The organism is Nonomuraea sp. NPDC003804 (assembly GCF_040610675.1).
In the GTDB taxonomy this organism is placed as follows: Bacteria; Actinomycetota; Actinomycetes; order Streptosporangiales; family Streptosporangiaceae; genus Nonomuraea.
The window spans coordinates 1-112,578 of the sequence record NZ_JBEXMT010000006.1 but is presented as its reverse complement, the minus strand read 5'-3'; the positions used below and the strand labels follow the sequence as shown (position 1 = coordinate 112,578).

The window sequence follows — 112,578 nt, the reverse complement described above, 5'->3', positions numbered from 1 at the left end:
CACCATGACGTTCTGGGTGCCGCCCTGGACCGGCCGGACGTTCTCCAGGCGCCCTCCCGGCAGCCCCTCGGCGTCCATCCACGTGCCGAGCACGTCGAAGTCGATCAGGCTGACGTCGATGTGCGAAGAGCTCGATGCCATCCCGGAACCGAACCATGTTCTGGTTTTCGGGTCAACCCAGCGCCTGCATCGTCGGCGTGAACAGGCGCGTGAAGTCGCCCGGCAGATCGCCCCCGTGGACCATCGCGGTGGTGGTGAAGAAGTGGCCCACGCCGTTGGCCTCCGCCCACGCCACCAGCTCCGGGTGGCGCACGTCGAGATCGAGACGCACCGGCAACTCGGCGCCCGCCACCAGGTCGGCGATGAGCTCGCGTGCGGTGGCGGGGTCGTCGGCCACGACCGGACCGACCACGAGCGTGTCGTCGTTGCGCCACACGCCGCCGAACCCGGTCAGCTCGCCATCGCGCTCGGCCACCCTGACCCGTTCGTGGAAGACCGGCATCGCGCGCAGTACCGCCGAGCGGTCGGCCCCGAAGCGGCCAGCGTCGAAGGCGACGACAGCCTCCAGGTCGGCGGGGTCCTTCACCTCGCGGGTGGTGCCGGGCGCCTGGCCGGTGAAGCGGCCCCGGTGGGTGACGACGGGGGTGACCGTGCGGAAACCGGCCTGCTCGTAGAGGGGGCGGCCGTTCTCGGTCGCGTGCAGCGAGACCGTCCTGCCGCTCGCCCGTCGCATCACGTGGTCCATGAGCCCGCGGGCCAGACCCTGCCTGGCGTACCTGGCGGCGGTGAGGACCATGCTGATCACGGCGTGGTCGTCGCCGTACAGGGTGACGATGTTGGTGGCGGCCAGGCCGTCGCCGTCGGGGGCGTCGATGCCGTAGGCCTCGCCGACCTCCAGCAGGAAGCGCCACTTGTGCCGCTCGGGGCCCCAGTCGCGGCTCACGGCGAGGGCGGCGCAGGCGTCGAGGTCGGATTCGTCGAGGCGGCGGATCTGCATGCGGTTCACCCTGGCGGACGCGGCGATCGGTGACAAATCGGCGGTGCGCCCTTCATCGACCGGCCGAACGCCGCCGGCCGTCGTCGTTGTTCCGCTCGTATCGCCAGACGACGCGCCTCGGCCTGACCCGTGCGGGCAGCCATGAGGGGCGCGCCGTCGGCCTGGCCGCCCCACCGGTCCCCGCGCCGACGGCCGCGCTACCCGCGGCGATGGCGGCTGCGTGGAAGGCGGGGAACCAGCCGACCGCCTGGAACAGCGCGAACGGCACGGCGGCCAGCAGCACGGCGATCGGGTACAGCGCCGCGGGACTGTCGCCCCCCCACTGTTTGACCACCAGCGAAGCCAGCACCAGCAGGGCGGCGGCCGGGGTCAGGAACAGCGCGCCGAACGACGCCGCGGCCTCCACCGCGGGCGGAAGCGAGACCGGATTGCCGCCCTGCCCCCCGTCGCCCCGCGGCCAGTCGTAGGTGGCGAGGAAGGCCGACGCGCGCCCGATGACCAGCACCGAGAGCCAGGTCAGCCACGGCCAGACCGGTCGCCCGTCCGGAAAGAGGGCGGTGACCAGCAGCAGCGGCGCCATCACCTGGGGCAGCCAGATCCAGAAGTGCAGCCAGGTCTCCAGGCCGACGTCCTGGCCGGAGTCGACGCGCACCCCCGGCAGGCCGCTCACCAGCCCGACCAGCCCCAGCAGACCGCCGAACATGAAGATCATGCCGATGGTCCTGGTCTCCCGCCGCGCTCCGGTCCACGCCCCGGCCAGGAGCATGACCGCCGCGCGTGCGGCCTCCGTCCACCGCTCCTCGGTGAGGAGGCCGTGTCCGGCCTGGATGGCGCAGCACGCCACCACCGTCGCGATGCCGAACGCCGTCACGATCCAGAACCGCATATCGTTTTTATAGCAAATGAGTAACGATATGCGAATGAAGTGTGTTGTAGCAGTTGATGTCGGTGGGACGACGATGAAGGGCGGGCTCGTCCGCGACGGCACCGTCCTCCATGCCGAGAGCCGTCCGACACCACGGGCCGACGGGCCCGAAGCGGTGATCGCCGCGATCTCCGCCTTCGTCTCCGACCTGGCCGCGCCGCGCGGCGGGCTGCGGCCCACCGCCGTGGGCCTGGCCGTCCCGGGCCTGGTCACGCCCACGCACGCGGTCTTCTCGGCCGCCATCGGCTGGCGCGACGTGCCCGCCGCCGCCTTCGCGGACGTGCCGCTGCCCGTCACGCTCGGCCATGACGTGCGCGCGGCCGGCGCGGCCGAGCTGGCCTACGGCGCCGCCCGCGACGAGCCGAACGTGCTGTTCCTGCCCATCGGAACCGGCATCGCGGGCGCGATGGCGCTCGACGGAGCCCTGTACGGCGGAGCGAGCGGATGGGCGGGGCAGATCGGTCACATCCCGGTCCATCCGGACGGGCTGCCGTGCGGCTGCGGGCAGCGTGGCTGCCTGGCCGCCTACGCTTCGGCAGCGGCGATCGCCGCCCGCTGCGGGGAGACCTCGGCCGCGGCGGTGCTCGCCCGCACCGACGCGGTGGCGCGCCAGGTGTGGCAGGAGGCCGTGGCGGCCCTCGCCCTGGCCCTGGCCACCTACACGCTGCTGCTGGACCCGGCGATCATCGTCATCGGGGGAGGGCTCGCGCAGGCGGGAGAGGCGCTGGTCGCCCCGCTGCGGGCGGGCCTCGCCGGCCGCCTGGCCTTCCGGCACCCGCCGCGGGTGGAGGTGTCGGCGCTCGGCCCGCGTGCCGGACTGCTCGGCGCCGCCCTCCTCGCCGCCCGGGCCACCACCTGACGCCACCGTCCAACGGGCCAGACGGGCTCCAGGCGGTCAGGGGCCGCTAGCGGTGGGCGCGCAGGAAACTGTCCGGGATCTCCACCACCTGGGCGCGCAGTTCCTCACCGAGCGCCTTGGCCTGCGGGTCGAGCCGGGTGCTCGCCGCGACACCCCGGCCCAGCAGCCCGTGGACGACGAAGTTCAGCGCGTTGAGGTTGGGCAGCTCGTACCGCTCGATCGGATGGTCCCGCAGCGCGGGCAGCAGGGCCCCGAGCCGCTCGACGGTCAGTGTCTCGGCCAGCCACCGGTACTCCTCGGGGGTGCGCACCCACACGCCGAGGTTCGCGTTGCCGCCCTTGTCTCCCGACCTGGCCCCGGCCACCCGCCCCAGCGGCGCGGCGACCGTCGGCCTCCCGCCCCCGTCCCACCGCGACGGCCCCGCCTCGGTGCGGGCCCCGGCGGCGGTTGGCCGGCCGGCCGGGCTGTCCGCGGTGAGCGGTGTGTCGGCCGGGGTGTCCGCGGTGAGTGGCGGGTCGGCTGGGGTGTCCGCGGTGAGCGGTGTGTCGGCCGGGGTGTCGACGGCGGGCGGCGGGCCGTCCCCCGGTGGGAGCTCGACCTCCTCACCGCCGACGAAGACCCTGGGACGCACCTCGGCCGCGGGGACGAGCGTCGGCCAGTACACGCCGTACGGCGTGGCGTCCCCCGGCGGCGTCAGGCCGTAGAAGCCCGGATAGCTGGCCAGGCCCGTCTCCACCACGGCTGAGGAGAAGGCCCGCCCCACCCGGCGGGGGTCACGGTCCATGACGGTGATCCGCAGCAGCGGCGGGTCGAAGGAGACGTCCACCGACTCGAACGACTCGCGCGGCACCCTGGCCCAGATCGCCTCCTGCGCCACCCGCGCCTTGTCCTCCAGGTCGAGCCCCGTCAGCACGAGCGTCATCGTGTTGCGGTACCCGGCCAGATAGTTCACGGCCACCTTCAGCGTGCCGGGCGGCGGCTCGCCCTTCACCCCGGACACGCGCACCCGGTCGGGCCCCTCCTGCGCCAGCTGGACGGTGTCGAAGCGGGCCACCACGTCGGGCCCGAGGTAGCGCGGCGCGCCGATCTCGTACAGCAGCTGCGCGGTGACCGTGCCCACCGAGACCGTGCCGCCGGTGCCGGGATGCTTGGTGATCACCGACGAGCCGTCCTCGTGCAGCTCGACGAGGGGGAAGCCGCAGTGGGCCAGGTCGGGCACCTCGTGCAGGAAGGCGTAGTTGCCGCCCGTCGCCTGGCAGCCGCACTCGATGACGTGCCCGGCCACGACCGAACCGGCCAGGGCGTCGAGGTCGCCGGGCCGCCAGCCGTAGTGCCAGATGCCGGGACCGGTGACCAGCGCGGCGTCGGTGACCCTGCCGGTGACCACGACGTCGGCGCCGGCGGACAGGGCGGCGGCGATGGGCAGGGCGCCGAGGTAGGCGTTGGCGGTCAGCACGGGCTCGGCGAGCTTCTCACCGGTGTCGAGGTTGACCAGGTCGAGGTCGTGCCCCGTGACGTCGTCGCCGGTGACGTAGGCGACCTTGGCGCCCAGTCCCAGGTTCTCGACCGCCGCCGCGCACCCCTCGGGATCGAGCCCTCCGGCGTTGGAGACGACCTTGATGCCGCGTTCGAGGCAGGTGCCGAGGACCTGCTCCATCTGTTTGACGAAGGTCGGCGCGTAGCCGGGGCGGCCCTTCGACCGGTTGCCCGCCAGGATCAGCATGGTCAGCTCCGCCAGCCAGTCACCGGTGAGCACGTCGATCGGCCCGCCCTCGACCATCTCGCGGGCCGCCGACAGCCGGTCGCCGTAGAAGCCGCTGCAGTTGGCGATCCTCAGCACCACCTCGGCGGCCTCTTCTCCATGAAGGCGGCGATGCCCTCCTGGCCCTCCTCGGAGGTGAAGCGCTGGGCCGACAGCGCCGTCATCTGCCTGAGGCCCTCCTCGAAGGAGACCTGGGGCAGGTCGCGGACCAGGCGCTTGGTGATCGCCAGCGCCTCGGGGCCGCCCTTGACCAGCATCTCGGCGTAGTGGGCGACGGTGGCGTCGAGCTCCTCCACCGGCACCGCCCGGTTGATGAGGCCGATCTCCCTGGCCCGCGTCGCGTCGAACACCTCGCCCGTCATGAGGTACTCGGCCGCGGCCCTGGCCTCCAGGCGCCGCAGGACCGGCACCGAGATCATCGCGGGCACCACGCCGAGCCGTACCTCGGAGAAGGCGAACGACGCGGTCAGCGGGGCGACCGCGAAGTCGCAGGAGGCCACCAGGCCCAGGCCACCGGCGCGGGCGGTGCCGTTCATGCGGCAGATGACCGGCTTGGGGCTCTCCCAGATCAGCGTCATGATCTCGGGGAACGACGCGGTCACGGGCGCGTCGCTCACACCGCGCGCGGGCTCGATGCGCTGCTCCTTCAGATCGGCGCCCGAGCAGAACACCGTGCCGGTGCCGGTCAGCACGATCACCCGCACCTCGGGCTCGGCCAGCGCCCAGTTCAGCCGGTCCTCGAGATCGCCCAGCAGCCGCACCGACAGCGCGTTGCGGTTGGGCGGAGAGTCGAGGGTGATGGTGGCGATGCCATCCTTCAGCTCCTTGTGGACCAGGCGCGTCATGCTTCCCCTTCCTCGATGACCGCCAGCACGGCGTCCGCCTCGACCTGCGAGCCCTTCTCCACCATGACGGCGGCGACGACCCCATCGGCGGGTGCGGCGATCTGATGCTCCATCTTCATCGCTTCGAGCGCCAGGACCACCTGCCCCTTGACGACGGCGTCGCCCTGCTCGACCTCGACGCGCAGCACGCTACCCGGCATGGGGGCCAGCAGGGAGCCGGGGGCGTGGTGCTCGGCGGGTTCGGGCAGGCGGGGGAGCGGCGTGAGCCTGATGTCGCCGACGTGGACGCGGCCGCCGTGGTGGGCGACGGCGAACGCGCGGCGCACGCCGTCCACCTCGACGACCACCTGGTGCGGCGTCACGCTGACGACGGTCACCTCCTCCGGCACGGGGTCGTAGCGGACCTCGATCTCCTCGAACCTGGCCACCTGCGGCTGCGACCTCACGTTGCGCCATCCGGACGGCAGGCCGCGCTGCACGGTGGCCGCGCTCCTGTTGCGGGCCGCCATGGCCAGCGCCGCCGCCAGCGCCTCAAGGGCGGTGGGCGCGGCGGGACCCGGGAAGTCGTGCTCGTCGAGGAAGCCCGTGTGCGTCTCTCCCGCCACGAACGCCGGGTGCCGCACGATGTCCAGCAGCAGCGACCGGTTCGTGGCCAGGCCGTGGACGCGGGCCTTGCCCAGGGCGGCGGCCAGCTTCCTGATCGCCTCGGTACGGCTCCCGCCGTACCCGATGATCTTCGCCAGCATCGGGTCGTAGTGCGTGGAGACGACCGTGCCGGACTCGACGCCGGAGTCGACCCGGACCGGCCCCGGGATGTCGAACAGCTCGACCACCCCCGACTGGGGCAGGTGGGCGGCGTCCTCCGCGTACAGCCTGACCTCGACCGCGTGCCCGCGCGGCGCCGGCCTGGCGTCCGGCAGCCGCTCGCCCTCGGCGACGCGCAGTTGCAGCTCCACCAGGTCGACGCCGTAGACCAGCTCGGTCACCGGGTGTTCCACCTGGAGGCGGGTGTTCATCTCCAGGAAGGCGATCGTGTCGTCCTTGACGAGGAACTCCACCGTGCCCGCGCCGACGTAGCCGATCGTCGTGGCGGCCGCGACCGCCGCCGCCTCCAGCCGCTCGCGCAGCGCGGGGGTGACGGCGGGGGAGGGGCACTCCTCCACCACCTTCTGGTGGCGGCGCTGGATCGAGCACTCCCGCTCGCCCAGTGCCCACACCGTGCCGTGGACGTCGGCGAGCACCTGCACCTCGATGTGGCGGGCACGCTCGAGCAGCGGCTCGACGAACACGGTGCCGTCGCCGAAGGCGGACTCCGCCTCCCGTTCCGCGGCCGCCAGGGCCGCCTCCAGCTCGCCGGGTGCCCTGACGACGCGCATGCCGCGCCCGCCACCCCCGGCCGACGCCTTGACCAGCAGCGGGTAGCGCCAGCCCGCGTCCTCCTGCGCCCCGGCCGCGTCCTCCTGCGCCCCGGCTTCGCCGTCCCGTGCCCCGGCCGCGTCCTCCCGTGCCCCTACTTCGCCCTGCTGCGCCCGGGCCGCGTCCTCCCGTGCCCGGACCGTGCCGGGCGTCAGCGACGGCAGGACGGGCACGCCCGCCCCGGCCATCAGCCGCTTGGCCTCGATCTTGGAGCCCATCGCGGCGATCGCCTCCGGCGGCGGGCCCACCCAGGTCAGGCCCGCCGCGATCACGGCGCGGGCGAAGCCGGCGTTCTCCGACAGGAACCCGTAGCCGGGGTGCACCGCGTCGGCGCCCGCCCGCCGCGCCGCCGCGACGAGCGCGTCGGCGTCGAGGTAGGCCGACGGCCTGCCGAGCCGTACGGCCAGGTCGGCCTCCGCCACGTGCGGAGCGCCCTCGTCGGCGTCGGAGAAGACCGCGACCGTCTCGATGCCGAGTTCGCGGCAGGTGCGGAAGATCCTGCGGGCGATCTCGCCCCTGTTGGCCACCAGCAGCCTGGTGATGGCGGGCCGCCCGTTCGCGGGATGGGTCATGGCCGGAACACCCCGAATCCCGCCGCCTCGGGGACGGCCGCGCTGTTGATCGCCGACAGGCACAGCCCGAGGACCGTGCGGGTGTCGCGCGGATCGATGACCCCGTCGTCGTAGAGCCGGCCGGACAGGAAGAACGGCAGCGACTCCTGCTCGATCTGCGCCTCCACCATGGCCCGCATCGCCGCGTCGGCCTCCTCGTCGTAGAGCTGCCCGCGCGCCTGCGCCGCCTGCCTGCCGACGATCGACAGCACGCCGGCCAGCTGCGCGGGACCCATCACGGCCGACTTCGCGCTCGGCCAGGAGAACAGGAAGCGGGGCTCGTAGGCGCGCCCGCACATGCCGTAGTTGCCCGCCCCGTAGGAGGCGCCCATGACGACCGTCAGGTGCGGGACCGTCGAGTTCGACACCGCGTTGATCATCATCGCGCCGTGCTTGATGATGCCGCCCTGCTCGTAGTCCTTGCCGACCATGTAGCCGGTCGTGTTCTGCAGGAACAGCAGCGGCGTGCGCGTCTGGTTGGCCAGCTGGATGAACTGCGCGGCCTTCTGCGCCTCCTCGCTGAACAGCACGCCGCGCGCGTTGGCGAGGATGCCCACCGGGTAGCCGTGCAGCATCGCCCACCCGGTGACCAGGCTGGGCCCGTAGAGCGGCTTGAACTCCTCGAACTCGCTGCCGTCGACCACCCGCGCGATCACCTCGCGCGGGTCGAAGGGCACCTTGAGGTCCTCGGGGACGATCCCCCTCAGCTCCTCCTCCGGGTACGCCGGCTCCCGTACGGCCCGCGGGGCGACGCCGAGCTTGCGCCACCGCAGCGACCTGACGATGCCCCTGCCGATGCGCAGCGCGTCGTGCTCGTCGGCGGCCAGGTGGTCGGCCAGGCCGCTGACGCGCGCGTGCATCTCGGCCCCGCCGAGCGACTCGTCGTCGGACTCCTCGCCGGTGGCCATCTTGACCAGCGGCGGGCCGCCCAGGAACACCTTCGCGCGCTCCTTGACCATCACCACGTAGTCGCTCATGCCGGGCACGTAGGCGCCGCCCGCCGTGGAGTTGCCGAAGACCAGCGCGATCGTCGGGACGCCCGCGGCCGACAGCCGCGTCAGGTCCCTGAAGATCTGCCCGCCGGGGATGAAGATCTCCTTCTGCGTCGGCAGGTCGGCGCCGCCCGACTCCACCAGGTTCACGTACGGCAGGCGGTTGCGCAGCGCGATGTCGGCCGCCCGCAGGGTCTTCCTGAGCGTCCACGGGTTGGACGCGCCGCCCCTGACGGTCGGGTCGTTGGCCGTGATCACGCATTCGACGCCCTCGATGACGCCGATGCCGGTCACCACGCTCGCCCCCACGGGGAAGTCGCTCCCCCACGCGGCCAGCGGGGACAGTTCGAGGAAGGCGGAGTCGGGGTCGATGAGCAGCTCGACGCGTTCCCTCGCCAGGAGCTTGCCCCGTCCGCGGTGGCGCTCCACGTACTTCTCGCCGCCGCCCGCGACGGCCTTGGCGTGCTCGGCGTCCAGGTCGGCGAGCTTGGCGAGCATGGCGCGCCTGCGGGCCTGGTAGTCCGGATCGGTGGGGTCCAGCCTGCTGATGATCACCTGTCCTCCTTTCCGCCGCTGCCGGACATGCATCCTCCGCCGCCGTCCGCCGGCCGGACGAACGGCGGCTCGGGCTCGGAAGCCGACGTCCCCTTCGGCTGGGGGTCGGGCTCGTTCGGTTGGGGGTCCGGCTCGGAAGCCGACGTCCGTGTCAACGGCGGGTCCGGCTCGGAAGTCGATGTGCGTGTCAGCGGCGGGTCCGGCTCGGAAGTTGACGGCCGCGTCAGCCCGATCGCCCTGGCCCAGAGCCTGGTCAGGTGGTCGACGGCGGTGCGCTCGTCGGCGCGCTCGCCGAGGTCCAGCCACACGTGGGCGAAGTGCTCCACCATGCCGCCCAGCATGATGGCCGTCAGCCTGGGGTCGAGGTCGGGATCGGCCAGCCCCTGCTCCTGCAGGCGGCGCAGGCCCTCGGCGCCGCGCCGGACGAACACCTCCCGCAGCTCCAGCAGCAGCCCGCGGAAGCGGTCGTCGCCGGTCGCGATGTGCTCCAGCATCCTGAGCAGGCGCGAGTTGGCCGCCCATGCCCGCAGGTAGAGCTGGTTGGCGGCCTCGACGCGGGCGTAGGGGTCGTCGGGGGCGGCGGGCCCGACGACGCTGGCGGCGAACATCTCGCCGACCGCCGCGCCCGCGACCTCGCCGAACAGCGTCTCCTTCGAGTCGAAGTAGGTGTAGAAGGTGCCGTGGGAGACCCCGGCTCTGGCGCAGACGTCGTCGATGCGCACGGCGTCGTAGCCGTGCTGCTCGAACGCCTCGCGCCCCGCCTGCAGGAGCGCGGCCCTGGTCCGCCGCCCGCGCGCGGTCAGCGTCTCAGACTTGACGATCACGTCAACAATGTAGCAACGGGGTGATGCCCGTGGAAGCCCCCCACAACGCCGAGGGCCCGGCGGACGCGGGTAGGCGTCCGCCGGGCCCTTCAGCGGGTCAGCGGGGGTGGCTCAGCCGCAGTGGCTCCAGCCGCTCTTCCACGACAGCGTGCCCCAGGAGCCGCCCCAGATCACGCACTTCTTGACCGCCGCCAGCCGCACCGGCCCGGCGTAGGCGGTGTACGAACCGGGGTTGGCGCCGCTGGCGCCGCCCTGCACCTGGAGGACGGCGTTCATCGACACCTTGGCGGGCACCACGTACTTGGACATGGTGATCACGCAGTTCTTGCCCGCGCTGGTGTTGTACAGCAGGTAGACCGTGGCCTTCGTGCCCAGCGCGTGCGAGTTGATCACCTTGTAGCCCGCGCCGCAGACGCCGGTCGCCGTGTAGGGGTTCGGCTTCGGCGACGGGCTCGGCTTCACCGTCGGCTTCACCGTGGTCGTGGGCTTCACGGTGGGCTTCACCGTGGGCCTGGCGGTCGGCTTGGTGCTGGGCTGGCCGTAGGCGACGCCGGTCGTCGGCTCCGTCAACCCCGTCGGGTCGGGGTCGGGGTCGACCAGGCCGGTGCTCTTGGTCGGTTTGGCCGTCGGCCTCTTCCTGGTCGGCTCCGCCGTCGGCCGCGGCTGCTGGCGCTGGGTGGGAGGCGCCGTGGCGTGCGGCACCGTGGTGTGCGGCACCGACACCGACGGCACGTCCCGCTCCTTCGGCCCGGACACGGTCGCCTCGGGCCCGGGCGTGGCCTCCACCAGCTCGGGGATGACGTCGGTTTCGGTCGGCTGCGCGTCGGGCGGCAGCACGTCGGTGGGCGCCACGGTGGTGTCCTGCCCCGGCTGGTTCGGGCCCGCCTGGTTCCTGGCCGCCGGGTCCTGGTCGGTCCCGCTGGCGGGGGAGTCCACCGCGACCAGCTCCGCCGGGACCGCCTTGCCGGCGTTCGCCCACACGACGGTGCCGCCCAGCAGGAGCGCGCCGGCGGCGGCGGCCGACAGCGCCACGGTCACGGTGCGGCGGCGGGCGCTCGGGCCGCCGGAGGGCGCCGTGTCGCCGGACGGCGGGCGCTGGCCGGGGACGGCGGTGCCGGGCGGGGGAGCGCCGGGCGCGAAGGGCTGCGGCGGCACGGCGGGGCCACCAGGCGGCACCGGCGGGCCCCCGGGCGCGCCGGGCGGCGGCACGGGCTGGCCGCCGACCGGGGCGGGCTGTCCACCGACGGGGGCGGCCTGGCCGCCGGCCGGTGCCGCGGGGTGCGCGGCGGGCTGTCCGGGTTGTCCGGGCTGTCCAGGCTGGGGGAACGGCGGCGGCAGCGTGCTGCCGGTCTGGTGGACCCCGAGCGCCGTCTCGCCGGTCGTCTGGCCGGTGAGACGCGCGACCAGCTGCTCGGCCGTGGGCCGCAGCGAGGGGTCCTTGGACAGGCAGGCCGCCACGAGGCCGCCGAGCACCCCGTCCAGCCCGCTGATCTCCGGTTCCTCGTTCAGGATCCGGTTCATGACCACGGGGATGGAGTCGGAGCCGAAGGCGGGCTTGCCCGTCGCCGCGAACACCATCGTGACGCCCCAGGCGAACACGTCGGCCGCCTCCGAGACCGGCGCTCCGCTCAGCTGCTCGGGGGCGAGGTAGGCCGGCGTGCCCATGGCCATGCCCGTGGCCGTCGCGCCCGGGGAGTCCAGGGCGCGGGCGATGCCGAAGTCGATCACCACGGGGCCCTCCGGCCCCATGAGCACGTTCGCGGGCTTGAAGTCGCGGTGCAGGATGCCCGCGCGGTGGATGGCCGCCAGGGCGGTGGCCGTGCTGATGCCCAGCCGCTCGAGGGCCGCGCCCCTGCGCGGTCCCTCCTGGTCGACCAGTTGCCGCAGGGACGGCCCCGGCACGTAGTCCGTCACGATGTACGGCCGGCTGCCCTCCAGATCGGCGTGCAGCACGGGCGCGGTGCAGAACCGGGCCACCCGCTGCGCCACCGCAACCTCGCGCAGGAACCTCGTGCGCGCGTCGGCGTCGGCCACCAGCGCGTTGTGCAGGAGCTTGACCGCCACCTGCTCGCCTGCCGGGCCCTTGCCCAGGTAGACCACGCCCTGCCCGCCCTCGCCGAGCCGCGCGGTGATCTCGAACACACCCAGCCGACGCGGGTCGTCAGCCGCCAACGGCTGGAACTGTGTCACGTCGAACCCCCGTATTCCGTCATAGGTGGGGCAAAACGTTATCAGTGTGGTTCGTGGGTCGTCCCCCGGGTTTGACGATGTGTCCGGATTGCGATCGACTGGGCGCAGTCAGAGGCCGGCACGAACTCCGTACCGGCCTCCACCTCGCAGGTCACGCCCCGCCCGGCGTCCGGCGCGACGACGCTCAGATCGCCTTGCCCGGGTTGAGGATGCCGAGCGGGTCGAAGACCTGCTTGATGCCCTTCTGCACCTCGGTCACGACCGGGCCGGCCTCCAGCCCGAGCCAGCGCCGCTTCAGCAGCCCGACGCCGTGCTCGCCGGTCAGCGTGCCGCCGAGCTCCAGCGCCGCCTTGAACACCTCGTCGGCCGCCGCCCACACGTTGGCGGGCGGCTCCAGCGTGCCGTGCTCGAAGATGAAGACGGGGTGCAGGTTGCCGTCGCCCGCGTGGGCCACCGTGCAGATCATCACGTCGTGGCGCGCGGCCGCCGCCTCGACCGCCGTGATCATGTCGGGCAGCTTCGACCGCGGCACGCACACGTCCTCCACCAGGCAGGCGCCGAGGCGCTCCTTGGCCTCGTAGGCCATGCGCCTGATCCCGATGAGGTCCTCGGTCTCCTCGGGCGAGGACGACACCGCCACGAACGAGGCGCCGTTCGCCTCGCACAACTCCTGCATCACCGCCGCCATCGCCTGGCCGTCGGAGGCGTCCGACTGGCCGATCAGCATGGCCTGGGTGGCGTCCTCGAGGCCGATGTTGCGCCAGTCGTCGATCGCCTTCAGCGTGGCCCGGTCCAGCAGCTCCATCAGGGACGGCTGGCAGCCGGCCGCGATGATCGCCGAGACCGCCGCGGCGGCGTCGCGCAGCGAGCCGAACTCCGCGGCGATCGTCGCCGGCGGGGCGATCGGGGCACGGCGCAGCCGTACCGTCGCCGAGGTGATGACGCCGAGGGTGCCCTCCGAGCCGACGAACAGGCCGGTCAGGTCGTAGCCCGTGACGCCCTTGACGGTGCGGCGGCCGGTGTTGAGTATCCGGCCGTCGGCCAGCACCACCTCGAGCCCGAGCGCGGAGTCGCGGGTCACGCCGTACTTCACGCAGCGCAGCCCGCCCGCGTTGGTGGCCAGGTTGCCGCCGATGGTCGAGATCTCGTAGGAGGAGGGGTCGGGCGCGTACATCAGCCCGTGCTGCCTGGCCGCCCTGTCGAGGTCCGCGGTGATCACGCCGGGCTCGACGACGGCGATCTCGTCGGCGGGGTTCAGCTCGCGGATCGCGGTCATCCGGGCCAGCGACAGCACGATCGAGCCCTCGCTGGCGGTGGCCGCGCCCGCCAGGCCGGTGCCGGCGCCGCGCGGCACGACGGGCACCCGGTGCTCGGTGGCCCACCGCATGGTGGTCACGACGTCGTCGCGGCAGGTGGCCAGAACCACCCCGAGAGCCTTGCCAGGCTCGAGGAACGTGCGGTCGCGTGCGTAGGAGTCGACCACGTCGGGGTCGGTCAGCACCCTTCCCTCGGGAAGGCTCTTCACAAGTGCCTCAATCACGTTGAGGACTTTACGGCCCGATTTGCGCCAGCCGTACGTCAGGGCCAGACTGCCCGGATGGATCTGTCCTGTCCGGAGTGCGGCTCTGCCGACAGGGTGACGTCGGTGCCGGGGGCCGTGGCCGAGGGCACGAGCTTCCACCTCGGGCGCGCCAGCATGCCCAAGGAACGCGCCGTCGTCGACCTTCCCGCCGCCTCGCTCATCGGCACCAGGAAGCACCCCATGACCAGGACACAGCTGGCGGTGTGGCTGTCCTTCCCTGCCAGGCACGAGGTGCCCCGCGCCCGCCACCAGGGTTACGTCATGCTCGGCTTCGCCGCGCTGGCGCACGTGGTGCTCGCGCTGACCCTGGCCATGACCGAGAAGACGAACCCGCTGGTGGACCTGCTGGGGCCGTTCTGTGTGACGGGCGTCTTCTGGTGGTTCGGGCTGATGTTCGTCCTCGGCGCGCACGGCGCGCGCAAACGCGACCAGGCCGAGGCGCCGGCCCGCGAGCAGGCGCTTCTGGTGTGGCAGGAGCTCTACTACTGCTCGCGGGACAACGTCGCCTTCGAGCCGGGGGTCGGCGTCGCCTTCCACCCGAGCGAGACCCGTGAGTACATCTTCGGCTTCAGGTACGGCAGGCGTCCCCGCACCTGAAGCCCGAAGCGGCCGTCAGCCGCGCGCCAGCAGCTTCTCGGTCGCGACCAGCCGGACGCACACGGTCAGGCCGGTGATCGCCTCCTCCAGCTCCGCCAGGTCGGGGTAGGTGGGGGCGATGCGGATCGTGCGGTCGGCCGGGTCGTCGCCGTAGGGGTGCGTCGCCCCGGCAGGGGTGAGCGCGATGCCCGCCGCCTTCGCCTTGGCGACGACCTCGCGGGCGCAGCCCTCGGGCACGTCCAGGCTGATGAAGTAGCCGCCCGTGGGCGCCGACCAGGTGGCCAGGTCCGTGCCGCCCAGCTCCTTGGTGAGGATCCTGTCGACGGTCTCGAACTTCGGCCAGACCAGCTCGGCGTGCCTGCGCATGTGCGCGGCCAGGCCCTCGGCGTCGCGCAGGAACTCCACGTGGCGCAGCTGGTTCATCTTGTCCGGGCCGATGCTCTGCTTCGACAGGTTGCCGAGGTACCAGGCGACGTTGGCCGGCGAGGAGCCGAAGAAGGCCACGCCGCTGCCGGCCAGGCTCACCTTGGAGGTCGAGCCGTAGACGAAGGCGCGGTCGGGGTTGCCGTGCTCCTCGCACAGCGCCAGCAGGTCGGCCAGTTCGGCGGGCGTGTCGGTGAGGTGGTGCACCGCGTAGGCGTTGTCCCAGAAGATGCGGAAGTCGGGCGCGGCGGCCGGCATCGCGGCCAGGCGGCGCACGGTCTCGTCGCTGTAGGTGACGCCCGAGGGGTTGCTGTACTTGGGCACGCACCAGATGCCCTTGACCCGCGGGTCGTCGGCGACCAGCCGCTCGACGGCGTCCATGTCGGGGCCCTCAGCGGTCAGCGGCACCTGGACCATCCTGATGCCGAAGCGCTCGCACAGCGCGAAGTGCCGGTCGTAGCCCGGCACCGGGCACAGGAAGACGATCTCCTCCTCGTCCGCCCACCGGCGCGTCGCCCCCGGCAGCACGCTGAGCATCGAGAAGACGATCGTGTCGTGCATCATCGCCAGGCTGGAGTTGCCGCCCGCGAGCAGTTGCGCGGCGGGCACCTGCAGCGCCCCGGCGAACAGCTCGCGCACCTCGGCCAGGCCCTGCAGGTTGCCGTAGTTGCGGCAGTCGCTGCCGTCGGCCGCCAGGTGCGTCGAGGGCAGACCGGTCATCCCGTCGGCCAGGTCGAGCTGGTGCGGTGAGGGCTTGCCCCTGGTCAGGTCGAGCTTCAGGCCCCGCCGCACGAGGGTGTCGTAGTCGCTGGCGGCCTGCTCGCGCTGCGCGGTCAGCTCGTCGAGGGTCACGGGATGTTCCTTCCTAGGCTGGGACAACGAACAATAGTGGGTGTCGAAACGATAACGGCGCACCAGCCCGGTCACCGGGTCAGCCGCCACAGCGAGGTCACCTCGGCGGCGCGCGCCGCGTGCAGCGGGTCGGCGGCGTCGGCGGCGCGCCGGTGGCGCGGCCGGGCCTCCAGTCGTCCCGCCACCCGCAGGCCCGCGCCGTCGAACGCGGCCAGCAGCTCCCGCCTGGTGCGCAGGCCCAGGTGCTCGGCCAGGTCGGACAGGATCAGCCAGCCCTCCCCGCCCGGTGACAGGTGCCCGGCCAGGCCGCTGAGGAAGCCGTCGAGCATCCGCCCGTCCCCGTCGTAGACGGCGTGGTCGAGCGCGGTGCGCGGCGTGGCGGGCAGCCACGGCGGGTTGCAGACCACCAGCGGGACCCTGCCCTCGGGGAACAGCGAGCGCCTGCCGACCTCGACCCTGTCACCGAGGCCGAGGCGGTCCAGGTTGTCGCGGGCGCAGGCCACCGCCCGCTCGTCCATGTCGGTGGCCACCACCCGCCGGACGCCGCGCACGGCCAGCACGGCGGCCAGCACGCCGGTGCCGGTGCCGACGTCGAACGCGGCCGTCCGCGAGGGCAGCGGCGCGCGGGCCACCAGGTCCACGTACTCGCCGCGGACAGGGGAGAAGACGCCGTAGTGCGGGTGGATCCGGGCGCCGAGCGCGGGCACCGGCACGCCCTTCACGCGCCACTCGTGCGCGCCGATCACGCCGAGCAACTCGGTGAGGGGTACCAGCGCGGGGCCCGCGGGGCGGCCGTAGGCCTCCGCGCACGCCTGCCGTACGTCGGGGGCCCGGCGCAGGGGGACCGACAGGTCGGCGGCCAACGGCACCAGCAGCCTGGCCAGCAGGCGGGCCCTGGCGGCGCGCGCCGGCCGGTACTCGTGGAAACCGGCGGGCGCCGTGCGGCCCATGTCGGCGCGGCGGGCCAGGGCCCGCAGCAACTGCCTGGCGTTGTGGTAGTCGCCCCGCCACACCAGCCCGGTGCCCTCACGGGCCAGGCGGTAGGCGGTGCGGGCGTTCATCGTGTCGTCGGCGGGCACCAGGACGGCGGGCGGCGGCTCGGGCGAGCGCCATCCCGCCGCCCGGAGGCGGCCGTCCTCGGTCCAGTGGACGTCGAGCATCGCGTGCTCCTCTTGATCGATGGGAGATGTCGATGAAGAGCACTTCGACGCGGAGGGGACGGGTCAGCGGGTCACGGACCTCCGCGAGGAAGCGCGAGCCGCGGCGTCACCGAGAACACTGCCCAGCACGGCGAACGACATGATCAACCTCCTTGGGGTCCGTCTCATGCTAGCCGTGCCCGTGCCCGTGCCCGTGCCCGTGGTCCGGTCCAGCGGTTACGTCGTGTTGCCCATGCCCGTGCCCGTGGCCGACGAGCGCGGCGGGCCGGCCCGCGGGCACCAGGGCGATCGCCGCGGCGGCCGCGACGGCCGCCGCGCCCGCGCACCAGGCCAGCGCCGAGGGGAAGCCGCCCACAGCGAGGCTGGAGACCAGGGCGACCCCGATCGAGCCGCCCAGCTCGTGGAAGGTGTTGATCACCCCCGAGGCCACGCCCGCCTCGCCGGGCGGGACGTTGGCCATGGTCGTCGCCGTCGCGGTGACGAAGGCGGGGCCGATCCCGAAGGCGGCGACCACGAATCCCGGCAGCAGCGTGGTGAGGACGCCCGCCTCGGGCGAGACGCGGCTCATGAGGGCCGCGCCCGCCGCGGTGAGCACGAAGGCGCCCACCGCGACCGGACGGCCGCCCACCCTGCCGATCAGCCGTCCGCCCAGGTGCGCGCCGAGCGTGATCGCGATCGCCACCGGCAGGAACAGCAGGCCCGTCTCCAGCGCGCCGTACCCCAGCTCCCGCTGCAGGTAGAGCGAGCTGAGGAAGAACAGCCCGAGCATCAGGCCCGTCGCCGTCAGCATGACGAACGTGCCCGACAGCACCGGGCGCCTGGCCAGCGTCGCCGCGCGCATGAGCGGCGCCGCGGACACCCGCTCCACCCACACGAACGCCGCGTAGAGGGCGGCGGAGGCGGCCAGCCACAGCCCCGCCGTCCCCCATCCGGCCTCGCCCGCGGCGACCAGCCCGTAGATGAGCAGCGCCGTCGCGGCGGTGACCAGCAGCGCGCCGGGCACGTCCAGCCGTCGCCCGGCCGGGCGGGCGGGCGCGGACGCCGGCAGCACGGCGGGCAGGGCGGCCAGGACGGCCAGGCCGACAGGCACGTTCACGAAGAACGCCCAGGCCCACCCGGGACCGGCGGTCAGCAGGCCGCCGAGCAGCACGCCCACGGCGGCGCCCGTGCCGCCGATGGCGGCCCACACCGCCAGCGCCCTGGTACGGCGCTCGCCGTGGAAGGCGGTGGTGATGACGGCCAGCGCGGCGGGCGACAGCAGCGCCGCGCCGACCCCCTGCAGCGCGCGCCCGGCGATCAGCGGGCCGCCGCCGGGCGCCAGCCCGCACAGCAGCGAGGCCAGCGTGAAGACGGCGAGCCCGGTCATGAGCGTCCGCCGGGCGCCGAAGGTGTCGGCGAGCCGGCCGCCGAGGACCATCAGCCCGCCGAAGCACAGGGTGTACGTCGTGACGACCCAGGTCAGCGCCTCGCGGCCGAGCTCCAGGTCGGCCCCGATGGACGGCAGCGCCACCTGCACGACGGTGATGTCGATGATCAGCATGAACTGGGCCAGGCAGAGCAGGACCAGCAGCATGGGGGAACCCCTCTCCGCTAACTCGTACAGTAGTGTTCGAGTTATGAGGCAAGCATACGGAGGGCGGGTATGTCCAGCGGGATGTCAGGCGGCGAGCACCGAGCGGAGCGTCCTGGTCAGCACATCCGCCGCGACCTCACGCGGCAGGCGGCCCGCCTCGATCTCGCCCGCCGCGTTGTGCAGCAGCGCGAAGAACGTCGTGACCAGCCACGACAGCGGCAGGTCGGTGCGGAAGGCGCCCTCGTCCATGCCGCGCTCGACCAGCCGCTCCACCCGGGCGAGCGGCCTGCCGTGGCGCTCGCGGATGCGCTCGGCCGGCAGCGCCCTGTCGGCCGCCACGAACAGGCGGCGGTGCCGGTCGAGGATCTCCCACGAGGAGCCGATCAGCCTGTCCATCGCCTGCGCGGCGGGCAGGGCGTCGAGTTCGAGGCCGGACAGCGCCGCCTCGGCGTTGTCGACGGCCTCCTGCAGGACGGCGTCGACCAGCGACTCCCTGGAGGGGAAATGGCCGTAGAGCGTGACCCTGCCGACGCCCGCCTCCTTGGCGATCTCCGCCACGCTGACGTTCGGGTCGGCGCTCAGCAGCCGCGCGGCCGCGGCCAGGATCGCCGCGATGTTGCGCTCGGCGTCGGCCCTGCGCGGCGAGCCCGCCTTTCCCGGTGTCTTCCCCGTCGTCGTCCCCATGGTCAAACTGTAGGACCCGGCGTACGCCGCGCCCGACGGTCGTCGCGTTCGCGACCCTGATGGAAATGACCGCATGGAGACGACCGCCATGGAGACGACCGCCATGGAGACGACCGCCGGGGCGGGGCAGCCTCGGGGCGGGGCGCCGCCGATCGCTGTCCGGCTGATGCCCTGGCCGGCGGCACGAGGGCCGGCGAGGCCGTCAGGCGATGTCCCCGGGCGCCCGCCACCAGGTGCTCGACGAGACCGGCCCGGACGGGGCGCCGGCCGAGGTCGCCGCGTTCATGACCGGGCACTGGAAAGAGGCGCGGTCAAAAGGGGCGCGGTCAGTGGCAAGGCGCATGGGAGGAGACGCGTTCATCGATCGGGCGCCCGGGAGGAGGCGCGGTCGGTGGCCGGGCGCCCGGGAGGAGGCGCGGTCAGTGGGTGGCGAAGTCCGTCCGGCCCTGCCAGGGGGTGACGGGCAGGCCGGTGATGCCGGCGTCGGCCGCGAACAGCCCCCCGCCCGCGGTCGTGACGACCAGGGTGGTGCCGACGAAGGCCGCGCTGGAGGTCTTCGGCGCGCCGACCTTCACCGCGCCGAGCAGCCGCCCGCCGGGTGAGTACCGGCGGACCTCGCCGACACCCCAGACCGCGATCCACAGGTTGCCCTCGACGTCGACCGCCATGCCGTCGGGCAGCCCGTCGTTCACCTCGAAGGCCACCGCGCGCGGGCCGACGCGGCCCGACTCCACGTCGTACGGCTGCGCCCACACCACGCCCGGGATGCTGTCCACGTGGTACATCGTCCGCCCGTCGGGCGACCAACCGAGGCCGTTGGAGACGGTCAGGCCGTCGGCCGGCATGCTCACCGTGCCGTCGAGCTCCAGCCGGTAGAGCCGTTCCTGGCCCTGCCGGTCGTCCTTGGCGAGGCTGCCGGCGAGGAAGCGCCCCGCCGGATCGCACCGGCCGTCGTTGAGCCGGCTGGCCACCCCTTCCGGCAGCACCCTCGGCCCCATCGTGATCCGCTCGCCGATCGTGGCGAAGCCGTCCCGGGCCGCGACCAGCAGGGAGCCGTCGGCGGCCGGCGTGACCGCGCCCACGGTGCCCGGCAGGGTGTGCGTCCTGGCCACCCGCAGGTCGCCGGCCGTGAAAGCGCCCTCCAGGACCCTGCCGGTCGGGATGTCGACCCAGAGCAGCCGCTCGGCCGCGGGGTCCCACAGCGGCCCCTCGGCCAGCTCGTAGGTCTCGGTGGACAGCCGGTCGGCGATCATCGCAGCTCCTTCACGATGGCGTGGATGTCGGGCAGCGCCTCCACCAGGGAGGTCAGCGGGGTGCGGTAGGCCAGCGCGCTGACGCTGACCGCTCCGCTCGGCGTGGTCGCGGAGGTCAGGAAGGCGGGGACGGCCACGCAGGTGACGCCCTCCTCGTTCTCCTGGTCGTCGAGCGCGTGGCCGCGCTCGCGCACCGCCGCCAGCTCCGCGCACAGCTCGGCGAGGCCGGTCCTGGTGCGTGCGGTGCGGCGCTCCAGCGGGGCCGCGCGCGCCCAGGCCGCCACCGCGGCGTCGTCGGGCAGCGTCCAGGCCAGCAGCAGCTTGCCGACGCCGGTGCTGTGGGCCGGGTTGCGGCCGCCGACGGTGGAGGTGAGCCGCACCGGGCCGGACGGCGGATCCACCTTGGCCCGGTGGACGACCTCGTGCCCGTCGAGCACCGCGTAGTGCGCGGTCTCGCCGAAGCGGGCCGCCAGCCGCTCCAGCGCCGGCCTGATCCTGACGTGGTCGGGCCGCGCCTCGTGGTGGGTGAAGGCGAGCCTCAGGAACTCGTCGCCCAGCAGGTAGCGGCCCCGGCCGTCCTGGACGGCGAGCCCCGCGCGGCGCAGCGCGGCCAGCGCCCGGTGCGCGGTGGGCTTGGGGCTGCCGACCGCCCTGGCCATCTCCTCCAGCCCGACACCCTCGGGCCGCTCGGCCAGCAGCCGCAGGACCGCCAGCACCCGGTCGGCGCCGACGAGGCGGTCTTCACCTGGTGGCGTTCCAGGGTCGATCATGTTCCGAAGATTAGACCAGTGTTCCGATTGATGGAAGACGGCCGCCGCGACGGTCATCAGCCCCAGGTCCGCCGGAGTCGCGCGGAGGGTGTGTCGTCACGCATCCCCCGTGACCGCCGGGGTAGTGAGGAAGCCCAGGTCAGCACGACCACGAGAAAAACGAGCAGATGGCTTCCGGTACGGCGGGCATTGGCGTCAAATGGAGTGATCGGGGCAACACTCCGCGTGGAGGGGGAGCAACCGTGACGACAGTTCGCGAGACCTCGATGCAGCAGGTCAGACGACGCCACACGGGCACCGTCATCGCCGCGTGGCTCTCGACGACCGACCACAAGGTCATCGGGTACCTCTACCTGATCACCTCGTTCGTCTTCTTCCTCGTCGCCGGCGTCATGGCCATGATCATCCGGGCCGAGCTGGCCCAGCCGGGCCTGGAGTTCGTCACCCAGCAGATGTACAACCAGCTGTTCACCATGCACGGCACGATCATGCTGCTGCTGTTCGCCACGCCGCTGTTCGCCGGGTTCGCCAACGTCATCATGCCGCTGCAGATCGGTGCGCCCGACGTGGCCTTCCCGCGGCTGAACGCCGTGGCGTACTGGCTGTTCCTGTTCGGCGGCATCATCGTGCTGGCCGGCTTCGCCACCCCCGGCGGCGCGGCCGACTTCGGCTGGTTCGCCTACGCCCCGCTGTCCACCGCGACGTTCTCGCCGAGCCCCGGCGGCGACCTGTGGATCATGGGCCTGGCGATGTCCGGGCTCGGCACGATCCTCGGCTCGGTCAACTTCATCACCACCATCATCGGCATGCGCGCCCCCGGCATGACGATGTTCAGGATGCCGCTGTTCACCTGGAACACGCTGCTGACCAGCATGCTCGTGCTCATGGCCTTCCCGGTGCTGGCCGCCGCGCTGCTCGTGCTGGAGTCCGACCGCAAGCTCGGCACCCACGTCTTCGCCCCCGAGACCGGTGGCGCGATGCTGTGGCAGCACCTGTTCTGGTTCTTCGGCCACCCGGAGGTCTACATCATCGCGCTGCCGTTCTTCGGCATCGTCACCGAGGTCATCCCGGTCTTCAGCCGCAAGCCCATCTTCGGCTACATCGGCCTGGTAGGGGCCACCATCGCCATCGCGGGCCTGTCGATGACCGTGTGGGCGCACCACATGTTCGCGACCGGCCAGGTCCTGCTGCCGTTCTTCTCGTTCATGACGTTCCTCATCGCCGTGCCCACGGGGGTGAAGTTCTTCAACTGGATCGGCACCATGTGGCGCGGCCATCTGAGCTTCGAAACCCCCATGCTCTTCGCGATCGGCTTCCTCGTCACGTTCCTGCTCGGCGGGCTGACCGGCGTCATCCTCGCCTCCCCGCCGCTGGACTTCCAGATCAGCGACAGCTACTTCGTCGTCGCCCACTTCCACTACGTGGTCTTCGGCACCGTCGTGTTCGCCATGTTCGCCGGCTTCTACTTCTGGTGGCCCAAGATGACCGGGCGGATGCTCGACGACCGGCTCGGCAAGGTGCACTTCTGGACGCTGTTCATCGGCTTCCACACCACCTTCCTCGTCCAGCACTGGCTGGGCATGGTCGGCTTCCCCCGCCGCTACGCCGACTACAGCCCCACCGACGGCTTCACCACCCTGAACCTCATCTCGTCGGTGGGCGCCTTCCTGCTCGGGGCCTCCACGTTGCCGTTCCTCTACAACGTCTGGAAGACCTGGCGCACCGCGCCCAAGGTCACCATCGACGACCCGTGGGGCTACGGCGGCTCGCTGGAATGGGCGACCTCCTGCCCGCCGCCCCGGCACAACTTCGTGAGCATCCCGCAGATCCGTTCCGAACGGCCCGCCTTCGACCTGCACTACCCGCGCGTGGCCGCGCAGTCTCGCCAGGTCGACGAGGTCCGGGCGGCCGAGCTGGGCGCCGAGGAACGCGGGCCCGGCGGCCCGCCATGACGTGGCGGGCCGTACCAGATCGGGGCTGGCCCGATCCCCGGCCCGGTGCTTACGTGGAAAAGGACGTTTCGCCAATCTAGGGAGATCGGCGATGACAGGTACACGCACTCCCTTCAGTCCGGAGACCGCGCCCTGCGGCCGTGAGTCCGGCGGTGAACGGCTGGTCGACGACGACGGCTACGGCCTGGTGATCAAGGACCAGTACTTCGACTGCGGATGCCGCAGGATCCGGCACGAGTATCACGACGGCAGCATCCACCTCAGCGTCATCCGCCACGACGGCAGGCGCATCCGGGATCAGGACCAGCCCGACCACGGGAGCTGACACATGATCGACGTGCTCATTGTCGGGGGAGGCGGGGCCGGTCTGCGGGCGGCGATCGCGGTCGCCGAGACCGACCCCTCGTTGACGGTGGCGGTCGTGTCGAAGGTCTACCCCATGCGCAGCCACACGGTCTCGGCCGAGGGCGGCGCGGCCGGGGTGATCGGCATCGGAGACACCCTCGACGAGCACGCCTACGACACAGTCTCGGGTGGCGACTGGCTGTGCGACCAGGACGCGGTGGAGGCGTTCGTCGCCGAGGCGCCGCGCGAGCTCATCCGGCTCGAGCACTGGGGCTGCCCGTGGAGCAGGGAGCCCGACGGGCGCGTGGCGGTCCGGCCGTTCGGCGGCATGAAGCGCCTGCGCACCTGGTACGCCGCCGACAAGACCGGCTTCCACCTGCTCCACACTCTCTTCCAGACCACGCTGAAGTACCAGGAGATCGTCAGGTACGACGAGTGGTACGTCACCCGGCTCATCGTCGACGACGGCCGCGTCCACGGCGTGGTCGCCATCGAGATCAGGACGGGCCGGGTCGAGACGATCGCGGCCAGGACCGTCATCCTGGCCACCGGCGGCTGCGGGCGGGTCTTCCCGTTCACCACCAACGCGGCGATCAAGACGGGCGACGGCATGTCGCTGGCCTACCGGGCGGGCGCGCCGCTGAAGGACATGGAGTTCGTCCAGTACCACCCGACCGGCCTGCCGTTCACCGGGATCCTCATCACCGAGGCGGCCCGCGCCGAGGGCGGCTGGCTGGTCAACAAGGACGGCTACCGCTACCTGCAGGACTACGACCTCGGGCAGCCCACCGACACGCCCCGGCTGCGCAGCATGGAGCTCGGCCCCCGCGACCGCCTCTCGCAGGCCTTCGTCGGCGAGCAGGAAAGGGGCCGCACCGCCGAGACGCCCTACGGCCCCGTCGTCTACCTGGACCTGCGCCACCTCGGCGAGGCGAAGATCGAGGCGCGGATCCCGTTCGTCAGGGAGCTGTGCAGGTGCTACCAGAACCTCGACCCCGCCACCGACCTGATCCCGGTCCGGCCCGTCGTGCACTACATGATGGGCGGCGTCCACACCGACCTCGACGGCGCCACCCCGATCGCGGGCCTGTTCGCGGCGGGGGAGACGGCGTGCGTGAGCATCAACGGGGCCAACCGGCTCGGCTCCAACTCGCTGCCCGAGATCCTCGTCTTCGGCGCGCGGGCGGGCGCGGCGGCGGCCAGGTTCGCCGCAGCCCACCGCGACGGCGAGGCCGCGGCCGTCCGCGGCCAGGGGGAGGACGAGCGGCGGCGGCTGCGGCGCGCGCTGGACGGCGGCGGCACCGGGCCGAGGATCGCCGACCTGCGCGAGGAGATGCAGCAGACGCTGGAGGGCGCGGCGGGTATCTACCGGACGGGCGAGACGCTCGCCAAGGCGGCGCAGACGCTGGCGTCGCTGCGGGAACGCGCGGTGGACGCCCGGGTGGACGACGACAGCACCACGTTCAACACCGAGCTGCTCTCGCTGCTCGAGCTGCACGCGATGCTCGACGTCGCCGAGACGATCGTGGCGTGCGCGCTCGGCAGGACCGAGTCCAGAGGCGCGCACCAGCGGCTCGACTTCCCGGCCCGCGACGACGCGCAGTTCCTGGCCCACTCCCTGGTCCAGCGCGCGCCGTCCGGCCTGCCGTCGGTCGGCCTGCTGCCCGTCACGCTCACCCGCTGGCCGCCCGGCCGGCGGGTGTACGGCCGTGACTGAGCCACCGGTGGCGGAAAGACGGGGCGGCAAAAGACGGGCGATTGAAGACGGGGCGACGAAGAAGGGGCGATGGGGAAGGGAGGCCGATGAGCATCAGGTCGAGCCAGGAGCCGGCGCCGGCCGGCGGCGACGGCACGCAGGACACAGCGCAGGACACAGCGCAGGACACAGCGCGGGAAACCGGGCCGGACACCGGGCAGCCCGCCGCGCAGGACGCCCCGGCCACGATCAGGCTGGAGATCAGCCGGTACCGCCCCGAACGGGACGAGAAACCGGTGTTCGAGTCCTTCGACGTGCCGATGCGCGACGACTGGGCCGTCCTCGACGGCCTCAACCACGTCAAGGACCGGCTGGACGGCACGCTGACGTTCCGGTGGTCGTGCCGGATGGGCGTGTGCGGATCGTGCGGCATGAACGTCAACGGCAAGCCCAGGCTCACCTGCGGCACCTTCCTCACCGAGTTCGGCGCCGGACCGGTCAGGATCGAGCCGCTCAAGGGCTTCCCCGTCATCCGCGACCTGGTCGTGGAGATCGACGACTTCCTCGCCAAGCTCTCCCACGTGCGGCCCTGGCTGATCAGAGAGGGCGAGGAGCTGCCGCTGACCGCCGAGTACGCCCAGACGCCCGAGCAGCTCGAGGCCTACAAGCAGTACTCGATGTGCATCAACTGCATGCTGTGCTACTCGGCCTGCCCGGTCTACGTGCTCAACCCCGACTTCCTCGGCCCGGCGGCCATCGCGCTCGCCCAGCGCTACAACCTCGACTCGCGCGACCAGGGCGACCGGCTCGACCTGCTCGGCGGCGACGAGGGGGTGTGGGGCTGCACGTTCGTGGGCGAGTGCACCAGGGTCTGCCCCAAGCACGTCGACCCCGCCGAGGCGATCCAGCGCTACAAGGTCACCGCCGCCATGCGGTCGGTCCTGCCGTGGAGCAGGCGATGACGGCCGCCGGCGCCTACCGGCCGCCCCGCGACCGGCTGTGGTTCCTGCGCTCGCGCTCCTACGCGCTCTTCGTCGCCAGGGAACTGACCAGCCTCTTCGTCGCCTGGACGGTCGCCTACCTGCTGCTGCTGGTCGCCGCCGTCACCGGCGGCACGCTGCAGGAGTTCGCCGCCCTGGCCGCGCGGCCGTGGATGATCGCGCTCAACGTGCTGGCCCTGGCCGCCACCGCCTTCCACGCGGTCACCTTCCTCAACCTGGCGCCCAAGGCCACCGTCGTCAGGCTGGACGGCTGGCGGGTGCCCGCCTTCATGATCCAGGGCGGCAACCACACCGCGTGGCTGCTGGTCTCGGCCGTCCTGGCGTGGGCGGTGCTGCGATGAGACGCACGCCGGAGCCGTACCTGTGGCTGCTGTTCAGCGCCGGCGGCGTGGTCGCCGCGCTGCTGCTGCCGGTGCTGGTCCTGCTGTTCGGGGTGCTCATGCCCCTGGGCGTGCTCGACTGGCCGGCGCAGGCGCGGCTCGCCGCCCTGCTCGACCCCCTCCCGGTACGGCTGGCGCTGGTCGTCGTCGTGGCGCTCTGCCTGTCCCACGCCGCCCACCGCATCAGGTTCACCAGTGAGGAGATCCTCGGCATCGCCAGGTTCGACCGCGCCCTCGCGGTCGCCTGCTACGGCGCCGCGATCGCCGGCACGGTCGTCGCCGCCGTGCTGCTGTTCTGACCGGGCTGTGCTGACATGTGACAGAGCTGTTCTGACGTTGCTTTGCCGCCGGGGGCCGCTCTGAGAGGGCGCCGGCGGCGGCCATGCCGGGATCCCCATGCGCACGCGGCGATCACCGGCCGCCGGGCCAGGCGCCCGGCGGCCCTACCATGTCAACCATGACCGAGCTCCGCAGCAAGGCTGAGCACACCGAGGCCATCCGCAGGGACCGCAGGATCGCCGTGGTGATCAACACGCGCTCCCGCCGTGGCCGCCGCCATTACTTCGAGGTGCTGGACCAGATCCACGCGCTCGGCTTCGAGCCGCTGGCGGAGTACTCCGTCGTCAACCCCAAGCGGCTGCGCGCGCACCTGGACAGGGCGCTGGAGACCAAGCCCGACCTGCTGGTCGTCGGCGGCGGCGACGGCACGCTGTCGTCGGCGGTCCGCCACGTCGCCCACCGCGACGTGGCCCTCGGCGTGCTGCCGCTCGGCACCACCAACAACTTCGCCCGCAGCCTCGGCCTGCCGCTCGACCTGGCGGGCGCCATCCGGGTCTTCGACACCGGCAAGGTCGCCGACATCGACCTCGGCATGGCCGAGGACCGGCCGTTCGCCAACCTGGCCAGCTTCGGCGTCTCGGTCGAGGTCGCCGGCACGGTCAAGCCGTGGCTCAAGCGCATCCTCGGCCGCCCCGCCTACCCGCTGACCGCCCTGACGATCATCCCGGGCCACAAGCCGTTCCGCGCCGTCCTGACCGTCGACGGCAAGCGGCACGAGCTGCTCACCGACCAGCTCAACATCGCCAACGGCCGCTTCCACGGCGGCTGGCAGGTGGCCCGCGACATCAGCATCGACAACGGCATGCTGGTGGCCTACCAGCTCGGTTCCGGCAAGAAGCTGCGCCTGCTCGGCGAGACGCTGGTGCGCGCCACCACCGGCAGGTGGCGCAGCCTGGCCGGCGGGCCGTTCGTGATGGGGCGCGAGATGCTGCTGGAGACCGAGCCGCCGATGGCCGCCGACGTCGACGGCGAGGTACGGCTGCGCACCCCGATCAGGCTGCGCGTGGTGCCCAACGGGGTGCGCGTGATGGTGCCACCGGACTTCCAGGACAGCTGAGCGCCGCCCGGCCGGACCCGCGGCCTGCCGGGACGGGATCGCGGTCCCGGCAGGCGCGGCCACCAGGGTCAGGCGCCGGGCGAGATGCGCCGGTACCAGTCGAACGTCCGCCTGACACCCTCCTCCAGGGGCACCCGCGGCTCGAAGCCCGTCAGCTCCCGCAGCAGGGAGATGTCGGGACAGCGGCGGGCCACCGAGCCGGCCGGCGCGGGCACCGGGTCGATGACCGGGTCTTGGCCCGCCAGCCGCAGCACCAGCTTGGCCAGGTCGGAGACGGTCGTCTCCTCGGTGTCGTCGCCGATGTGCACGATCCGCCCGAAGGCCGCGGGTGTCGCCATCAGCCGCACCATCGCCTCCACCGCGTCCTCGACGTGGCAGAACGCCCGGGTCTGCTCGCCGCCGTACAGCCGGAACGGGTTCTCGCCGCGCAGGGCGCGCAGCGCGAGCTCGGGGATCACGTGGTCGGCGCCCATCCGCGGCCCGTACACGTTGTGGAAGCGGCCCACGACGGCGTGCGCGCCGTGCAGGACCGCCGCCTCGCCGTGCAGCTTGCTGATGGCGTAGGAGAAGCGCGGCGCCGCCACGTCCTCGATGACCAGCGGGACGCTCTCGGGCGTCGGCACCGGCACCAGCCCGGCGGTGACGCCGCCCGCGTACGCCTCGCTGGTGGAGGCGTAGAACAGCGGCTCGCCGGGCCTGATCCAGTCCAGCAGGTGCATCAGCGCCAGGGTGTTGACGCGCAGCACCCTGGCGGGGAGCCGCTCGACGTTGCGGACGCCGACGACGGCGGCCAGCAGGTAGATCTGGTCCCAGCCGTGCTCCAGCGCCCGGTAGGAGGCGGGATCGGTGAGGTCGGCGTCGCGCACGTCCAGCGGCATGCCCTCCAGGTCGCGGTCGCGCCTTCCCCTGGAGAAGTCGTCGACAAGGGTGACGGCGTGGCCGTCGGCCAGCAGGCGCCTGGCGAGGTGGAGCCCGATGAAGCCGGCGCCGCCCAGCAGAAGGACTCTCATCGCGTGTATCCGATCCCCGCGTAGCGGATGCCCCGTCCGGTGAGCCCGTCGGCGTCGAGGATGCGCCAGGAGTCGAACAGCACCCTGATCGGGGTGTCGCCGACCGTCATCCCCCGGTAGTCGGGGTGGTCGTTGACGATCAGCATCGCGTCGGACTCGGCGAAGGCCTTGTCGAGGCTGACGGGCCGCCCGCCGTACCGGGCGATGACCTCGTCGGCGACCAGCGGATCGTGGCCGAGGACGGTCAGCCCCGCCCTGGTGAAGACCGGCATCATGTGCTCGACGGGAGTGCCGCGCATGTCGTCCGTGGCCGGCCAGCCCTTGTAGGCCCAGCCGAGCACCGACAGGATGACGCCGTCCGTCTCGCCGAAGGTCTCACGGATCAGCGCGACCAGCCGTTCGGCGACATGGGACGGCAGGCGCTCGTTGAGCGCGCGGGCGTGGCCCACCAGCGAGGTGGTGGCGCTCGCCCGCATGAGGTACGGGTCCTTGGTGAGGCAGCCCCCGCCCACGTAGCCGGGCTTGGCCAGGTCGGGGCGCGGATAGCCGAGGTTGGCCGCGCCGATGACCTCCAGCGGGTCCAGCCGGTGCTGCTCGGCGATCAGCGCCAGCTCGTTGCCGTAGGCGTAGATCAGGTCGGTGTGGCAGTTGTTGGCCAGCTTGACCATCTCGGCCGCCTCGAGGCTCGAGACGGGGACGATCCGGTCGGCCAGTCCCTCGGACAGCTCGACCCCCGCCTCGAGGCTGTCCTGGTCGAGCCCGCCGATCACCTGGGGCAGCTCGACCAGCTCCCGCAGCGCCTGCCCCTGGATGGTGCGTTCGGGCGCCATCACCAGGCGGGTGCCGGGCTCGAGGCGGGGCAGCACGACCGAGCGGCTGGTGCCGATCGGTACCGTCGAGCGCACCACCACGAGGCGCTGCCGCCCGCACGCTTCGGCCGCGGCGGCCAGGCCGTCCAGGCGTGGCGTCCCGGTGGCGAGGTCGACGGGCGTGGACACGCACAGGATCACCGCGTCCAGCGGCTCGCCGGGCAGCGCCGCGCCGATGCGGACGCGGCCGCCGAGGTGCTCGTCGAACACCTCCTGCACGCCCGGCTCGAACACGTGGATCCGCCCGCGCGACAGCGCCTCCACGACGGCAGGGTCGACGTCCACGCCGTGGACCGTGAAACCCTTGCGGACCAGTGCCGCGGTGAGCGTCAGGCCCACGTATCCCATGCCGACAACGCCGACGGTCTTCGGCATCGTCACTCCTTTCCTTCCCGAGGGAAAACCCCGCAGGGGGGACTCACCAGGTCCAGGTCGACCGTGGTGACGTTGCCCGCGAACCCGTGCCGGCGGTAGGCCGCGCAGGCGGCGCGGCGGTTGCCGGGGGCGGCGGCGTAGTCGGTGGCCAGGACGGCCTTGCCCGTGGCGCGCAGGGCGGCGGCCTCGGCGAGGTTGCCGGCGCACCACTCCTTCGCGCAGGCCCGGTCGGTGGCCATGAAGAACAGCTCCTCCATGCCGATGCCGTCGATGGCGGCGGTGTAGCCGCCGTGGTGCCGCAGCTCGGGCGAGTTCTGCGGGACGACGAGGAAGCCGGGGCGGACGGCCTTGGCGTAGGCGCTGATCCGGACGATCAGGTCGGCCATCTTCCTGCCGAGGCTGTGGCGGGTCTCGCCGGGCACGCGCGCCAGGTCGATCTCCTCGTACGCCAGGGGCGTGTCGAGGTAGACGCCGTCGAAGCCGGCCCGCATGGCCTGGTCGACGCGGGGCCTGATCACCCGGTCCCACCACCACGGGTCCCAGTACTCGACGAAGTGCTCGTCGGGCCAGTCCGGCCAGACGTTCAGCCGCAGCCCGGCGGGCAGGCGCGCGAACTCCGTCCTGAACTCCTCCAGCGAGCCGATCTCGAAGTAGGCCAGCACCGTCTTGCCGCTCTCGCGCACCGCGGCGATCTCGGCGGCGGTGAAGTAGCCGGCGGCGGTGCCGTCGCGCGACAGGTCCACGACGGCCAGCCGGTGCGGCGCGGCGGCCACCGTGTCCAGCCGGCCGCCGGGATAGCCGGTCAGCACGTAGGTGAAGGAGGTGACGTCGAGCAGTCCTGTGGCGCCGGGGGCGGAGGCGCAGGCGCTCACCGTGAGCAGCAGGGCGAGGGCGAGCCGCCTCATCGCTCCTCCGCCATGGCCGCGACCGACGCGGCCAGGCCGTGGACGGGACGCCAGCCGAGGACCTTGATCGACCGGGTGATGTCGGCCTGGCTCCACGGCGCCGCCCCCGACCGGTCGGATCCCCCCGCCATCTCGTGGATCCCGCCGTCGAAGCCCAGCGCGCGGGCCAGCAGCGCCACGGCGTCGCGGACCGGCACCGCCCGCCCCGACCCCACGTTGAGGACCCGCTCGCCGCCCAGGTCCGCGAAGGTCGCGGCCACCACGGCGGCGGCGACGTCGCGCACGTCCACGAAGTCGCGCATCGCGCCGAGCGGGCCGAGCGTGATGTCGTCCTTCCCCTCGCGCAGCAGCCGGGCCGCCCGGCCCAGCACGTTCACCGGTGTGAGGCCGGGCCCCACCGGGTTGAAGACGCGCAGCGACACGCCGTCCACCGGTCCCGAGGCGACCAGCCCGGTTCCGGCCAGGTGGCTCACCCCGTAGGCGGTGACCGGCCTGGCCGGGTCGTCCTCGCGGACCGAGCTCCCGTACGGCGTGGGCCCGTACTCGGCGGCCGAGCCGAGCCGTACCAGCCTGGCGGCGGGCGCGACCGCGGCCATGGCCTCCACGAGCAGGGCGACCACGCCCGCGTTGCCGCGCAGCAGCTCGTCGGGGCCGCCCGCCATCCGCCCCACGCAGCTGAGCACCGCGTCGGGCCGGACGCGGGCCAGCAGGCCGGTCACGGCGGCGACGTCGGCGGCCAGCAGGTCGAGCCGCTCCCGACCCGCGCAGACGACCTCCCCGACCCGGGGGTCGTTGTCCAGCAGCAGCCTGACCTGGCGGCCGAGGAACCCCGAGGCGCCGAGCAGCAGCACCCTCACAGCGCTCGCTCCGGCTCCGGCAGCAGCAGCGGCCTGATCTCCTCGAAGCGGGCGTTCGCCTCGTCGTAGTCGTCGGGGCGGCCGATGTCGAGCCAGTAGCCGTCGAACTCGAAGACCGCCGGCGGCCGCTCGCGCGCCAGCAGGTCGAGCACCAGGTCGTCGAAGCCGAAGGCCATCCCCTCGGGATAGCCCTCGATGCAGCCGCGCGACAGGGCGTAGACGCCCATGCTGACCAGGTAGCTGAGCAGAGGCTTCTCCCTGAAGCCCGTGATGTGCCCGCCGGCGGCCTCCAGCACCCCGAAGTCGATCTTGACGACCCGGGGGGCCGTGGCCACCGTCAGCGGCGCCGTCGAGGCGGCGTGGCCGCGCAGCAGGTCGGCGTAGTTCAGCGTGGTCAGGACGTCGCCGTTCATGACCAGGAAGTGCTCGGGCAGCCGGTCCCTGATCGAGAACAGCGGCCCGATCGTCGACAGCGGCGCGACCTCCTCGGTGTAGTCGACGGCCAGCTCCCACCGGGCGCCGTCCCCGACGAACGCCCTGATCAGCGGGGACAGATGGCCGACGGCCAGGGTGACGCTGGTGAAGCCCTGCGCCGCGAGCTGGCGCAGGATGATGTCGAGGATCGCGTACTCCTCGCCGATCGGCACCAGCGGCTTGGGCAGCGCCGAGGTGTACGGCCGCAGCCGCACTCCCTTGCCGCCCGCCAATATGACGACATGCATGAACATCCCTTTCAGGGGTGGGACAGGCGTGCGATGCAGCGAGTGTCGTCGCGCCGGGTTTCACTTCGGTTCCTCTGCGGTTTCTCCCGCAGGGCTAGGGTCGGTAGGCGTGGGGTTCGAGAACGCCGAGGACCGCTGGCGGCACCGTCTCGGCGAACTGCGCAACGTCGTCCGACAGGAGCTGGTCACCCGGCAGCTCGACAGGCACCTGCCCGCCGCGCCCGCCCGCGTGCTCGACGCCGGATGCGGCCAGGGCACCCAGGCGCTGCGCATGGCCGAGCGCGGCCACGACGTCACCGGCGTCGACACCTCCGCGGACCTGCTCGGCCTGCTGCCCCCTGGCAGGGTCACGACCGTGCGCGCCGACCTGTCCGAGCTGCCGGCGCTGTTTCCGCCCGCCTCGTTCGACGTGGTGCTGTGCCACGGCGTGCTGATGTACTTCGCCGACCCCGGTCCGCTGCTCACCGACCTGGCACGACTGGTCCGGCCGGGCGGGTTCCTGTCGCTGCTGGTGCGCAACGGCGACGCGCTGGCCATGCGGCCCGGCCTGGCGGGCGACTGGCCGGCCACCCGGGCCGCCTTCACCGCCGACGCCTACACCAACAGGCTGGGCGTGCGCGCGCGGGCCGACCGCCGCGCCGACCTCACCGCGGCGCTGGCGGCGCGCGGCCTGGAGGTGACGCACTGGTACGGCGTGCGCGTCTTCACCGACCCGGCCCCCGACGCGACGCCCGTGCCGGACGACCTGGACGCGCTGATCGACTGCGAGGAGATCGCCGGCCGTACCGACCCCTACAGAGCAGTGGCCGCGCTGACACACCTCATCGGTGGTAGACAGGAAGCATGAAACGTCCCGGCAACTGGTGCGAGCGGCCGCGACCACCCCAGCCGTGGTGCGAGCGACCGGCTCCTCCCGCCCCGTGGTGCGAGGTGCCGGGCTCCTCGGTGCTCGGCGTGCTCGACGCGCTGCTGAAGGCCGCCAAGCGCTGAGGTTTCCCCGCCGCGGGGCGGGTAGTCGCTCCCTCCATGAACACCGAGCGGCACCGTTGCACGACTGAGCCGGCCGGCGACCCGTCCGTGTCGCCGGCGTCGTCGGTGTCGTCGTCGCGCTGCCGCCGCCACGGGCCACGGCCGCAATCGTGGCCGGAGTTTTGCTCATTCTTGCCGCCGTACTTGGTCTTATCGGTAGGAAGCAGGGCGAACAGGCGGCATCGCCGGCGCCCGTTGCGGCGAACGAGAGCCTCAGGACCGACATCGACGTGGATCGACGTGGTGAGAGAGAGGGGACGACGATGACCGAGACCGATCCGGGCTTCAGCGACGCGCACGCCGGCGACGTGGGCGCGCGCAGGGCCACGGTGGGCACCCCGACCGACCACGAGTCCGTCAACGTCCCGCCCACCAGGGCAGGGGCGGCGGAGAACGCCGAGGCCGCGGCCGAGGCGCGCAGGCCGCACGAGGAGTTCGTGCCCGAGGGCCCGATCCCCGACGACAGGGCCGGCGAGGCGGACAAGTGGGACGACGAGCCCGCCGAGGTCTCCGGTAGCCAGGTCCTCGGCGAGCAGGTTCCCGGTGGCCAGGCTTCCGGCGGCCAGGACTCCGGTGGTGGCCAGGTCTCCGGCGGGCCGGGCCCGGGCGGCCGGAGCGGCGCGAGCGCCGCGGCCACGCCGCGGCCGAGCACCGACCGGCTGGTGGCGGGCGGGCCCGGGCAGGGCGGCGGGCGCGACGAGATCGCCGGGACCCGCGGGGAACTGGGCGGCACCGTCGAGGCCATGGTGAACAAGGCCGACCTCAAGGGCAGGGCGAGCGGGGTGGCCGGCGCGGCCAGGGACCGGGTCGTCGCCGTCACCGACCGGATGCCGGACCCCGTCAGGGACGCCGCCGACAAGGTGGGCGCGCAGGCGCGGCGCCGGCCGGGCCTGGCGGCCGTGGCCGCCGGCGTCGTGGCCCTGCTCGTGGCCCGGAGGCTGATGCGGCGAGGCAAGAAGTAGGTAGGCGTATGTGGTGGAGCGCGCTCAGGCGGGCGTTCGCCGAGTTCCGGCGCGACGGCGTGCAGGACTGGGCGGCGGCGCTCACCTACTACGGTGTCCTGTCGATCTTCCCCGCCCTCATCGTGCTGGTCTCGCTGCTCGGCATGGTCGGAAGGGACGACGCGGCCACGGTGCTCGGCGGCATCGCCGTCCTGGCCCCGGCCGAGGTGCGTGACCTGCTGCTCCAGGGGCTGGCGGGGGTGCGCAGCACCGGCGCAGGAGCGCTGGCGATCGTCGGCCTGCTCGTGGCGCTCTGGTCGGCCTCGGGGTACATCGCGGCCTTCATCCGCGCGGCCAACGCGATCTACGACATCCGGGAGGGTCGTCCGTTCTGGAAGCTGACGCCGCTGCGCCTCGGGCTGACGCTGCTGGTCATGGTGCTGCTGGCGGCCGGGGCGGTCGCCGTCACCCTGACCGGCCGGGTGGCCGAGGTGGCAGGCGACCGGCTCCGCGTCGACGACACGCTGGTCACGGTCTGGGACATCGCCAAGTGGCCGGTGCTCGCCCTCATCGCCGCGGGGCTCATCATGGTGCTGTACTGGGCGGCGCCGAACGTGCGCCAGCCGGGGCTGCGCTGGATCACCCCGGGCGGGCTGGTCGCGGTCGTGCTGTGGATGATCGTCTCCGGCGGTTTCGCCCTGTACGTGGCCAACTTCGGCTCCTACAACAAGACCTACGGCACGCTCGCCGCGGTCGTGGTGTTCCTGATCTGGCTGTGGCTGTCCAACATGGCGGTGTTGTTCGGCGCGGAGTTCGACGCCGAGCTGATCAGGGGCAAGCGCATGGCGGAGGGACACCCCGCGGACGCCGAGCCCTATGCGGTTCCGCGGGACCCGCCCGCGCCCGATACGCTGCCGACATGATTCGTCGTGCGGTGGTGGCCGTGATCATCGCGCTCGGCCTGGCCGGGTGCGGTGGCGGTGGCGCGGTCAGCGACCTCGGCAAGGTCGTCGAGGGCGTCCCGGGCGCGACCACGCAGGTCCAGATCGGCAAGGGGCAGCGCTTCTCGGTGGCGCTGCCGCACGGCGACTGGGAGCTGAAGCAGGTGCCCGACGCCAAGGTGGCCTCCTTCATCAGCGAGGAGCACGCCGACGACCGCTCCTACTTCGTCTTCAACGCCAAGCACCCCGGCAGCACGCGCGTCGAGATCACCGGCCAGGGAGCGGCGACGGTGGCGATCACCGTGCAGTAGGGTGCCGCGCATGAGCGATCTCCGGGAGTTCATGCGCGTACGGGCCAGCGCCGACGGGGCGGAGACGGTGACCTGGTGGACCGGCGACGTCTACGCCTATCTGCCCGACGACGGGCCCCGTCACCTGTTCGGCTTCGAGGGTGTCAACGTGGCGCGGGCGGTGGAGGGCGACGGCGGCTGGGAGCTGCTGACCAGGGAGGCGGCGGCCTACCTCGACCCCGTCTCGCGTGAGCCCCTCGACATCTGGGACAACCCCTTCACCAGCCGATCCGTCGACGTCCAGCACGTCTACAACGACCCGGTCAACCAGCGGTTGCGCGGCTTCACCGTGCCCACCACCAGGCTCGGCGACACGGTCGTGTTCAACACCGACATCCTGCTGGCCTACCCGTCGCCGCTGAAGGTGGCCGACCATCCCGACAACTCCTTCAGCGACACCTACCGGGCCATGGAGCTGTTCCAGTTCTTCGCCCCCGCGGCCGATCTGGACGGCAAGGCCCCCTCGGTGCCGAGCACGCTGTCGTGGTGCCGGGTCTCGCCGTGGCTGCCGTGGATGGCGATGGCCCAGCGGCCGGGCGCGCTGGTCTACCACTGCAGGGGCGCCAAGGTCGACGAGGTGCCGGGCAACCTCGAGGCGTTCTTCGGCCCGATCAGCGCGCCCGTCGAGTGGAGCGCGCCCAACCAGACGAGCTGGACGACCTTCGTTGACCGAAGAAAGTTCTAGTCGTAGATTGCCCAGGTGACGGTGCACCAACCCGGCCTCGGCCGGTACTACGAGGACTTCGTCGTCGGCGACGTCTACCAGCATCCGCTGGGCCGCACGATCAGCGAGGCGGACAACACCTGGTTCACCCTGCTGACGATGAACACCAACCAGAACCACTTCAACGCGCACTTCGCCGCGGGCGCCCCGGCCGGGAAGATCATCGTGAACTCCGGCCTGTCCGTGGCGATCGTGCTCGGCCTGTCGGTGATCGACGTGAGCCAGAACGCCATGATGAACCTCGGCTGGGACGAGATCAGGCTCACCCATCCGGTGTTCGTCGGCGACACCCTGTACGCCGAGTCGAAGGTCCTCGACAAGCGCGAGTCGAGGTCGCGCCCCTACGCCGGCATCGTCACCTGCGCCACCCGCGGCCTCAACCAGGACGGCGACGAGGTCATGTCGTGGCGGCGGACCGTCATGGTCTACAAGCGGGACGCGCCGCACGACAAGGGCCACTTCCCGACCGCGAAGAACGGACCCATGTGATGGACTTCGAGCTCGACGAGGACCAGCAGCTGTTCCGCGCCACCCTGAGAGAGTTCGTCGACAAGGAGATCGTGCCCGTCGCCGGCGAATGGGAGCGGTCGGGCCGCTACCCGGCGGAGATCGTCGAGCGCTTCAAGGAGCTCGGCCTGTTCGGCATGACGATCCCGGCCCGCTACGGCGGCCTCGAGCTCGACCGCGTCTCCTACGCCCTGGTCTTCGAGGAGATCGCCCGCGGCTGGATGGGCGTGGCGGGCGTGCTCGGCTCCCACTCGCTGTCGGCGTGGATGATCGACCAGTACGGCACGCCCGAGCAGAAGGACCGTTACCTGCCCGCCCTGGCCGCCGGCACCCGCCGTACCGGGATCGCGCTGACCGAGCCGGGGGCGGGCACCGACCTGCAGGGGATCACCACCCGCGCGGTCCGCGACGGCGACCATTACGTGATCAACGGCGCGAAGACCTGGATCACCAACGCCCGTCACGCCGACCCGATGCCCGTCCTGGTGAAGACCTCGATCGAGACGCCCGCCCACAAGGGCATGTCGATGCTGCTCGTCGAGGCCGGCACGCCCGGCTACACCATCAGCCGCGACCTGCCCAAGCTCGGCTACAAGGGCACCGAGACCTGCGAGATCACCCTCGAGGACGTGCGGGTGCACCGCGACCGGTTGCTCGGCGGCGTCGAGGGGCGGGGGATGCAGCAGGCGCTGTCGGCCCTCGAGCTCGGCAGGGTGAACATCGCCGCCCGCGCGGTCGGCGTCGCGCAGTGCGCCTTCGACGCCGCGCTCGCCTACGCGGGGCAGCGGGAGGCGTTCGGCAGGCCGATCGGCGACTTCCAGGCCATCCAGCTCAAGCTCGCCGACATGGCCACCGACATCCAGGCGGCCAGGCTGATGACCTACTGGGCGGCCTCCAGGTCGGCCAGGGCGGAGGCGGCCATGGCCAAGTACTTCGCCTCGGAGGTGGCCCTGCGCGTCACGATGGAGGCCATGCGCGTGCACGGCGGCTACGGCTACTCGCAGGAGTTCGTCCTGGAACGCCTCTACCGCGACGCGCCGCTGATGGCGATCGGCGAGGGCACCAACGACGTGCAGCGCCTGCTGATCGCCAGGGAACTGCTCAAGGGAACGGTGAGGGTCGGCTGGTGAGCTGTCCGTTCTGCGAGATCGTCGCGGGGGAACGGGCCGCCTTCGTCGTCTCCTCCGACGAGGTGGCCGTCTCCTTCCTCGACGCCAGGCCCGTCTTCAAGGGGCACCTGCTGGTGGTGCCGCGGCAGCACGTCGAAACGCTGACCGACCTGCCCGAGGTGGGCCCCTTCTTCGAGCGGGTGCAGCAGCTGGCGGGCGCCGTGGAGAAGGGTCTGGAGGCGGCGGGCACGTTCGTGGCGATGAACAACCGCATCAGCCAGAGCGTCCCCCACCTGCACGTCCACATCGTGCCGCGCAACAGGAAGGACGGGCTGCGCGGCTTCTTCTGGCCGCGCGTGAAGTACGACTCCGACGAGGAGGCCGCGGCCTACGCCGCCGCCATCAGGGGGAGCGGCTGAGCGGGCGGCCCCGCGCGCCCGCCGCTCCGCCCTTCAGGACCGCGGGTCCGCCTTCTAGGACCGCCGCTCCGCCCTCCAGGACCGCGGGCCGCGCCCCGCGGCGGCGGGACGGCGGTAGGCTCCGGCCGTGGAACCCGTGGTCGTCGCCCTCCTCCTGGCTCTCCTCGTGGGCGGTCCCGCCCTCGTGCTGTGGCGGGTGCTGCGCGGGCGCCGCGAGCTGGGCTCGGGCCCGGCCGAGCGGGCCACGTTCGAGACCCTGCACACCGCCTCGCTGGCCGCGCCGCCGCTGCGCGCCGGCCTGTCGGAGGAGGGGGCGCAGCGGGCCTCCAAGCACCTGCGCGAGCTGCTCGGCTCCCCGGCGATCGCCATCACCGACGGCGAGCGGCTGCTGGTCTACGACGGCGCGGGCGAGCACCACGCGGCCGAGGCGTTCGCCCACGCGGCGGGCACCCTGAAGGACGGCCGTACCCAGGTGCTCAACCTCGACTGCGAGCTGCTCGAGTGCCCGATCAGGCACGCCGTGGTGGTGCCGCTCACCACGGACGACCGGGTGGTCGGCTCGCTGGCCGCCTACGGCGAGCACAGCTCGGCCGGGCTGGTCCGCGCCGCCCAGGAGGTGGCCCGCTGGGTCGACTCGCAGCTCGAGCTGGCCGAGCTCGACCGCAGCCGCACCCTGCTGATGGAGGCCGAGGTGCGGGCGCTGCGCGCCCAGATCTCCCCGCACTTCATCTACAACTCCCTCACCACCATCGCCAGCTTCGTCCGCACCGACCCCGAGCGGGCCAGGGAGCTGCTGCTGGAGTTCGCCGACTTCACCCGCTACAGCTTCCGCAGGCACGGCGACTTCACCACGCTGGCCGAGGAGCTGCGCTCCATCGACCGTTACCTCATCCTCGAACGCGCCCGCTTCGGCGACCACCTGCGCGTCACGCTGCGGATCGCGCCCGAGGTGCTGCCCGTCGCCGTGCCGTTCCTGTGCCTGCAGCCCCTGGTCGAGAACGCCGTCCGGCACGGCCTGGAGTCCAAGGACGGCGTCGGCCGTATCACGATCATCGCCGAGGACGCGGGCGCCGAATGCCGCATCAGCGTCGAGGACGACGGCCTCGGCATGGATCCCGAACGTCTGCGCCGGATCCTGGCCGGCGACGTCCCGGCGGCCGGCGGCGTCGGCCTGGCCAACGTCGACGAGCGGCTGCGCCAGGTCTACGGCGACGAGTACGGCATCGTCGTGGAAACGGCTCAGGGGGCCGGCACGAAGGTCAACGTCAGGGTCCCCAAGTACCACCCCGGGGTGTCAGCCCGCTGATCTACTTTGTAAAGGCGCGGCCCTGGTAGCGGGTGGCCGTACGGCCCTCCTCGCACACATGGCGGAACCGGCGACGATTTCGCGAGCCTGTGATCGGGTCGTGACAGGCTTGACGCCTGATGTCTGTTTCATCACTCTCAAATGACCGGAGGGAGAGCCGTGAACGGGCTGCGGGTGCTGGCGGTGGACGATGAGCTCCCCGCGCTCGAGGACCTGGCGTACCTGCTGCGCGCCGATCCCCGGATCGGCGAGGTCGCCACGGCGCGCGACGGGGCGGCGGCGCTGCGGCTGCTCGACCGGGCCATGGCCGAGGGCAGGCCGATCGAGGCGGTCTTCCTCGACATCAGGATGCGCGGGCTGGACGGGGTGGTGCTGGGCAGGCTGCTGTCGCGCTTCGCCGACCCGCCCCGGGTGGTGTTCGTGACCGCCTACGAGGAGCACGCGGTCGACGCCTTCGAGATCAAGGCCGAGGACTACCTGCTCAAGCCGGTCCGCCCGGAACGGCTCGCCGAGGCGATCAGGCGGGTGTGCGTCTCGTCCGACGTGCCCGCCGAGAACGCCGAATACGACACGATCCCCGTCGAGCTGGGCGGGGTGACCAGGTTCGTCTCCACCGCCGACGTGGTCTACGTGGAGGCGCACGGCGACTACGCCCGCCTGCACACCTCCGGCGGCAGCCATCTGGTGCGCATCCCGCTGGCCACGCTGGAGGAACGGTGGGCCTCCTCGGGCTTCGTCCGCGTGCACCGCAGCCACCTGGTCGCCGTCAAGCACATCGAGGAACTGCACATCGACTCGGGCCGGTGCACCGTCAGGGTGGGCGAGACCGAGATCCCCGTCAGCCGCCGCCACACGCGCGAGCTGCGCGACCTGCTGCTGCGGAAGGCGAAGCGATGAAGGGCCGCGTCACCGTCACCAGCCCGCGCACCGCCGCCGCCCGCCGTCCCCGCTACCCGGCCAGCAGGGAGATCGACGAGCAGACCCGCCTCGGCGAGGTCTACATGCGCTCGCTGCTGCGCACGCAGTTCAGGCTCGCCCTGTTCGTCTGCACGGTGCTGGCCTGCGTGGTGCTCGGCCTGCCACTGCTGTTCCTGCTGGTGCCCGAGCTGCGCGCGGCCGAGCTGGCCGGCGTGCCGCTGCCGTGGGCGGTGCTGGCGGGGCTGATCTATCCGCTGTTCGTCGCGGGGGCCTGGCTCTACGTACGGCAGGCCGAACGCAACGAGCGCCACTTCGAAGACCTGGTCGAGCGGCAGTGAACGGCGCGTCCGCGGGGCGGGTGACGGTCGGGTGAGCCTCGCGGCCGTCGGCCTGGTGATGGCCGCGGCGATCCTCATCGGGGCGTTCGGGCTGCGGCTCTCGCGCACGACCTCCGACTTCTACGTCGCCTCCCGCACCGTGACCCCGCTGTGGAACGCCTCGGCCATCGGCGGGGAGTACCTGTCGGCCGCCTCCTTCCTCGGCATCGCGGGCCTCATCCTCACCCACGGCGCCGACATGCTGTGGCTGCCGGTCGGCTGGACCGGCGGATACCTGGTGCTGCTGGTCCTGGTCTCCGCGCCGCTGCGCCGCTCGGGCGCCTACACGCTGCCCGACTTCGCCGAGTCGAGGCTGGAGTCGATGGCCGTGCGCAGGACCGCCGGCGTGCTGGTCGTGCTGATCGGCTGGCTCTACCTGATGCCGCAGTTCCAGAGCGCGGGCATCGTGCTGCGGGCCATCACCGGCGCGCCGGGCTGGGTGGGCGGGCTGCTGGTCGCATTGGTCGTGGCGGTGAACGTGCTGTCGGGCGGGATGCGGTCGATCACCTTCGTCCAGGCCTTCCAGTACTGGCTGAAGCTGACCGCGCTCGCGCTCCCGCTGGTGTTCCTGCTGCTGGCCTGGCGCTCGGGCGGCGCGCCCGGACTGCCGGCGCACGACGCGGCCCACTGGCAGCTGCCGCTGGCCGGCGCCAAGGAGTACGGGCTGTACTCCACCTACTCGCTGATCCTGGCGACGTTCCTCGGCACGATGGGGCTGCCGCACGTGCTGGTGCGCTTCTACACCAACCCTGACGGGCGGGCGGCGCGCCGTACGACGCTGGTGGTGCTGTCGCTGCTGGGCGCCTTCTACCTGCTGCCGGCGCTCTACGGGTGGCTGGGCCGGATCTACGCGCCCGACCTGGCCGGCACGGACGCGGTGGTGCTGACGCTGCCGTCGCGGATGATCGGCGGCACGCTCGGCGACCTGCTGACGGCGCTGGTCACCGCGGGCGCGTTCGCGGCGTTCCTGTCGACGTCGTCGGGGCTGACGGTGTCGGTGGCGGGCGTGATCGCGCAGGACCTGCTCGGCGGCGGCGCGGTGCGCGCCTTCCGCCTGGCGACGCTGCTGGCGGTGACGGTGCCGCTGGGCCTGGCGGTGTGGGCCAGGGCCCTGCCGGTGGCCGACGTGGTGGGGCTGGCCTTCGCCGTGGCGGCCTCCTCGTTCTGCCCCCTGCTGGTGCTGGGCATCTGGTGGCGCCGCCTGTCGTCGACGGGCGCGCTGGCGGGGCTGCTGGTGGGCGGCGGCCTGGCGTGCGCGGCGGTGATGGCGCAGATCACCGGCGGCCCCTTCGACGGTCTCGTGGGCGCGCTGCTGGCCCAGCCCGCGGCCTGGACGGTGCCGATCGCCTTCGTGGTGATGATCGCCGTGTCGTTCCTCACCCCGCACCACGTGCCCCCGGGCGTGGCCCGCACCATGGTGCGGCTGCACACGCCCGAGACCCTCAACCTGGACCGCGGCGACTGGCGTCCGCGCTCGTCCTGACGGGCAGCTCGCCCGAGCCGCGCACCACCAGCTCGACCGGCACCCGCACCTGCTGGGGTGGCCCGCTGCCCAGCAGCAGGTCCACGGCGGTACGGCCGAGCAGCCCCGTGTCGTACCGCACCACGGTCACTCCGGGGTCGAAGACGTCGGCCAGGGCGAAGTCGTCGAACCCCACGAAGGCCGGCCTGTCGGGCCGCCGCCGCAGCGCCTGCAGGATGCCGATCGCCGCCCTGTTGTTGGTGGCGAAGAAGGCCGTGGGCGGGTCGGGCAGCGCCAGCAGCCGGTCCACCTCGCGCGCGGCCCGCCAGGGGTCGAACACGCCGCGCGTCACCAGCCGCTCGTCGAGCGTGCCGAGCGCCTCGCGGTAGCCGCGCGCCCGGTCGTGCACCGAGCTGACCGTCTCGTCGTCGGAGATGAGGGCGATCCTGCGATGCCCGCGCGCCATCAGGTGCTCGGTGGCCAGGCGCCCGCCCGTGAAGTCGTCGAGCAGCACCGCGCCGGAGTGGGGGACGCCCGGCGGCAGCCGGTCGACGAACACCGCGCGCAGCCCGCCGGCGACCAGCTCGCCGAGCCAGTCGTGCCGGCCGGCCGACGGCACGAGGATGAGCGAGTCGACGCCGCGCGCGAACATCGACTCCACCAGCATCCGCTCGCGCTCGGGCCGTTCCTCGTAGGAGCCGAAGACCACCAGCGCCTCGTGCTCGGCCGCCGCGCGCTCCACCGCCGCGGCCAGGTGGGAGTAGAACTGGTTGGAGATGTTCTCCATCACCAGGCCGATCGTGAGCATCGCCGCACCCCTGGCCAGGCGGCTGGCCGCCTCGTTACGGCGGAAGCCGAGCGCGTTGATGGCCTCCTGCACCCTGCGCTGGAGCGTGGCGCTGACGTGCGGCTCCTGGTTGACCACCCGGGAGACGGTCTTCAGGCTCACCCCCGCGTGCCGGGCCACGTCGGCCATGGTGGGCGGCTTGCGCCCCTCTGTCATAGTGTCCCCCATGAACGATGACTGGATCTGCGGCAGGCTGGGCGAGGACGCGCCGTGGACGCTCGGCGCCGTCAATCCCCCGATCTACGAGAACTCCCTGTTCACCTTCGAGACGGTCGGCGACCTGGCCGAGGCGATCAAGGACGAGGACGAGCGCTACGTCTACTGGCGGGGCACCAACCCGACCGTCGATCTCGCGCAGCGCAAGCTGGCCGCGCTGGAGCGAGCCGAGCGGGCCAAGTGCTTCGGCTCGGGGATGGGCGCGATCTCGGCGACCATCTCGTCGCTGGTGTCGGCAGGCGACCACGTGCTGGTGCTCGGCGCGATCTACGGGCCGACCACGCAGTTCCTGCGCTACCTGGAGAAGTTCGGCGTCACGCACACACACGTCGGCGACCCCGCTGGTCTTGACAGCGCTATCAGAGAGAACACGCGAGTACTCTACTTCGAGTCGCCGTCCTACATGAGCTACCGGCTGGTGGACATCGCGGAGGTGACCCGGTGGGCCGCGGGCCACGGGCTGGTCTCCGTCATGGACAACACCTGGTCGACGCCGCTGTTCCAGAAGCCGCTGACCATGGGCGTCGACCTGGTGATCCACTCGTTGTCGAAGTACGTGGGCGGGCACAGCGACCTGGTCGGCGGGGTGGTGGCCGGCTCCGCCGAGCTGATCAGGCCGATCGCGCTGACGGAGTACCAGCTGTACGGCGCGGCCATGTCGCCGCACGACGCGGCCAAGGTGATCAAGGGGTTGCGCACGCTCCCGGTGCGGATGGCCGCCCACCAGGAGCGCGGCCTGGCCGTGGCGGCCTTCCTGGACAAGCACGAGGCGGTGCGGGCCGTCCACCATCCGGGCCTGCCCTCCCATCCCGACCACGAGCTGGCGGCGCGGCAGATGTCGGGCTTCTCCAGCGTCTTCGGCTTCGAGGTCGACAGCGACGACCGGCAGGCGGTGGCGGCCTTCCTGGACGGGCTCAGGGCCTTCAGGATCGGCGTGTCGTGGGGCGGGTTCGAGAGCCTGGTCATCGCGCCCGCGCTGACCATCGAGGAGTCGGTGCGCGCCACCATGGGCATCCCCGTCGGGCTGGTGCGCCTGTCGGTGGGTCTGGAGCCGGCCGACACACTCATCGGGGATCTGGCTCTAGCGCTGGAGGGGGTTGTGCCCCTAGCTTGAGTGACAGCGCTGTCACCCAGGAGGCACCCCATGAAAACCCCCCTCCTCGCGGCCCTGGCCGCCGCCACTCTGACGATCGCCGCGTGCGGTTCGGACTCCTCGTCCGATGGCGGCGGCACGGTCAGGCTCCGCATGATCGAGAGCCTGACCAGCCCCGACAGGACCAAACTGATCAAGGGTCTGCTCGCCGAGTTCGAGAAGGCCAACCCCGGTGTGGAGGTGGAGCTCGTCTCGCCGCCCTTGGACAGTGCGGACCAGAAGATCACCCAGATCCTGCAGACCAAGAAGGACCTGGACGTGCTGGAAGTGCGCGACCACACGGTCAAGTCCTTCTCCAACAACGGCTGGCTGGCCGAGTTGCCCACCACCCAGTGGGCGGGCTGGACCGACCTGACCGAGCTGGCCAGGAAGAAGGCCGTGGAGGTGGGCGGCAAGCCGTACCTCATCCCCTACGGCTTCTACCAGCGGGCGCTGTTCTACCGCACCGACTGGGGCATGACCAAGCCGCCGGCCACCTGGGAGGAGCTCTACCAGGAGGGCAGGAAGATGACCACCGGCGAGCGGTACGGCTACTCCTTCCGGGGCGGCAAGGGCGGCGCCGACTACGCCGTCCAGATGATCAGCGCCTACAACGGCGAGGCGCTGGACCCGCAGAAGTCCTTCTACCTGAAGGACAAGAAGACGATCTTCTCCACGCCCGAGGCCGTCCAGGCCATGGAACTGTTCGTGAAGATCTTCAAGGAGGCCTCGCCGCCCGACTCGGTCGCCTGGGGCTACCCGGAGATGGTGCAGGGCTTCACCTCGGGCGTGACCGGCATGCTGATCCAGGACCCCGAGGTGATCAAGACGGTGGAGGAGAGCGGGCAGACGGCCTGGTCGACCGCGCCGATCCCCAAGGGCCCCACCGGCTACGCCTTCCAGCCCGTCGGCTACGCCGGATGGGGCGTCACCTCCTTCAGCGCCCATCGGGCCGAGGCGGTCAAGCTGGTGCAGTTCCTGTCGGAGGCCAAGCAGAGCATCGCCTTCGCCAAGGGCAACTCGCTCATCCCGATCTCGGTCTCCGCGCAGCAGGACCCGCAGTTCTCCCAGGGCGCCTGGAAGGCCTACCTGGAGGCGCAGCAGGACCCCAAGCAGGTGATCACGATCAGGCCGGTCGACTCGCCCGGATGGAGCCAGTTCCTCGTCGACTCCGACCGTGACGTGCAGGCGCTGCTGACCGGCAAGAAGAGCGTGGCCGACGTGCTGAAGGGCTGGGACGCGTTCTGGGCGGGTCAGGCTTCGTGAGCCGCCCCGCCTTCACCACCCGCAAGGCGGGGCTGATCGCGCTCTGCCTGCTGCCCGGAGTCGTCTTCGTCGCGCTCTTCACCTACTACCCGATGGTGCGCGGCAGCGTCATCGCCTTCCAGCGCTACAACCTGTTCGACCTGACCTCGACCCCGTTCGTCGGGCTGGACAACTTCAGGGCCGTGCTGGCCGAGGACAGGTTCTGGACGGCGCTGCGCAACACCGGCACGTGGGTCGCCGTCTCGCTGTTCTTCCAGTTCTTCCTCGGCTTCGCGCTGGCCCTCCTGCTGCGCCGCCAGTTCCGCGGCAGGGGGCTCTACCAGGCGTGGGTGTTCTTCCCCTGGGCGATGTCGGGGTTCCTGATCGGGCTGCTGTGGCGGTGGATGTTCAACGGCCAGTTCGGGGTGATCAACGACCTGCTGCTGCGGACCGGGATCATCGACACCCGCATCGGCTTCCTGTCCACGCCCGGCTGGGCCATGACGTCGGTGATCGTCGCCAACGTCTGGTACGGCGTGACGTTCTTCGCGATCATGATCATGGCGGCGCTCCAGTCGGTGCCACGCGAGCTGTACGAGGCGGCCGCCGTGGACGGGGCCTCCAGGCTGCGGCAGTTCTGGCACGTGACGCTGCCGCACATCCGCCCGACGCTGGCGCTGATCGTGCTGCTGCGGGTGATCTGGATCCTGAACTTCCCCGACCTCATCTACTCGATGACCGGCGGCGGCCCCGCGGGCTCGACGGACATCGTGACGACCTTCCTGATCCAGCAGGTCATGGGCGGCGACTACGGCAGGGCCGGCGCGGTCGGCTTCCTGGTCCTCGGCCTCCTGCTGGCCTTCAGCGTCTTCTACCTCAACGCCACCCGCTTCGAGAGGTCACGATGATCGCGCGGCGCGCCGCCAAGGCGATCGTGCTGGGAGCCTGGCTCCTGATCACGGTCTTCCCGCTCTACTGGGTCGTCGTCACCTCGCTCAAGCCCAAGAGCGAGATCTTCTCGATGCCGCTGCGGTACTGGCCGGGGGAGCCCACCCTGGAGCACTACGCTGAGCTGTTCTCCTTCGCCGACTTCGGCCGCTACCTGGCCAACAGCCTGCTGGTCGCGCTGGTGTCGGCGGCGGTGGTGACCGTCATCGGCGTGTTCGGCGGCTACGTGCTGGCCCGCTTCGACTTCCCCGGCAGGGGCGCGCTGATGCTGGCCTTCCTGGTCACGCAGATGATCCCGCTGTTCATCGCGCTGGGCCCGCTCTACCTCCTGATGTCGGACCTGGGGCTGCTCAACCGGCTGCCGGGGCTGATGGTCGTCTACGTCGCCATGCTGGTGCCGTTCTGCACGATCATCATGCGCGGCTTCCACGAGCGGGTGCCCGCGGCGCTGGAGGAGGCGGCGCAGGTGGACGGCGCGTCCAGGCTGCAGGCGATGGCGCGGGTGATCATCCCGGTGATACTGCCCGGCGTGGCGGCCACCTTCATCTTCGCCTTCGTCCAGGTGTGGAACGAGCTGTTCCTGGCGATCACGTTCATCGACAGCGAGGACGCCAAGACCGTCCCCGTCGCCATGAACTCCTTCATCACCCAGTACGACATCGACTGGGGTGCGATGGCGGCGGCCACCGTGGTGTCGGTGATCCCGACGCTGGTGCTGTTCGCCGCGATCCGCCGCTACATCGTCGAAGGGCTCACCGCTGGCGCGGTGAAGGGCTGACGGAGCGGGCACGCGACCGCTCAACCCGCAAATCAGACCTTTCACCGCAAGTGGCCGCCAGTTGGCCGCCGCGGCGGCGCGCCTCGCCGAACGGCCGGACCCGCCCCCTCCACGAACGGTAGCTTCCCCTCTTACCTTGTGCGTGATCCGCATCACACCCGGAGGGCGTTGAGCCGTGACTACCAGAGAACATGACACATCGGTCTACGAACAGATGCAGGCCAGCGGTGAGTTCCAGGAGCTGAGGCGGCGCTTCAGGGCGTGGACCTTCCCCATGACGGTGGCGTTCCTGGCGTGGTACCTGCTGTACGTGGTGCTGTCGGCCTGGGCGCGCGACTTCATGGGCATGAAGCTCTTCGGCAACGTCAACGTCGCGTTGATCTTCGGTCTGCTCCAGTTCGTCTCCACGTTCTGGATCGCGTGGGCCTACGCCAAGCATGCGGAGAGGAAGCTCGACCCCATCGCCGACAAGCTCCGCCACGAGGTCGAGGAGAAGATCCAATGAACCTCTCCGCCATCCTGTTCCTCACCTTCGTCGTCGTCACGCTGGGCATCACCTTCTGGGCCAGCCGCCAGACCAAGACCGCCGCCGACTACTACGCCGGCGGCCGGTCCTTCAGCGGCTTCCAGAACGGCCTGGCCATCGGCGGCGACTACATGTCGGCCGCCTCCTTCCTCGGCATCGCGGGCATCATCGCCCTGTCGGGCTACGACGGCTTCCTCTACTCGATCGGCTTCCTGGTGGCGTGGCTGGTCGCGCTGCTGCTGGTGGCCGAGCTCATGCGCAACTCGGGCAAGTTCACCATGGCCGACGTGCTGGCCTTCAGGATGAGCCCCCGCCCGGTGCGCACCGCGGCGGGCGTGTCCACCATCGTGGTCAGCATCTTCTACCTGCTGGCCCAGATGGTGGGCGCGGGCGCGCTGGTCGGCCTGCTGCTCGACATCCACTCGCCCCAGGGCAAGGTCTGGACGATCGTCGGCGTCGGCGCCCTGATGATCATCTACGTGGTGATCGGCGGCATGAAGGGCACCACCTGGGTCCAGATCGTCAAGGCCGTCCTGCTGATGGGCGGCGCGGCCCTGGTGACGGTGCTGGTGCTGGGCAAGTTCGGCTTCAACCTCTCGGCGCTGCTGGGCGACGCCGCCGCGCAGAGCGGCAAGGGCGAGGCCTTCCTCAAGCCCGGCCTGAAGTACGGCACCGAGGCGCAGGGCCTGGCCGGCAAGATCGACCTGATCAGCCTCGGCCTCGCACTCGTCCTGGGCACCGCGGGCCTGCCGCACATCCTCATCCGCTTCTACACCGTCCCGACCGCCAAGGACGCCCGCAAGTCGGTCCTGTGGGGCATCGGCATCATCGGCACCTTCTACCTGCTGACGCTCGTCCTCGGCTTCGGCGCCGCCGCCATCGTCGGCAGCAAGGCCATCACCGCGGGCGACAAGGCGGGCAACACCGCCGCCCCGATGCTCGCCGAGCGGATCGGGCAGGCCATCTTCGGCCCCGTCGGCGGCACCATCCTGCTCGCCCTCATCGGCGCCGTGGCCTTCGCCACCATCCTGGCGGTGGTCGCGGGCCTGACGCTCGCCTCCTCCTCCAGCTTCGCCCACGACCTGTACGCCCACGTGTTCAAGCACGGCAAGGCGACCGAGCGCGAGGAGGTCGTGGTGGCCCGGCTGTCGGCGTTCGTCATCGGCGCCATCGCCATCGGCCTCGGCATCCTGGCCCAGGGACAGAACGTCGCCTTCCTGGTCGCCCTCGCCTTCGCGGTGGCCGCCTCGGGCAACCTGCCGGCGATCCTCTACAGCCTGTTCTGGAAGAGGTTCAACACGGCCGGCGCGGTCTCGGCCATCTACGGCGGCCTGATCTCCGCCCTCATCCTGGTGGTCTTCTCGCCGGTCGTGTCGGGTTCGGCGACCGCGCTGTTCAAGGACGCGAACTTCGCCTGGTTCCCGCTGTCGAACCCGGGCATCATCTCGATCCCGCTCGGCTTCTTCTTCGGCTGGCTCGGCACCGTGCTGAGCAAGGAGTACAACGCCGCCAAGTACGCCGAGATCGAGGTCCGCTCTCTGACCGGCGTCGGTGCCGAGAAGGCGGTCCAGCACTGACCCTCCCGCCGCCAGGGCCCGGCTCCTCAGGGAGCCGGGCCCTCCGTCATGCGGGCGGCCGCGGTACGGCCGGAGCGCTTCAGCGGGAGGCCGCGTCCAGCAGGGCCAGCTCCTCGCCGCTCAGCCGCAGCTCGACGGCGTCCAGCAGCGGCTTGAGCTGGGCCGCCTCCCGCACGCCTGCCAGCGGAGCGGCGACGGTCGGCTGCGCGAGCAGCCAGGCCAGCGCCACCGACGCCTGCTCGACGCCCCGGCCGGCGGCCACGGTGGCCAGCGCCTCCAGCACGCGCGGTCCCCGCTCGGTGTTCAGGTACTCCCCGGCCCTCTCGGCGCGCGGGCTGTCGACGACCGCCCCGGGCGTGTACTTGCCGGTCAGGAAGCCCCGGGCCAGGCCCGCCCACGGCGTGCTCGACAGGCCCTCGCGCGCCACGACATCGCGCAGCTCGCCCTCGTAGCCGCGCTCCACGAGGTTGTAGTGCTGCTGCAGCGCCACGTACCGGGCCAGCCCCTCCTCGTCGGAGACGCGCAGCGCCTCGGCCAGGCGGGGCGCCTCGTAGTTGGACGCGCCGAGGTAGCGCACCTTGCCCTCGCGCACCAGCGCGTCGAAGGCGGCCAGCGTGTCGGCCAGCGGGGTGTCACGGTCGTCGACGTGCGCCCAGTACAGGTCGATGCGGTCGGTGCGCAGGCGGCGCAGCGAGTTCTCGACGGCGGTGCGGACGGTGGCGGGCGACAGGCCCTGGAAACCGGCCAGCATGCCCACCTTCGTGGCCAGCACGATCGAGTCGCGGTTGCCGCGCTCGGCCATCCACTCGCCGATGATGATCTCCGAAGTGGGCTCGCCCGTCGCCCAGCTCGGATACACGTCCGCGGTGTCGATGAAGTTGCCGCCCGCCGCCACGTAGGCGTCGAGGATCGCGAAGGACGCCTCCCGGTCGGCGGTCCAGCCGAAGGTGTTGGTGCCCAGGCAAAGAGGGAACACGGACAGGGCCGTGGTGCTGATCGTTCTCACCGGGCTATTATGCGCGGGTCTCATAAGGAGGCCGGATGGCGGGCCGGGTCATGGTGGCGGGCGGCCTGATCGTCCTTGCCGTCCTGACCGTCGTGGTCGCGGCGGGCGTGCTCCTCGGCGGTGCCCGGCGACCACCCGAACGGCCGGCGCCGAGCACGCCCGCCGTACCGGAGGCCTCCGCCGGGATCGGCAGGGTCACCGAGCAGCGGCTCGACGAGCGGCGCATGGAGCTGACGATCGAGTCCGCGGCGCTGGAGGCCACCACCAGGGTCCGGCTGCTGCTGCCCGAGGGCTGGTCGCGCGACGCCGACCGCACGTGGCCGGTGCTGTGGCTGCTGCACGGCGGCCTCGACAGCTACACCTCGTGGACCGCCAGGACCGACGTCGACCGGCTGACCAGGGACACCGGCGTCATCGTGGTCATGCCCGACGGCGGCAGGTGCGGCAGCTACTCCGACTGGTGGAACGGCGGCGCGGGCGGCGCCCCCCGCTGGGCCACCTACCACCTGAAGGAGCTGCTGCCGTTGCTGGAGTCCCGCTACCGCGCGGGCAGGCAACGCGCCATCGCCGGGTACTCGATGGGCGGGCAGGGCGCGATGCTGTACGCCGCCGCGGGCCACTTCCAGGCGGCGGCCTCCTTCAGCGGCGCCGTCCACATCCTGGAGCAGGGAGTACCGCAGGCGGTGATGGCGGGCACCACGGTCGGCTGCTTCGGCACCGACTGGAAGCGGATCTGGGGCGACCCCGACGCCCAGCGCGACATCTGGCGCGCGCACAACCCCTACGACCAGGCCGGCAGGCTCAGGGGCGTGACGCTGTACGTCGCCTCGGGCACGGCGGAGTTCTGGCAGGACCCCGCCGAGCACCTGGCGGGCAAGGCGGCCAAGGCGTTCGCCGCCCGGCTCGACGAGCTCGGCATCCCCGCGCGGACGCACTTCTACCCTGGCAGGCACGATCACGCGCACTGGCAGCGGGAACTGCACCGTGCCTTCCCGCTGCTGATGCGCGCTATCGGCGCTCGCTGAGCCCTGTCGCTCGCCGTGTCCAGTCGGTCGTCGTGTCCCCGTCGGTCGTCGTGTCTGTGTCGCCTGCCGTGTCCCTGCTGCTCGGCGGGTCCCGGCTGCTCGCCGTCCCCTCACCGCTCGGCGGGCTCCTGCCGCCGGCCGGACTCCTGGGGGCCCGGCTCGGCGTGGTCGGTGAGGGCGAGCGCGCCGGGCGTGAGCCACCACACCACGACCCCGGCCCCCAGCATCAGCGCGGCTCCCGCGGCGCCCGTGACCGCGAGCGAGTCGGTGAAGGCGGCCTGCGCCTGGCGCGCCAGCGCCGCCCCCGCGGCGCCCGCCTCGCGCGCCACCTCCAGCGCGCCGCCCAGTGACTCCTGTACGGCATGCGCGGGCAGGCCGTCGGGCACCACCAGATGGGCCCGGTAGACGGCCGCCGCGACGCTGCCGAGCACGGCCACACCCAGCGCGGCGCCCAGCTCGTAGCTGGTCTCCTCGATCGCGGCGGCGCTGCCCGCCTTCTCCGGCGGCGCCCCCGCCATGATCACCGCCGAGGCGATGGCGAGCGACCCCATGCCCGCGCCCACCAGCAGCAGCGACAGCGCGACGGGACCGTAGCCGAGCGGGCTCGGCGCCACGAAGAGAACCAGGAAGCCCACCCCGGCCACCAGCAGGCCGCCCGCCAGCACCGTCCGCGCGCCGATCCTGGCCGCCAGCGCGGGCGCCAGCGGCGACATCACGAACGCGCCGACGGCCGTCGGCAGCATGCGCACGCCGGTCTCCAACGGCGAGTAGCCCATGACGAGCTGCATCCACTGCGCGAGCAGCAGCATCATCGCGGCCATCGCGATCGAGGTGGTCAGCGCGGCCACCGTGCCCGCGCTGAACGACGGGCTGCCGAACAACCGGATCTCCAGCAGCGGGTCCCTCCTGGTCAGGCAGCGTCGCACGAACCAAGCCAGCGTCACCGCGGCCGCCGTGAGCGCGATCCATCCCACGGGCTGCCCGGCGTGCTTGATGCCGTAGACGAGCGCGACCATGCCGACGATCGACAGCAGCGTGCCCAGGGCGTCCCAGCGTCCGGGGCGCGGGTTGCGCGACTCGGGCAGCAGGATCAGCCCCGCCAGGATCGCCAGGGCCATCACCGGGACGTTCACCAGGAACGCCGCGTGCCAGCTGAACGCCTCCAGCAGCAGCCCGCCGAGGATGGGGCCGAGCGCGCCGCCCAGCGCCGCCATCGCCGACCAGACGCCGAGAGCGGTGGCCCGTTCTTTGGGGTCGGTGAAGACGGTGCGGATCATCGACAGCGTCGACGGCATGATCATCGCGCCGCCCACGCCGAGCAGGGCACGGACCGCGATCAGCCCGGCGCCGCTGTCCACCAGCACCACCGCGACCGACGCCGTCCCGAACAGCGCGAACCCGCTGATCAGCATCCGCTTGCGGCCCCACCGGTCGCCGAGGGCGCTGACCGTGACCAGCAGCCCGGACACGGCCAGGGAGTAGGCGTCGACCATCCACAGCAGCTCGATCGCGCCGGGGCGCAGCTCCTCGGAGATGGCCGGCAGCGCCACGTTGAGGATCGTCAGGTCCATGACGACGAGCAACAGGCTCGCCGACAGGACGGCCAGCGCCGCCCAGCGGCGTTTGGTGGTCATCGGGCTGTTCCTTTCAGCCGGTCTGGTGGTCGCAGGGTCTCGCGTCGGCCGAGGGACAGGCCGTTGCCCGCCGGGGTCGTTGCCCGCCGGGGTCGTTGCCCGCCGGGGCGGTGGCCCGCCTGGGACCCGTTGCCCGCAGGTCCGGGTGGAGCCGGTCAGCCGGCCCCGCGGAAGAAGGTCTCGACCAGCAGTGCCGGCATGTCCCTGCGGGCCACGTCGCCCCTGCGCAGGCTCTCCCGCGCGCCGACGAGCAGGCCGTACCAGGCGTTGCTGATCCAGCGCACCGGCAGCCCGGCGCGCAGGACGCCGGCCCGCTGAGCGGCGGCGAAGAGCGCGATCTCGCGATCCTCCAGCTCGTCGGCGCGGCGCAGCAGGTCGGGGTTGACGCTCATGGCGTGGTCGGTCAGCGCGAACCCGTGCTCGTCGGCCACGTCGACCAGCGCGGTGAGCAGGTCGCTCAGGGTGCCGCGCAGGCGGTCGGGGTCGCTCTCGGCGGCCGCGGCGGTGATGCCGACGGAGTCCTGCGCCTCCTCCCAGCACGCCAGTGCCCGGCTGCCCAGGGCGACCAGGAGGTCGTCACGGCTGGAGAAGTGCCGGTGCAGGGTCGCCCTGCTGACGCCCGCGACCTCGGCCAGGTCGGCCATGGAGGCGGTGGGCCTGGTGTTGAGGTGGTGGATCGCCGCCGTGACGATCTGCTCCTCGGTAACCGCCATCGTACACCTCCGTCTCGTTTGCGACACTAATGTCTCAAACGCTACACCATCACGTCAAAAACGGTGATCTCTCCTTGGCGGCAGGGCTCACGCGGCAGGGCCTTGGTTATGTTCGGGCTGTGCACGAGACCTCCTCGCCGCCTGACGCGGCACCCATCCACCAGGCCATCGACGCAAGCGACTCGAGGACGCGGATTCTGGACGCGGCGGAGGAACTGTTCGCGGGCGGCGGCTACGCGGCCACGCCGACCTCGTTGATCGCCAAGCTGGCGCAGGTGCCGAAGGGCCTGCTGTTCCACTACTTCCCGCGCAAGATCGACGTCCTGGTGGCGCTGGTGGACGAGCGGACGCTGGTGGAGGAGGTGAAGGAGGTCGACGCCGTCCCCGGCGATCCGGCCCGCACGCTGTCGAAGCTCGCCCGGCGGCTTCCGCTGCGCGCCTCACCGGCGATGCGCCGCATCCTGTTCAGGGAGGCCGACACGCACGGGTCGGTGCGCGAGCGGCTCGGGAGGCTGAACGGCGAGCTGATCGGCCGGGCCAGGTTCGCCCTGGAGCTGGCGCTTCCCGGCAGCCGAGGCGACAGGGCGCGGCTGGAGGTCGCGGCGGCGACGTTCGCGGCGGTGCTGCTCTACCAGGAGAACCTCTGCCAGCTGACCGGCCACCAGATCGATCCGGACGCCGTCGCCGAACTCATCGCCCACTCCCTGGTCTGAACCCCCGCCACCCCCGTCCCTGCCCCGCCGTACGGACATCGCCAGTGTGACTTTGGGTGTTTTTGTCCGAGATGATGGCGGTTCGGGCACGCGGACGCGCCCGGTCACACGAAACGGGGGCAGCACAGGTGGGACAGCGGATGACGCTGGTGGGCCGGCGGGCCGAGATCGCTCGGCTCGTCAACACGATCGACGCCGGGCGCAGCGCGGCCACTGCCATGCTGCTGCTCGGCGAGGCAGGCACGGGCAAGACGGCGCTGCTGGAGGTAGCGGCCGAGCACGCGCGAGACGCCGGCACCCTCGTGCTCGCCGCGCGGGGATGCGAGGCGGAGGCGGAGCAGTCGTTCGCCTCGCTGCACCAGCTGCTCGTGCCGCTGCTGCCCAGGGCAGGGGACCTGCCCGCGCACCAGCGGGAGGCGCTGGAGACCGCCTTCGGGATCGTCCCCGCCACCCGGCCGCACGACCCGATGGTGCTCAGGGTCGGCGTGCTGGGTCTCCTGGCCGGGGTCGCCCGAGAACGGCCGGTCCTGCTGGTCGTCGACGACGTCCAGCACTTCGACCGCGACTCCCTCGACGTCCTCGCCTTCGTGATGCGGCGGCTCGGTACCGAGCCCGTGACGGTGCTGCTCGGCGCGCTCGGGCACACCCGGCCGGACGGCCTGGCCGCCGACCTGCCCACTCTCGCGCTGGCGCCGCTGAGCCGCCAGGCGTCGGCGCGGCTGCTGGACGCCCAGCCGGAGCCGCCCACCGGACGGGGCCGCATCGACGTGCTCGACCAGGCCGCCGGCAACCCGCTGGCCATCATCGAGCTGTGCCACGCCGTACGGGCCGGGCACGCGTGGCCGGGCGGCGGGCTCCCGCAGTCGCAGCGCATCCAGGAGATGTTCGCCGCGCGGCTGCGCGCGCTGCCGGCGGCAACCCAGCGGCTCGTCCTCTACGCCGCCGCCTCCGAGCACGGCGACCTGGACACGATCATGGCGGCGGCCGGGTCGGGCCAGGACCTCGGACCGTGGGCGCCGGCCGAGGAGGCGGGGCTCATCGTCATCGCCGACGGCCGGGTGGCGTTCCGGCACCCGCTCGTGCGCGCGGGGTCCTACTACAGCGCCCCCGCGCATCAGCGGCAGCGGGTGCACACGGACCTCGCGGCCGTCCTGGGCGCCGATCCCGGGCGCCGCGCCTGGCACCTGGCCTCCGCGTGCCAGGGACGGGACGAGTCCGTCGCGGCGGCGCTGGAGGACAGCGCGGAGCTCGCCGAGCGGCGCGGCGGCCTCTTCGCGGCCGCGCGGGCGCTGGAGCGCGCGGCCGAGTGCAGCCCGGCGACTGAGGACCGCGCGCGACGGTACGCCAAGGCGATCAGGGTCATGAACAACGCGGGCGACTCCTCGTGGGTCCGCGAGCTCTATGAGAAGGTCACGGCCCTGACGCGGGACCCCGACCTGCTCGGCATGGCCGCCGGTTGCGCCGGCATGGCGCTGTCGCTGCTGGGCCGCCAGCGGGAGGCGTTCCGGCTGCTGATGCAGCCGTTCGAGCGCGACCGGCCCACGGACGGCAGGACGGCGCTCGCCGTGGCGTCGGCGCTGGTGGCGGTCGCGTTCCAGTCCGGGCTGCCGGAGGTGCGGCGGGTGCTGGCGCACCTGCTCGACGGGGTCGAGGCCGGGCCGAACGAGTCGCCCTACGCGGAGCTGGCGGAGGCCGCGAGCTTCGACGCGGTGCGCGCCGTGGTCCAGGCCGCGGTCGACCCGTTCGCCATCGCCCCCGTCATGGCGCAGCGGCTCGGCCGGCGCAATCCGCCGCCGGCGTCGACGGGCGTGGTGGAGGCGACCCGGCTGCACGGGCTCGGGGGGATCAGCTACTGGGCCGACGAATCGGACATGTGCGTCGCGTCCTTCCGCCAGGCGTTCGCCATGTACCGCGCGTTCGGCGCCATGGGCGTGACCGCGCAGTCCCTCACGCCGATGGCCTCGGTACTGATCGACACCGGCCGCTGGGCGGAGGCCGACGAACTGCTCGCGGAGGCGGCGACGCTCGCGACCGTCCACAGGTGGCGGCACGTCGAGATCGACGTCGAGGCGCTGCGCGTCACGCTGCGCGCCCTGCGCGGCCGGCCCACCGGCGGCATGCCGGACGACCCCGAGTGGACGGCCGTCGCCCTGGAGGAGAACCGCGCCACCCACGCCCGGCTGCTGCACGCCGCCGGGACGGCGGCGGCCGCGGCGGGCGACTTCGACGGCGCGTTCCGCCACTTCCGGCAGCTGTTCGGGACGGACGGCGCGCCGCTGCACTACTTCCTGTCGCCCCGCTCGATCACCGACCTCGCCGCCGCCGCCCAGCGGATCGGCCGCCAGGAGGAGGTGGCGCCGATCATCGACGTGGTGCGCGAGGCCGCCGGCCCCCAGCCGACCACCCGCATGACGCTGCTGCTGCACCACGCCGCGGCCCTCGCCGGTGACCCTGAGCAGGCCGAACGCGACTTCCGGCTGGCCGTCGTCAACCCCGCCGGTGACGAATGGCCGCTGGCCCGAGCCAGGGCTCGGCTGCACTACGCCCAGTGGCTGCGGCGCAAGCGGCGCCCCCTGGAGGCCCGCGGGCTGCTCACCGTGGCGCTGGAGGCGTTCACCCGGCTCGGCGCGTCCGGCCTCGCCGACGAGACGCGCGGAGAGCTGCGGGCCGCGGGCGCCGCCGCCACGCCCGCCGACCCCGATCCGCTGTCCGAGCTGACCGCCCAGCAGCAGCAGATCGTCCGGCTGGCCGCGCGCGGGCTGCGCAACCGGGAGATCGCCGAGCAGCTCATGCTGTCCCCGCGCACGATCAGCTCGCACCTGTACCAGGTGTATCCGAAACTGGGTGTGAGCAGCCGCCACCAGCTGCGCGACTTCTTCGACGACCTGTGATCGAGCCTTCGCAGCCGTGACGAACGAGAGGTGAGCCCGTGGGATCCGCTTCCGAGGATCGTCGCGTCGTCCTCGATCCGCTGGTGCAGCGGCTCGTGGACGCGTCGTCCGCGCCGCCGTACCTGCACCAGCTGGGGCCGGTGGACGGCCGGCAGGCGCTGCTGGAGAGCCAGGGACACCCGCGCGACGACTTCGGGGTGGAGGTCGAGTTCCGCGTCGCGCCGGTCGGGCCGTCCGGGCTCGTCGGCTTCTGGGTGTTCCGGCCGGTACGGCCGGCCGGGCACCTGCCGGCGGTCCTCTACGTCCACGGCGGCCGGTGGATGCTCGGTGACGCCCAGACGCACGCGCGGCTGATCTGCGAGCTGGCCGAGCGCAGCGAAGCGGCATTCGTCGTGCCCGAGTACAGCCGCACCCCGGAGGCGCGATACCCGGTGGCCGTCGAGGAGTCCTACGCCCTGCTGACCTGGGTGGCAGAGCACGCCGGCGGCCTGGGGCTGGACGGGCGGAGGCTGGCGGTCGCCGGTGACTGCGCGGGCGCCACCATGGCGACGGCGCTGACGATGCTCGCCAAGCGACGCGGCGGGCCCCGGCTACGGGCGCAGGTGCTGTACTACCCGCTCGTCGACCCGCGCGCGGACACCTCCTCGCGGCGGGTGTTCGCCTCCGGTTACCTGCTGACGCGGGAGGCGCTGGAGTGGTACTGGGAACAGTACCTGGACGATCCCCTGGACGCCGCCGAGCCCACCGCCTCGCCACTGCGGGCGAGCATCGAGGCGCTCGCGGGCCTGCCGCCGGCGTTGATCGTCACCGCCGAGGCCGACGTGGTGCGGGACGAGGGCGAGCTGTACGCGCGGCGGCTCCTGGCGGCCGGGGTACGGGTGACCGCGGTGCGCTACCAGGGAACGGTGCACGACTTCGTGTCGCTGAACGCCGTGCGGGACAGCCCGTCGGCGCGTACAGCGGTCCGGCAGGGCGGCACCTTCCTGCGGGAGGCCCTGGGGACGGGGCGCTGAGCCCTGGTGGAGCCGCTCGGCGGCCTCATCCGAAAAGGACAGTCAACATACTGATGCGTCCCGCGTGAAGGATCGCCAGGCTGAGCTTCATGCACGACATCAAGCCCGTCCTCGAGGACGCCGCGCAGGCGTTCGTCGAGGCGACCAAGAACCCGCCGTTCCTCTACGACCTCGGCCCGGTCGAGGGACGTAAGGCCGTGGACTCCGTCCAGGACGACGACGTCCCCGTGCCGGACGCCGACATCGAGGACCTGACCATCCCCGGCGGGCCCTCGGGCGAGGTCTCGATCCGCGTCTTCCGCCCGGCCGGCGCCGAAGGCGTCCTGCCTGTGGTCCTCTACATCCACGGCGCGGGCTGGGTGTTCGGCAACGCCCACACCCACAACCGGCTCGTGCGGGAGCTCACCACCCGCGCGGGGGCCGCCACGGTGTTCGTCAACTACAGCCTCTCGCCCGAGGCGAAGTACCCCACCGCGATCGAGGAGATCTACGCCACGCTGGTGTGGATCTCCGAGCACGGCGCCGAGCACGACCTCGACCCCACCCGGATCGCGGTCGCGGGCGACTCGGTCGGTGGCAACATGACCGCGGCCACCACGCTCATGGCCAAGCGGCGCAACGGCCCCAGGCTGGCCGCGCAGCTGCTGTTCTACCCGGTCACCGACGCGAACTTCGACACCGGCTCCTACGAGCAGTTCCAGTCGGGATACTTCCTCAGCCGCGACGGCATGAAGTGGTTCTGGGACCAGTACACGACCTCGCCCGAGCAGCGCGCCGAGATCACCGCCTCGCCGCTGCGGGCCTCCCTGGAGGACCTGGCAGGGCTGCCGCCCGCGCTGGTGATCGTGGCCGAGGCAGACGTGCTGCGCGACGAGGGCGAGGCGTACGCCGCCAAGCTCCGCGCGGCGGGCGTGCCGGTGACGGCGGTGCGCTACCAGGGGATCATCCACGACTTCGTGATGGTCAACGCGATGCGCGACACGCACGCGGCGACGTCGGCGACCCGTCAGGCGGGCGAGTTCCTCCGCGACGCCCTGCACCCCTGACCTCTCCGCTTCGCACGGCTCGCGTCCGCGCGGGCCGTGCGCCCCTGACCTCTCCGCTTCTTACGGCTCGCGTCCGCGCGGGCCGTGCGCCCCTGAACGGCGTGCGACGCCGCACGCCGGCGCGCTCCTGACGGCCTGCGCCCCGTGCCGCACCGGCCTCGGCCGGCGCGCGGCTCCGCGTGCCGTACAGCACAGAAAGGAAACCTTCATGGCAAGCACCACCCCCACCGTCGTCCTCGTGCACGGCGCGTTCGCCGACTCCTCCAGCTGGTCGGGCGTGATCGCCGAGCTGCAGGCGCAGGGCGTCCCCGTCGTCGCCCCGCCCAACCCGCTGCGCGGGCTGGCCGCCGACGCCGCGTACATCGCGTCCGTGGCCGCCCAGATCGAGGGGCCGGTCATCCTGGTCGGCCACTCGTACGGCGGCGCGCTCATCACCGTCGCCGGCGTGAGCGAGAACGTCGTCGGCCTCGTCTACATCGCCGCGTACGTCCTCGAAGAAGGCGAAAGCCTCGGCGAGCTGCAGGGCCGCTTCCCGGCCTCGCCGCTGGTCGCCAACCTGCGGCAGGCCACCTATCCGGTCGCGGGCGGCGACCCGGCGGTCGAGGTCACCATCACCCCGGAGGCCTTCCCCGAGATCTTCGCCGCCGACGTCCCGGCCGAGGCGACGAAGGTGCTCGCGGTGACCCAGCGCCCGCTGGCCGCCGGCGCCTTCACCGAGACCGCCTCGGCGGCGGCGTGGAGGACCAAGCCCTCCTGGGCGCTGGTCGCCTCCGCCGACCAGGCGATCAACCCCGAGGTCGAGCGGTACGGCGCCAAGCGCGCGGGTGCGACGATCGTCGAGGTCGAGGGCGCGTCGCACGCCGTCGCGGTCTCCCGGCCGCGAGAGGTGGCCGCCATCATCCTCGACGCCGTCCGCGGCACCTCGGCCTGACACGACTCCGGCCGGCCCCGGCCTGCCCGACGGGAGCCCGGCCGGCCCCGGTCCTGTCTGACGCGAACCCGCCGGCCCCGGCCGGCCTGACGCGAACCCGGCCTCGCGCGGCGCCCCGCCGCGCGCTGGTTCGACCGTGACCTTCACGCGCCGCCGTACGGGGAGGCGGGTCGTGCCGCCGAGGTGACGGTCACACCGGGGCGAGGTCGCGGGTGAGCGCGGTGAGCTCGTCCATCGCCGTCCGCAGGTGGTGCATCAGCCGCCACGCGTCGTCCACCCGGTTCGGGCAGGCGACGACGCCGAAGTCGAGCGCCCCGTCGTAGGAGAAGCAGGTGATGTTGACCCCGCCGCTGACATCGGTCAGCACCGACACCGGGTAGTACGACAGCACCCGCCCCCCGCACAGGTACAGCGGGAACTGCGGCCCCGGCACGTTGCTGATGATCAGGTTGATCGGCGGGCGCGCCACCGAGGCCAGCTTGAACACCGTGGGCGTCAGCGCCGAGATCGGCGCGGGCAGCATCGCGCACAGCTCGCTCAGCCAGCTCGCCGGCGACATCGCGAACCTGCGCTTGGCCGTGCGCATGGTCTCGCCCGTCTCGAGCAGCCGCTCGCGCGGGTCGGCGACGTGGGTCGGCAGCGGCGTGATCATGGCGGAGATCTGGTTGCGCGCGCAGTCGCGCCCCGCCGTCCGGACGGCCACCGGCACCGCGGCGATCAACGGCTGGCCGGGCAGCGCGCCATGCTCGTCCAGCCAGGCCCGCAGTGCCGAGGCGCAGATCGCCATCACCACGTCGTTGACGCTCAGGCCGAAGCTCTTGGCGACCTGCTTGACCTCCTTCAACGGCACCGAACCGAAGGCGAAGCGGCGCTCGCCGCTGATGGGGCCGTTCAGCGGGGTGCGCGGCGCCGACAGCGACGGCAGTTCGGGGCGCGGCCGGTCGTCGCCCGTGACGAACCTGGCGGCCCTGGCGATCAGCCGGGAACCCGGCAGCGTCGCGACGACGGGGATCGCGTCGAGGTCGCCCGCGGCCCTGGCCAGCGAGCGCACCGCCTTGACCGGATGGGCGGCGGTCCGTACGGCGGCGCCCGCCAGCATGTCGAGCAGCCGTGGCGCCGGAGGTGGCGGGCACGAGGGCGGCTCGACCGTGCGCGGCTCGGGGGAGAGGTCGAGCAGCGCGGCCAGCGTCTCGGCGCCGGACACGCCGTCGATGGCGGCGTGGTGGACCTTGGTGTAGACGGCGACCCTGCCATCGGCCAGCCCGGTGATCAGGTGCATCTCCCACAGCGGATGCTCGCGGTCGAGATGGCGCATGTGGAGCGCGGCGACGGTCTCGGCCAGCTCCGCGTCGCCGCCCGGCGCGGGCAGCTCCACCTCGAACAGGTGGTTGTCGATGGAGAAGCCGGGGTCGGGCGCCCAGTAGGGCAGGTCCAGCCCGAACGGCACGCCGGTCACCCGCAGGCTCAGCGCCGGCGACAGGTGCAGCCGCTCCAGCAGCAGCTCCGCCAGGCCCGCACGAGTGATCGCACCCGACGGAGCGCAGCTGGGGTCGAGGATCGCCACCCCCGCCACGTGCGCGGCGGTCGTCGCGGACTCGGCACTCAGGAACTGCGCGTCGAGCGCGGTCAGCTGCGTCATCGGGCCTCCCTCTGCACGATGCGTCCATCGTGCCTCTTCAGGATTTCAGGAACGTTTCCGCAAAAGTCTTCCAGATGAATTCCAGGACGCAGACCAGCGATTGTCCGGAGCTTTATGACCTCCCAGCTCAGGTAATGGAAGTGACATTTACCTATCCGCTGGTCACCAGAATAGGGTGCCGGACGACCGCGTCGAAGTGGTAGCCGAAGGGGTGCCAGGACCGCTGGAGCGGCTGGGAGGCGCCGCTGTCGTCGCGGGCTCTGGCGAGCAGGGCGTGCGGGCCCTCCTCGCGCGGCGTCCAGGCGATCCGCCAGGGCAGCCAGGCGTCGTCCTGCAGGCCGCGCCGCTCGGCGGCATGCCAGGTCAGACCGTTGTCGGCGCTCACCTCGACATGCGTGACCCGGCCGGTGCCCGACCACGACCTGCCGTACAGGACGTGTCGCACGCCGGCCTTGAGCATGGCCGGCCACGGCAGCTCGAACGCGCTTTTCACGGTCATGGTCGTGACCCCCGGGTAAAAAAGAGTGTTCCACGGCGTGAGCAACTCCTTGGTCGACACCTCCAGGTCGCCGAGCCATTTGACGGAGGCGATTCCGGCCCAGCCGGGAACGATGAGACGGGCGGGGAAACCGTGGTCGGGAGGGAGGGGCGCGCCGTTCATCTCGTAGGCCACGAGGACGTCGTCGAGCGCCTTTTCCACCGGCAGCGGGCGGCGCACGTGGCCGAGGTTCACGCCCTCGTGCACGAACGGCTGGTCGAGACCCGTCGCCAGCACGTCGACCGCGCCGGCGCGCAGGCCCGCCAGCTCCAGCAGGTGCCCGAGCGGCACGCCCTTCCACCGGGCGACGCCGACCGCGCCCAGGCCCCACTGCATGCCGGGGGCGGCCCGGCGCTGCTGGGTGCCGTAGAAGCGGCGGCCGTTGCCCGCGCACTCCAGCGCGATGTCCCTGGTGCGGGACGGCATGGCGCGCAGCTGGTCGTAGCCGATCAGCAGGTGGCGGCGCAGGCCGCCGCCGTGCAGGCGCAGCCGCCAGGAGGCGGCGTCCACGCGCGGCGTGGAGGTGTGGTTGCGGACGAAGAAGCGGTCGGTGGGGGTGTGGTAACCCTGGCCCGCCATCGCTTCCCAGCGCGTCTCGGCACTGCCATCGTGGAGGGTGAACAGGTGAGCCGGCAGGGGTTTGACGATGGTGTCGGTGGCTAGCCTCATGGTTCCACTAATTCCCTACCTATTAACCATCCAATCCTCCGTGCGCACACCTCGTCAGGGTCAGCGGATCGCCACCAGGATGACGTCGCCCCCCATCCGCCACGCGCGGCTCAGCGGCCGAGGAACGCCAGCAGCCTGTCGATCGGCCACGTATTGATCACGTCGTCGGGCGTCAGCCACGCGCGCTGCGCGATGCCCACGCCGAAGCGCTGGTTGCCCAGGTGCGGGATGGCGTGGGAGTCGCTGTCGATGGAGAACTTCACCCCGTGGTGCTTGGCCAGCCGTACCAGGTCGGCGGGCAGGTCGGAGCGGTCGGGAAAGGAGTCGATCTCCATGGCCGTGCCGGTGCGGGCCGCCGCGCGGAAGACCGCCTCCCAGTCGGCGTCGACGGGCTGCCGCTTGCCGATCTTGCGGGTGGTGGGGTGGCCGATGACGTCGACGTGGGGGTTCTCGCAAGCGGCGATGAAGCGCCTGGTCATCTCCTCGCGGCTCTGGGTGAAGTGGGAGTGGACCGAGGCCACGCACACGTCGAACTGGCTCAGCACCTCGCCCGGCCAGTCGACCGAGCCGTCGGGCGCGATGTTGAGCTCGGTGCCGTGCAGCAGCCGCATGCCGGGGTAGGCGTCCTGCAGCTTCCGCAGGGCGCCGCGCTGCTCGATCGCCTTGTCGAGCGTCATGCGCTGCATCGCCAGGTCGGGGGCGTGGTCGGTGACCGCGTAGTAGGCGTAGCCGAGCGCGTGGGCCGCCGCCACCATCTCCTCCAGCGAGGCGATGCCGTCGGTGAGGTCGGTGTGGGTGTGAAGGTCGCCCAATAGATCCTCCAGGGTGACCAGCGCGGGCAGTTCACCGCGCAGCGCCGCCCGCACCTCGCCGCCGTCCTCGCGCATCGTCGGCGGCACCCACTGCATGCCGAGCGCGGCGTAGATCTCCTCCTCGGTCTGCGCCGCGATCACCCGCTCGCCCTCGAACAGGCCGTACTCCGACAGCTTCCAGCCCTTCTTCACCGCCATCTCGCGGATGGCGACGTTGTGCTCCTTGGAGCCGGTGAAGTAGATCTGCGCGGCCCCCCACGACTCGGCCGGCACCCTGCGCAGGTCGATCTGGATGCCGCTGGTCGTGCGCACCGAGGTCTTCTTGTCGCCGGCGGCGATCACCTCGGCGACGTACGGCTGCGCCCGGAACTCCTCCATGATCGACTCGGGCGCCACGGCCAGGATGTCGATGTCGCCGATCGTGTCCTTCATCCGCCGCAGCGACCCCGCGTAGGCGATCCGCTCGGCGCTCAGGCTCGCGATGATGCTCTCGGCCAGCGACATCGCCACCCCGATGTGGACCCGTCGCCCCGCCTGCTCCAACTGCTCGATGCCCTTGACCAGGTTGGCGAGCGTCTTGGGCCCCAGCCCCTTGACGCCGTCGAGCCGCCCCGCGCCGATCGCCTCGGCCAGCGCCGCAGGGGAGTCGATGCCGAACTCCTCGAACAGCATGATCGCGGTCTTGGGGCCGAGCGTCGGCACCCTGGTCAGGCTCCGCACCCCCGCGGGCACCCGCTCGCGCAGCGCGTCGAGCTGGCGGAAGCTGCCGCGCTGCAGGAACTCCTCCATCTTCAGCGCGATCGCCTCGCCCACACCCGGCACCTTGCGCACGTCGACCTGCGCGATGTCGTCGGGGAACCCGGCGATCGCCTTGGCCGCCTTCTGGTAGCTGCGCACGCGGAAAGCGTCGCCACCGGTGAGCGCGAAGAGCTCCGAATACTCCTGAAGGGCGGCTGCCGCCTCGTCGTTAGCCCGTGCCATGCGCCCCAGCGTAGGGGAGCGCTCTGACACTTCCAGATCACGGATCGGCCTGAATTGAATGTCGCCCCTTGTGTCAGGTCAGGTGCGTTCAGTACGAACGGATCTGAACCATCTGGAGGAACTTCGTGCGCTTACGTGTTCTGATCCCTCTGCTGTCCGTTCTGCTGCTTCCCTCCGGTACGGCTGCCGCCGACCCCACGCCACCCGTCAGGGACTTCGGCAACGGGGCCGACCGCAACGAAGAAGCCGCCGGAGTGGGGCGGTCCGCAGCCGAGTCCGCCAAGACCCTGCGTGACGTCGCGCCCGAGCTGACCTGGCGCGCCGACCACAGCCGCGGCTACCCCCGCACGAACACGCTGCCGATCCCGCCGGAGAACCCCGCCGACGCCTCCATCAAGCTCGGGCTCGTCCCGCACCACGCCATCGCCGCGAGGCTCAACCGGCTCCAGGCCGTCGGCGACAGGGTCAGCGCCGAGGTCGTGGGCCGCTCGGCGGGCGGGCGCGAGATGTACCTGGTCACGGTCACCGCCCCCGAGAGCGCCGCCGAGACGCGCAGGCAGGAGCGGCTGCGCCGGCAGATCGCCGAGGGCAGGCAGGTCGACGCCAGGCGGTACAAGGCGCCGGTCTTCGTCAACGGCAACATCCACGGCAACGAGTGGGAGGGGACCGACGCCAACCTGCGCGTCATCGAGGAGCTGGCCACCAGCACCGAGCCCCGGATCAAGGACCTGCTCGAGCGCACCCGCCTGTACTTCAACATCACCGCCAACCCCGACGGCCGCGTGCTCGGCCAGCGGCCCAACGCCGACGGCTTCGACCTCAACCGCGACTTCGTCACCGCCTCCCAGCCGGAGACGCGGGCGATGCGCCAGATCATGATCGACAACCAGCCGGTCGTCATGATCGACCTGCACGGCTACGTCAACGGCACCCTGGTCGAGCCGACCACCCCGCCGCACGGCGCCAACTACGAGTACGACCTGTTCATCAAGAACGCCTACGCCAACGCGCTGGGCATCGAGCAGGCCATCCTCGCGCTCGGCTACACCCCCGAGAAGGACGGCACGTTCCCGCCGCAGATCCCCTTCCGCGACTCCGCCGAGGGCTGGGACGACTGGCCGCCGATCTTCACACCGCAGTACGCCCCCTTCCACGGCGCGGTCGCCTCGCACACCATCGAGTTCCCCATGCGGGTCAACGGCAGCGAGTACACCAACCAGCCCGTGGCCGAGCTGCGGCGCCGCAGCCGCATCAACGTCGACATCGCCGCCGCCGCGATCAGGGCCACCTACACCTTCGTCCAGAACAACAGGGAGAAGCTGGTCGCCGACCAGATCGAGGTGTTCAGGCGGGGCGCGGCGGGCGAGCCGTCCAGGCAGGTGCCGCTCGGCATCGTGCCGGGCTTCGGCCCCGAGGACGTCTACAACACCACCTACCCGCGCGCCTACGCCATCCCCGCCTCGGGCCCGTCGGCCGCGCGCCTGGTCGACCACCTCATCGCCAACGACGTACGGGTCGACAGGGCGCTGCTTTCCTTCCGCGCAGGCGGCAGGACCTACCCGGCCGGCACGTACGTCGTGGACATGCGCCAGCCCAAGCGCGGCCTGGCCAACGTCATGCTGGAGGCGGGCGCCGACATCAGCGGGCGGGTCGACGCGATGTACGACATCTCCGGCTGGAGCCACGGCCTGCTGTGGGGCGCGACCGCCGACCCGGTCGCCGACCGGCGCTTCCACGTCGCGTCCGTGCCGGTCAAGATCGCCTCTCCCACCGGCGACGTGCCGCGCGGCGGCGGGCCGCTCGCGCTGAGACTGGACGACGCCAAGGCGGTGCGCGCGCTCAACGACCTGCTCGGCCAGGGCGTGGCCGTCACCCTCGCGGCCGACGGCAGCGCGATCGTGCCGGCCTCGGCGCGCCAGGCCGCCACCACCGCCGCCGACCGGTACGGCGTGCCGTTCACCAGGGCCGCGCAGACCACGGGCACCCCGCTGTCCAGCGTGCGGATCACCGCGGCCGCCTCCGCCGACGAGCTGTTCACGCTTCGCGAGATGGGCTTCGCCGTCACCCCGGTCTCGACCACCGTGCTCAACGCGGGCTTCGACTGGAGCGGCACCGACGTGCTGTACGTCTCCAGCGGCCTGTCGTTCCCGGCGCTCAACCCCCAGGCCAGGGCGGCACTCGAGGGATTCCTCGCCAAGGGCGGCGTCGTCACCCGGGGCAGCACGGGCGCGAACTTCAACGCCGCGGCAGGGCTGCTGACCGTGACCGCCGTGGCGGGCCGCGGCGACGCCAACGGCGTGGTCAGGATGAACGCCGCGGGCACCACCGGTCCTGGCGCCGTCGGGGCGGGCTCGCCCGCGCACTCCTTCGTCTACTCGCCACGCTGGTTCACCGCGCTCGGCCCCGAGGTGAAGGTCGAGCAGTCCTACGCCGCCGACGGGCCGCTGGTGTCGGGCCACTGGCGGGCCAACCCCGACGGCGGCGGCGGCCCCGAGGCCGCGCGCGGCCAGGCGGCGGTGGTCAGCGGCAGGGACGAGCGGGGCGCGGCCGTGGTGCTCTTCGGTACCGAGCCGATGTTCCGCAACCACCCCAAGGGCCTGTTCCCGCAGGTGGCCAGGGCGCTGTTCTGGACCTCCGCGTCGGCGAAGGTCCTGACCCCGTAGACGGGCTGCGTGGGCGTCCCCCCTCGCCCACGCCGCACACCGCGAGAGCCGGGCCGTACCCCCCTGACGGCCCGGCTCCCGCCTGTCCGGGGACACCCGGCATGACGGCGTCCCGGAGCTGACGTGAGTGAGGCGGCAGGGTCAGGGCAGGCCGATCCACGCGGTGAGGCCCGCTGGAGGATCCCCGCCGCGTGGGCCGGTCAGAAGCGCACCTCGCGCGGCCGGTAGGGCTCGGCCAGGAAGGCCAGTTCCTTGTCCGTCAGCTCCACCGCCACCGCCGCCACCGCGTCGTCGACGTGCCTGTCCTTGGTGGCGCCGATGATCGGGGCGGTCACCCCCGGCCGGCGCAGCAGCCACGCCAGCGCGACCTGCGCGGCGGGCAGGTCGCGGTCCTGCGCCACCTGCGCCACCCGCTCCAGGATGAGCCGGTCGTTGTCCGGGTCGTACAGGTAGTCGATCCTGCTGTCCGAACCGCTGCGCGCGGTGTCGGAGGCCGACGAGCCCGCGCGGGCCAGCGTGCCGCGCGCCAGCGGGCTCCACGGGATCACCCCGACGCCCTGGTCGGCGCAGAGCGGCAGCATCTCCCGCTCCTCTTCTCTGTAGAGCAGGTTGTAGTGGGGCTGCATCGAGACGAACCTGGTCCAGCCGTTGACCGCGGCGACGTGCTGGGCCTTGGCGAACTGCCACGCCCACATGGACGAGGCGCCGATGTAGCGCGCCTTGCCCGCCTTGACCACGTCGTGCAGCGCCTCCATGGTCTCCTCGATGGGCGTCTCGTCGTCCCACCGGTGGATCTGGTAGAGGTCGACGTAGTCGGTGCCCAGCCGCTCCAGGGAGGCGTCGATGGCCGCGTGGATGTGCTTGCGCGACAGCCCCCGGTCGTTGACCGCCTTGCCGACGGGGAAGTACACCTTCGTCGCGAGCACGTAGTCCTCCCGCCGGGGGAAGATCCTGCGGAGCAGCCTGCCGGTCACCACCTCGCTGGCGCCCGAGGTGTAGACGTCGGCGGTGTCGAAGAAGGTGACGCCGGCCTCCGCCGCCCGCCGGACGATCGGTTCGGCCTGCTCCTCGGCGAGCACCCACTCCCACGCCGCGGGATCGCCGTAGCTCATCATGCCGAGGCAGATCCTGGAGACCTTGAGACCACTGGTGCCAAGACGTGCGTATTCCATATTTGCCACCCTATGGGGAATGGTGCGCGGAAAAAGGATCAGAACTAGTCAGGAGAAACGCACATCTAACCCGGCAACGACTCGGGGGCATACACAGGTGAGGTGTCGATGGTCTCGGTCAAGCGCAAAGCAGCCAGGCTCCTTTTCGGATCCCGCTACGAGAAGGTGCCATGGGGACAGCGGGTCTACGTCCGTCCTGGTGAGAGGCTGATCCGCGAAGCGCAGTGGCGTATCAAGATCGCACGGGCGCGGACCGTGTCACTGGACGAATACCGGCGTGAGGTGCCGCTCGGCGAGATCGAGGAGTTCCTCTCCTGCATGATGTGCGGCGAGTCGCGCCAGCAGCCGATGTACGAGCCGACCGGCGGGAACGGCTGGCGCTACCGCGTCGTGCGCTGCCCGTCGTGCGGCTTCCTCTACCGCAACCCCAACGTCAGGCCCGAACGGCTCGGCGACCTGTACGCCAACGCCTACAGCAGCTTCCTGACCGGCAAGTACGCCGAGAACAGGCAGCGCCGCTACACCCTCACCATGGACGCCTTCTCCCCGGTGTTCGACGACGGGAAGGGCAGGCGGCTGCTCGACTTCGGCTGCGGCGCGGGGCTGTTCCTCGAACTGGCCGAGCGGCGCGGCTTCGACGCCGTCGGGGTCGACCTGTCGCCCGACTCGGTCGAGCAGGCCAACGCGAGGCTGTCACGCGCCAAGGCCTACTTCGGCTCGCCCGAGGACGTGCCCGAGATCGCCAGGGGCGGGTTCGACGTCATCACGCTGTGGTCGGTGCTGGCGCACCTGCCCAGGCCGCTGGAGGACTTCGAGCGGTTCAGGGGCCTGCTGGCGCCGGGCGGGGTGCTGCTCATCCTCACGGTCAACGCCGGATCGCTGCTGCTGAAGGCCTACGAGTCGGCGTGGAGCGGGTTCACCAAGAACCACCTGATGTTCTACTCCTCGCGGACGCTGCCGACGCTGCTGCGCCGTACCGGCTTCGCCGGGGTGTCCTACGCGCCGCACTACGGCGACACGATCGAGGCGGGCACCACGCAGCTGCCGGAGGCGATGCGTGCCCGGCTCAGGCGCGCCGTGGACACCAGCGACGGCGGCAACATGATGCGCGCCCTCGCCTTCGCCGACGACAAGGCGGTCGAGACGTGGGGTGGCAGGCTGCGGATCCACCGGATCAGGGCGTGATCATCGTCACGCCCGGCACCGACCCGATCGAGGCCAGCGCCTTGCCCGCGTCGGCGAGCCCGATCGTGCGGGTGACGAGCTGGTCGGGGTGGAGTGTCCCCGCCCTGATCAGCTCCAGCATCGGCCCGTAGGCGTGGGCCGCCATGCCGTGGCTGCCGAGCAGGCGCAGTTCGTGGGCGATCACCCGGCCCATCGGCAACGGCGTGCGCTCGCCGGGCAGCAGGCCCACCTGCACGTGGCGGCCCCTGCGGCGCAGGCTCTCGATCGAGGCGGCGGCCGCCGACGCGCTGCCGAGCGCGTCGATGGACAGATGGGCGCCGCCCCTGGTCAGCTCCATGACCTGGGCGGCGGCGTCGCCGGACGAGGCGTTGACGAAGTGGGTGGCGCCCGCGAGCTCGGCCAGGTGAAGCGCCTCGGTGCTGATGTCGACGGCCACGACCCTGGCCCCCGCCGCCGTGGCGATCATGATGGCGGACAGGCCCACGCCGCCGCAGCCGTGCACGGCCACCCACTCGCCCGGCTTGGCCGCGCCGACGTGCGCGACGGCCCGGAAGGCGGTGGCGAAGCGGCAGCCCAGGGCGGCCGCGGTGGTGAAGGCCATCTCCTCCGGCAGCGCGATGAGGTTGACGTCGGCGTGGTCGATGGCGACGTAGTCGGCGAAGGAGCCCCAGTGGGTGAAGCCCGGCTGCGTCTGGCGCTCGCACACCTGCTGCTCGCCCGCCGCGCAGGACCCGCACGAGCCGCAGGCGCAGATGAACGGGACCGTGACCCTGTCGCCGTCGCGCCACTCGCGGACCTCCGCCCCGACCGCGGCGACCACGCCGGCCAGCTCGTGACCCGGTACGTGGGGGAACGTGGTGATGTCGGGGTCGTGGCCCTGCCAGCCGTGCCAGTCGCTCCTGCACAGCCCCGTCGCGGCCACCTGGATCACCACGCCGTGGGGTGCGGGGGAGGGGTCGGGCGCCTCCCGCAGGTCGAGATCGCCGCCGAACAGGTCGAACATCACCGCGCGCATCTCATGAGCTTAGAGTGAGCTCCCGCGATGCGCGCAAGGGCAGCTCCGGCGCCGGGCCGCCCGGGGCCGGGATCCGCCGCTCACCCGGGGCCGCCGCGGCGCGACGGGCCGCCCTCCGCGGTGAGGTGTGGAGCCTGGCCGCTCGGACAGTAGGGGGGCATGGGACAAGAGGTTGACAAGGAGCGGTTCTCCGAGGCCGAATACACGCGCTTCGCGGAACGCCTCAACGACCAGCTGGCCGAGCTGCGCCGGCTGCTCGATAGACCTGGTTTCGGTGCGGGCCCCACCACCATCGGTGCCGAGCTCGAACTCTTCCTGGTCGACGGGCGCGGCCGGCCGCTGCCGCGCAACGCCGAGGTGCTGGAGCGGCTCGGCGACGACCGGCTGACCGTGGAGCTGGGCCGCTACAACGTGGAAGCCAACCTGACGCCGCTGCCGCTGGCGGGCCGCCCCTTCGAGCGGCTGGCCGACGAGATGCAGGAGCTGATCAGAGCCGTCGACGGCGCGGTCGGCGAACTGGCCGGCGGCGGGGCGGTGCCGATCGGCATCCTGCCCACGCTCGGCACCGGCGACTTCACGCAGTTGGCCATCAGCGACGAGGCCCGGTACCGGGCGCTGGCCCGAGGGATGCGGCGGCTGCGGCTCGAGCCGTTCATCGTCAGGATCGACGATCTCGAGCTGGAGGTGCAGGACGTCATCCTGGAGGCGGCCAACACCTCGTGGCAGGTCCACCTGCGCACGCCGGCCGCCGACTTCGCCAGGACCTACAACGGCGCCCAGCTCGCCATCGGGCCGGTGCTGGCCGCCTGCGGCAACTCGCCGTTCTTCCTGGGCAGGACCTTGTGGGAGGAGACCAGGATCGCGCTGTTCGAGGAGGCGGCCGACGACAGGGACATCGGCCGCCGCTTCCGCAGGGACGGCCGCGCCACCTTCGGCTCCGACTGGGTGCGCGAAGGGGCCTACGAGCTGTTCGAGCGGTACGCGCGCGACTACGAGCCGGTGATCCCCGCCCTCGACCAGGGCGGCGAGCTGGCCGAGCTCAGGCTGCACAGCGGGACGGTGTGGCAGTGGAACAGGCCCGTCTACGACCCCGTCGACGGCGGTCATCTGCGCATCGAGTTCCGGGCCCTGCCGGCCGGGCCGACCTGCGCCGACATGGCCGCCAACACCGCCTTCCTGCTGGGGCTGACGCTCGCGCTGGCCGAGCGGGACCTGACCGGGCTGCCGTTCGGCACCGCCTACCAGAACTTCTACCGCGCGGCCATGAACGGGCTGCAGGCCAAGCTGAGCTGGGAGGGCCGCGAGGTCCTCGCCGCCGACCTGGTGCTGTCACTGCTGCCGGAGGCCAGGGCGGCGCTGCTCAGGGCCGGCGTCCAGCCGTCCGAGGCCGACCTGGAGATCATCGCCCAGCGGGTACGGCTCGGCCGTACCGGAGCGGTGTGGCAGCGCGAGGCCATGGCCGAGCTGGGCGGCGACAGCGAGGCGATGGTGCGGCGCTACTACGAGAACGCGCTAAGCGGCCAGCCGGTGCACATGTGGCGGTAACCGAACCAGAAGCCACTCTCGTCCGTCAAACTATCCCAAGGGAGAGTAAAGCGAGGGGACGATGGCTTCCAAGGGGATGGTTCCGGCCGAGAAGGCGCCTTTCGCGCTCCGGAGGGTGACGGGGACCCTGTTGGACGGCGCCGCCAAGCTGGCCGCCGACATCGGGGCGAGCGCGGTGGAGGCCGTGCTCGCGCAGGCCAACAGGAAGGCGGTGCGCAAGGGCGCGGCCGCGGCGCTCGGCACGATGCAGCCCAGGCCGGCCGACTGGTACGCCTTCGACGAGAAGGACAACGACACGCCCGACTGGTATCCGCAGGGCCTGACCTGCGGTGAGGACTCCGGTGCCGCGGGCGTGCCGGTGTTCGTGGCCGGCTGGTACTTCAAGCCGGTGCCGCCGGTGGCCGAGCGCGGCGTCAGGGTCACGTTCCTGAGCCCGTCGACGCTGCGCTACCAGCACGCGCTGCTCGTGGAGGCCAAGCCCGACGGGTCGTACGGGCCGATCAACATCCACGCCGGCGGCATCGCGTGGTACGGCGACCAGCTCTACGTCGCCGACACCACGCGGGGCCTGCGGGTGTTCGACATGAACAACCTCCTCGACCTGCGGACGGCGCAGAACGACCTCGGCGACCCCACCCGCATCGGGCGATCCGGCGAGAGGTTCCACGCCTTCGGCTACCGGTACGTGATCCCGCAGACCGACTTCTGGCGCGTCGCGACGGCCGGGGCGCTCTTCTCCTTCGTCGCGGTCGACCGCAGCACGACGCCGCACACGCTGGTGGCGGGAGAGTACGTCCAGGACGCGCCCACCGGCAGGGTGGCCAGGTGGGAGCTGCCCCTCGGCGACGGGGTGCCGCGGGAAGCCTTCACGATGCCGCACGTGAAGATCCAGGGGGCGGTGTCGTCCGGCGGGTCCTGGTACCTCAGCCAGGCGGCCGACGCGCGCACCAACGGGAGGCTCGTCGTGGACCGGGGCGGGAAGGTGACGGTCCGGCCGTTCCCCGTCGGGCCCGAGGACCTGACGGTGTCGGGCGGGAAGCTGTGGAGCGTCACCGAGTTCAGGAACCGCCGGGTGATCTTCGGCGTCCCGCTCTGAGGTCGCCGGGGACGCGCCGAACCGCCCGGCCGGCGAACCTCGCGCTCCGGATGGCGCCCGACGCCGGCCGGGCGGCGGTCACGCCTCGAGATGCCGGTGCAGCGCCTTCCGGTAGCCGCGGTCGAAGTCGTCGTAGCGCGCCCGCAGCTCCGCACCCGGCCACCCCTCGGGCAGCAGCTCCGGCGGCAGCAGCGGGTCGGCCAGCAGGTGGCGCAGCACCGCCGCCGACACCAGGAACCCCTCCGCCAGCCCCTCGGCCCGGTCGAGCGCCGTCAGCAGCCGCCGCGCCTCGGCCGCCCACCCCGCCAGGTCCCACAGCAGCGCCGTCGGGTCCTCCCGCGGCGTGCCGTCGATGAGCGTGCACTGCGCCGTGACGATCTCCGGCCACCGCCTGATGAGGTTCGCCGGGCGCAGCCAGGTGCCCTCGCGCAGCTCGGCCAGGCGCAGCGTGGTCATCGTGTGCCGCAGCGCTGCCCGGTCGGCGGGGGCGCGCCGTTCCGCGGTGACGACGGCGATCTCCCACGTGCCGTCCCACGCCCTGGTGTGCGGGGACCGGCTCTCGTCCTGCCTTGCCTGCCGTTCGCGCAGCCGCTCGGACAGCGCGTAGCGCCCGTCGTCCTGCACCAGGTCGCCGGCCGCGACCATCCGCGACAGGGCCACCCGCACGGTGCCCTCCGCGATGCCGAACACCTCGCCGATGCGCACCAGCGCCCGGCTCGGCAGCCGGGGCGGGTGGCTGCCGAGCAGCGCGCTCAGCACGGCCGAGCGGGCGGTCAGAGTATTACGGTCTTCCATCGCGTGTCGATTATATGTAACACTCCGAGCATGGCGAGCTATCTGATCGAACCCGTCGACGGCCCCAGCGGCCGCTACGACACCGCGCGCTACCAGGGCGCCGCCGGACGCGACTGGTGGTCCTGCGACCCCTCGCTCCAGCTGCTGATGCGCCGCCACCTGGGCGTGGGGTACGACTGGGCCGCACCCCACCTGTCCCGCCTGGGCGCGCTCATGGGCGGGCCGATCGCCGCGCACGCGGAGGAGACCGACCGCAACCCGCCCCGCCTGGAGAAGTACGACAAGTGGGGGCGTGACATCAGCCAGGTCGTCATGCCGCCGTCGTTCGTCGCGGCGCGCGAGGCGCTGATGGCCGACAACTTCACCTCGCCCGCGTTCGCCGAGACCGCCGGACAGCACGGAGCCGACCCCGCCGCGCTGGCCGCGGCCTGGACGTACCTGCTCGACCAGGCCGACATCGGCATGGGCTGCGCCCTCGGCACCGGCGGCGACATGGTGGTGTCCCTGGCCGAGAAGCACGCGCCCGCCGACGTCCGCGACCGGGTCCGCTCGATCTTCGCCAACGGGTTCTACTCCGGCGAGGCCGCGCAGATGTTCACCGAGCGGACGGGCGGCTCCGACCTCGCGGCCCTGGAGGCGAGCGCGGAGCCCGACGGGGAGGCCTGGCGCCTGACCGGCCTGAAGTGGTTCGCCTCCAACGCCAACGGCTCCGCGTTCGTGGTGCTGGGCAGGCTGCCCACCGGTGACGTGGCGCCCTTCCTGGTGCTGTGGGAGCGGCGCGACGGGTCCCGCAACGCCGTACGGATCAGGAGGCTCAAGGACAAGCTCGGCACCCGCTCGGTCGCCTCCGCCGAGGTGGAGTTCACCGGCGCCGAGGCGTTCCTGCTGGCGGGCTCAGGATCAGGCTCGGGGCTCGGCACGATGATGAAGCTCACCAACGCCTCACGGCTCGGCGTCGCCATGATGGGCGCCGGCGTCGCCCGCCGCGCCCTCGTCGAGTCGATCTGCTACGCCTCCGCCCGCGAGGCCTTCGGCCGCCGCCTCATCGACCAGCCGCTCATGCGGCGCAAGCTCGCCGAGCTCATCGTCGAGGTCGAGGCGGCGCAGGCGCTGGTCTTCGACGGCCACCTCGGCCCGCGGCTGCGCCTGGCGCCCGCCCTCGTCAAGCTGCGCGCCGCCCGGCTCGGCGTCACCGCGGCCGGCGACGCCATCGAGATCCACGGCGGCAACGGCTACATCGAGCAGTGGCCGGTCGCCCGCCTCCTGCGCGACGCCCAGGTCAACCCGATCTGGGAGGGCGGCGACAACATCCTGTGCCTCGACGTACGGCGGGCGATGCTGCGCGAGAACGCGCACGAGCCCTTCCTCGACCGCCTGACCGCCGCCGCCGACCAGGCCCCGTCCGGCGACTCCGCGACCGTCGACCTGGTCCGCGGGCGCATCGACGACCTCCGCAAGGCGATCACCGTGTGGTCCTCGCTCGACCCGGTGGTGGCCGAGGCCCGGCTGTTCCCGCTGGCCCAGCTCATGGCGGACGTCTACGCGGCCGCCCTGCTGCTGGAGCAGGCGGGCTGGGAGCAGCGCGCGGGCTTCGGCGACCGCAAGGCCCTGGTGGCCCGGCTCCACGCCGAGGCGCACCTCGCGGACCAGGGTCCGCTGCGCGGCATCGACCGCCCGGCGGAGGAGCTGGAGCGCTTCGACGAGCTCGTCGCCGGGGCGCTCAAGCTCTGATCCCGTCAGGCGGTCACCAGGCACCCATCGCGCCACGGCCGCCGACGTCCGGGGAGGAGCCCGATCCCGACGTCCACCGGAGGACCGGATGACCGTGCGAACCGAGCGGGAAGGCCCCGTCACCACCGTGGTGCTCTCCAGGCCCGAAGCCCGCAACGCCGTCGACCGCGAGACCGCCGACGCGCTGGTCGCGGCCTTCACCGCGTTCGAGGCGTCGGACGCGGCCGTCGCCGTGCTGTGGGGCGAGGGCGGCACCTTCTGCGCGGGGGCCGACCTCAAACGCCTCGACAACCATGTCGGGGAGGAGGGTGACGGCCCCATGGGTCCCACCAGGATGCGGCTGAGCAAGCCCGTCATCGCCGCCGTCGCCGGCCACGCGGTCGCCGGCGGCCTCGAGCTCGCCCTCTGGTGCGACCTGCGCGTGGCCGAGCAGGACGCGGTGTTCGGCGTCTTCTGCCGGCGCTGGGGCGTCCCGCTCATCGACGGTGGCACGGTACGGCTGCCGCGCCTGATCGGTCTCTCCCACGCCATGGACCTGATCCTCACCGGCCGTCCCGTAGCGGCCGAGGAGGCGCTGCGCATGGGGCTGGCCAACAGGGTCGTCCCCGCCGGGCAGTCACGCCAGGCCGCCGAGCGCCTGGCCCACGACCTGGCCCGCTTCCCCCAGACCTGCCTGCGCGGCGACCGCATGTCGGCGCTGGAGCAGGCGGCGCTGCCCGAGGAGGAGGCGATGCGCAACGAACTCCGCCACGGCATCGCCGCCCTGGGCGAGGCGGCCGACGGCGCCGCCCGGTTCGCCGCGGGAGCGGGCCGCCACGGCGACTTCTCCACCCCTGACCACCCGGCCCCGCCCCTTCGGGAGGACCGCCCGCCGAGGTCCTGGTGACCATGATCCCGGGCCTGGGCTTGACCGGCCGGGCCTCCTCCCGGCGCGGCGTGCGCGCGCCGGGATCTTGTCGGTGCGCTCACGTATGGTGAGACCATGCCGGACATCGACGGTGTGACGATCACCAGCCCGGACAAGGTGGTCTTCCCGCAGGGCGGGCGGACCAAGCTCGACCTGGTCCGCTACTACCAGGCGGTCGCCGAGGGCGCCCTGCGCGGCGTCTCGGGGCGGCCGATGATCCTCAAACGGTTCGTGCACGGCATCGAGCAGGAGGCGTTCTTCCAGAAGCGCGCCCCGGCCAAGCGCCCGCCCTGGATCGAGGTCGCCGAGCTGCGCTACCGGTCGGGGCGGAGCGCCGAGGAGGTCGTCGTCACCGACGCCCGCCAGCTGCTGTGGGTGGTCAACCTGGGCTGCGTCGACCTCAACCCGCACCCCGTGCGGGCCGCCGACCTCGCCCATCCCGACGAGCTGCGCATCGACCTCGACCCGGTGCCGGGCGTGCCGTGGGGCCAGGTGCTGGAGACGGCGCAGGTGGCGCGCGAGGTGCTCGCCGACCACGGGCTGGTGGCGTGGCCGAAGGCGTCCGGTTCACGCGGCTTCCATGTCTATGCCCGCATCACCCCCGACTGGAGCTTCTCGCAGGTACGGCAGGCGGCCGAGGCCGTCGCCCGCGAGGTGGAGCGAAGGGCGCCCGATCTGGCGACCAGCCGGTGGTGGAAGGAGGAGCGGCAGGGCGTCTTCGTCGACTACAACCAGAACGCCTACGACCGCACCGTGGCCTCCGCCTACTCCGTCAGGCCGGTGCAGGACGCCCGCGTGTCCACGCCGCTGGCGTGGGACGAGGTGCCGGGGTGCCGCCCGGAGGAGTTCACGATCGACACGGTGCCCAAGCGGTTCGCCGCGCTCGGCGACCCGTGGGAGGACATGGACCTGCACGCCGGCTCGCTCACCCCGCTGCTGGAGCTGGCCGAGGCGCAGGGCCCGCCGCCCGAGCGCACCGAGCTGCCGCTGATCGAGATCGCCAGGGCCCAGCACAAGGACGAGGCACTGGCGGGCCTCGAGGCGTGGAAGGCCCGCCATCCCGACGTGGTGGGGTTCCTCGAGCCGGCCGATGTGCTGGTGGACGGGATGCGCGGGCGCAGCAGCGTGTGGTACCGGATCAGGGTCAACCTGCAGCACGTGCCGGAGGGCCTGCGCCCCGAGCAGGAGCCGCTGGAGGTCGACTACAACCCCTGGCCCGCCGACTGGCGCCCACCCGAGCCCTGACTCCAGGCCCGCCGGCGCCCCGACCGCTACCGGCGACCTCCCGTGCCCGCACCCTGCGATCCCGGGTGCCCGCGGCCTATCCGCCCCGCAGGACGGGCCGCCGGGGTCAGCGGCCGTCCTCCAGGATGCGCTCGAGCTCGGCGATCACCGAGGTGACGGGCGTGCACGCCGGCAGGCGGGGCGTGGCGAAGTAGCCGGGTTTGTGCGCTCGCAGGAGCGCCTCGCCGTCCAGCTGCCAGGTGAAGCCGTGCCGTCCGAGCAGCCTGGCGAACACCTCCCCGGCCGGCCGGGGGTCGCGCGCCGCCAGGCGCCTGATCGGCACGGGGGAGACCGCGTCGCCCCGCAGGTACCGGCTGACGGCGTCGCGGTAGCGGCTCCTGGTGACCAGGGACGGGTCGGCGAAGGCCGCCTCGACCGCGGCGAAGTCGGTGTAGTAGCCCAGCCCGTCGCGTTCGTCGAAGATGAGGGCGACGCTCTCCTCCTCGGCGAGATGGCCGGGGAACTCCAGCGAGGCGAACTCGCCCATCCGCTCGGCCACCTCGGCGCCGCGCATGACGACCAGGTCGGAGCCGAAGTGCTCGACGAACTGCCGCCGCTGTGCCGCCTGGATCTGCCACGCCTCGGCCAGCAGGGCCGGGTTGCGGAACACCCGTGCCGGATGGCGCAGCGCGGCCTCGGCCGCCGCGCGCACCAGCAGCGGCCGTGCCTCGCTCGTGTGGACGGCGGGGGTGGCGCTGATCAGCCAGGCGTCGAGGGTGACGGGGATGAGCCGTCCCACCAGGAACATCCCGGGGTCGAGCACGTCGAAGGCGCCCTCACCCAGATCGGAGTGGGCGGTGTAGGTCAGCTCGTCGATCAGGTTGAACAGGATGATCGCCGGGCCCGCGACGGTGCGGACCTCGAAGACGCCCTCCACCACGTCCTTCCAGCCGAGCACCATGGCGCGCTCGGCCTCGGGGAGCTCGGGACGTTCGGCCACGAACCTGTCGATCAGCAGGTCGCCTCCCGGAAGGCGGTACTCCAGCGCGAAGTGGTCGAGCGCGAGCGCCGAGGTCGCCTCGTCGGTGACCACCCCGTCGGGGAAGAAACGGCCGTACACCAGGCCGAGCTCCCGGGTGAACCGCCCTGACACCGCGAACTCCAGCAGCTCCGGCTTGAGCTCCGCGGCACGCGCGAGTAGATCCATGGGGCGACCTTAGCCGCGGGCGTTCCCGGCTTGCGGTGATTTTCGGTAACCGGGCAGGGACATTCTGTCACTCGGGCGGCTGTCCGATGTCCTCGTTCCACACCTCGGGCCAGCGCTCGACGAAGGCCGCCATCAGCGCCCGGCACTCGGCCGAGTCGACCACCACGACCTCGACCCCGTGGGCGATCAGGAGGTCCTCCCTGCCCATGAAGGTGCGGTTCTCGCCGATCACCACGCGCGGGATCTCGTAGAGCAGGATCGCCCCGGTGCACATCGCGCACGGCGACAGCGTCGTGTACATGGTCGAGCGCCGGTAGACGTGGGCGCTCCGTCGTCCGGCCCGCTCCAGCGCGTCCGTCTCGCCGTGGCGGATCACGCTGCCCTCCTGCACCCTGCGGTTACGGCCGGCGCCGAGCACCTCGCCGTCGGCCACCAGCACCGCCCCGACGGGCACCCCGCCCTCGGCCAGCCCCGTGCGGGCCTGCTCGACGGCGATCTCCAGGAAGTCCATGGGCCCACCCTAGGCCGCTGCAACCGGGGTGCAAGGACCGCACCCTACCGTCGGGGCATGTCAAGTCGATGGCTGCTCGGAGTGGCCGCCGCCGCGGCGGCCACCCTCACGCTCCCCACCGCCGCCACGGCGGCCACCACCCGCACCCTCCCCTCGGCCACCTTCTCCCCGGCCGCCCTCTCCTCAGCCACTCTCTCCTCCGCCGCGGTAGCACAGGCCGCCGCCCGCCCTGCCACCCCGCGTGCCACCCCGCGTGCCACCCCCGGGCCCGCCACGCCGGCGAGCACGCCCGCCCCCGCCGCGGCCGCGAACGCCCCCACCGTCGAGACGCCGGCCCTCGCCGCCGCTCCCCAGCCCGCGACCACGGCCAACCGGCTGTTCCGCGCCTGGTTGCGCGACGACAGGACCGCCGCCGCCAAGGTCGCCACGCCCGCCGCCGTCACGACGCTGTTCGCCTACCCCTTCCGCGCGCCCGATGGCTTGGCCGGCTGTGCGGGCGGCGCCTGCGCGTTCAGGCACACCAGCGTGCGGGTGCCGGGCGAGCTCAACGGCATCCTGATGATCGTCTCCGGCGGCAAGGTGACGCGCGTGTACGAGTCGCGCCACTACTCCAAGGAGAAGGCGGCCACGCATCTGATGGACGCCTGGCGCAAGGGCGACCGCAGGCAGGGCGCCGAGGTCGCCGCCACACCGGCGCTGAAGACGCTGTTCAAGGTCGCCTGGGACCCCCACGGCGTGCCGTACACCTTCCAGGGGTGCGAGAAGAAGACCTGCGCCTGGTCGTACGAGGGCGGCGCGCTGCTGATGCACGTCGCCGGCTCCAAGGCCCGCGGGTACGAGGTCTCGTCGATCAGTTACATCGCCGACTGACCGACCCACCTGTCGGCCCATGCCATCAGCGGCCGCATGGCCTCGACCAGCGCCGCGCCGCTCTCGGTGAGCGAGTAGCGGATCTGTACCGGCGTGGTCGGCCGCACCTCGCGCGCCACCACGCCCGACGACTCCAGCTCGCGCAGCCGCTGCGCGAGCAGGCGTTCCGACAGGCCGGGGACCGCGTCGCGCAGCTCGCCGTACCGCGTCGCGCCCCTGGCCAGCGCGAGCAGGATGACGCCGTTCCACCTGCGGCCCACCAGCTCGATCGCGGTCTGGAAGTGCGGGCAGTGCCGCATGAGCGCCTCGGGAGAGGACATCACTTACCTTCCGTAAGCCGGTTATGTAATGTAAGACCTATGACGGATTTTAGGCATGACCTGTGGTTCGGTGCCTTCCTTACCCCCGCCGCCAAGGACGCGCACCCGCTGACGCGCCAGGCCATGCTCGCCGAGGACGCCGGGCTGGACATCATCGGCGTGCAGGATCATCCCTACCAGCCTTCCTTCCTCGACACGTGGACGTTGCTGTCGGTGCTGGCGGCGCGCACCCAGCACATCAGGTTCTTCCCCGACGTGGCCAACCTGCCGCTGCGTCCGCCGGCCGTCCTGGCCCGGGCCGCGGCCAGCCTCGACATCCTGAGCGGCGGCAGGGTGGAGCTCGGTGTCGGCTCAGGCGCCTTCTGGGACGGCGTCGCCGCGATGGGCGGGCCCCGCCGCACCCCGGCCGAGGCCGTCGCCGCCCTCGAGGAGGCCATCGAGGTGATGCGCGCGCTGTGGACGCCCGGCGGCCCCGCCAGCTTCGACGGCGCGCACTACCGGCTGGACGGCGCCGCGCCGGGGCCGTTCCCGCCGCACCGCATCGGCGTGTGGGTCGGCGCCTACCGGCGGCGCATGCTGGAGCTGACCGGGCGCACCGCCGACGGCTGGGTGCCGTCCTCCGCCTACGCCCCGCCGGCCGAGCTGGCCGCGATGAGCGCGATCGTCGACCGCGCGGCGGCGGACGCGGGCCGCGATCCCGCCCTGATCCGCCGCGTCTACAACATCAACGGCCGCTTCTCGCGGCTGCCCGGCACCGGCTTCCTCGACGGACCGCCCGCGCTGTGGGCCGAGCAGCTCACCGAGCTCGTCCACCGGTACGGCATGAGCGTCTTCGTCCTCGCCCCCGCCGACGAGCGCGACCTCAAGATCTTCGCCGAGGAGGTCGCGCCCGCCGTGAGGCAGGCCGTCGGCCGCGAGCAGCAGCGAACCGCCGAGCCGAAGCCGTCTCCCGGCCCGCTCGACGACTCGACCAGGCCCAGGCTGCCCAAGCGCGACCTGGCCGAGCTCTCGCCCGCCCAGCGCCGGCGCGGCCTGCACCTGGTCAAGGTGCACGACGACCTGCGCGACGAGCTGGCCGGGATCCGCGAGGCGCTGGAGCAGGTCGCCGAGGGCAGGGGCGAGGTCGCCGCGCTCCGGTCGATGATCAACCAGCTCACGATGCGGCAGAACTACTGGACGCTCGGCAGCTTCTGCGCCTCCTACTGCCGGATCGTCACCACCCACCACACCATCGAGGACGAGCACCTGTTCCCCACGCTGCGGTCCGCGCAGGCCTCGCTGGCACCGGTCATCGACCGGCTCCAGGAGGAGCACGAGGTCATCGCCGGCCTGCTGACCCGCCTCGACGACGCGCTGGTCGCCATGGTGCAGGACGGCGACGCCATCGACGGCGTCCGTGACCGGCTCGACGAACTGGCCGCGGCCCTGCTGTCGCACCTGGAGTACGAGGAGCAGGAACTCGTGGAGCCCATCGCCCGGCTCGACCTGGACCTGTGATCCCGACCCCCGCCGGCTTCATCGCCCGGCTCGGCCTGGACCTGGACCTCCACCTGTGACCTCCACCTGCGCGATCGCCACCCCGCACGACATCCTGCTGGCCGAGCAGGAGCGGGTCATGGGCAGGCGCAGGCCAGGCTGAAGGGGGAGCCGCTGGAGCGGTTCACCCGACCCGAGGGCGGCGGCTTCTTCTTCGCGCTACCCGGTCTGACCGGCGGTGATGACTACCTGGGGCAGCGGCTGGTCGAGAGCTGATCGAATGCCGGTCACTCCGTTAGCTGCCCGGCGCCTTCGCCGGGCCGTTCGTCAATCATGAGCCACATGATGGCTATGACGAGACGAGGCTTACTCGGCGCCGCTCCCCTCGCGGCGGTGGCGGGAGCGGGAGCCGGCGGCTACACCGCCGGCCAGGGGTGCGCTCCCGTGACGCCGGCGGTGAGCGTCTACCCCGACGATCCGCGCTACCAGGAGCTGACCGTCGGCTACAACCAGCGGTGGGTCGGCTCGCCCGACTACGTCCGCCTGGTCAGCTCCACCGACCAGGTCGTCCGCGCCGTCCAGGAGGCGGTCGACAGGGGTAAGCGGCTGTCGGTGGTCTCCGGCGGCCACTGCCTGGCCCCGTTCGTGTTCAACTCCGATGTCGACGTGGTCATCGACCTGTCGGGGCTCAACGGCGTGGCCTTCGACCCGCGCCGCCAGGCGTTCGCCGTCGAGGGCGGTGCCCGGCTGGCGAACGTCTACGAGACGCTGTTCAAGAAGTGGGGCGTGACGGTCCCTGGCGGCATGTGCCCCACGGTCGGCATCGGCGGCCACACCACCGGCGGCGGCTACGGCTTCCTGTCCAGGCAGTTCGGCGCGGTGATCGACCACCTGGAGGCGGTCGAGGTCGTCGTGGTCGACCGCTCGGGCACCGCCCGCGCGGTGGTGGCCGGGCGCGATCCCGCCGACCCGCACCACGACCTGTGGTGGGCCAGCGCGGGCGGTGGCGGCGGCAACTTCGGCGTCGTCACCCGCTTCTGGTTCCGCACGCCGGGCACGAGCGGCACCGATCCCGGCAGGCTGCTGGTCAGGCCACCCAAGGACGTGCTGCTCAGCGCGGTCGGCATCCCGTGGAGCGCGCTCGACGAGGCGAAGTTCACCCGCCTGGTCGCCAACTGGGGCGCCTGGTACGAGCAGCACGCCGCGCCCACCTCGCCCGCCAGGGTGCTGTCCGGCGTCGCCTCGCTCGCGCACCGCTCGGCCCAGAACGTCTTCCTGCTCACCCAGGTCGACGCCACCGCGCCGGGCGCGCGGCCCAAGAACTTCCCCGTGGACGTCGCGCTCGTCGCCGACCCCAAGGCCACGCTCGCCGCGCTGGCCGAGCGGCTCGGTCCCGGCCGGCCGGTCGAGAGGCGGGCCGCCGAGCCGTACGGGGACACCATGATGGACCTGTTCGCCGCCGAGCTGGCCCGGCGCGCGCCCGAGGGCCTCGTCGTCTTCGACGAGGCGCTGACCTCCTCTCCCGCTCTGGTCAGGCACCTGCCGCCGCGCCTGCCCGGCAGCTACTTCCTCACCAGGGGAGGCTCGCTCGGCGTCGGCATCCCCGGCGCGATCGGGATCAAGCTGGCCAGGCCCGAGGCCGAGGTCGTCGCCTTCACGGGGGACGGCGGCAGCATGTACACCATCCAGGCGCTGTGGACCGCCGTCCGGTACGGCGTCGCGGCCCGCTTCGTCATCTGCGACAACCGCCGCTACCAGCTGCTCGACGACAACCTCGAGCAGTACTGGCGCGAGCGCGGTGTCGCCTCGCACCCCCACCCCGAGGGTTTCGACCTGTCCCACCCCGAGATCGACTTCGTCAGGCTGGCCAAAGGTCTCGGAGTTCCGGCCGTCAAGGTCGCCAAGCCGGCCCAGGTGGAGCCGGCCGTCGCCCGGATGCTCGCCGAGCCGGGCCCGTTCCTCGTCGATCTCGTGACGACCTGAGAGGTGCACCGTGAGTGAGAAGCGACTGGCAGGACGCACGGTCGCGATCCTGATGGAGAGCGACTACGTCGAGCCCGAGCTGCACTACTACCAGCGCCGCTTCACCGAGGAGGGGGCGCGGGTGGAGTTCCTCACCCGCCTGTGGGGCCAGGACTCGATCACCTTCCGCGGGCACGAGTACCAGCTGCCGTTCACCGTGACGGGCGACCTGGAGCGCGCCGACCTGGACGCGATCGACGTGCTGATCGTGCCGTCCGGCATGGTGTCGGACCGGCTGCGCTACAGCGAGGACGTGCACGAGCTCGCCCCCGCCGTGAAGCTGCTGCGCGCCGCGTTCGCCGACCCGGGCGTCGTCAAAGGAGTCATCTGCCACGGCCTGTGGCTGGCCGCGCCGATCCCCGAGGTCGTCAGGGACCGCAGGGTGACCTGCCACAACAACCTGGTCGGCGACGTGCGCAACATGGGCGCCGTCTACACCGACCAGGACATCGTGGTCGACCGCGACCTCGTCACCGCCCGCACCGCCGACCACTGCCACGAGTTCGCCCGCATGATCATCGACCTGGTGGCCGCGGACAAGCCGGCGCAGACCGGCTACCGTCCCGACTTCACCTTCTCCGACCTGGTCGCCGGCTACGTCACCGACTTCGAGGCGGGCGTGATCGGTCTCAGGACCAACGACGGCCGGCGGGTCAAGGTGCGCCTGACGCCCACCACGACCGCGCAGTACCTGCGCAACCTGGCCGAGCCGTACCTGGACGCGTCGGGCCACCTGGACCAGCTGCTCACCCCGGGCGGCTACCTGTTCGCCCACGGGATCTTCTATCCCGAGCACGGCTCCTACACCGTGGAGGCCAAGGCGCTGACCTTCCTCGGCAAGGCCTCCGGCGACTACACCTTCGAGCAGCCGGACTGGTGGGTCAGGCAGATCCGCGAGCTCGGCAGGTTCTACCGCCGGGCCCAGTTCGGCGACCACGGCCCGATCGACTACGCCTCCTACCGCACCATGCTGCGGCTCGGCGGCGACAAGGTCGACCACCACGTGCAGGAGACCGACACGATCTCGCGGATGATCTACGGCATGTCCTCCGCCTACATGCTCACGGGCGAGGAGGACTTCCTGGAGGTCGCCGAGCACGGCGCCGCCTACCTGCGCGAGCACATGCGCTTCGTGGACCGCGACGAGGACGTCGTCTACTGGTACCACGGCATCGACCTGCGCGACGGCGGCGAGCGCAAGCTGTTCACCTCCGAGTTCGGCGACGACTACGACGCCATCCCGATGTACGAGCAGATCTACGCGCTGGCCGGCCCCACCCAGCTGTACCGCCTGACCGGCGACCCGCGGATCGCCGCCGACATCGAGGGCACGCTGCGGCTGTTCACCAAGTTCTTCCACGACCCCGACAAGGGCGGCTACTACTCCCACATCGACCCGATCCTGCTCAGCCCCCACCACGAGTCGCTGGGTCCCAACCGGTCGAGGAAGAACTGGAACTCCGTCGGCGACCACGCGCCCGCCTACCTGATCAACCTCTACCTCGCCACCGGCGACGAGCGGCACGCCGCCATGCTGGAGGAGACCTTCGACCTGATCGTCGAGCACATGCCGAGGAAGGACAGCCCCTACGTCCAGGAGCGCTTCCACGCCGACTGGTCGCCCGACACCACCTGGCACTGGCAGCAGAACAGGGCGGTCGTCGGCCACAACCTCAAGATCGCCTGGAACCTCATGCGGATGATGTCGATCCGGCCGAAGGAGCGCTACCAGCGGCTGGCCACCGGCATCGGCCAGAAGATGCCGGCCTACGGCAGCGACCCGCAGCGCGGCGGCTGGTACGACGTCGTCGAGCGCACGCTCGCGCCCGGCCATTGCATCCACCGCTTCACCTGGCACGACCGCAAGGCCTGGTGGCAGCAGGAGCAGGCGATCCTCGCCTACCAGATCCTGGCCGGCCGCACCGGCGAGGCCGAGTTCCTGCGCAGGGCCAGGGAGTCGGCGGCCTTCTACAACGCCTTCTTCCTCGACCACGACGAAGGCGGCGTCTACTTCAACGTGCTCGCCGACGGGCACCCGTACCTGCTCGGCACCGAGCGGTTCAAGGGCAGCCACTCGATGAGCATGTGCCACGCGGCCGAGCTGTGCTTCCTGGCGACCGTCTACCAGCGGCTGCTGCTCGACCGGCAGCCGCTCACGCTGTGGTTCAAGCCCCGGCCCGACGGGTTCACCGACCGGGTGCTGCGGGTGGCCCCCGACGCCCTGCCGCCCGGCAGCGTCAGGCTCGAGTGGGTCGAGGTGGACGGCGTGCCGTACCAGCTGTTCGACGCCGCCGCGATGACCGTGAAGTTGCCCGACACCTCGGCGCCCGTGACGGTGCGCGCGCACCTGGCGCCGGTCGAGGAGTAGAGATGGACGTTCGCAAGCACCTCAGGGGCGAGGTCACCGTCATCACCATGGACGGCACGCTCGACAGCGCGACGGCGCCCCGGGTCCAGCAGGACATCGAGGCGCTCTTCCCCGACTCCGGCCTGGTCGTGCTCGACATGAGCAGCACCACCTACATGTCCAGCGCCGGGCTGCGCGTGCTGCTGCTGATCTACCGGCGCGCGCAGGGCAGCGCGGCCAGGCTGGCGCTGACCGGGCTGCCGCCCGACGTCCGGGCGGTTATGGACGCGACCGGATTCCTCGGCTTCTTCACCGTGGTCGAATCGGTCGAGGAGGCGCTGGCGGTATGAGGGCGCTGGAGCCGATCGACGCCTACCCCACCCACCGGATCGCCGGCTTCCCCGTGCGCGCGGGACGGTCGCTGCCCTTCGGCGCCACCCGGGTGCCGGGCGGCGTCAACTTCTCCGTCTACTCCAACCACGCCACGTCGATGTCGCTGGTGCTCTACAAGGCGGGCGCGGCCGAGCCGATGGCCGAGCTGCCCTTCCCCGAGGCGTTCAGGATCGGCGGCGTCCACTCGATGACCGTCTTCGACCTCGACCTCGAGGAGATCGAGTACGGCTACCGCGCCGACGGCCCCCGCGAACCGCACCGGGGCCACCGCTTCGACCCCACCCAGGTCCTCGCCGACCCCTACGCCAGGATGAGCACCGGCATCGGCCCCTACCGGCACAGGTCGCGCGTCGCGCTCGACGACTTCGACTGGGAGGGCGACCGCTCGCCCCGGCTGCCGCACGAGGACCTGGTGATCTACGAGCTGCACGTGCGCGGTTTCACCATGCACCCCTCGTCGGGCGTCTCGGCGCCCGGCACGTACGCCGGCCTGGTGGAGAAGATCCCCTACCTGCGCGAGCTGGGCGTCAACTGCGTCGAGCTGATGCCGGTCTTCGAGTTCGACGAGAGCGACAACATCTTCACCGGCGTCGCCTCCGTCCTTGTCGCGGTCGGCGGGCGGCTGCCGCGCCGGGTCCGCGAACCGCTGCTCGACCTGTGCGCGCCGCTGGCCGTCCTCACGGTGGCCGCGATCTGGCTCGGCGTGTCGTCGGCGGGCTTCGCGCTGCTGGACGCCACGCCGCTGCGGGAGGCCGAGTGGGCCTCCCACGGCCTGCTGCTCGCCGCCGTGACCGCCTACCTGCTCCGCTTCCTGCACGCCTACGGCAGGCGCGAGCGCCTCGTGGCCAGGCTGGCGGCCAGCGTGTGCAACCCGCGCGACGCCGACGCGCTGCTGGCCGCCTACCTCAGGACCGGTTCCCGTGACCACCTCGACGGCCTGTTCGCCGAATGGACGGGCTGGATGACCGAGGTGGAGAGCACCCACATCGCCCATCCCACCCTGACCTTCCGTCGGCCCGCCGGCGACCTGGACTGGCTGAAGGCCGCGGTCATCGTGCTCGACGTGGCCGCGCTCACCGAGGCGCTGGCTCCCAGCTGGGCCCCCGCCCACACCCGCGCCCTGCTCGACACCGGAACCCGCTGCATGCAGCGCCTGGCCGCCGAGCTGTGCATCAGGCTGCCGACCGTGCCCGTCAGCCTGCAGGGCCGCGAGGAGAGCAACTTCTCCGACACCCTGCGCGTCGCCCACGACGCCGGCCTGCCCGCCGAGCGCGACGCGCAGGCCGCGTGGGTCGTCTTCCAGCACCGGCGCACGGGGTACGCGCCGCACGCCTACGCCATCGAGGCGCGCCTGCACTACGAGCTGGACTGATCGGGCTCCTTCCACGTCCACAGCGGGACGTCACGCAGGGGGTGGAGCTCGTCGTCGGTGGCGGCGCGGGAGTTCTGCTGCGCGACGCGCGAGCCGAACTCCAGGTGCTCGCGCACCGCCTCGCGGAACGGCTCGTCGGCCGGCAGGCCCGCCTCGTCGAAGGACTCCATGTACAGCGCCACGAAACGCTCGCGCTGCTCGTCGGTGATGTCGAGGTGGCGGTGCACCTGGATGAGATGGTCGAAGCCGAGCTCGCGGGTGAAGCGGTCGGGCCCGCCGAAGGACTCGGCCGTGAACCAGGTCAGGTGATCGACGTGGGTGGCGCGACGCTCTCGGAACAGCTGCTTGAGCAGGGGATCCTCGAGGACCTTCGCGTAGAAGATCTCCTCGAGCCTGTGCAGCGCCTCGTCGCCGCCTGCGTGCGAGTACAGACTGGTCATGCACCCACCTTCATGGCCACCCGGGAGGATGTCCAGCGCTTTCGCCTGTCGAGGAAACGCGTCGAGCTGCGTTAAGTCAGCCTGTCCGCCGCGCGCGAGCCGTCCTTACGTTGGTCCTCCGGATCGCAGGCGGAGGAGGAGACCGTGCGCGCAGCCGTGGTCACACAACTGAACTCACCATGGGAATTCCAGGACCTGCCCGACCCCGTGGCGGGGCCTGGCCAGGTCGTCGTCCGCATCCACGCATGCGGCATGTGCTTCAGCGACGTCCTCGTCCACCGCGGGCACTGGCCCGTCCAGCTGCCCATCGTGCCGGGCCACGAGCCGGTCGGCGAGGTCGTCGAGCTCGGCCCGGGCGTCACGACGCTGCGCGTGGGCGACAGGGTGGGCGTCTCGTGGATGCAGCGCGGCGAGGGCCGCTGCGTCCACTGCCAGAGCGGCCGGCCGGTGCGCTGCGAGCACACCCAGACCTGGATGGACCTCGGCGGCGGCTACGCCGACCTGATGCCGGCCTGGGAGAGCGGCTGCACGCTGCTGCCCGACGGCCTGTCCTACAGCGACGCGGCGGTCGCCTTCTGCGCCGGGTTCACCTCGATGAGCGGCCTGCGCAACGCCGACCCCCGCCCGGGCGAGCGCGTCTGCGTGCTCGGCGTCGGCGGCCTCGGGCACATGGCCGTCCAGCTGGCCGCCGCCATCGGCCTGGAGACCGTCGTGCTCACCACGTCGCCCGACAAGGCCGACTACGCCAAGGAGCTCGGCGCCACCGAGGGCATCGTCGTCGACGGCGACCGCGGCGCGGCGCTGACCGCCGCCGGTGGCGCCGACATCATCCTGGCCACCACCACCTCGGCCGACCAGGTCGCCCAGGTGCTGTCCGGCCTGCGGTACGGCGGGCGCCTGGTCACGATGGGCGTCACGGGGCCGCTGCGGATCGAGGACATGATGACGCTGCTGTTCAAGCAGTGCTCCATCAAGGGCAGCACCCACAACAACCGGTCGGACCTGGTCGAGGTGCTCGACCTGATGGCGCGCGGCAAGGTCACCCCGCGCGTGGAGAGGTACCCGATGGGTGAGATCAACGAGGTGCTCAAACGCGTCGAGGCGGGCCAGGTGCGCTACCGCGCCGTGCTGGAGCACGACTGACATGTCCGAGCCCAGCATCGTGGTGGCCAACAGGGAACATCTGTGGTGGCTGCTCATCGAGGCCGCTCAGCTGGAGCACATGATCATGTGCCAGTACCTGTACGCGGAGTTCAGCCTGAAGGACGCCGGCGAGCTCACCGCCGTGCAGGCCGAGGCGGTCGGCAGGTGGCGCGCGACGCTGCGCGGCATCGCGGTCGAGGAGATGCTGCACCTGGCCCTGGTCGCCAACCTGACGGCGGCCATCGGGGCGGCGCCCACCTTCGGCAGGCCGAACTTCCCCCAGCGCTCCGGCTACTTCCCGGCGGGCTTCCAGCTCGACCTGCTGCCCTTCGGCGAGCAGGCGCTGCGGCACTTCCTCTACCTCGGACGCCCCGAGGGGATGGAGCTGGAGGACGCCCACGAGTTCGTGCCGGCCGCGCCCGGCCGCACCACGCTCGCGCCCGAGGAGCTCATGCCGCGCGGACAGGAGTACACCACCATCGGGCACCTGTACCGCGGTCTCGAGGAGGGACTGCGCGCCCTCTGCGACGACCTCGGCGAGCAGGCCGTCTTCGTCGGCTCGCCGCGGGCGCAGGCCACGCCCGAGCTGTTCCGGTGGCCGCAGCTGGTCGCCGTCACCGACCTGAAGTCGGCGCTCGCCGCGATCGAGACGATCATCGAGCAGGGCGAGGGCTCGCGTGGCGACTGGCGCGAGGCCCACTACGGCCGCTTCCTGGCCATCTGGCAGGAGTATCGCGACCTGCGCGCGGCCGACCCCGCGTTCGAGCCGGCCAGGCCCGTGGTGCCCGGGTACCTGCGCCAGCCGTACGACATCGCGGGGCCCGTGCCGCTGCTCACCGACCCCGGCGCGCGCGGCCTGGCCGAGCTCGCGGTCGTCGCCTACGAGCTGGTCCTGCACGTCCTCACGCGCTTCTTCACCCACACCGACGAGAGCGACGAGCAGCTCGGGCTGCTGGTGGGCACGGCGATCGGGCTGATGGCCGACGTCCTGAGGCCGCTGGCGTCCGCGATGACGAGGCTGCCCTCCGGCCACGAGGGGCGCACGGCGGGCTTCGCCTTCGAGATGTACTACGCGATGACCAACACCGTGCCGTGGCGCGAGCCCTCGTGGGCGCTGCTGCACGAGAGGACGCGGGTGCTGGTCGAGCGCTGCGCCGAGGTCGAGCGCGCCGGCGGCGCACCGGCCGAGGTGGCGGCCGAGGTGGCGGCCGCGGGCCGCCGGGCCGCCGAGTACGCCGAACGGCTGGCCGCGCACGTGCCGGCACGCCTGCGGCCGACCTCACGAACTACGTGAGGGACTTGCCCAGGTATGACCCGGTTCGTTGACCCCCCGCGCGTGCCCGTCGAAGCATTTCCGCAGGAGGCAGTATGACGACCAGCGCCACGACCACCAGCGCCGACATCACACCCGAGATCCTCGACGGACGGTGGCGCAGCCCGTTCGCCGCCGAGGTCTTCCCCGGGATCTACGGCATCGACGACTTCTGGCTGCGCAGCCCCTTCTGGGCCATCCATTTCAACTCCTACAAGGACCCCGGCTGCCGGGAACGGCTCTTCGAGCTGATCATCACCGGCTTCTTCGACGTGCTCGGCCCGAGCACGGTGACCGCGGGCGCCAGGGAGGTCGACTTCTCCCGCACCAAGACCTGCCTGCGGCTGTTCGACGACGGCCTCATCGCCGCCGCCGAGGAGGTGAAGGCCGGCAGCGGCCACTGGGAGAAGGGCCAGTGGCAGGACGTCTCGATCGGCGGCTGCCCGCCGATCGACCTGCCGGGCGTCGACGAGTGCCCGCTGGAGTACGACCTGCTGGGCATCGACGGCGACCGCCTCTACTTCGGGCAGCGCCACCACGACGAGGCAGGCTCGATCTGGACGCGCCGCTCACCCGGCCTGCTCGACTACTACGTCGTACGCGTGACGGGCGAACCACCACAGGTCGGGCACGGCGCCGCATGGGGACCCGCGGAGTGGTTCCGCCTGACCAGCTCCTACCCGACCAGAAGTGGAGACACGCTGTGACCACCACCCAGGCGGCGGTCGTCGAAGGGCCGGGAGCGCCCTTCACGCTGCGCGAGGTCGACCTCGACGACCCCCGGCACGGCGAGGTCCTCGTCCGGATGAAGGCGGCGGGCATCTGCCACACCGACCTCACCGTCGCCGCCGGGCTCATCCCGTTCCCGCTGCCGGGCGTGCTCGGCCACGAGGGCGCGGGCGTGGTCGAGGAGGTGGGGCCCGGCGTGACCAAGGTGCGCCCCGGCGACCACGTCGTGCTCACCTTCACCTCCTGCGGCGCCTGCGCCTCCTGCCGGGTCGGCCACCCCGCCTACTGCACCACCTGGATCCCGCAGAACCTGATCGGCGGCAAGCGCGCCGACGGCAGCTCTCCCATCAGCAGGGACGGCACGCAGCTCGGCGGCCGCTTCTTCGGCCAGTCCTCGTTCGCCGAGCTGGCGATCGCCGACCAGCGCAGCGTCGTCAAGGTCGGCGACGATCTGCCCTTCGAACTGCTGGCCCCGCTCGGCTGCAGCGTCCAGACCGGCACGGGCGCGGTCTGGAACACGCTCAGGCCCGAGCCGGGCTCCTCGATCGCGGTCATCGGCACCGGCTCGGTCGGCCTGGCCGCCGTCATGGCCGCGGCGCTCATGCCCGTCGGTGAGATCATCGCCATCGGCCGCCGGCAGGACCAGCTCGAACTGGCCACCAAGGTCGGCGCCACCCACACCGTCGACAGCGGCCAGGCCGACATCGCCACCGCCCTGCGCGAGATCACCGCCGGAGCGGGCGTCGACTACGTCGTCGAGGCCGTCGGCAACCCCGACGTGCTGCGCGCCGGCATCGAGGCGCTGGCGCCGCGCGGCGCGGTCGCCGTCGTCGGCGCGCCGCCGTACGGGGTGGAGGTCTCCATCGACGTGCACCGCCTGCTGCCGGGCCGGCGCATCCTCGGCGTCTGCGAGGGCGACAGCGACCCCGACCGGCTCATCCCCCTGCTGGCCCGGCTGATCAGGGCAGGCCGCCTGCCGATCGAGCCGCTCGTCAAGGAGTACCGCTTCGCCGACATCCAGTCGGCCGTCGAGGACTTCAAAGCCGGCAAGAACCTCAAAACGATCCTGCGTTTCGGCTGAGAGGCAATCCCACCATGGAGACATTCGAGCTCGGTGACTTCCGGCTCACCTCGGGCGCCACCCTTCCCGCGGCCCGCCTGGCCTACCAGACCTTCGGCGAGCTCAACGCCGCCAAGGACAACGTGATCGTCTTCCCGACCTTCCTCGGCGCGCCCCCCGAGGTGCTCAACGGATGGATCGGCGAGAACCGCCCGCTCGACCCGAGCAGGTACTTCATCGTGCTGCCCGGCCACTTCGGCCTGGCCCCCTCCTCCGCGCCCAGCAACACGCCCGCGCCGTTCGCCGGGCCCGCCTTCCCCGAGGTCTCCGTCGCCGACGACGTCATCGCCCAGCGCACCCTGCTGGCCGAGCGGTTCGACGTGCACGAGGTCCGCCTGGTGCTCGGCTGGTCGATCGGGGCCATCCAGGTCTACGAGTGGGCGCTCAGGTTCGGCGACGCCGTCCGGCGCATCGCCCCCATCGCCGGCGCGCCGACCCCGCCCCCGTGGACCAAGCTGTGGCTCAGGACCGTCGTCGAGGAGCCCATCACCGCCGACCCCCACTGGAACGGCGGCGCCTACCAGGACGCGGCCGCCGTCAGCGGCGGCCTGGCCAGGGTCGCCCACGGCTCCGCGCTCACCGCGCCGCCGCGCGGCTTCTACTACGGGCACGCCGAGGTGTGGCGCACGCTCGGCTTCGACAGCGTCGACGGGTTCGTGCAGGGCTTCTGGGAGGGCTTCTGGCTGCCGCAGGACCCCAACGACGTCGTCGTCCAGGCCCGCAAGGCGCGCACGTCCTGGCCCGGCGCCGACGGCGAGACGCTGCGCGAGGTGCTCGGCCGCATCACCGCCAAGGCCACCGTCGCCGCGCTCACCGGCGACGCCCTGTTCCCGCCCGAGGAGTGCAGGCAGTACGCCGGCTGGATCCCCGGCGCGCAGTTCAGGGAGATCGACAGCGTCTACGGTCACCTGGCCACCTTCGGGCTCAGCGAGCAGGACGTGAAGGCGATCGACGACGTCATCAGGCTCGCCCTGGAAGGCTGAGGGAGGCCCGCCTTGTCACAGGCAGAGTTCGTCAGGTTCCTGCGGGCCGCCCGCGACAGCCCCGCCATGCTCGACCGCTACGCGCCCATGGACATGTCGCGGATGATGTTCCACGCGCGCGGCGACGGGTTCCGCTTCACCATCGCCGAGGCCGGCCAGGTCATCGGCAGGCTGGAGGTCGACGTCGTCGTCGGCAAGGACGGCGAGCCGTTCGACGGCTCCAGCGGCCTGTGGCGGCAGATGTGGGCCCGGCGCTACCTCGACTATCTGGTCCACGACGTCGTCTCCCGCTTCACCGACGAGGAGCTCTCATGAGCGCGGCAGGACTGGTCCGGTTCCTGAGCGGGCTGGCCGACCAGCCCGAACTGCTGGACAGTCTCAAGGACAAGCCGAAGAGCGAGGTGATCGCCGCCGCGGGCGCGGCCTTCACCGAAGAGGAGTTCAACTCCTTCGTCTGGGATCTCGAGGAACGCCTGGCCAAGTCGCGCGGCGAGGCCTTCGACGCGGAGTTCTCCCTCTGGCACCTGCTGTGGGGCCAGTACTACCTCGAGTTCCTGGTCCACGACCTCGTGCCCACCCTCGACAGGGAGCATCTGCTATGAACGGGTTGTACCTCGGGCGGGAATGGAACGTCGAGCACGACCGGCGCGCCAAGGTGAGCGACGCCGAGCTCCGCTACACGGTGCTCGGCGAGGGCGAGCCGGTGCTGTGCATCCACGGCACCAGCATCGCCGACAGCCTCATCACCCCGCTGCGCTTCCACCAGCCGCTGCTGGACGACTACCAGTTCATCAGCTACTACCGGGCCGGCTACAACGGCAGCACCCTCCACAAGGACGCCCTGAGCATCGAGGAGGGCGCCGAGCACGTCAGAGAGCTGCTCGACCACCTCGGCATCGACAAGGCGCACATCATGGCCTTCTCCTTCGGCGGGGTGATCGCCTTCCAGTTCCTGCTGTCGCACCCCGAGCGGGTGCGCAGCGCGATCCTGCTGGAGCCTTACCTGCCGCGCGAGGAGCCCCAGGCGATCCAGGCCAACATCGACGCCTTCATGGGCGCCATGAAGCTCTACGAGAGCGGCGACAAGCTCGGCGCCGCCCAGCGGTACATGGAGTCGGTGTGCGGGCCGAACTTCCTGTCGGCCGTGGAGATGACCGGGCCGCTCGACGTGTGGGAGCGGGTCGAGGAATGCGTGGACACCACGTTCACCGTCGACTTCCCGGCGATCTCGCAGTGGGGCTTCAAGCCGTCCGAGGCCGACAGGCTCGTCGCCGGCAAACCGGACATGCCCGTGCTGGCCGTCATGGGCCTGGACAGCGAGTCGGCGATGCCCGGATTCAGGGAGACCCAGCGCTTCCTGATGAACTGGCTGCCGCAGGCCGAGCGGTGCGGCATCCCCAACGCCACGCACGGGATGCAGAGCATGAACCCGGTCGCCGTCGCCGAGGCGGCGCACCGGTTCCTGCGCAAGGTCAGCGCGTCCGCCTAGGGGCTCAGGCGCGCGACAGCCGGTCGGCCTGCCTGATCGGTTCCGGCAGCCGGTAGGCGGGCGTCATGCGCAGCACGTGGGCGCAGGCGTTGTCGAGGCCGATCCGGTTGCCCTGGGACACGTACACCGGTCTCACCCCGTCGCGCGTGCGCAGCGCACGGCCCACGACCTCGCCGTCGAGCAGGATCGGGCTCCACGATCCCCGCTCGGCGGCGGGGTCGTCGCACGCGCCGACGAAGGCGGTCTTGGCCACGCCGATCACCGGCAGGCCGGTCAGCACGCCCAGATGGCAGGCCAGGCCGAAGCGGCGGGGGTGGGCCAGGCCGTAGCCGTCGCAGACCAGCAGGTCCGGCGCCACCGTCAGCCGCTCCATGGCGGCCAGCAGCGGCGGCAGCTCCCTGAAGGCGAACAGGCCAGGCACGTAGGGGAACGCGGCGGGCCCGCGGGCCACCGCGCTGTCGACCACCCGCAGCGTGTCGGCCTCCAGGACCACCACGGCGCCGGTCACCTCGTCGCCCTCGGCGGCGTAGCCGACGTCGAGCCCGGCGACGAACCGCACCCGCTCCGGGCCGGGGTCGGACAGGTCGACCAGCGGACGCAGCCGCTCCTGTTCGGCCTCGGCCTCGGCGATCGTGGTGGGCCATGGAGGTGCGCTCGTCATCCCGACATCCAACCGCGTCCCCCGCGCCCGCGCATCCCGTCGCCCTCCACCCGCCGGACGTCCTCCGCGCCCGCGTATCCCGTCGCGCTCCACCCGCCGGACGTCCTCCGCGCCCGCGTATCCCGTCGCGCTCCACCCGCCGGACGTCCTCCGCGCCCGCGTATCCCGTCGCGCTCCACCCGCCGGACGTCCCCCGGCTCGCGTATCCCGTCGCCCTCCGGCCGCCCGGCGACACCGGGCGCGCGTCGGGGCGATGTCACCTCAGCCGCCGGCGCCTTCCGGACGGCGCGCGGCGATCAGGGCCAGCACCCCGATGGCCAGCATCGGCCAGCTTCCCGTGACGGGGAAGTAGAACACGCACAGCGGGACGCCCATGGCCAGCATGTACCACCCGAGCTGCGCGGGCACCCGCCCCGTCGTCCGTACGGCGTGCCGCGACATCGTGCCGAGCGCCAGGAACGCGATGCCGGAGATCATGAACCACACGCTCGACTCGCGTACCCAGAAGTCGGGTAGCGCCGTGTCGGCGACGCCGCGGAAGAAGCCGTCGGCGGCGATCGCGGCCCAGGCGTTGGGCTGGAGGAACGCCCACCCGAAATGGAGCACCGCCAACCCGATGATCAGCCGCGGGACCCAGCGGTTCAGCCCGTTCATTCGTCGTCTCCCCGGTTGTCCGGCGCCAGGCGCAGGGCCAGCGCGTAGATCTCTCGCAGGTCCTCGGCGGGCAGCGGCGGCACGACCTGCTGGGCCCCGACCAGCACCAGGTACAGCAGGTGGGCCAGCGGGCCGGCGTCGGCCCGCCGGCCGACGAGCCCGCCGCACAGGGCGGTCAGGTAGTCGATGCGCAGCCGGTCGACGCGTTGCTGGAGCGCGTGGACCTCGTCGTCCTGCGCCGCCCACGCGCGCATCGCGATCTCGAGGTCGTGGCTGCCGCCCTTGTCCTCGAGCACCAGGGTGACGAGGTGATCGAGCTTGACGGACGCCGCGTCCGCGACCGCCTCGGCACTGTCGATGTAGCGGCTGGTGTGCTCGGTCTCGAAGTGCCGCAGCAGGTCGGTCTTGAAGCCCGCCATGCCCTTGAAGTGGTGGTAGAACGACCCCTTGGTCAGGCCGAGGTCGCCGCACAGCCGCTCGATGGTCAGCGCGGGCGCGCCGTCCTCACCCAGCACCCGGAGCCCTGCCTCCAGCCAGTCACGCTTGCTCGCCATGGTGAACCTCTCTTGTCCGCGTCACCGTACCATACGGAATGGTATGTTCCCGGCGCCTGCCGTCCTTTGCCGCGCGCATCACGGCGTCACGACGGCATGGCGCTCGGGCCGGGGGCGACGGTCGAGTAGGAGCCGATCTTCTCCTTCACCGGCACCAGCGCCCGCACCGAGCCCGCCCTGCTGAAGGTGAAGGTCATCGGGATCGAGCCCGTCGGCCGCACGCCGGTGACCTGGGCGATCGGCTGGTCGAGCCCGACCAGCCGCCCCGGCGGCAACACGACCGGCGCGGCCAGCTGGACCGACCCGCCGCCGCCGTCCACGGTGACCCGCTCGAGACGGTCGGGCTGCCCCTGGTCGTTGATGATCACGGCGTACAGGGGCAGCGTGGCCGGCGGGGGCTGCCCGGGCGCGCCGGCGAGCAGGAAGACGTTGCGCAGGTGCACGTCGTGGTGGCTGACGTTGGCACCCTCGTTCTGCGGCTGGTGGAACCGCGTGACATCGTCGAGATCGTGGGTCACGCCGGTGCACCCGCCGGTGGCGAGGCCGAGGCAGAGCGCGGTGGCCGCGATGACGCGAAGAGCCGGCACGGCAACCCTCCTGACGCGAGGAGCTGGAACTGTCGCGCTACCCACGCCCGTCCCCCCGTAACCAGAGACCGGGAGGGCCCCGCCGCGGCGGGTCACACCACCTCACGCTCCCCTTGCGGTGTAACCGGCCGCGCGGTACACGCGGTCGTCGCGAGGGCGCGTCCCGGCTTTCCGGTGGCGCCCGCGTGATGCGGCCGGGCCGGAAGCGGAAGAGCCGGGCGCGCCTCCTCCCATGCTCGGACCTGGGTGTAGGTAGCCGGCGGCTACCGGGGTGGTTCACGTGGCGGTTGGCGGGCCGACCGTGATGAAGCGGCTTCCGGACATCCAGGAGCCCCTTTGGACATTCACCCTGCGCGGCAACAGGTCGGCGGAGATCTTGTCTCCCGCGTCGCGGTGCCGTGAGAAGTCGGCGTGCAGCCTGACGCGGCGGTCCGGCCTGTCCGTGGATCGTCAGAAGGCCGATCCATCCGGGGTGGCGACGGCATGTACCGGAGTGTCGATCTTCGTGCTCGACCTCGGTGCAGGCCGAGGGCGGGACGAACTGGTGTTCCGTGACGGGGACGCTCGCAGCTCCTCGGTCCTGCAGTCCGCGGTGAGCGGCGTCCACCGCTGCACCCCGCCGTCGCCAACTGCGCCAGAAAGCCTCCTCTCCGGCCCAGTGCTACGATCTCCACCGTAATTCGTACATAGTTGTTCGAGTTATGGGAGGACTTCCGATCATGGATGGAGGCGCGCACGGTCGTGGTGCTGAGCATGGATGCCAAGGTGGTTCTGCTGGCGGCGGGCCTGATCTTTCTGCTGGCGTTGCTGCTGGGCGTATGGAAGTATCGCCAGATGGCCACCTCTGCGGAGCATGTGGCTCACCCCTACGTGGACGTCGCACATCGAACCGCCTTGCTCTATTCGTTCGCGACGCTGCTGCTCGCGGCGTTCGTCGAGCTGAGCGACTGGCCGTCGTCGGTCGACCTGATGGCGGCGGGGGTCATGATCTTCTTCTTCGTGGCCGCGATCGGGACCTACGTTTACCACGGCTGGCGTCGTGACACCGACAATCAGTTGCGCCATCCCGTACGCGGCACGAGCGCGTTCATGGTCTCTCTGATCGTCGGTGAGATCGGCGGCTTCGCCGTACTGCTGGCTGGATTCGTTCGGGCACAGCTTTTGTAAGTGGGGCATCGGTCTCTGCCTCGGCCAACGTTGAGGACCCCCTGAGGGACTTGCAAACGAGGCCATACTTACGGCGACTCCGCGGCTGCCAGGGAGCGCCGACGTCGCTCCACGAGGAGGAAACGGACGACGATGAAGCCGATACTCGCCGCAGCCGCCGCCCATACGATCGTCTTCCCTATGGTCTCGACCACCTCGTTCCTGCCGGGCGCGAGCACGACCATCTGGACGGCGGCGCCGACCGGCACGGTCAAGCGTGCGAGCAAACCGATCACTCCCGACCGCTTGACGTATGTACCAACGGCTCCCAAGGGCGCTCCGAACACGACACTGGCGACCCACCACAGGGGCGGTTCGGACTCGTACCAGGGGAATTGCTCGCCGCTACGGATGGTGTCCACGATGCTGTAGGCGGCTGTGGCCGCAAGAAGGGCCAGTGCGCCGGCGGCGGCACCGCCCCGCGCCAGTGCGGTGGGGCGGCTCTCCCCGGCACGTGTGACCAGCCACCCCACTGCGACCGCCAAACCCGCCCAAGCCCAGCCGGAGTCGAGCAGCACGCTCATGATTTCCGCGATCGACCACCCGCTGGTGGTGTAGGCACGGCTTGAAAGGTCGGCGTAGCTGTGGGAGAGGGCGTTCACGAGGGAGGTTGCCGCGCCGAATCCCGCTCCGACCGCCAGGGCGCTCACCAGGATCTCTACGGGACGGGTCACGCGTGAGCGGTCCTGCCATCGACTGTCCTGCCGCTGATCGTTGGTCACGGTGCCTTCCTACCGCACGGATCACGCTGTGCAGGCGGATATTCCATGCGATCCAGGGATCAGCCGCATGTGCCGGTTGGTGGCATGTCCATGAACGGCCAGACCGCGCTCACCTCAATCTCCTGTCAACCGGCTGTCAATCCGAGCGGGCCACAGTCAGGGCCATGAAGACGATTTTCGCCGCCCTCCTGCGGATTACCGGTCTCGGCGTCACCGCCTGCGGCGCCTCGCCCATGGGCTGCTTCCGGCAGCAGGGCCGCTGATGGGACCGCTCAAACGCCCGCTGGCCAGGCCGGTGGCAGGTAGCAGCCCGCCGTGGCCGGCGCCTCCAACCCCGCCGGCAGAGGTCTTCGACCCTCCAAAACGCACGGTGCTTCCACCCCGACCGCTCACCGCCGCCGCAAGGTAGAAGATCGCCGCAGGTCGCAGAGGGTGGAGTGCATCCGAGTCAAGGCCGGGTTTCGGTCCGGTCGGGCAGTCGGGCGTCCACGGGGCGATAACGCGCGGGAGACGTGTTTGCCCAGGTCGGGCTGCTCTACTTTGCCCCTGGTGGCCCCGACCCGAGTCGAGGGCCGGGACCCTGGGCGGATACGGGCCACGCCGGAACGCCCCGGCGTGCCAGGGCCTTGGGACTCTCCTCCCGGGCGGCAACGCCAAGCACTGATCCGCGAGGTCATCCGAACCGCCTGAACGGGCCGGACCGGCCTGTTCAGGCGACGACAGGTTCGCCGCTCAGCGCGACACCGGCCCGGCGCAGTTCGTCCAGTGCGGTGCGCGTGGTGTCGGCAGCGACGCCGGCGGTGTAGTCGAGCAGGACCCGCACCGTGAAGCCCGCGCGCGCTCCGTCCAGAGCGGTGGCCTTCACGCAGTGGTCGGTCGCGATGCCGACGACATCGAGGTCGGTGATGTCACGGGCCTTCAGCCAGGCGGACAGTGTCGTGCCGTCCTGGGTCGAGCCCTCGAAACCGCTCTTGGAGGCGGAGTGAGCGCCCTTGAAGAAGACCTCGTCGACGTGCCCGGAGTCGACGGCGGGCGCGAAATCCGGATGGAACTCGCTTCCCTCACTACCGACGACGCAATGCACGGGGAATGAGTCCTGGAAGTCGGGATTGTCGGAGAAGTGGGCGCCCGGATCGATGTGGTGGTCACGGGTGGCGACGACGAAGTCATACTGTCCGTCGGCGCGCCGGACCAGCTCGGCGATGGCGGCGGCTCGATCCGCGCCGCCCTTCACTGGAACGCTGCCGCCCTCGCAGAAGTCCTTCTGCACATCGACGATGATCAGTGCACGACTCACGGAAAATCCCCTTTTCTCGGTCTATTCGCCGATGATCACCCCGCCGTCGGCGGGCGGGCACACCACGATCCGGACGTTCACCGACCGGTGTGGCGCGCACGGCCACGCGGTTCACCCCGCCGGATCCCGGATCACATCCACTCGATTGTGACATTGAGTATAAGCATTCTCACTCTACGTGTTCGCGCTGGGGGCAGCTCGGTCGCCGGACCGTACGGCCGGCCGAAACCGCGGCCGGTCCCTGAGGGCAGCGCAAGGAGTAGCACTCGCCCGCCCACTCATGGCGCCACCCGGCGCCAGCGCCACACCGCGCTGGCGCGGGTGTTCCTTCTTGGAACCGTTGAGTTTCTCCATCGCGAGGGCGAGCGCACCCGCCCTGGCTGGCTAACGGCACCGGCCGTCCGGTTGCTGCCCGCCCTATGGCGGCGGAACTGCCGGAAGGAACCGCGGCCGTGCCGTGTTGTCCCGTGAAGCCGTGGCGTCGCGCCTGGCGGTCAGGATGGCTGAAGTTCGTCGAAAAGGGCGAGGGCTTCGGTGGGGTCCGGGCTCACGAGGCGTTCCAGCCCGGCCATCGTGATCTTCGCCCACCTGCCGGCCCGTGCCCACATCTGTTCCTCGAAGGCGCGGACGGCCTCGTCCAGTTCGCCTGGGCCGGGGGCGGCGACGGACTCGGCGAGTTCGGCGCCTTCCAGCATCGCAAGGTTCGCGCCCAACCCGAGTGGGGGCATCAGGTGGGCGGCGTCGCCCAGTAGCGTCACCCCGGGGACGTGGGCCCAGGTGTGGGACACGGGCAGGACGTAGAGGGGGCGGTGGACGAAAGCGGTGCCGTGGCGGAAGAGGTCGAGGACGGGAGCGGCCCAGCCGTCGAACAGAGCCAGCATGCTTGATCGCACGGCCTCGACGTCGGCCAGGTCCAGGCCCGCGTCCATGCCCGCGCGCCGGTTGAGGCCCATATGCCGGTCCGGGTTCGTGTGCCAGTCCAGCGGCGCGCGGAACTGGGCGTACACCTTGACGTGGCCGCCGCTGTTGCGCTGGGCGACGAGGCCGCGGTTCACGCCGTACACAGCCATGGAGCCGTCGCCGATCAGCCGGGCGAGGTCGGGGTGGCGGGTGTCGACGTCGTCCAGGGAGGTCTCGACAAAGGTGACGCCGGTGTAGTGCGGCGTCACGGACGAGACCGCCGGACGGACCCGGGACCAGGCGCCGTCCGCGCCGATCACGAGGTCGAACGTCTCCTCTCGCCCGTCCGCGAAACGGACCAGCACGCCATCCCCGGTCCCCGGCACCACCTCCGTCACGCCCCGCCCCCACTGAACGTCCAGAGGGCCGAGCAGCAGGTCACGGAGTTGCCTGCGGTCGATCTCGGGATTGGCCCGGTCATCAGGACGGGGTTGCCAGTCGCGTAGGACGGTCCCGTCCACGTCCAGGATGCGCATGGCCTGCCCTTCGGGACGGGACAGCGCCTGGAACTCCGTCAGCAGCCCCGCCTTGCCCAGCGCGAGTTGGCCCAGATTCTCGTGCAGGTCCAGCGTGCCGCCCGGGGGACGGGCGTCAGGGGCGGGATCGCGTTCGAGGACGGTGACGGGGTGACCGTGGCGGTGCAGGACGCGGGCGAAGGTAAGGCCGGCGGGGCCGGCTCCGATCACGGCGATACGATGTCTCATATCGATACACTGTATTTTGCCGAGACGCTGTATCGCAACAGTACGATGTAACCCATGACTGTGTGGGACCGGCCGGAGCCGCCGACTCGCCCCGCGCCACTCGACCGCGAGCGAATCGTCGCCGCCGCCATCGCGCTGGCCGACGAGGGCGGGCTGGAGGCGGTGTCGTTGCGCAAGGTCGCCGCCCGGCTGGACGCCGGCCCGATGCGGCTGTACGGATACATCTCCACCAAGGAGGAGCTGTTCGACCTCATGGTGGACGAGGTCCACGCCGAGATCCTCCCCGAGGAGCAGCCCGGCGACTGGCGGGAGGTGCTGCGCATCCGCGCCGACCGCACCAGGCAGGCCGCCCTCCGTCACGAATGGCTGGCCGACCTGCTCGGCGGCCGTCCGAGCCTGGGCCCGAACGCCCTCGCCGTGACCGAGGCCACGCTGGCCGCCCTCGACGGCCTCGCCGACCTCGACACCGTCATGCGCGCCGTGGAGACCGTCAGCGCCTACTTCACCGGCGCGATCAGGCGCGAGATCGCGAACCTGCGGGCCGAGCGCGCCACGGGCCTGTCCAAGCGCGACTGGCAGCGCGCCTACGGCCCGCATGTGAGCAGGATGCTGGCCACGGGCCGCTTTCCCGCGCTGGCCAAGGCCGTGCACGACGGCACCGAGGTGGACGCCGAGGAGTCCTTCTCGACCGGACTGGACTGGGTCCTCGACGCCGTGGCCGCCAAACTCGCCCGGCCGCCGGCGTGACACGGCACCGTCGGCAAGGCCTGGCCGGTGTCCGTGCCGAGTCGGCCCAACCTGGCGAGCAGCAGCCGACTGGCCCGGCGGCCACGCCCGCACAGGCAGCGCCCCCACCGCGAGCACTCCGCCACGACAGAAATCACCGGCATGGGGGCGAGGTGCGAAACCGAGAGGCTCATCCCTCGACGTCACCGCGTAGAGTCTCCTTCATGCAGGGCATGATCACGATCCGCGAGGCGGGACCAGGCGACGGGGACGTCCTCGGCGAGATCCATGCGATCTCCTGGGGCATCTCGCACGGCCCGTTGTGCACCCCGAAGGTCGCTGCCGCCGGTATCCAGGAGCGGCGCACCAAGTGGGACGCCATCCTCGCCGAGGGCAAGGACACAGTTCTGCTCGCGCTCCTGGATGATCGTCCAGGCGCCTTCGCCCGCTTCGGGGCCTCCTCCTTCCGCCCCGGCCTCGCGGAGATCCACACCTTCTTCGCCCACCCAGACGTCTGGGGCAGCGGCCTCGCGGCGGCCTTGCTGGCCGCCATCTTGGACCGGCTGCGGGACGTCGGCCATGACCGCGTGCATCTGTGGACGCTTCGGGAATCAGCCCAGGCGCGCCGTTTCTACGCCAAGAACGGCTTCGGCGAGACCGGCAGGCGACACAACCACGACTTCGGCGAGGGCCCTCTGCTTGCCCTCGTGGAGCTCGAGCGAACCGTGCCCCGGCCCCGACTGTGACGGCCGTGCGGCAGGCCGCAACCGAGATGTGGAAGTCGGCCGGTTTGCTCACCCCGCCGGCGACCGAGGCGAACGCGGCCTCGTAGGCCGGACCCATGGCGGCCGCCGCGGTCGCCCTGAACGCAAGAGGCCCGACCAGGGTGGACCCCGGCCGGGCCCGGCTGGCTACTCAGTTCGGCAGGCTCAGGAATTCCGGTGCGGTACGCACCGGGGGTCGCGCCGGCGTGCCGCACGACCGCGCCCGGGTGACATGCGGGGACGGTACCCCCAGCGGTGCCGGTCGGAACCGTCATCCTCTGGTGACGAGGTGGAGGGGCTTGCGTTCCGGCAGGCGCCGGGACGCGGCGGCGGCGCGCTCGCGCCACCACAGGAGACCGTTGGCGTCGGCCTGACGTTCGAGCGCGCTCAGGTGGGCGGCGGCCGTTTCGTGCCTGCCGATCGCCGCGGCCAGCAGGGCCAGGTACCAGTCGACCGGCCCCATGCAGACGACCGCGGAGAGGGCGGAGACACGGCCGCTGTAGGGCAGGAGGGTGTCGTAGATGGCGCGGCATTCGTGCGGGCGGCCCAGCGCGGCCGCGGCGGCGGCGCGCAGGCAGACCATGGACAGCCACGACCAGTCGCGGCGCGGCGCGGGGCGCGGGCCGTCGTTCAGCAGCCTGGCTTGGCCGACGCGGCCCTGGGCGCACAGCTGCAAGGTCCGGACGTCGTGGCCGAGGGTGGGGTGGACGGCGTGGACGGCGTCGATGAGCGGGCCGGCCTCGGCCATCGTTCCCTGGTGGAAGCCGAGGCCGATGCGGCCCATGGCGACGGCCTGGCGGGCGTGCCAGACGCCGAGGTGGGCGGACTGGGCCTCGGCGTCGTCGTACAGGAGGGCGGCCTGGTCGAACCGGCCGTCCATGGCGAGCCGGTTGGCCCGCCACAGGGTGTGTTGCAGGCGTGGCCAGGGCAGCGGGAGGCGTTCCAGCAGGGTGTCGCAGCGGGCGGCGGCGCGGTCGGCCGCGGGCAGGACGAACGTTTCGAGGTGGTGGTGGGTGTCCATCATGTGGGCGAGCAGTTCGAACTCGGGAGTGTTCGTCTGTGCCGCGAGGTCGTGCAGTTCGGCGGAGATGCGCTGCAGTTCCGGGAGATGCCGTGGATGGGGCAGGGCGAGGTGGCGGGCGTTGAGCGCGAGCATGCGCAGGTGCGGGTCGCCCAGGCGGCGGGCCATGGCGACGGCCTCAGCGGACAGGTCGTCGCGACGCGGGTCGCAGGTGCCGTCGTACAGCTCCTGAGCCAGCCCGGCCAGCAGCCTGGCCCGCTCGGGAGAGTCGGTGGCGGGCAGGTCGCGCAGCGCGGCCTCGAAACGTCGCACGAGCCTGAGATCGACCGGCTCGTACGGGTCCCGTAACGTCCACAAGGCCGGGACGTCGAACGCGGTCAGCGCGCGGACCACGAGGCCGGTCCCTCGGTCCCCGCGGTCGGCGACGCGGAGCGCCACCGCTCTGGCCCGGCGCGCGGCGATCGGGTCCCCGGCGTTCAGGCACGCACGGGTCCTGCGCAGGAGGAGTTCGACGTGTTCGGCCGGGTCGCCCCCTGAGGCGTCGTGGGCGGTGACCGCCCTGTCCCACCAGGTGGCCGCCTCCTGGTAGGCGAGATGCATGTCCGCGTGCTCGGCGGCGGTCACGGCCCAGCGGACGGCCTCGCCGTACGCCGCAGGTCCCGCCTGGACCGCGTGGCGGGCGATGACGGCCACCTCGGTGGAGGGACGGGAGGACAGGGCGGTGGCCAGATCCCGGTGGATGGCCGCCTCGCGCAGGGGCGCGATGCCGCGGCGCACGGCCTCGCGGACCAGGTCACAGGCGAACGCCAGGCGGCCGGCCCCGTCGGTCCTCAGCAGTCCTCCGCGGACCGCCTCGTCGAGCAGGCCGTACGCCTCGACTCCGGCGACCTCGGCCACCAGCGCGGGATCGAAAGCTCCGCCGATCGACGCCGCGACCGCCAGCACCTCCGCCATCCCGGGCAGGGGCGCAGGCCACAGCCGCACCAGTTCGGCGACCGCGTCGGGGACGGCGTCCAGGTTCCTCGCCCGGATGCTCTCGCGGACGAGGAACGCGTTGCCTCCGGTGAGCCGGGTCGTTCTCTGGGCGGACGCCTCGTCCAGGTGCACTCCCAGGTCGGCGGCGACGGCACGCACGGCGTCGGCGCCGAGGCCGGTCACGGGCACGCGGACCAGGTCGTAGCGCGCCCAGGTGGTGAGCGGGCCGTCGAAGCCGGTACGGAACGCGGTCACCAGGGTGATCGCGGCGTCCTTCGCCAGGACGAGAAGGTCCCTGAGGAGACCGAGCGAGGCGGGGTCGGCCCACTGAAGGTCGTCCAGGATGATCACCAGCGGGCGGGACCCGGCGGCGGCGATCAGCCGTCGGGCGACGGTCCGGCTCGCGCCTGGCGGTGCGGCGTGCCCGTCCGGCCACTGGTCCTGTGGCGGCGCGACCAGGTGGTGATCCTGCGCCGGGCAGTGCTGCTCCAGCGTGTCCAACACCTGGATCCACGGCCACAGCCGCGGTGTCGTCTCGTCGTCGTGGCAGCGGCCCCAGAGGACCAGCTGCCCCAGCCGTGTCGCGCAGAGCTCGGCGAACGCCTCCAGCAGGAAGGTCTTGCCTGCGCCAGGGTCCCCGGTCACCGCCGCGACCGACAGCCCGGCGTGCGCGGCCCGGCCGGCCGGCGCCAGCAACGCGGCGAGCTCGCCGTCGCGCCCGCGCAGCACCCGCCCCGGCACGGGACCGACCTCGGGCGTCGGGCGGGGCTCGGGCGTCGGGCGGGGCTCGGGCATCCGGCTGGTCTCGGGCGTCGGGCTGGTCTCGGGCGTCGGGCGGTGCTGGGGCGAGGATGCCAGGGCGGTCTCGGGGGCGGCCAGAAGCAGGACGGCGTCGTGCGCGACGGCGGCCAGCGAATCGGCCTGGTGGAGGATGTCACGTTCCATGGCGCGCAGCTCGGGGCCCGGGTCGAGGCCGAGCTGGTCGGCCAGCAGGTCGGCCGCGCGCCGGAGCACGGCCAGCGCCTCCGCCTGACGCCCCGTGCGGTACAGCGACAGCGCGAGCAGGCACCACAGCCGCTCGCGCAGCGGGTTGGCCATCGTCTCGGCCTCCAGGAAGGCGAGCACGGCCTGCGGGCGGCCCAGGTCGAGCAGCGTGCGGGCGTGCCGTTCGACGGCGGTGAGCCGCAGCTCGTGCAGCCGGCTCACCTCGGTGAGCGCCCATAGCTGGTCGCCGAACTCCTCGTACGGCGCGCCCCTCCACAACCCCATGGCCTCCTCCAGACAGACCAGCGCGTCCCCCGGCGAACGCAGCTCCGACCGGCCCACCAGGTCGGCGAAGCGGACCGCGTCCACCCGGTCCGTCGCCAGCAGGTAACCGGGCGGGCGGCCGATCAGCAGGGTGGGCCTGGTGCGCGGAGGGCGTCGGGGTTCGAGCGCGCGGCGCAGGTTCGACACGTACGAGTGGAGCGTCGCCAGGGCGCTGGGCGGCTGCGCGTCGCCGTACAGGTCGTGGAGCAGGGCGTCGGCGGAGACCACCGCGCCCCGCGCGATCAGCAGCCGGGCCAGTACGGCGCGCGGGCGCGGACCGCCCAGCTCGACGGGTCCTCCCTCGGCGTCGCGCACCTCCAAAGAACCCAGGACTCGAAATTCCACCTGTACTCGCTCACGCCTTCTCGGACGGGACGAAGGCCACGTGGCCGGGCCGGACGGCAAGCAGCACCCCGAGCGCGGCGTACCCGACGACCAGGTGCCCACCGCCCACCCAGCGCGACACGTCCTCGCCGAGCACCAGGTAGGAGGGGACCGTCACGACGGCCCAGCTCTCCGCGACCAGCGGCCACCAGCGCAGCTTCCCGACCCACCGGCCCGCGACCGCCAGCTTCACGCTGATGGCTGCCATGCCCAGCATCGACAGCGGCCAGCAGAGGTCGAGCGCGGCCAGCCAGTCCGCGTTCTTCACGTCGTCCGGCAGGACGCCGTGCAGGAACGACCAGACGCTGGCCATGCCCAGCAGGACCGCCTCGACCCTGAGCGCCACGGCGGCGGCGCGGGAGGTTCCGATGGCCTGGGTCCTCATCTGCACCCACAGCAGGCAGAACACGCCGAGCTGGAACAGCAGGCCGGTCAGGTCCACGACGCGCTCTCCCACGCCGACGCCGGTCGAGCCGAAGACGAAGATGGCCGCTGCCCAGGAAAGCGTGCCCGCCGTGAGCCCGGCGCCGGCGAGGCGGACGGCGGCGACGCCGATCGGTCGCCGGCCGGTGCCCGGCGAGCCGTTCATGCTCTGGAGATCCGTGCGAGCCTTGGCCGGCTCGTCTGTGATGCGGGCGTCCATGCTTTCCCTCCGGTTGCGAATGGCGACGGTGTCCACGATGCGCGTCCGCCGTCCCGGGCAGGCAGGGTCGCCCGTCCCCACTCAGGTCCCGGCGCTCCGCCCGCTGTCCCGGGACAGGCTGTCCCGGGACATCAGGACACGAACCCGGCGACAATGCTCGGGTGATGAATGCCGGACCGGCAGGGATCCCGGCGTCGAGTTCTGCCCGCCGGCCCGTGGTCCTGCCGGTGGCCGTGACGGTGTGCGCGGCCGCGCTGCTGGTCGGCACCGTGCTGCTGGACGTCGGCAACGCCGGCGTGGCCCTTCCGCCGAACAGCGACCTCGACGAGGCCGGCTGGCCCTCCGCGCTGGCGGGGCTGGCCCAGGCCGTGCCCGGCGCGCTGTTGCTGCGGCGGCTGCCCCGGCATCCGGTCGCATGGGTGCTGACGCTCTCCGGGCTCGCCTGGGCGCTGAACGGCTTCCTCGGCGCATGGGCGGTGCACGCGATCTACGTGTCCCCTGGCGCGCCATGGGCCGCTTTCGCCTACTGGTTCTACGCCCGGTTCGGCGCCGCGCTGCTGATCGGGCTGCCGCTGCTGATCCTGCTGTTCCCTGACGGGCGCCTGCCGTCCGGAAGAGTATGGCGGTGGCTGTCGGCGGCGAGTCTCGCGCTGACCGCGCTGCTGCCCGCCGTCTGGGCGTTCGCGCCGATGGAGGTGCTGACCCGCTACGACGCGGCCCCGCTGCCTCCCGAGATCGCCCGGCTCGACCTCGACCCGTTCAGCGTCGGCCTGCCCTACGAGGTCTGGCTGCCCGTGCTCGAAGTCGCCAGGGCCGCGGTGCCGGTGAGCCTCGTGGTGCCTTTCGCGGTCATGGTGCACCGTTACCGCGTCGCGGATCCGGAGCGGCGGGCGCAGATCCGCTGGCTGACCTGGGCGGCGCTGGTGGGCATGTTCGTGCTGCCGCTGCCGCTGGTGGCACCGCCGGAGCTGCCGCCGCTGCTGCTGTGCGCTGCGCTCGGGCTCACCTCGGGCGCCGTCCTGGTCGCGGTGAGCAAATACCGCCTGTACGACATCGACCGGCTGCTGCCCGCGACGTTCCTGTACGGCGTGCTCGCGGTCGCGGTGGTGGTGATCGATGTGGCGGTGTTCACCCTCGCGGGCAGCGTGCTCGGCGAACGCGACTCCGCGCTGGCCGCGACCGCGATCGTGGCGGTCGCCTACTCGCCGCTGCGCACCTGGCTGTGGCGGGCGGCACGGCGGCTCGTCCGCGGGGCGCGCGATGATCCGTACGCGATGGTCTCCACCCTCGCCCAGCGGCTCGAGCTCGCCATAGAGCCGGACGAGCAACTCCTCGCCCTGGCCCGGACGGTGGCGGAGGCGTTCCGGTTGCCGTACGTGCGGGTGGAGATCGAGCGGCCGGGCGGCGTGCGGTCCGTGGTCGAGCACGGTTCACCGCGCGGCCCGTCGGTCTCGCTGCCCGTCGCCTACCGCGCCGAAGCGGTGGGCCGCCTGGTGCTGTGCGGAGCCGACCTGACGGAACGCGACCAGCGGCTGCTCGGCGACCTCGTACGGCAGGCCGCCGCGGCGGCCAGGGCCAGCGAGCTCAGCACCGACCTGCAACGCATCCGCGCCCAGCTCGTGCTCGCCCGTGAGGAGGAGCGCCGCCGGCTGCGCCGTGACCTGCACGACGGGCTCGGGCCGAGCCTGGGCGCCGTGGCCCTGCGCATCGAGACGGCCCGCAACCTGGCCGCCACCGCGCCCGCGGAGTCCGATCGCATCCTGGAGCAGACGGCCGCCGAGGTCTCGACCGTGCTGGCCGACGTCCGCCGTCTGGTGCACGACCTGCGCCCGCCGGCGCTCGACGAGCTCGGCCTGCTCCGCGCGGTGGAGCAGCAGGCCGGCCGCGTCCGCGCAGGCGGCCTGCACGTGGTCGTGTCCGGCGACGGGCTCGCCCCGCTGCCTGCCGCGGTCGAGGTCGCGGCGTACCGTATCGTGTCGGAGGCGCTGGCCAACGTGGCACGGCACGCCGACGCCGCGCGCTGCGACATCTCACTCGGCGTGCGGGACGGGGCACTGGAGGTGCTCGTGCGCGACGACGGCTCCGGCATCGAACCTGACGTCGTGGCCGGGGTCGGCATGCTGTCGCTGCGCGAACGCACCGCCGAGCTGGGCGGAGACTGCGAGGTCAGCTGCCCGCCCGGCGGTGGCACGCTCGTGCGCGCGAGGCTTCCGCTGGAGCAGACCATGGAGGTGGCAGGTGTCCGATGAGCCGATCCGCGTGCTGCTCGCGGACGACCACCCGATCTACCGCGACGGGCTGGCGGTGCTGCTGGGCTCGATCCCCGGCATCGACGTGGCCGGCACCGCGGCGACCGGTCTGGAGGCGGTGGAACGCGCCGCCGCCCTGCAGCCCGACATCGTCGTCATGGACGTCGCCATGCCCGGCCTCGACGGCATCGAGGCGACGCGGCGCGTGGTCGCGGACAGCCCGCACATCGGCGTCCTCATGCTGACGATGTCGGAGGAGGACGCCACCCTGTTCGAGGCGATGCGCGCAGGAGCCCGCGGTTACCTGCTGAAAGGCGCCAACCAGGCCGAGATCGTCCGTGCCATCCAGGCCGTCGCCCACGGTGAGGCCATTTTCGGCCCCTCGGTCGCGCGGCGCGTGGCCGAGTACTTCTCAGGCCCGGCCACCAGGCCGGACGACACCACGTTCCCGCAGCTCACCCCGCGCGAGCGGGAGATCCTCGCGCTGATCGCCGCAGGCCGGTCCAACCCGCAGATCGCGGCCGCCCTGTTCCTGTCACCGAAGACCGTGCGCAACAACGTCTCCAACATCTTCGCCAAGCTGCACGTCGCCAACCGGGCCGAGGCCATCCTCCGCGCCAGGGACGCGGGACTCGGCCGCTGATCCCCATGGCCGTCCCGCGGCGACACCGGGACCTGCCACCGAGCCCCGAACGCAGGCGCGGGGCCCCGGGGTAACCCGGGGGCGGCGCGGGTTTCCGGGGGGGGACTTGGGG

General features: G+C 72.1%; 103 protein-coding genes and 2 pseudogenes (1 of these 105 only partly in view). 61 read left to right on the top strand and 44 right to left on the bottom strand.

Annotation, left to right across the window (positions count from 1 at the left end; genetic code table 11):
• The 3 genes and pseudogenes from ABZX22_RS10140 to ABZX22_RS10130 all read right to left on the bottom strand — a co-directional run.
• A pseudogene (locus ABZX22_RS10140) lies at window positions 1–6 on the bottom strand (phosphotransferase); its annotated part reaches 291 nt to the left of the window's first position; the annotation flags it as partial.
• A gap of 166 nt (window positions 7–172) precedes the next feature.
• A complete protein-coding gene (locus ABZX22_RS10135; protein ID WP_354907298.1) occupies window positions 173–997 on the bottom strand; it encodes a GNAT family N-acetyltransferase in 825 nt (274 codons plus the stop codon).
• 52 nt (window positions 998–1,049) lie between these two features.
• Complete coding sequence (locus ABZX22_RS10130; protein ID WP_354907297.1) at window positions 1,050–1,883, bottom strand: hypothetical protein; 834 nt, start codon at window positions 1,881–1,883, stop codon at window positions 1,050–1,052.
• A gap of 16 nt (window positions 1,884–1,899) precedes the next feature.
• Here ABZX22_RS10130 and ABZX22_RS10125 point away from each other — a divergent pair, with 16 nt between their 5' ends.
• Entirely contained in the window at window positions 1,900–2,781 is an 882-nt protein-coding gene (locus tag ABZX22_RS10125) for an ROK family protein (protein WP_354907296.1), read from the top strand.
• Between the two features lie 46 nt (window positions 2,782–2,827).
• On the opposite strand, the gene ABZX22_RS10120 is transcribed toward ABZX22_RS10125, so the two are convergent.
• The 7 genes from ABZX22_RS10120 to ABZX22_RS10090 all read right to left on the bottom strand — a co-directional run bounded on the left by ABZX22_RS10120 (window position 2,828) and on the right by ABZX22_RS10090 (window position 13,516).
• Window positions 2,828–4,624, bottom strand: coding sequence for an acyclic terpene utilization AtuA family protein (locus ABZX22_RS10120; protein ID WP_354907294.1), 1,797 nt, complete (start codon window positions 4,622–4,624; stop codon window positions 2,828–2,830).
• Window positions 4,615–5,388 carry an enoyl-CoA hydratase-related protein gene (locus ABZX22_RS10115; protein WP_354907293.1) on the bottom strand — a complete coding sequence of 258 codons (774 nt, stop codon included), beginning with the start codon at window positions 5,386–5,388 and terminating at the stop codon, window positions 4,615–4,617. Before ABZX22_RS10115 ends, ABZX22_RS10120 begins: the two co-directional genes overlap by 10 nt.
• Complete coding sequence (locus ABZX22_RS10110) at window positions 5,385–7,376, bottom strand: biotin carboxylase N-terminal domain-containing protein (protein ID WP_354907292.1); 1,992 nt, start codon at window positions 7,374–7,376, stop codon at window positions 5,385–5,387. The genes ABZX22_RS10115 and ABZX22_RS10110 overlap by 4 nt, the downstream gene beginning before the upstream one ends.
• The gene (locus ABZX22_RS10105; protein ID WP_354907504.1) at window positions 7,373–8,905 is read right to left on the bottom strand and encodes a carboxyl transferase domain-containing protein; all 1,533 of its coding nucleotides are present in this window, start codon (window positions 8,903–8,905) and stop codon (window positions 7,373–7,375) included. Before ABZX22_RS10105 ends, ABZX22_RS10110 begins: the two co-directional genes overlap by 4 nt.
• Before the next feature lie 53 nt (window positions 8,906–8,958).
• Window positions 8,959–9,786, bottom strand: a complete 828-nt coding sequence (locus tag ABZX22_RS10100; RefSeq protein WP_354907291.1) for a TetR family transcriptional regulator — start codon at window positions 9,784–9,786, stop codon at window positions 8,959–8,961.
• A gap of 111 nt (window positions 9,787–9,897) precedes the next feature.
• Window positions 9,898–11,976 (bottom strand): protein kinase, encoded by a 2,079-nt coding sequence (locus tag ABZX22_RS10095; RefSeq protein ID WP_354907290.1) that lies wholly within the window; start codon window positions 11,974–11,976, stop codon window positions 9,898–9,900.
• 184 nt (window positions 11,977–12,160) lie between these two features.
• On the bottom strand, window positions 12,161–13,516 hold the full coding sequence (locus ABZX22_RS10090; protein WP_354907289.1) for an FAD-linked oxidase C-terminal domain-containing protein: 1,356 nt from the start codon (window positions 13,514–13,516) through the stop codon (window positions 12,161–12,163).
• A 57-nt stretch (window positions 13,517–13,573) separates the two neighbouring features.
• Here ABZX22_RS10090 and ABZX22_RS10085 point away from each other — a divergent pair, with 57 nt between their 5' ends.
• Window positions 13,574–14,155, top strand: a complete 582-nt coding sequence (locus ABZX22_RS10085; protein WP_354907288.1) for a hypothetical protein — start codon at window positions 13,574–13,576, stop codon at window positions 14,153–14,155.
• A 15-nt stretch (window positions 14,156–14,170) separates the two neighbouring features.
• On the opposite strand, the gene ABZX22_RS10080 is transcribed toward ABZX22_RS10085, so the two are convergent.
• The 6 genes from ABZX22_RS10080 to ABZX22_RS10055 form a co-directional block, all read right to left on the bottom strand.
• Window positions 14,171–15,430, bottom strand: a complete 1,260-nt coding sequence (locus tag ABZX22_RS10080; protein WP_354907287.1) for an aminotransferase class I/II-fold pyridoxal phosphate-dependent enzyme — start codon at window positions 15,428–15,430, stop codon at window positions 14,171–14,173.
• Window positions 15,431–15,501: 71 nt separating this feature from the next.
• Window positions 15,502–16,590 (bottom strand): class I SAM-dependent methyltransferase, encoded by a 1,089-nt coding sequence (locus ABZX22_RS10075; RefSeq protein WP_354907286.1) that lies wholly within the window; start codon window positions 16,588–16,590, stop codon window positions 15,502–15,504.
• 169 nt (window positions 16,591–16,759) lie between these two features.
• Entirely contained in the window at window positions 16,760–18,163 is a 1,404-nt protein-coding gene (locus ABZX22_RS10070) for an MFS transporter (RefSeq protein ID WP_354907285.1), read from the bottom strand.
• 84 nt (window positions 18,164–18,247) lie between these two features.
• Window positions 18,248–18,847: a TetR/AcrR family transcriptional regulator gene (locus tag ABZX22_RS10065; RefSeq protein WP_354907284.1), complete on the bottom strand. Its 600-nt coding sequence runs from the start codon at window positions 18,845–18,847 to the stop codon at window positions 18,248–18,250.
• Between the two features lie 419 nt (window positions 18,848–19,266).
• Entirely contained in the window at window positions 19,267–20,100 is an 834-nt protein-coding gene (locus ABZX22_RS10060) for an SMP-30/gluconolactonase/LRE family protein (protein ID WP_354907283.1), read from the bottom strand.
• Window positions 20,097–20,870 carry an IclR family transcriptional regulator gene (locus ABZX22_RS10055; protein ID WP_354907281.1) on the bottom strand — a complete coding sequence of 258 codons (774 nt, stop codon included), beginning with the start codon at window positions 20,868–20,870 and terminating at the stop codon, window positions 20,097–20,099. The genes ABZX22_RS10060 and ABZX22_RS10055 overlap by 4 nt, the downstream gene beginning before the upstream one ends.
• 266 nt (window positions 20,871–21,136) lie before the next feature.
• Between ABZX22_RS10055 and ctaD the strand changes: the two genes are divergently transcribed.
• The 7 genes from ctaD to ABZX22_RS10020 all read left to right on the top strand — a co-directional run bounded on the left by ctaD (window position 21,137) and on the right by ABZX22_RS10020 (window position 27,640).
• Window positions 21,137–22,822, top strand: coding sequence for a cytochrome c oxidase subunit I (gene ctaD / locus ABZX22_RS10050; RefSeq protein WP_354907503.1), 1,686 nt, complete (start codon window positions 21,137–21,139; stop codon window positions 22,820–22,822).
• A gap of 91 nt (window positions 22,823–22,913) precedes the next feature.
• Entirely contained in the window at window positions 22,914–23,147 is a 234-nt protein-coding gene (locus ABZX22_RS10045; protein WP_354907280.1) for a hypothetical protein, read from the top strand.
• Between the two features lie 3 nt (window positions 23,148–23,150).
• Complete coding sequence (gene frdA, locus ABZX22_RS10040; protein ID WP_354907279.1) at window positions 23,151–24,884, top strand: fumarate reductase (quinol) flavoprotein subunit; 1,734 nt, start codon at window positions 23,151–23,153, stop codon at window positions 24,882–24,884.
• 86 nt (window positions 24,885–24,970) lie between these two features.
• On the top strand, window positions 24,971–25,825 hold the full coding sequence (gene sdhB / locus ABZX22_RS10035) for a succinate dehydrogenase iron-sulfur subunit (RefSeq protein WP_354907278.1): 855 nt from the start codon (window positions 24,971–24,973) through the stop codon (window positions 25,823–25,825).
• Complete coding sequence (locus ABZX22_RS10030) at window positions 25,822–26,205, top strand: hypothetical protein (protein WP_354907276.1); 384 nt, start codon at window positions 25,822–25,824, stop codon at window positions 26,203–26,205. The genes sdhB and ABZX22_RS10030 overlap by 4 nt, the downstream gene beginning before the upstream one ends.
• Window positions 26,202–26,543, top strand: a complete 342-nt coding sequence (gene frdD, locus ABZX22_RS10025; protein ID WP_354907275.1) for a fumarate reductase subunit FrdD — start codon at window positions 26,202–26,204, stop codon at window positions 26,541–26,543. Before ABZX22_RS10030 ends, frdD begins: the two co-directional genes overlap by 4 nt.
• Window positions 26,544–26,701: 158 nt before the next feature.
• Window positions 26,702–27,640 (top strand): diacylglycerol kinase family protein, encoded by a 939-nt coding sequence (locus ABZX22_RS10020; RefSeq protein ID WP_354907274.1) that lies wholly within the window; start codon window positions 26,702–26,704, stop codon window positions 27,638–27,640.
• Between the two features lie 68 nt (window positions 27,641–27,708).
• Here the strand turns inward: ABZX22_RS10020 and ABZX22_RS10015 are convergent, their stop codons facing one another.
• From ABZX22_RS10015 to ABZX22_RS09995, 5 genes are read right to left on the bottom strand one after another with little or no spacing between them, the layout of a single operon-like run.
• The gene (locus tag ABZX22_RS10015; RefSeq protein WP_354907272.1) at window positions 27,709–28,650 is read right to left on the bottom strand and encodes an NAD-dependent epimerase/dehydratase family protein; all 942 of its coding nucleotides are present in this window, start codon (window positions 28,648–28,650) and stop codon (window positions 27,709–27,711) included.
• Window positions 28,647–29,894, bottom strand: a complete 1,248-nt coding sequence (locus ABZX22_RS10010; protein ID WP_354907271.1) for a nucleotide sugar dehydrogenase — start codon at window positions 29,892–29,894, stop codon at window positions 28,647–28,649. The genes ABZX22_RS10015 and ABZX22_RS10010 overlap by 4 nt, the downstream gene beginning before the upstream one ends.
• A gap of 2 nt (window positions 29,895–29,896) precedes the next feature.
• A complete protein-coding gene (locus ABZX22_RS10005) occupies window positions 29,897–30,799 on the bottom strand; it encodes an endo alpha-1,4 polygalactosaminidase (RefSeq protein WP_354907270.1) in 903 nt (300 codons plus the stop codon).
• Complete coding sequence (locus ABZX22_RS10000) at window positions 30,796–31,656, bottom strand: NAD(P)-dependent oxidoreductase (RefSeq protein WP_354907269.1); 861 nt, start codon at window positions 31,654–31,656, stop codon at window positions 30,796–30,798. Before ABZX22_RS10000 ends, ABZX22_RS10005 begins: the two co-directional genes overlap by 4 nt.
• Window positions 31,653–32,378 carry a sugar phosphate nucleotidyltransferase gene (locus ABZX22_RS09995; protein ID WP_354907268.1) on the bottom strand — a complete coding sequence of 242 codons (726 nt, stop codon included), beginning with the start codon at window positions 32,376–32,378 and terminating at the stop codon, window positions 31,653–31,655. The genes ABZX22_RS10000 and ABZX22_RS09995 overlap by 4 nt, the downstream gene beginning before the upstream one ends.
• 109 nt (window positions 32,379–32,487) lie before the next feature.
• Between ABZX22_RS09995 and ABZX22_RS09990 the strand changes: the two genes are divergently transcribed.
• The 14 genes and pseudogenes from ABZX22_RS09990 (at window position 32,488) to ABZX22_RS09925 (ending at window position 42,482) form a co-directional block, all read left to right on the top strand.
• The gene (locus tag ABZX22_RS09990; RefSeq protein WP_354907267.1) at window positions 32,488–33,225 is read left to right on the top strand and encodes a methyltransferase domain-containing protein; all 738 of its coding nucleotides are present in this window, start codon (window positions 32,488–32,490) and stop codon (window positions 33,223–33,225) included.
• Entirely contained in the window at window positions 33,222–33,368 is a 147-nt protein-coding gene (locus tag ABZX22_RS09985) for a hypothetical protein (RefSeq protein WP_354907265.1), read from the top strand. Before ABZX22_RS09990 ends, ABZX22_RS09985 begins: the two co-directional genes overlap by 4 nt.
• A gap of 113 nt (window positions 33,369–33,481) precedes the next feature.
• Window positions 33,482–33,625, top strand: a pseudogene (locus ABZX22_RS09980) (phage holin family protein); the annotation flags it as partial.
• Window positions 33,626–33,670: 45 nt separating this feature from the next.
• Entirely contained in the window at window positions 33,671–34,369 is a 699-nt protein-coding gene (locus tag ABZX22_RS09975; RefSeq protein WP_354907264.1) for a hypothetical protein, read from the top strand.
• A gap of 8 nt (window positions 34,370–34,377) precedes the next feature.
• Window positions 34,378–35,271, top strand: a complete 894-nt coding sequence (locus ABZX22_RS09970) for a YihY/virulence factor BrkB family protein (protein WP_354907262.1) — start codon at window positions 34,378–34,380, stop codon at window positions 35,269–35,271.
• A complete protein-coding gene (locus tag ABZX22_RS09965; RefSeq protein ID WP_354907261.1) occupies window positions 35,268–35,600 on the top strand; it encodes a hypothetical protein in 333 nt (110 codons plus the stop codon). The genes ABZX22_RS09970 and ABZX22_RS09965 overlap by 4 nt, the downstream gene beginning before the upstream one ends.
• Window positions 35,601–35,610: 10 nt before the next feature.
• Window positions 35,611–36,324: a DUF1838 family protein gene (locus ABZX22_RS09960; RefSeq protein ID WP_354907259.1), complete on the top strand. Its 714-nt coding sequence runs from the start codon at window positions 35,611–35,613 to the stop codon at window positions 36,322–36,324.
• A 15-nt stretch (window positions 36,325–36,339) separates the two neighbouring features.
• Window positions 36,340–36,852: a MaoC family dehydratase gene (locus ABZX22_RS09955; RefSeq protein ID WP_354907258.1), complete on the top strand. Its 513-nt coding sequence runs from the start codon at window positions 36,340–36,342 to the stop codon at window positions 36,850–36,852.
• Window positions 36,852–38,000, top strand: a complete 1,149-nt coding sequence (locus ABZX22_RS09950; protein ID WP_354907257.1) for an acyl-CoA dehydrogenase family protein — start codon at window positions 36,852–36,854, stop codon at window positions 37,998–38,000. Before ABZX22_RS09955 ends, ABZX22_RS09950 begins: the two co-directional genes overlap by 1 nt.
• Window positions 37,997–38,398, top strand: a complete 402-nt coding sequence (locus tag ABZX22_RS09945; RefSeq protein WP_354907256.1) for an HIT family protein — start codon at window positions 37,997–37,999, stop codon at window positions 38,396–38,398. The genes ABZX22_RS09950 and ABZX22_RS09945 overlap by 4 nt, the downstream gene beginning before the upstream one ends.
• A 127-nt stretch (window positions 38,399–38,525) precedes the next feature.
• A complete protein-coding gene (locus ABZX22_RS09940; RefSeq protein ID WP_354907254.1) occupies window positions 38,526–39,704 on the top strand; it encodes a histidine kinase in 1,179 nt (392 codons plus the stop codon).
• A 159-nt stretch (window positions 39,705–39,863) separates the two neighbouring features.
• Window positions 39,864–40,601 (top strand): LytTR family DNA-binding domain-containing protein, encoded by a 738-nt coding sequence (locus tag ABZX22_RS09935; protein WP_354907502.1) that lies wholly within the window; start codon window positions 39,864–39,866, stop codon window positions 40,599–40,601.
• A complete protein-coding gene (locus ABZX22_RS09930) occupies window positions 40,598–40,960 on the top strand; it encodes a hypothetical protein (protein ID WP_354907253.1) in 363 nt (120 codons plus the stop codon). Before ABZX22_RS09935 ends, ABZX22_RS09930 begins: the two co-directional genes overlap by 4 nt.
• 58 nt (window positions 40,961–41,018) lie before the next feature.
• Window positions 41,019–42,482: a cation acetate symporter gene (locus ABZX22_RS09925; RefSeq protein ID WP_354907501.1), complete on the top strand. Its 1,464-nt coding sequence runs from the start codon at window positions 41,019–41,021 to the stop codon at window positions 42,480–42,482.
• Here the strand turns inward: ABZX22_RS09925 and ABZX22_RS09920 are convergent.
• Window positions 42,442–43,464, bottom strand: a complete 1,023-nt coding sequence (locus ABZX22_RS09920) for a LacI family DNA-binding transcriptional regulator (protein WP_354907252.1) — start codon at window positions 43,462–43,464, stop codon at window positions 42,442–42,444. The two genes, ABZX22_RS09925 and ABZX22_RS09920, sit on opposite strands and share 41 nt — an antisense overlap.
• A 10-nt stretch (window positions 43,465–43,474) precedes the next feature.
• On the opposite strand from ABZX22_RS09920, the gene ABZX22_RS09915 reads away from it, so the two are divergent.
• From ABZX22_RS09915 to ABZX22_RS09890, 6 genes are all read left to right on the top strand, one after another.
• Window positions 43,475–44,638, top strand: coding sequence for a PLP-dependent aspartate aminotransferase family protein (locus ABZX22_RS09915; protein ID WP_354907250.1), 1,164 nt, complete (start codon window positions 43,475–43,477; stop codon window positions 44,636–44,638).
• 30 nt (window positions 44,639–44,668) lie between these two features.
• Window positions 44,669–45,922: a sugar ABC transporter substrate-binding protein gene (locus tag ABZX22_RS09910; RefSeq protein ID WP_354907249.1), complete on the top strand. Its 1,254-nt coding sequence runs from the start codon at window positions 44,669–44,671 to the stop codon at window positions 45,920–45,922.
• Window positions 45,919–46,809, top strand: coding sequence for a sugar ABC transporter permease (locus tag ABZX22_RS09905; RefSeq protein ID WP_354907248.1), 891 nt, complete (start codon window positions 45,919–45,921; stop codon window positions 46,807–46,809). Before ABZX22_RS09910 ends, ABZX22_RS09905 begins: the two co-directional genes overlap by 4 nt.
• Window positions 46,806–47,627, top strand: a complete 822-nt coding sequence (locus ABZX22_RS09900; protein ID WP_354907246.1) for a carbohydrate ABC transporter permease — start codon at window positions 46,806–46,808, stop codon at window positions 47,625–47,627. Before ABZX22_RS09905 ends, ABZX22_RS09900 begins: the two co-directional genes overlap by 4 nt.
• Before the next feature lie 214 nt (window positions 47,628–47,841).
• Window positions 47,842–48,132: a DUF485 domain-containing protein gene (locus tag ABZX22_RS09895; RefSeq protein WP_354907500.1), complete on the top strand. Its 291-nt coding sequence runs from the start codon at window positions 47,842–47,844 to the stop codon at window positions 48,130–48,132.
• Window positions 48,129–49,730, top strand: coding sequence for a cation acetate symporter (locus ABZX22_RS09890; RefSeq protein ID WP_354907245.1), 1,602 nt, complete (start codon window positions 48,129–48,131; stop codon window positions 49,728–49,730). Before ABZX22_RS09895 ends, ABZX22_RS09890 begins: the two co-directional genes overlap by 4 nt.
• Before the next feature lie 79 nt (window positions 49,731–49,809).
• Here the strand turns inward: ABZX22_RS09890 and ABZX22_RS09885 are convergent, their stop codons facing one another.
• On the bottom strand, window positions 49,810–50,736 hold the full coding sequence (locus ABZX22_RS09885) for an aldo/keto reductase (protein ID WP_354907244.1): 927 nt from the start codon (window positions 50,734–50,736) through the stop codon (window positions 49,810–49,812).
• Between the two features lie 35 nt (window positions 50,737–50,771).
• Here ABZX22_RS09885 and ABZX22_RS09880 point away from each other — a divergent pair, with 35 nt between their 5' ends.
• Window positions 50,772–51,761, top strand: coding sequence for an alpha/beta hydrolase-fold protein (locus ABZX22_RS09880; protein ID WP_354907243.1), 990 nt, complete (start codon window positions 50,772–50,774; stop codon window positions 51,759–51,761).
• Window positions 51,762–51,871: 110 nt separating this feature from the next.
• Here ABZX22_RS09880 and ABZX22_RS09875 read toward each other — a convergent pair whose 3' ends face one another.
• Window positions 51,872–53,395 (bottom strand): MFS transporter, encoded by a 1,524-nt coding sequence (locus tag ABZX22_RS09875; protein WP_354907242.1) that lies wholly within the window; start codon window positions 53,393–53,395, stop codon window positions 51,872–51,874.
• 155 nt (window positions 53,396–53,550) lie between these two features.
• Window positions 53,551–54,108, bottom strand: a complete 558-nt coding sequence (locus ABZX22_RS09870) for a TetR/AcrR family transcriptional regulator (protein ID WP_354907241.1) — start codon at window positions 54,106–54,108, stop codon at window positions 53,551–53,553.
• Window positions 54,109–54,227: 119 nt separating this feature from the next.
• Here ABZX22_RS09870 and ABZX22_RS09865 point away from each other — a divergent pair, with 119 nt between their 5' ends.
• From ABZX22_RS09865 to ABZX22_RS09845, 5 genes are all read left to right on the top strand, one after another.
• Entirely contained in the window at window positions 54,228–54,821 is a 594-nt protein-coding gene (locus tag ABZX22_RS09865; protein ID WP_354907239.1) for a TetR/AcrR family transcriptional regulator, read from the top strand.
• 140 nt (window positions 54,822–54,961) lie between these two features.
• Window positions 54,962–57,712, top strand: coding sequence for an AAA family ATPase (locus ABZX22_RS09860; protein WP_354907238.1), 2,751 nt, complete (start codon window positions 54,962–54,964; stop codon window positions 57,710–57,712).
• A 38-nt stretch (window positions 57,713–57,750) separates the two neighbouring features.
• Window positions 57,751–58,725 carry an alpha/beta hydrolase gene (locus ABZX22_RS09855; protein WP_354907236.1) on the top strand — a complete coding sequence of 325 codons (975 nt, stop codon included), beginning with the start codon at window positions 57,751–57,753 and terminating at the stop codon, window positions 58,723–58,725.
• Between the two features lie 89 nt (window positions 58,726–58,814).
• Entirely contained in the window at window positions 58,815–59,771 is a 957-nt protein-coding gene (locus ABZX22_RS09850) for an alpha/beta hydrolase (protein ID WP_354907234.1), read from the top strand.
• A gap of 208 nt (window positions 59,772–59,979) precedes the next feature.
• Window positions 59,980–60,702, top strand: coding sequence for an alpha/beta hydrolase (locus tag ABZX22_RS09845; protein ID WP_354907233.1), 723 nt, complete (start codon window positions 59,980–59,982; stop codon window positions 60,700–60,702).
• Window positions 60,703–60,892: 190 nt separating this feature from the next.
• Here ABZX22_RS09845 and ABZX22_RS09840 read toward each other — a convergent pair whose 3' ends face one another.
• The 3 genes from ABZX22_RS09840 to polX all read right to left on the bottom strand — a co-directional run bounded on the left by ABZX22_RS09840 (window position 60,893) and on the right by polX (window position 65,341).
• Window positions 60,893–62,341 carry a wax ester/triacylglycerol synthase family O-acyltransferase gene (locus tag ABZX22_RS09840; protein WP_354907232.1) on the bottom strand — a complete coding sequence of 483 codons (1,449 nt, stop codon included), beginning with the start codon at window positions 62,339–62,341 and terminating at the stop codon, window positions 60,893–60,895.
• A 151-nt stretch (window positions 62,342–62,492) separates the two neighbouring features.
• Entirely contained in the window at window positions 62,493–63,548 is a 1,056-nt protein-coding gene (locus ABZX22_RS09835; RefSeq protein WP_354907231.1) for a sulfite oxidase, read from the bottom strand.
• Window positions 63,549–63,658: 110 nt separating this feature from the next.
• Window positions 63,659–65,341 carry a DNA polymerase/3'-5' exonuclease PolX gene (gene polX, locus ABZX22_RS09830; protein WP_354907230.1) on the bottom strand — a complete coding sequence of 561 codons (1,683 nt, stop codon included), beginning with the start codon at window positions 65,339–65,341 and terminating at the stop codon, window positions 63,659–63,661.
• A 125-nt stretch (window positions 65,342–65,466) separates the two neighbouring features.
• Between polX and ABZX22_RS09825 the strand changes: the two genes are divergently transcribed.
• Window positions 65,467–68,004: a M14 family zinc carboxypeptidase gene (locus ABZX22_RS09825; RefSeq protein WP_354907228.1), complete on the top strand. Its 2,538-nt coding sequence runs from the start codon at window positions 65,467–65,469 to the stop codon at window positions 68,002–68,004.
• Window positions 68,005–68,204: 200 nt separating this feature from the next.
• Here the strand turns inward: ABZX22_RS09825 and ABZX22_RS09820 are convergent, their stop codons facing one another.
• A complete protein-coding gene (locus tag ABZX22_RS09820) occupies window positions 68,205–69,176 on the bottom strand; it encodes an aldo/keto reductase (RefSeq protein WP_354907227.1) in 972 nt (323 codons plus the stop codon).
• Between the two features lie 255 nt (window positions 69,177–69,431).
• Here ABZX22_RS09820 and ABZX22_RS09815 point away from each other — a divergent pair, with 255 nt between their 5' ends.
• On the top strand, window positions 69,432–70,361 hold the full coding sequence (locus ABZX22_RS09815) for a class I SAM-dependent methyltransferase (RefSeq protein ID WP_354907226.1): 930 nt from the start codon (window positions 69,432–69,434) through the stop codon (window positions 70,359–70,361).
• On the opposite strand, the gene ABZX22_RS09810 is transcribed toward ABZX22_RS09815, so the two are convergent.
• Entirely contained in the window at window positions 70,351–71,376 is a 1,026-nt protein-coding gene (locus ABZX22_RS09810; RefSeq protein ID WP_354907224.1) for a zinc-dependent alcohol dehydrogenase family protein, read from the bottom strand. The genes ABZX22_RS09815 and ABZX22_RS09810 overlap by 11 nt on opposite strands.
• Window positions 71,377–71,535: 159 nt before the next feature.
• Between ABZX22_RS09810 and ABZX22_RS09805 the strand changes: the two genes are divergently transcribed.
• Together ABZX22_RS09805 and ABZX22_RS09800 are read left to right on the top strand one after the other, a co-directional pair.
• A complete protein-coding gene (locus ABZX22_RS09805) occupies window positions 71,536–72,921 on the top strand; it encodes a glutamate--cysteine ligase (RefSeq protein WP_354907223.1) in 1,386 nt (461 codons plus the stop codon).
• 61 nt (window positions 72,922–72,982) lie between these two features.
• Window positions 72,983–74,017, top strand: a complete 1,035-nt coding sequence (locus tag ABZX22_RS09800) for a hypothetical protein (protein WP_354907222.1) — start codon at window positions 72,983–72,985, stop codon at window positions 74,015–74,017.
• 78 nt (window positions 74,018–74,095) lie between these two features.
• Here ABZX22_RS09800 and ABZX22_RS09795 read toward each other — a convergent pair whose 3' ends face one another.
• Window positions 74,096–74,812, bottom strand: coding sequence for a PaaX family transcriptional regulator C-terminal domain-containing protein (locus tag ABZX22_RS09795; RefSeq protein WP_354907221.1), 717 nt, complete (start codon window positions 74,810–74,812; stop codon window positions 74,096–74,098).
• 30 nt (window positions 74,813–74,842) lie between these two features.
• Between ABZX22_RS09795 and ABZX22_RS09790 the strand changes: the two genes are divergently transcribed.
• The 3 genes from ABZX22_RS09790 to ligD all read left to right on the top strand — a co-directional run bounded on the left by ABZX22_RS09790 (window position 74,843) and on the right by ligD (window position 78,695).
• Window positions 74,843–76,543, top strand: a complete 1,701-nt coding sequence (locus ABZX22_RS09790; protein ID WP_354907220.1) for an acyl-CoA dehydrogenase family protein — start codon at window positions 74,843–74,845, stop codon at window positions 76,541–76,543.
• An 88-nt stretch (window positions 76,544–76,631) separates the two neighbouring features.
• A complete protein-coding gene (locus ABZX22_RS09785; RefSeq protein WP_354907219.1) occupies window positions 76,632–77,429 on the top strand; it encodes a crotonase/enoyl-CoA hydratase family protein in 798 nt (265 codons plus the stop codon).
• 96 nt (window positions 77,430–77,525) lie between these two features.
• Window positions 77,526–78,695, top strand: coding sequence for a non-homologous end-joining DNA ligase (gene ligD / locus ABZX22_RS09780; RefSeq protein ID WP_354907218.1), 1,170 nt, complete (start codon window positions 77,526–77,528; stop codon window positions 78,693–78,695).
• A gap of 106 nt (window positions 78,696–78,801) precedes the next feature.
• Here ligD and ABZX22_RS09775 read toward each other — a convergent pair whose 3' ends face one another.
• Entirely contained in the window at window positions 78,802–79,881 is a 1,080-nt protein-coding gene (locus ABZX22_RS09775; RefSeq protein WP_354907217.1) for a hypothetical protein, read from the bottom strand.
• Between the two features lie 67 nt (window positions 79,882–79,948).
• Window positions 79,949–80,392 (bottom strand): nucleoside deaminase, encoded by a 444-nt coding sequence (locus tag ABZX22_RS09770; protein ID WP_354907216.1) that lies wholly within the window; start codon window positions 80,390–80,392, stop codon window positions 79,949–79,951.
• Between the two features lie 57 nt (window positions 80,393–80,449).
• Here ABZX22_RS09770 and ABZX22_RS09765 point away from each other — a divergent pair, with 57 nt between their 5' ends.
• On the top strand, window positions 80,450–81,262 hold the full coding sequence (locus ABZX22_RS09765; RefSeq protein ID WP_354907215.1) for a hypothetical protein: 813 nt from the start codon (window positions 80,450–80,452) through the stop codon (window positions 81,260–81,262).
• Here the strand turns inward: ABZX22_RS09765 and ABZX22_RS09760 are convergent.
• Window positions 81,247–81,582 (bottom strand): helix-turn-helix domain-containing protein, encoded by a 336-nt coding sequence (locus ABZX22_RS09760; RefSeq protein ID WP_354907214.1) that lies wholly within the window; start codon window positions 81,580–81,582, stop codon window positions 81,247–81,249. The two genes, ABZX22_RS09765 and ABZX22_RS09760, sit on opposite strands and share 16 nt — an antisense overlap.
• Window positions 81,583–81,621: 39 nt before the next feature.
• On the opposite strand from ABZX22_RS09760, the gene ABZX22_RS09755 reads away from it, so the two are divergent.
• The 5 genes from ABZX22_RS09755 to ABZX22_RS09735 all read left to right on the top strand — a co-directional run bounded on the left by ABZX22_RS09755 (window position 81,622) and on the right by ABZX22_RS09735 (window position 89,192).
• On the top strand, window positions 81,622–83,079 hold the full coding sequence (locus ABZX22_RS09755; protein ID WP_354907212.1) for an LLM class flavin-dependent oxidoreductase: 1,458 nt from the start codon (window positions 81,622–81,624) through the stop codon (window positions 83,077–83,079).
• A 330-nt stretch (window positions 83,080–83,409) separates the two neighbouring features.
• A complete protein-coding gene (locus ABZX22_RS09750) occupies window positions 83,410–85,041 on the top strand; it encodes a thiamine pyrophosphate-dependent enzyme (protein ID WP_354907211.1) in 1,632 nt (543 codons plus the stop codon).
• Window positions 85,042–85,051: 10 nt separating this feature from the next.
• Window positions 85,052–87,448, top strand: a complete 2,397-nt coding sequence (locus tag ABZX22_RS09745) for an AGE family epimerase/isomerase (protein ID WP_354907210.1) — start codon at window positions 85,052–85,054, stop codon at window positions 87,446–87,448.
• 2 nt (window positions 87,449–87,450) lie between these two features.
• Window positions 87,451–87,777 (top strand): STAS domain-containing protein, encoded by a 327-nt coding sequence (locus ABZX22_RS09740; protein ID WP_354907209.1) that lies wholly within the window; start codon window positions 87,451–87,453, stop codon window positions 87,775–87,777.
• A complete protein-coding gene (locus tag ABZX22_RS09735) occupies window positions 87,774–89,192 on the top strand; it encodes a hypothetical protein (protein ID WP_354907208.1) in 1,419 nt (472 codons plus the stop codon). Before ABZX22_RS09740 ends, ABZX22_RS09735 begins: the two co-directional genes overlap by 4 nt.
• Here the strand turns inward: ABZX22_RS09735 and ABZX22_RS09730 are convergent.
• Window positions 89,177–89,632, bottom strand: coding sequence for a group II truncated hemoglobin (locus ABZX22_RS09730; RefSeq protein WP_354907207.1), 456 nt, complete (start codon window positions 89,630–89,632; stop codon window positions 89,177–89,179). The genes ABZX22_RS09735 and ABZX22_RS09730 overlap by 16 nt on opposite strands.
• A 144-nt stretch (window positions 89,633–89,776) precedes the next feature.
• On the opposite strand from ABZX22_RS09730, the gene ABZX22_RS09725 reads away from it, so the two are divergent.
• The 8 genes from ABZX22_RS09725 (at window position 89,777) to ABZX22_RS09690 (ending at window position 96,408) form a co-directional block, all read left to right on the top strand.
• Window positions 89,777–90,775 (top strand): alcohol dehydrogenase catalytic domain-containing protein, encoded by a 999-nt coding sequence (locus tag ABZX22_RS09725; protein WP_354907205.1) that lies wholly within the window; start codon window positions 89,777–89,779, stop codon window positions 90,773–90,775.
• A gap of 1 nt (window position 90,776) precedes the next feature.
• Window positions 90,777–92,069 carry a ferritin-like protein gene (locus tag ABZX22_RS09720; protein WP_354907204.1) on the top strand — a complete coding sequence of 431 codons (1,293 nt, stop codon included), beginning with the start codon at window positions 90,777–90,779 and terminating at the stop codon, window positions 92,067–92,069.
• Window positions 92,070–92,143: 74 nt separating this feature from the next.
• Window positions 92,144–92,794, top strand: coding sequence for a hypothetical protein (locus ABZX22_RS09715; RefSeq protein WP_354907202.1), 651 nt, complete (start codon window positions 92,144–92,146; stop codon window positions 92,792–92,794).
• On the top strand, window positions 92,791–93,897 hold the full coding sequence (locus ABZX22_RS09710) for an NAD(P)-dependent alcohol dehydrogenase (RefSeq protein ID WP_354907201.1): 1,107 nt from the start codon (window positions 92,791–92,793) through the stop codon (window positions 93,895–93,897). Before ABZX22_RS09715 ends, ABZX22_RS09710 begins: the two co-directional genes overlap by 4 nt.
• Before the next feature lie 14 nt (window positions 93,898–93,911).
• On the top strand, window positions 93,912–94,919 hold the full coding sequence (locus tag ABZX22_RS09705; RefSeq protein WP_354907199.1) for an alpha/beta fold hydrolase: 1,008 nt from the start codon (window positions 93,912–93,914) through the stop codon (window positions 94,917–94,919).
• A gap of 12 nt (window positions 94,920–94,931) precedes the next feature.
• Entirely contained in the window at window positions 94,932–95,234 is a 303-nt protein-coding gene (locus ABZX22_RS09700) for a hypothetical protein (RefSeq protein WP_354907198.1), read from the top strand.
• Window positions 95,231–95,521: a hypothetical protein gene (locus tag ABZX22_RS09695; RefSeq protein WP_354907197.1), complete on the top strand. Its 291-nt coding sequence runs from the start codon at window positions 95,231–95,233 to the stop codon at window positions 95,519–95,521. Before ABZX22_RS09700 ends, ABZX22_RS09695 begins: the two co-directional genes overlap by 4 nt.
• A complete protein-coding gene (locus ABZX22_RS09690; protein ID WP_354907196.1) occupies window positions 95,518–96,408 on the top strand; it encodes an alpha/beta hydrolase in 891 nt (296 codons plus the stop codon). Before ABZX22_RS09695 ends, ABZX22_RS09690 begins: the two co-directional genes overlap by 4 nt.
• A gap of 4 nt (window positions 96,409–96,412) precedes the next feature.
• On the opposite strand, the gene nfi is transcribed toward ABZX22_RS09690, so the two are convergent.
• The 4 genes from nfi to ABZX22_RS09670 form a co-directional block, all read right to left on the bottom strand.
• A complete protein-coding gene (gene nfi, locus ABZX22_RS09685; RefSeq protein WP_354907194.1) occupies window positions 96,413–97,069 on the bottom strand; it encodes a deoxyribonuclease V in 657 nt (218 codons plus the stop codon).
• A 261-nt stretch (window positions 97,070–97,330) separates the two neighbouring features.
• Window positions 97,331–97,723 carry a DUF6463 family protein gene (locus ABZX22_RS09680; RefSeq protein WP_354907193.1) on the bottom strand — a complete coding sequence of 131 codons (393 nt, stop codon included), beginning with the start codon at window positions 97,721–97,723 and terminating at the stop codon, window positions 97,331–97,333.
• The gene (locus ABZX22_RS09675) at window positions 97,720–98,277 is read right to left on the bottom strand and encodes a TetR/AcrR family transcriptional regulator (RefSeq protein ID WP_354907191.1); all 558 of its coding nucleotides are present in this window, start codon (window positions 98,275–98,277) and stop codon (window positions 97,720–97,722) included. Before ABZX22_RS09675 ends, ABZX22_RS09680 begins: the two co-directional genes overlap by 4 nt.
• Before the next feature lie 86 nt (window positions 98,278–98,363).
• A complete protein-coding gene (locus tag ABZX22_RS09670) occupies window positions 98,364–98,864 on the bottom strand; it encodes a hypothetical protein (protein ID WP_354907189.1) in 501 nt (166 codons plus the stop codon).
• A gap of 723 nt (window positions 98,865–99,587) precedes the next feature.
• On the opposite strand from ABZX22_RS09670, the gene ABZX22_RS09665 reads away from it, so the two are divergent.
• Entirely contained in the window at window positions 99,588–100,031 is a 444-nt protein-coding gene (locus tag ABZX22_RS09665) for a hypothetical protein (RefSeq protein WP_354907187.1), read from the top strand.
• Window positions 100,032–100,099: 68 nt separating this feature from the next.
• On the opposite strand, the gene ABZX22_RS09660 is transcribed toward ABZX22_RS09665, so the two are convergent.
• From ABZX22_RS09660 to ABZX22_RS09650, 3 genes are all read right to left on the bottom strand, one after another.
• Complete coding sequence (locus ABZX22_RS09660) at window positions 100,100–100,792, bottom strand: hypothetical protein (RefSeq protein ID WP_354907185.1); 693 nt, start codon at window positions 100,790–100,792, stop codon at window positions 100,100–100,102.
• A gap of 709 nt (window positions 100,793–101,501) precedes the next feature.
• A complete protein-coding gene (locus ABZX22_RS09655; protein WP_354907184.1) occupies window positions 101,502–102,089 on the bottom strand; it encodes an isochorismatase family protein in 588 nt (195 codons plus the stop codon).
• Window positions 102,090–102,583: 494 nt separating this feature from the next.
• Window positions 102,584–103,753 carry an NAD(P)/FAD-dependent oxidoreductase gene (locus ABZX22_RS09650; protein WP_354907182.1) on the bottom strand — a complete coding sequence of 390 codons (1,170 nt, stop codon included), beginning with the start codon at window positions 103,751–103,753 and terminating at the stop codon, window positions 102,584–102,586.
• A 54-nt stretch (window positions 103,754–103,807) separates the two neighbouring features.
• Between ABZX22_RS09650 and ABZX22_RS09645 the strand changes: the two genes are divergently transcribed.
• Both ABZX22_RS09645 and ABZX22_RS09640 read left to right on the top strand, forming a co-directional pair.
• Window positions 103,808–104,500, top strand: a complete 693-nt coding sequence (locus ABZX22_RS09645) for a TetR/AcrR family transcriptional regulator C-terminal domain-containing protein (RefSeq protein ID WP_354907181.1) — start codon at window positions 103,808–103,810, stop codon at window positions 104,498–104,500.
• 203 nt (window positions 104,501–104,703) lie between these two features.
• Window positions 104,704–105,225: a GNAT family N-acetyltransferase gene (locus ABZX22_RS09640; RefSeq protein ID WP_354907179.1), complete on the top strand. Its 522-nt coding sequence runs from the start codon at window positions 104,704–104,706 to the stop codon at window positions 105,223–105,225.
• 289 nt (window positions 105,226–105,514) lie between these two features.
• Here the strand turns inward: ABZX22_RS09640 and ABZX22_RS09635 are convergent, their stop codons facing one another.
• Both ABZX22_RS09635 and ABZX22_RS09630 read right to left on the bottom strand, forming a co-directional pair.
• Window positions 105,515–108,892, bottom strand: a complete 3,378-nt coding sequence (locus ABZX22_RS09635; protein WP_354907178.1) for a BTAD domain-containing putative transcriptional regulator — start codon at window positions 108,890–108,892, stop codon at window positions 105,515–105,517.
• A 10-nt stretch (window positions 108,893–108,902) separates the two neighbouring features.
• On the bottom strand, window positions 108,903–109,574 hold the full coding sequence (locus tag ABZX22_RS09630; protein WP_354907177.1) for a hypothetical protein: 672 nt from the start codon (window positions 109,572–109,574) through the stop codon (window positions 108,903–108,905).
• 164 nt (window positions 109,575–109,738) lie between these two features.
• On the opposite strand from ABZX22_RS09630, the gene ABZX22_RS09625 reads away from it, so the two are divergent.
• Both ABZX22_RS09625 and ABZX22_RS09620 read left to right on the top strand, forming a co-directional pair.
• On the top strand, window positions 109,739–111,823 hold the full coding sequence (locus ABZX22_RS09625; RefSeq protein WP_354907176.1) for a sensor histidine kinase: 2,085 nt from the start codon (window positions 109,739–109,741) through the stop codon (window positions 111,821–111,823).
• Window positions 111,813–112,466 carry a response regulator transcription factor gene (locus ABZX22_RS09620; protein WP_354907175.1) on the top strand — a complete coding sequence of 218 codons (654 nt, stop codon included), beginning with the start codon at window positions 111,813–111,815 and terminating at the stop codon, window positions 112,464–112,466. Before ABZX22_RS09625 ends, ABZX22_RS09620 begins: the two co-directional genes overlap by 11 nt.
• Window positions 112,467–112,578 lie beyond the last annotated feature (112 nt).

Excerpts from the sequence above, each read along its gene's own strand:
- ABZX22_RS10135 (WP_354907298.1), bottom strand. The coding sequence starts at position 997 with ATGCAGATCCGCCGCCTCGACGAATCCGACCTCGACGCCTGCGCCGCC.
- ABZX22_RS10130 (WP_354907297.1), bottom strand. The coding sequence starts at position 1,883 with ATGCGGTTCTGGATCGTGACGGCGTTCGGCATCGCGACGGTGGTGGCG.
- ABZX22_RS10125 (WP_354907296.1), top strand. The coding sequence starts at position 1,900 with ATGAGTAACGATATGCGAATGAAGTGTGTTGTAGCAGTTGATGTCGGT.
- ABZX22_RS10115 (WP_354907293.1), bottom strand. The coding sequence starts at position 5,388 with ATGACGCGCCTGGTCCACAAGGAGCTGAAGGATGGCATCGCCACCATC.
- ABZX22_RS10110 (WP_354907292.1), bottom strand. The coding sequence starts at position 7,376 with ATGACCCATCCCGCGAACGGGCGGCCCGCCATCACCAGGCTGCTGGTG.
- ABZX22_RS10105 (WP_354907504.1), bottom strand. The coding sequence starts at position 8,905 with ATGCTCGCCAAGCTCGCCGACCTGGACGCCGAGCACGCCAAGGCCGTC.
- ABZX22_RS10085 (WP_354907288.1), top strand. The coding sequence starts at position 13,574 with ATGGATCTGTCCTGTCCGGAGTGCGGCTCTGCCGACAGGGTGACGTCG.
- ABZX22_RS10075 (WP_354907286.1), bottom strand. The coding sequence starts at position 16,590 with ATGCTCGACGTCCACTGGACCGAGGACGGCCGCCTCCGGGCGGCGGGA.
- ABZX22_RS10070 (WP_354907285.1), bottom strand. The coding sequence starts at position 18,163 with ATGCTGCTGGTCCTGCTCTGCCTGGCCCAGTTCATGCTGATCATCGAC.
- ABZX22_RS10065 (WP_354907284.1), bottom strand. The coding sequence starts at position 18,847 with ATGGGGACGACGACGGGGAAGACACCGGGAAAGGCGGGCTCGCCGCGC.
- ABZX22_RS10060 (WP_354907283.1), bottom strand. The coding sequence starts at position 20,100 with ATGATCGCCGACCGGCTGTCCACCGAGACCTACGAGCTGGCCGAGGGG.
- ABZX22_RS10055 (WP_354907281.1), bottom strand. The coding sequence starts at position 20,870 with ATGATCGACCCTGGAACGCCACCAGGTGAAGACCGCCTCGTCGGCGCC.
- ctaD (WP_354907503.1), top strand. The coding sequence starts at position 21,137 with ATGCAGCAGGTCAGACGACGCCACACGGGCACCGTCATCGCCGCGTGG.
- ABZX22_RS10045 (WP_354907280.1), top strand. The coding sequence starts at position 22,914 with ATGACAGGTACACGCACTCCCTTCAGTCCGGAGACCGCGCCCTGCGGC.
- frdA (WP_354907279.1), top strand. The coding sequence starts at position 23,151 with ATGATCGACGTGCTCATTGTCGGGGGAGGCGGGGCCGGTCTGCGGGCG.
- sdhB (WP_354907278.1), top strand. The coding sequence starts at position 24,971 with ATGAGCATCAGGTCGAGCCAGGAGCCGGCGCCGGCCGGCGGCGACGGC.
- ABZX22_RS10030 (WP_354907276.1), top strand. The coding sequence starts at position 25,822 with ATGACGGCCGCCGGCGCCTACCGGCCGCCCCGCGACCGGCTGTGGTTC.
- frdD (WP_354907275.1), top strand. The coding sequence starts at position 26,202 with ATGAGACGCACGCCGGAGCCGTACCTGTGGCTGCTGTTCAGCGCCGGC.
- ABZX22_RS10020 (WP_354907274.1), top strand. The coding sequence starts at position 26,702 with ATGACCGAGCTCCGCAGCAAGGCTGAGCACACCGAGGCCATCCGCAGG.
- ABZX22_RS10015 (WP_354907272.1), bottom strand. The coding sequence starts at position 28,650 with ATGAGAGTCCTTCTGCTGGGCGGCGCCGGCTTCATCGGGCTCCACCTC.
- ABZX22_RS10010 (WP_354907271.1), bottom strand. The coding sequence starts at position 29,894 with ATGCCGAAGACCGTCGGCGTTGTCGGCATGGGATACGTGGGCCTGACG.
- ABZX22_RS10005 (WP_354907270.1), bottom strand. The coding sequence starts at position 30,799 with ATGAGGCGGCTCGCCCTCGCCCTGCTGCTCACGGTGAGCGCCTGCGCC.
- ABZX22_RS09995 (WP_354907268.1), bottom strand. The coding sequence starts at position 32,378 with ATGCATGTCGTCATATTGGCGGGCGGCAAGGGAGTGCGGCTGCGGCCG.
- ABZX22_RS09985 (WP_354907265.1), top strand. The coding sequence starts at position 33,222 with ATGAAACGTCCCGGCAACTGGTGCGAGCGGCCGCGACCACCCCAGCCG.
- ABZX22_RS09975 (WP_354907264.1), top strand. The coding sequence starts at position 33,671 with ATGACCGAGACCGATCCGGGCTTCAGCGACGCGCACGCCGGCGACGTG.
- ABZX22_RS09970 (WP_354907262.1), top strand. The coding sequence starts at position 34,378 with ATGTGGTGGAGCGCGCTCAGGCGGGCGTTCGCCGAGTTCCGGCGCGAC.
- ABZX22_RS09965 (WP_354907261.1), top strand. The coding sequence starts at position 35,268 with ATGATTCGTCGTGCGGTGGTGGCCGTGATCATCGCGCTCGGCCTGGCC.
- ABZX22_RS09960 (WP_354907259.1), top strand. The coding sequence starts at position 35,611 with ATGAGCGATCTCCGGGAGTTCATGCGCGTACGGGCCAGCGCCGACGGG.
- ABZX22_RS09950 (WP_354907257.1), top strand. The coding sequence starts at position 36,852 with ATGGACTTCGAGCTCGACGAGGACCAGCAGCTGTTCCGCGCCACCCTG.
- ABZX22_RS09930 (WP_354907253.1), top strand. The coding sequence starts at position 40,598 with ATGAAGGGCCGCGTCACCGTCACCAGCCCGCGCACCGCCGCCGCCCGC.
- ABZX22_RS09925 (WP_354907501.1), top strand. The coding sequence starts at position 41,019 with ATGGCCGCGGCGATCCTCATCGGGGCGTTCGGGCTGCGGCTCTCGCGC.
- ABZX22_RS09920 (WP_354907252.1), bottom strand. The coding sequence starts at position 43,464 with ATGACAGAGGGGCGCAAGCCGCCCACCATGGCCGACGTGGCCCGGCAC.
- ABZX22_RS09915 (WP_354907250.1), top strand. The coding sequence starts at position 43,475 with ATGAACGATGACTGGATCTGCGGCAGGCTGGGCGAGGACGCGCCGTGG.
- ABZX22_RS09910 (WP_354907249.1), top strand. The coding sequence starts at position 44,669 with ATGAAAACCCCCCTCCTCGCGGCCCTGGCCGCCGCCACTCTGACGATC.
- ABZX22_RS09900 (WP_354907246.1), top strand. The coding sequence starts at position 46,806 with ATGATCGCGCGGCGCGCCGCCAAGGCGATCGTGCTGGGAGCCTGGCTC.
- ABZX22_RS09895 (WP_354907500.1), top strand. The coding sequence starts at position 47,842 with ATGCAGGCCAGCGGTGAGTTCCAGGAGCTGAGGCGGCGCTTCAGGGCG.
- ABZX22_RS09890 (WP_354907245.1), top strand. The coding sequence starts at position 48,129 with ATGAACCTCTCCGCCATCCTGTTCCTCACCTTCGTCGTCGTCACGCTG.
- ABZX22_RS09880 (WP_354907243.1), top strand. The coding sequence starts at position 50,772 with ATGGCGGGCCGGGTCATGGTGGCGGGCGGCCTGATCGTCCTTGCCGTC.
- ABZX22_RS09875 (WP_354907242.1), bottom strand. The coding sequence starts at position 53,395 with ATGACCACCAAACGCCGCTGGGCGGCGCTGGCCGTCCTGTCGGCGAGC.
- ABZX22_RS09870 (WP_354907241.1), bottom strand. The coding sequence starts at position 54,108 with ATGGCGGTTACCGAGGAGCAGATCGTCACGGCGGCGATCCACCACCTC.
- ABZX22_RS09860 (WP_354907238.1), top strand. The coding sequence starts at position 54,962 with ATGACGCTGGTGGGCCGGCGGGCCGAGATCGCTCGGCTCGTCAACACG.
- ABZX22_RS09850 (WP_354907234.1), top strand. The coding sequence starts at position 58,815 with ATGCACGACATCAAGCCCGTCCTCGAGGACGCCGCGCAGGCGTTCGTC.
- ABZX22_RS09845 (WP_354907233.1), top strand. The coding sequence starts at position 59,980 with ATGGCAAGCACCACCCCCACCGTCGTCCTCGTGCACGGCGCGTTCGCC.
- ABZX22_RS09840 (WP_354907232.1), bottom strand. The coding sequence starts at position 62,341 with ATGACGCAGCTGACCGCGCTCGACGCGCAGTTCCTGAGTGCCGAGTCC.
- ABZX22_RS09835 (WP_354907231.1), bottom strand. The coding sequence starts at position 63,548 with ATGAGGCTAGCCACCGACACCATCGTCAAACCCCTGCCGGCTCACCTG.
- polX (WP_354907230.1), bottom strand. The coding sequence starts at position 65,341 with ATGGCACGGGCTAACGACGAGGCGGCAGCCGCCCTTCAGGAGTATTCG.
- ABZX22_RS09820 (WP_354907227.1), bottom strand. The coding sequence starts at position 69,176 with ATGGAATACGCACGTCTTGGCACCAGTGGTCTCAAGGTCTCCAGGATC.
- ABZX22_RS09810 (WP_354907224.1), bottom strand. The coding sequence starts at position 71,376 with ATGCGCGCGGTGATGTTCGACCTGTTCGGCGGCGATCTCGACCTGCGG.
- ABZX22_RS09805 (WP_354907223.1), top strand. The coding sequence starts at position 71,536 with ATGGGACAAGAGGTTGACAAGGAGCGGTTCTCCGAGGCCGAATACACG.
- ABZX22_RS09800 (WP_354907222.1), top strand. The coding sequence starts at position 72,983 with ATGGCTTCCAAGGGGATGGTTCCGGCCGAGAAGGCGCCTTTCGCGCTC.
- ABZX22_RS09795 (WP_354907221.1), bottom strand. The coding sequence starts at position 74,812 with ATGGAAGACCGTAATACTCTGACCGCCCGCTCGGCCGTGCTGAGCGCG.
- ABZX22_RS09790 (WP_354907220.1), top strand. The coding sequence starts at position 74,843 with ATGGCGAGCTATCTGATCGAACCCGTCGACGGCCCCAGCGGCCGCTAC.
- ABZX22_RS09785 (WP_354907219.1), top strand. The coding sequence starts at position 76,632 with ATGACCGTGCGAACCGAGCGGGAAGGCCCCGTCACCACCGTGGTGCTC.
- ligD (WP_354907218.1), top strand. The coding sequence starts at position 77,526 with ATGCCGGACATCGACGGTGTGACGATCACCAGCCCGGACAAGGTGGTC.
- ABZX22_RS09775 (WP_354907217.1), bottom strand. The coding sequence starts at position 79,881 with ATGGATCTACTCGCGCGTGCCGCGGAGCTCAAGCCGGAGCTGCTGGAG.
- ABZX22_RS09770 (WP_354907216.1), bottom strand. The coding sequence starts at position 80,392 with ATGGACTTCCTGGAGATCGCCGTCGAGCAGGCCCGCACGGGGCTGGCC.
- ABZX22_RS09765 (WP_354907215.1), top strand. The coding sequence starts at position 80,450 with ATGTCAAGTCGATGGCTGCTCGGAGTGGCCGCCGCCGCGGCGGCCACC.
- ABZX22_RS09760 (WP_354907214.1), bottom strand. The coding sequence starts at position 81,582 with ATGTCCTCTCCCGAGGCGCTCATGCGGCACTGCCCGCACTTCCAGACC.
- ABZX22_RS09755 (WP_354907212.1), top strand. The coding sequence starts at position 81,622 with ATGACGGATTTTAGGCATGACCTGTGGTTCGGTGCCTTCCTTACCCCC.
- ABZX22_RS09750 (WP_354907211.1), top strand. The coding sequence starts at position 83,410 with ATGACGAGACGAGGCTTACTCGGCGCCGCTCCCCTCGCGGCGGTGGCG.
- ABZX22_RS09740 (WP_354907209.1), top strand. The coding sequence starts at position 87,451 with ATGGACGTTCGCAAGCACCTCAGGGGCGAGGTCACCGTCATCACCATG.
- ABZX22_RS09735 (WP_354907208.1), top strand. The coding sequence starts at position 87,774 with ATGAGGGCGCTGGAGCCGATCGACGCCTACCCCACCCACCGGATCGCC.
- ABZX22_RS09730 (WP_354907207.1), bottom strand. The coding sequence starts at position 89,632 with ATGACCAGTCTGTACTCGCACGCAGGCGGCGACGAGGCGCTGCACAGG.
- ABZX22_RS09720 (WP_354907204.1), top strand. The coding sequence starts at position 90,777 with ATGTCCGAGCCCAGCATCGTGGTGGCCAACAGGGAACATCTGTGGTGG.
- ABZX22_RS09715 (WP_354907202.1), top strand. The coding sequence starts at position 92,144 with ATGACGACCAGCGCCACGACCACCAGCGCCGACATCACACCCGAGATC.
- ABZX22_RS09705 (WP_354907199.1), top strand. The coding sequence starts at position 93,912 with ATGGAGACATTCGAGCTCGGTGACTTCCGGCTCACCTCGGGCGCCACC.
- ABZX22_RS09695 (WP_354907197.1), top strand. The coding sequence starts at position 95,231 with ATGAGCGCGGCAGGACTGGTCCGGTTCCTGAGCGGGCTGGCCGACCAG.
- ABZX22_RS09690 (WP_354907196.1), top strand. The coding sequence starts at position 95,518 with ATGAACGGGTTGTACCTCGGGCGGGAATGGAACGTCGAGCACGACCGG.
- nfi (WP_354907194.1), bottom strand. The coding sequence starts at position 97,069 with ATGACGAGCGCACCTCCATGGCCCACCACGATCGCCGAGGCCGAGGCC.
- ABZX22_RS09680 (WP_354907193.1), bottom strand. The coding sequence starts at position 97,723 with ATGAACGGGCTGAACCGCTGGGTCCCGCGGCTGATCATCGGGTTGGCG.
- ABZX22_RS09675 (WP_354907191.1), bottom strand. The coding sequence starts at position 98,277 with ATGGCGAGCAAGCGTGACTGGCTGGAGGCAGGGCTCCGGGTGCTGGGT.
- ABZX22_RS09665 (WP_354907187.1), top strand. The coding sequence starts at position 99,588 with ATGGAGGCGCGCACGGTCGTGGTGCTGAGCATGGATGCCAAGGTGGTT.
- ABZX22_RS09650 (WP_354907182.1), bottom strand. The coding sequence starts at position 103,753 with ATGAGACATCGTATCGCCGTGATCGGAGCCGGCCCCGCCGGCCTTACC.
- ABZX22_RS09645 (WP_354907181.1), top strand. The coding sequence starts at position 103,808 with ATGACTGTGTGGGACCGGCCGGAGCCGCCGACTCGCCCCGCGCCACTC.
- ABZX22_RS09640 (WP_354907179.1), top strand. The coding sequence starts at position 104,704 with ATGCAGGGCATGATCACGATCCGCGAGGCGGGACCAGGCGACGGGGAC.
- ABZX22_RS09630 (WP_354907177.1), bottom strand. The coding sequence starts at position 109,574 with ATGGACGCCCGCATCACAGACGAGCCGGCCAAGGCTCGCACGGATCTC.
- ABZX22_RS09625 (WP_354907176.1), top strand. The coding sequence starts at position 109,739 with ATGAATGCCGGACCGGCAGGGATCCCGGCGTCGAGTTCTGCCCGCCGG.